At 48.0% G+C, this 103,060-nt stretch carries 94 protein-coding genes, 2 tRNA genes and 2 pseudogenes; 70 read left to right on the top strand and 28 right to left on the bottom strand.

What is annotated here, in order from left to right:
• Positions 1 to 54: 54 nt before the first annotated feature.
• Positions 55 to 1,215 (bottom strand): tyrosine-type recombinase/integrase, encoded by a 1,161-nt coding sequence (locus tag H6B30_RS09560; RefSeq protein WP_205109995.1) that lies wholly within the window; start codon positions 1,213 to 1,215, stop codon positions 55 to 57.
• Between the two features lie 708 nt (positions 1,216 to 1,923).
• On the opposite strand from H6B30_RS09560, the gene H6B30_RS09565 reads away from it, so the two are divergent.
• The 3 genes from H6B30_RS09565 (at position 1,924) to H6B30_RS09575 (ending at position 5,577) form a co-directional block, all read left to right on the top strand.
• The gene (locus tag H6B30_RS09565) at positions 1,924 to 2,334 is read left to right on the top strand and encodes a hypothetical protein (RefSeq protein WP_205109997.1); all 411 of its coding nucleotides are present in this window, start codon (positions 1,924 to 1,926) and stop codon (positions 2,332 to 2,334) included.
• Positions 2,335 to 2,774: 440 nt separating this feature from the next.
• Positions 2,775 to 4,814 (top strand): histidine kinase, encoded by a 2,040-nt coding sequence (locus H6B30_RS09570; RefSeq protein ID WP_205109999.1) that lies wholly within the window; start codon positions 2,775 to 2,777, stop codon positions 4,812 to 4,814.
• A 10-nt stretch (positions 4,815 to 4,824) separates the two neighbouring features.
• On the top strand, positions 4,825 to 5,577 hold the full coding sequence (locus H6B30_RS09575; RefSeq protein WP_205110000.1) for a LytR/AlgR family response regulator transcription factor: 753 nt from the start codon (positions 4,825 to 4,827) through the stop codon (positions 5,575 to 5,577).
• A gap of 86 nt (positions 5,578 to 5,663) precedes the next feature.
• On the opposite strand, the gene H6B30_RS09580 is transcribed toward H6B30_RS09575, so the two are convergent.
• The 5 genes from H6B30_RS09580 to H6B30_RS09600 form a co-directional block, all read right to left on the bottom strand.
• Positions 5,664 to 6,608 carry an SPFH domain-containing protein gene (locus H6B30_RS09580; RefSeq protein ID WP_205110002.1) on the bottom strand — a complete coding sequence of 315 codons (945 nt, stop codon included), beginning with the start codon at positions 6,606 to 6,608 and terminating at the stop codon, positions 5,664 to 5,666.
• Between the two features lie 8 nt (positions 6,609 to 6,616).
• The gene (locus H6B30_RS09585; RefSeq protein ID WP_205110004.1) at positions 6,617 to 7,066 is read right to left on the bottom strand and encodes an NfeD family protein; all 450 of its coding nucleotides are present in this window, start codon (positions 7,064 to 7,066) and stop codon (positions 6,617 to 6,619) included.
• A 177-nt stretch (positions 7,067 to 7,243) separates the two neighbouring features.
• A complete protein-coding gene (locus H6B30_RS09590) occupies positions 7,244 to 8,161 on the bottom strand; it encodes a DMT family transporter (protein ID WP_205110006.1) in 918 nt (305 codons plus the stop codon).
• Between the two features lie 8 nt (positions 8,162 to 8,169).
• Positions 8,170 to 8,898, bottom strand: coding sequence for a tRNA pseudouridine(38-40) synthase TruA (gene truA / locus H6B30_RS09595; RefSeq protein WP_205110008.1), 729 nt, complete (start codon positions 8,896 to 8,898; stop codon positions 8,170 to 8,172).
• A gap of 104 nt (positions 8,899 to 9,002) precedes the next feature.
• The gene (locus tag H6B30_RS09600) at positions 9,003 to 9,488 is read right to left on the bottom strand and encodes a hypothetical protein (RefSeq protein WP_205110010.1); all 486 of its coding nucleotides are present in this window, start codon (positions 9,486 to 9,488) and stop codon (positions 9,003 to 9,005) included.
• Here H6B30_RS09600 and H6B30_RS09605 point away from each other — a divergent pair.
• From H6B30_RS09605 to H6B30_RS09630, 6 genes and pseudogenes are all read left to right on the top strand, one after another.
• Positions 9,462 to 9,534: transfer RNA gene (locus H6B30_RS09605), tRNA-Lys, on the top strand. The genes H6B30_RS09600 and H6B30_RS09605 overlap by 27 nt on opposite strands.
• A 28-nt stretch (positions 9,535 to 9,562) precedes the next feature.
• Positions 9,563 to 9,635: transfer RNA gene (locus H6B30_RS09610), tRNA-Lys, on the top strand.
• Positions 9,636 to 9,770: 135 nt separating this feature from the next.
• Entirely contained in the window at positions 9,771 to 12,218 is a 2,448-nt protein-coding gene (lon, locus tag H6B30_RS09615; protein ID WP_205110012.1) for an endopeptidase La, read from the top strand.
• The gene (gene tgt / locus H6B30_RS09620; RefSeq protein ID WP_205110014.1) at positions 12,218 to 13,345 is read left to right on the top strand and encodes a tRNA guanosine(34) transglycosylase Tgt; all 1,128 of its coding nucleotides are present in this window, start codon (positions 12,218 to 12,220) and stop codon (positions 13,343 to 13,345) included. The genes lon and tgt overlap by 1 nt, the downstream gene beginning before the upstream one ends.
• 36 nt (positions 13,346 to 13,381) lie before the next feature.
• Positions 13,382 to 14,602, top strand: a complete 1,221-nt coding sequence (locus H6B30_RS09625) for an LptF/LptG family permease (RefSeq protein WP_205110016.1) — start codon at positions 13,382 to 13,384, stop codon at positions 14,600 to 14,602.
• Positions 14,602 to 15,751, top strand: a pseudogene (locus H6B30_RS09630) (DEAD/DEAH box helicase); the annotation flags it as partial. The gene H6B30_RS09625 and the pseudogene H6B30_RS09630, both read left to right, overlap by 1 nt.
• 208 nt (positions 15,752 to 15,959) lie before the next feature.
• Here the strand turns inward: H6B30_RS09630 and H6B30_RS09635 are convergent.
• Genes H6B30_RS09635 through H6B30_RS09645 form a run of 3 tightly spaced genes read right to left on the bottom strand, consistent with a single transcriptional unit; the run spans position 15,960 to position 18,861 of the window.
• Entirely contained in the window at positions 15,960 to 16,613 is a 654-nt protein-coding gene (locus H6B30_RS09635; protein WP_205110020.1) for a trimeric intracellular cation channel family protein, read from the bottom strand.
• Complete coding sequence (locus tag H6B30_RS09640) at positions 16,613 to 17,566, bottom strand: D-2-hydroxyacid dehydrogenase (RefSeq protein WP_205110022.1); 954 nt, start codon at positions 17,564 to 17,566, stop codon at positions 16,613 to 16,615. Before H6B30_RS09640 ends, H6B30_RS09635 begins: the two co-directional genes overlap by 1 nt.
• A 20-nt stretch (positions 17,567 to 17,586) precedes the next feature.
• Entirely contained in the window at positions 17,587 to 18,861 is a 1,275-nt protein-coding gene (locus H6B30_RS09645) for a replication-associated recombination protein A (RefSeq protein ID WP_205110024.1), read from the bottom strand.
• 495 nt (positions 18,862 to 19,356) lie between these two features.
• Here H6B30_RS09645 and H6B30_RS09650 point away from each other — a divergent pair, with 495 nt between their 5' ends.
• Both H6B30_RS09650 and H6B30_RS09655 read left to right on the top strand, forming a co-directional pair.
• A complete protein-coding gene (locus H6B30_RS09650; RefSeq protein WP_205110026.1) occupies positions 19,357 to 20,151 on the top strand; it encodes a hypothetical protein in 795 nt (264 codons plus the stop codon).
• A 98-nt stretch (positions 20,152 to 20,249) separates the two neighbouring features.
• The gene (locus H6B30_RS09655; protein ID WP_205110028.1) at positions 20,250 to 22,457 is read left to right on the top strand and encodes a sodium-translocating pyrophosphatase; all 2,208 of its coding nucleotides are present in this window, start codon (positions 20,250 to 20,252) and stop codon (positions 22,455 to 22,457) included.
• A 165-nt stretch (positions 22,458 to 22,622) separates the two neighbouring features.
• Here H6B30_RS09655 and H6B30_RS09660 read toward each other — a convergent pair whose 3' ends face one another.
• Entirely contained in the window at positions 22,623 to 23,381 is a 759-nt protein-coding gene (locus H6B30_RS09660; RefSeq protein ID WP_439116966.1) for a DUF5715 family protein, read from the bottom strand.
• 263 nt (positions 23,382 to 23,644) lie between these two features.
• Here H6B30_RS09660 and H6B30_RS09665 point away from each other — a divergent pair, with 263 nt between their 5' ends.
• The 14 genes from H6B30_RS09665 (at position 23,645) to H6B30_RS09730 (ending at position 40,350) form a co-directional block, all read left to right on the top strand.
• On the top strand, positions 23,645 to 24,640 hold the full coding sequence (locus H6B30_RS09665; protein ID WP_205110030.1) for a PhoH family protein: 996 nt from the start codon (positions 23,645 to 23,647) through the stop codon (positions 24,638 to 24,640).
• Positions 24,618 to 25,565 carry a phosphoribosylaminoimidazolesuccinocarboxamide synthase gene (locus H6B30_RS09670; RefSeq protein WP_205110032.1) on the top strand — a complete coding sequence of 316 codons (948 nt, stop codon included), beginning with the start codon at positions 24,618 to 24,620 and terminating at the stop codon, positions 25,563 to 25,565. Before H6B30_RS09665 ends, H6B30_RS09670 begins: the two co-directional genes overlap by 23 nt.
• A 41-nt stretch (positions 25,566 to 25,606) precedes the next feature.
• Positions 25,607 to 26,341 carry a bifunctional demethylmenaquinone methyltransferase/2-methoxy-6-polyprenyl-1,4-benzoquinol methylase UbiE gene (gene ubiE / locus H6B30_RS09675; RefSeq protein WP_205110034.1) on the top strand — a complete coding sequence of 245 codons (735 nt, stop codon included), beginning with the start codon at positions 25,607 to 25,609 and terminating at the stop codon, positions 26,339 to 26,341.
• 11 nt (positions 26,342 to 26,352) lie between these two features.
• A complete protein-coding gene (locus H6B30_RS09680; protein WP_205110036.1) occupies positions 26,353 to 27,105 on the top strand; it encodes a shikimate dehydrogenase family protein in 753 nt (250 codons plus the stop codon).
• Between the two features lie 47 nt (positions 27,106 to 27,152).
• Positions 27,153 to 28,325, top strand: a complete 1,173-nt coding sequence (locus H6B30_RS09685) for an AIR synthase-related protein (protein WP_205110038.1) — start codon at positions 27,153 to 27,155, stop codon at positions 28,323 to 28,325.
• A 5-nt stretch (positions 28,326 to 28,330) separates the two neighbouring features.
• Entirely contained in the window at positions 28,331 to 29,443 is a 1,113-nt protein-coding gene (gene prfA, locus H6B30_RS09690; protein WP_205110040.1) for a peptide chain release factor 1, read from the top strand.
• A gap of 22 nt (positions 29,444 to 29,465) precedes the next feature.
• Complete coding sequence (pyrF, locus tag H6B30_RS09695) at positions 29,466 to 30,287, top strand: orotidine-5'-phosphate decarboxylase (RefSeq protein WP_205110042.1); 822 nt, start codon at positions 29,466 to 29,468, stop codon at positions 30,285 to 30,287.
• A gap of 387 nt (positions 30,288 to 30,674) precedes the next feature.
• Positions 30,675 to 31,895 (top strand): HD domain-containing protein, encoded by a 1,221-nt coding sequence (locus H6B30_RS09700; protein WP_205110044.1) that lies wholly within the window; start codon positions 30,675 to 30,677, stop codon positions 31,893 to 31,895.
• 50 nt (positions 31,896 to 31,945) lie between these two features.
• The gene (gene lpxD / locus H6B30_RS09705; protein WP_205110046.1) at positions 31,946 to 32,977 is read left to right on the top strand and encodes a UDP-3-O-(3-hydroxymyristoyl)glucosamine N-acyltransferase; all 1,032 of its coding nucleotides are present in this window, start codon (positions 31,946 to 31,948) and stop codon (positions 32,975 to 32,977) included.
• 9 nt (positions 32,978 to 32,986) lie between these two features.
• The gene (locus H6B30_RS09710; protein WP_205110049.1) at positions 32,987 to 34,372 is read left to right on the top strand and encodes a bifunctional UDP-3-O-[3-hydroxymyristoyl] N-acetylglucosamine deacetylase/3-hydroxyacyl-ACP dehydratase; all 1,386 of its coding nucleotides are present in this window, start codon (positions 32,987 to 32,989) and stop codon (positions 34,370 to 34,372) included.
• Positions 34,373 to 34,383: 11 nt separating this feature from the next.
• Positions 34,384 to 35,154 (top strand): acyl-ACP--UDP-N-acetylglucosamine O-acyltransferase, encoded by a 771-nt coding sequence (gene lpxA, locus H6B30_RS09715; RefSeq protein ID WP_205110051.1) that lies wholly within the window; start codon positions 34,384 to 34,386, stop codon positions 35,152 to 35,154.
• Entirely contained in the window at positions 35,154 to 36,074 is a 921-nt protein-coding gene (gene miaA, locus H6B30_RS09720; protein ID WP_205110053.1) for a tRNA (adenosine(37)-N6)-dimethylallyltransferase MiaA, read from the top strand. Before lpxA ends, miaA begins: the two co-directional genes overlap by 1 nt.
• A 59-nt stretch (positions 36,075 to 36,133) precedes the next feature.
• Entirely contained in the window at positions 36,134 to 38,614 is a 2,481-nt protein-coding gene (locus H6B30_RS09725; RefSeq protein ID WP_239483845.1) for a transglycosylase domain-containing protein, read from the top strand.
• Positions 38,615 to 38,631: 17 nt separating this feature from the next.
• Positions 38,632 to 40,350: an AAA family ATPase gene (locus tag H6B30_RS09730; protein WP_205110061.1), complete on the top strand. Its 1,719-nt coding sequence runs from the start codon at positions 38,632 to 38,634 to the stop codon at positions 40,348 to 40,350.
• A gap of 328 nt (positions 40,351 to 40,678) precedes the next feature.
• Here H6B30_RS09730 and H6B30_RS09735 read toward each other — a convergent pair whose 3' ends face one another.
• Together H6B30_RS09735 and H6B30_RS09740 are read right to left on the bottom strand one after the other, a co-directional pair.
• Positions 40,679 to 41,713, bottom strand: coding sequence for a YeiH family protein (locus tag H6B30_RS09735; RefSeq protein ID WP_239483856.1), 1,035 nt, complete (start codon positions 41,711 to 41,713; stop codon positions 40,679 to 40,681).
• Positions 41,714 to 42,062: 349 nt separating this feature from the next.
• Positions 42,063 to 42,641, bottom strand: a complete 579-nt coding sequence (locus H6B30_RS09740) for a manganese efflux pump MntP (RefSeq protein WP_205110063.1) — start codon at positions 42,639 to 42,641, stop codon at positions 42,063 to 42,065.
• Positions 42,642 to 43,240: 599 nt separating this feature from the next.
• Here H6B30_RS09740 and H6B30_RS09745 point away from each other — a divergent pair.
• The 11 genes from H6B30_RS09745 to H6B30_RS09795 all read left to right on the top strand — a co-directional run bounded on the left by H6B30_RS09745 (position 43,241) and on the right by H6B30_RS09795 (position 50,950).
• Positions 43,241 to 44,011, top strand: a complete 771-nt coding sequence (locus H6B30_RS09745) for a DUF3298 domain-containing protein (protein ID WP_205110065.1) — start codon at positions 43,241 to 43,243, stop codon at positions 44,009 to 44,011.
• Between the two features lie 4 nt (positions 44,012 to 44,015).
• Positions 44,016 to 44,636, top strand: a complete 621-nt coding sequence (gene rsmG / locus H6B30_RS09750) for a 16S rRNA (guanine(527)-N(7))-methyltransferase RsmG (protein WP_205110067.1) — start codon at positions 44,016 to 44,018, stop codon at positions 44,634 to 44,636.
• An 11-nt stretch (positions 44,637 to 44,647) separates the two neighbouring features.
• A complete protein-coding gene (locus H6B30_RS09755; RefSeq protein ID WP_205110069.1) occupies positions 44,648 to 45,295 on the top strand; it encodes an MBL fold metallo-hydrolase in 648 nt (215 codons plus the stop codon).
• Positions 45,296 to 45,389: 94 nt separating this feature from the next.
• Complete coding sequence (gene ruvC, locus H6B30_RS09760) at positions 45,390 to 45,950, top strand: crossover junction endodeoxyribonuclease RuvC (RefSeq protein ID WP_205110071.1); 561 nt, start codon at positions 45,390 to 45,392, stop codon at positions 45,948 to 45,950.
• The gene (locus H6B30_RS09765; protein ID WP_205110079.1) at positions 45,935 to 47,413 is read left to right on the top strand and encodes an ATP-binding cassette domain-containing protein; all 1,479 of its coding nucleotides are present in this window, start codon (positions 45,935 to 45,937) and stop codon (positions 47,411 to 47,413) included. Before ruvC ends, H6B30_RS09765 begins: the two co-directional genes overlap by 16 nt.
• Before the next feature lie 17 nt (positions 47,414 to 47,430).
• The gene (locus tag H6B30_RS09770; protein WP_205110081.1) at positions 47,431 to 47,910 is read left to right on the top strand and encodes a hypothetical protein; all 480 of its coding nucleotides are present in this window, start codon (positions 47,431 to 47,433) and stop codon (positions 47,908 to 47,910) included.
• 112 nt (positions 47,911 to 48,022) lie between these two features.
• Positions 48,023 to 48,346, top strand: a complete 324-nt coding sequence (locus H6B30_RS09775; protein ID WP_205110083.1) for a hypothetical protein — start codon at positions 48,023 to 48,025, stop codon at positions 48,344 to 48,346.
• Positions 48,347 to 48,743: 397 nt separating this feature from the next.
• Complete coding sequence (locus H6B30_RS09780) at positions 48,744 to 49,157, top strand: hypothetical protein (RefSeq protein ID WP_205110085.1); 414 nt, start codon at positions 48,744 to 48,746, stop codon at positions 49,155 to 49,157.
• Complete coding sequence (locus H6B30_RS09785) at positions 49,158 to 49,670, top strand: hypothetical protein (RefSeq protein ID WP_205110087.1); 513 nt, start codon at positions 49,158 to 49,160, stop codon at positions 49,668 to 49,670. It abuts the gene before it with no gap.
• 48 nt (positions 49,671 to 49,718) lie between these two features.
• Positions 49,719 to 50,480, top strand: coding sequence for a hypothetical protein (locus tag H6B30_RS09790; protein ID WP_205110089.1), 762 nt, complete (start codon positions 49,719 to 49,721; stop codon positions 50,478 to 50,480).
• Positions 50,481 to 50,560: 80 nt separating this feature from the next.
• The gene (locus H6B30_RS09795; RefSeq protein WP_205110091.1) at positions 50,561 to 50,950 is read left to right on the top strand and encodes a hypothetical protein; all 390 of its coding nucleotides are present in this window, start codon (positions 50,561 to 50,563) and stop codon (positions 50,948 to 50,950) included.
• A gap of 250 nt (positions 50,951 to 51,200) precedes the next feature.
• Here the strand turns inward: H6B30_RS09795 and H6B30_RS16810 are convergent.
• The 4 genes and pseudogenes from H6B30_RS16810 to H6B30_RS09810 form a co-directional block, all read right to left on the bottom strand.
• A pseudogene (locus tag H6B30_RS16810) lies at positions 51,201 to 51,338 on the bottom strand (IS982 family transposase); the annotation flags it as partial.
• 205 nt (positions 51,339 to 51,543) lie between these two features.
• The gene (locus H6B30_RS09800) at positions 51,544 to 51,828 is read right to left on the bottom strand and encodes a winged helix-turn-helix domain-containing protein (protein ID WP_205110093.1); all 285 of its coding nucleotides are present in this window, start codon (positions 51,826 to 51,828) and stop codon (positions 51,544 to 51,546) included.
• Positions 51,822 to 52,436 (bottom strand): hypothetical protein, encoded by a 615-nt coding sequence (locus H6B30_RS09805; RefSeq protein WP_205110095.1) that lies wholly within the window; start codon positions 52,434 to 52,436, stop codon positions 51,822 to 51,824. The genes H6B30_RS09800 and H6B30_RS09805 overlap by 7 nt, the downstream gene beginning before the upstream one ends.
• A gap of 4 nt (positions 52,437 to 52,440) precedes the next feature.
• A complete protein-coding gene (locus H6B30_RS09810) occupies positions 52,441 to 52,845 on the bottom strand; it encodes a DUF2141 domain-containing protein (RefSeq protein WP_205110097.1) in 405 nt (134 codons plus the stop codon).
• 241 nt (positions 52,846 to 53,086) lie between these two features.
• Between H6B30_RS09810 and H6B30_RS09815 the strand changes: the two genes are divergently transcribed.
• The 3 genes from H6B30_RS09815 (at position 53,087) to H6B30_RS09825 (ending at position 55,188) form a co-directional block, all read left to right on the top strand.
• Complete coding sequence (locus H6B30_RS09815) at positions 53,087 to 53,434, top strand: phage portal protein family protein (protein WP_205110099.1); 348 nt, start codon at positions 53,087 to 53,089, stop codon at positions 53,432 to 53,434.
• Positions 53,431 to 54,726 (top strand): LPD3 domain-containing protein, encoded by a 1,296-nt coding sequence (locus tag H6B30_RS09820; RefSeq protein ID WP_205110101.1) that lies wholly within the window; start codon positions 53,431 to 53,433, stop codon positions 54,724 to 54,726. The genes H6B30_RS09815 and H6B30_RS09820 overlap by 4 nt, the downstream gene beginning before the upstream one ends.
• 90 nt (positions 54,727 to 54,816) lie before the next feature.
• Complete coding sequence (locus H6B30_RS09825; RefSeq protein ID WP_205110103.1) at positions 54,817 to 55,188, top strand: hypothetical protein; 372 nt, start codon at positions 54,817 to 54,819, stop codon at positions 55,186 to 55,188.
• A gap of 36 nt (positions 55,189 to 55,224) precedes the next feature.
• On the opposite strand, the gene H6B30_RS09830 is transcribed toward H6B30_RS09825, so the two are convergent.
• Positions 55,225 to 55,845 carry a DUF7281 domain-containing protein gene (locus tag H6B30_RS09830; protein ID WP_239483857.1) on the bottom strand — a complete coding sequence of 207 codons (621 nt, stop codon included), beginning with the start codon at positions 55,843 to 55,845 and terminating at the stop codon, positions 55,225 to 55,227.
• Between the two features lie 27 nt (positions 55,846 to 55,872).
• Here H6B30_RS09830 and H6B30_RS09835 point away from each other — a divergent pair, with 27 nt between their 5' ends.
• The 4 genes from H6B30_RS09835 (at position 55,873) to H6B30_RS09850 (ending at position 58,419) form a co-directional block, all read left to right on the top strand.
• Positions 55,873 to 56,412 carry a DUF4468 domain-containing protein gene (locus tag H6B30_RS09835; protein WP_338088979.1) on the top strand — a complete coding sequence of 180 codons (540 nt, stop codon included), beginning with the start codon at positions 55,873 to 55,875 and terminating at the stop codon, positions 56,410 to 56,412.
• 239 nt (positions 56,413 to 56,651) lie between these two features.
• Positions 56,652 to 56,933 (top strand): DUF1294 domain-containing protein, encoded by a 282-nt coding sequence (locus tag H6B30_RS09840; RefSeq protein ID WP_205110105.1) that lies wholly within the window; start codon positions 56,652 to 56,654, stop codon positions 56,931 to 56,933.
• Positions 56,934 to 56,946: 13 nt separating this feature from the next.
• Entirely contained in the window at positions 56,947 to 58,008 is a 1,062-nt protein-coding gene (locus H6B30_RS09845; RefSeq protein ID WP_205110107.1) for a glycerate kinase family protein, read from the top strand.
• Between the two features lie 9 nt (positions 58,009 to 58,017).
• Positions 58,018 to 58,419: an FKBP-type peptidyl-prolyl cis-trans isomerase gene (locus tag H6B30_RS09850; RefSeq protein WP_205110109.1), complete on the top strand. Its 402-nt coding sequence runs from the start codon at positions 58,018 to 58,020 to the stop codon at positions 58,417 to 58,419.
• Between the two features lie 240 nt (positions 58,420 to 58,659).
• Here H6B30_RS09850 and H6B30_RS09855 read toward each other — a convergent pair whose 3' ends face one another.
• The 5 genes from H6B30_RS09855 to H6B30_RS09875 all read right to left on the bottom strand — a co-directional run bounded on the left by H6B30_RS09855 (position 58,660) and on the right by H6B30_RS09875 (position 64,350).
• Complete coding sequence (locus H6B30_RS09855; protein ID WP_205110111.1) at positions 58,660 to 59,481, bottom strand: amidohydrolase family protein; 822 nt, start codon at positions 59,479 to 59,481, stop codon at positions 58,660 to 58,662.
• Positions 59,482 to 59,491: 10 nt separating this feature from the next.
• The gene (locus tag H6B30_RS09860; protein WP_205110113.1) at positions 59,492 to 60,499 is read right to left on the bottom strand and encodes an aldo/keto reductase; all 1,008 of its coding nucleotides are present in this window, start codon (positions 60,497 to 60,499) and stop codon (positions 59,492 to 59,494) included.
• A gap of 267 nt (positions 60,500 to 60,766) precedes the next feature.
• The gene (locus tag H6B30_RS09865; protein ID WP_205110115.1) at positions 60,767 to 61,222 is read right to left on the bottom strand and encodes a cyclophilin-like fold protein; all 456 of its coding nucleotides are present in this window, start codon (positions 61,220 to 61,222) and stop codon (positions 60,767 to 60,769) included.
• Positions 61,223 to 61,553: 331 nt separating this feature from the next.
• Positions 61,554 to 62,735 carry an iron-containing alcohol dehydrogenase gene (locus tag H6B30_RS09870; RefSeq protein ID WP_205110117.1) on the bottom strand — a complete coding sequence of 394 codons (1,182 nt, stop codon included), beginning with the start codon at positions 62,733 to 62,735 and terminating at the stop codon, positions 61,554 to 61,556.
• 715 nt (positions 62,736 to 63,450) lie between these two features.
• Positions 63,451 to 64,350: a helix-turn-helix domain-containing protein gene (locus H6B30_RS09875; protein WP_205110119.1), complete on the bottom strand. Its 900-nt coding sequence runs from the start codon at positions 64,348 to 64,350 to the stop codon at positions 63,451 to 63,453.
• 282 nt (positions 64,351 to 64,632) lie between these two features.
• On the opposite strand from H6B30_RS09875, the gene H6B30_RS09880 reads away from it, so the two are divergent.
• The 3 genes from H6B30_RS09880 to H6B30_RS09890 all read left to right on the top strand — a co-directional run bounded on the left by H6B30_RS09880 (position 64,633) and on the right by H6B30_RS09890 (position 66,833).
• Entirely contained in the window at positions 64,633 to 65,511 is an 879-nt protein-coding gene (locus H6B30_RS09880; RefSeq protein WP_205110121.1) for a DUF362 domain-containing protein, read from the top strand.
• A gap of 416 nt (positions 65,512 to 65,927) precedes the next feature.
• On the top strand, positions 65,928 to 66,230 hold the full coding sequence (locus tag H6B30_RS09885) for a glutaredoxin-related protein (RefSeq protein ID WP_205110122.1): 303 nt from the start codon (positions 65,928 to 65,930) through the stop codon (positions 66,228 to 66,230).
• A gap of 51 nt (positions 66,231 to 66,281) precedes the next feature.
• On the top strand, positions 66,282 to 66,833 hold the full coding sequence (locus tag H6B30_RS09890) for a DNA-3-methyladenine glycosylase I (protein ID WP_205110124.1): 552 nt from the start codon (positions 66,282 to 66,284) through the stop codon (positions 66,831 to 66,833).
• A gap of 239 nt (positions 66,834 to 67,072) precedes the next feature.
• Here H6B30_RS09890 and H6B30_RS09895 read toward each other — a convergent pair whose 3' ends face one another.
• From H6B30_RS09895 to H6B30_RS09920, 6 genes are all read right to left on the bottom strand, one after another.
• The gene (locus H6B30_RS09895) at positions 67,073 to 67,741 is read right to left on the bottom strand and encodes a hypothetical protein (protein WP_205110126.1); all 669 of its coding nucleotides are present in this window, start codon (positions 67,739 to 67,741) and stop codon (positions 67,073 to 67,075) included.
• A gap of 91 nt (positions 67,742 to 67,832) precedes the next feature.
• Positions 67,833 to 68,966 carry a vWA domain-containing protein gene (locus H6B30_RS09900; protein WP_205110128.1) on the bottom strand — a complete coding sequence of 378 codons (1,134 nt, stop codon included), beginning with the start codon at positions 68,964 to 68,966 and terminating at the stop codon, positions 67,833 to 67,835.
• Between the two features lie 12 nt (positions 68,967 to 68,978).
• A complete protein-coding gene (locus tag H6B30_RS09905; RefSeq protein WP_205110130.1) occupies positions 68,979 to 71,177 on the bottom strand; it encodes a DUF5682 family protein in 2,199 nt (732 codons plus the stop codon).
• Positions 71,178 to 71,213: 36 nt separating this feature from the next.
• On the bottom strand, positions 71,214 to 72,293 hold the full coding sequence (locus tag H6B30_RS09910) for an ATP-binding protein (protein WP_205110132.1): 1,080 nt from the start codon (positions 72,291 to 72,293) through the stop codon (positions 71,214 to 71,216).
• 42 nt (positions 72,294 to 72,335) lie between these two features.
• Entirely contained in the window at positions 72,336 to 73,850 is a 1,515-nt protein-coding gene (locus tag H6B30_RS09915) for a DUF5691 domain-containing protein (protein WP_205110134.1), read from the bottom strand.
• On the bottom strand, positions 73,837 to 75,168 hold the full coding sequence (locus H6B30_RS09920) for an SWIM zinc finger family protein (protein ID WP_205110136.1): 1,332 nt from the start codon (positions 75,166 to 75,168) through the stop codon (positions 73,837 to 73,839). The genes H6B30_RS09915 and H6B30_RS09920 overlap by 14 nt, the downstream gene beginning before the upstream one ends.
• 1,059 nt (positions 75,169 to 76,227) lie before the next feature.
• Here H6B30_RS09920 and H6B30_RS09925 point away from each other — a divergent pair.
• From H6B30_RS09925 to H6B30_RS10040, 24 genes are all read left to right on the top strand, one after another.
• Complete coding sequence (locus tag H6B30_RS09925) at positions 76,228 to 77,445, top strand: tyrosine-type recombinase/integrase (RefSeq protein ID WP_205110138.1); 1,218 nt, start codon at positions 76,228 to 76,230, stop codon at positions 77,443 to 77,445.
• A 459-nt stretch (positions 77,446 to 77,904) separates the two neighbouring features.
• Positions 77,905 to 79,458, top strand: a complete 1,554-nt coding sequence (locus H6B30_RS09930) for a transcription termination/antitermination NusG family protein (RefSeq protein WP_205110140.1) — start codon at positions 77,905 to 77,907, stop codon at positions 79,456 to 79,458.
• Between the two features lie 325 nt (positions 79,459 to 79,783).
• Complete coding sequence (locus H6B30_RS09935; protein WP_205110142.1) at positions 79,784 to 80,137, top strand: hypothetical protein; 354 nt, start codon at positions 79,784 to 79,786, stop codon at positions 80,135 to 80,137.
• On the top strand, positions 80,131 to 80,466 hold the full coding sequence (tnpB, locus tag H6B30_RS09940) for an IS66 family insertion sequence element accessory protein TnpB (protein ID WP_205110144.1): 336 nt from the start codon (positions 80,131 to 80,133) through the stop codon (positions 80,464 to 80,466). Before H6B30_RS09935 ends, tnpB begins: the two co-directional genes overlap by 7 nt.
• 75 nt (positions 80,467 to 80,541) lie before the next feature.
• The gene (tnpC, locus tag H6B30_RS09945) at positions 80,542 to 82,347 is read left to right on the top strand and encodes an IS66 family transposase (RefSeq protein WP_205110146.1); all 1,806 of its coding nucleotides are present in this window, start codon (positions 80,542 to 80,544) and stop codon (positions 82,345 to 82,347) included.
• 483 nt (positions 82,348 to 82,830) lie between these two features.
• A complete protein-coding gene (locus tag H6B30_RS09950; protein WP_205110148.1) occupies positions 82,831 to 84,000 on the top strand; it encodes a putative phage abortive infection protein in 1,170 nt (389 codons plus the stop codon).
• A gap of 80 nt (positions 84,001 to 84,080) precedes the next feature.
• Entirely contained in the window at positions 84,081 to 85,643 is a 1,563-nt protein-coding gene (locus tag H6B30_RS09955; protein ID WP_205110150.1) for an oligosaccharide flippase family protein, read from the top strand.
• Between the two features lie 3 nt (positions 85,644 to 85,646).
• Complete coding sequence (locus H6B30_RS09960; protein ID WP_205110152.1) at positions 85,647 to 86,504, top strand: polysaccharide pyruvyl transferase family protein; 858 nt, start codon at positions 85,647 to 85,649, stop codon at positions 86,502 to 86,504.
• A 5-nt stretch (positions 86,505 to 86,509) separates the two neighbouring features.
• A complete protein-coding gene (locus tag H6B30_RS09965) occupies positions 86,510 to 87,835 on the top strand; it encodes an O-antigen ligase family protein (protein WP_205110154.1) in 1,326 nt (441 codons plus the stop codon).
• 10 nt (positions 87,836 to 87,845) lie between these two features.
• Positions 87,846 to 88,814: an acyltransferase family protein gene (locus tag H6B30_RS16750; RefSeq protein WP_369126796.1), complete on the top strand. Its 969-nt coding sequence runs from the start codon at positions 87,846 to 87,848 to the stop codon at positions 88,812 to 88,814.
• Positions 88,807 to 89,493, top strand: coding sequence for an acyltransferase (locus H6B30_RS09975; RefSeq protein ID WP_205110157.1), 687 nt, complete (start codon positions 88,807 to 88,809; stop codon positions 89,491 to 89,493). The genes H6B30_RS16750 and H6B30_RS09975 overlap by 8 nt, the downstream gene beginning before the upstream one ends.
• A 4-nt stretch (positions 89,494 to 89,497) precedes the next feature.
• Positions 89,498 to 90,448 carry a glycosyltransferase gene (locus H6B30_RS09980; RefSeq protein ID WP_205110159.1) on the top strand — a complete coding sequence of 317 codons (951 nt, stop codon included), beginning with the start codon at positions 89,498 to 89,500 and terminating at the stop codon, positions 90,446 to 90,448.
• A gap of 17 nt (positions 90,449 to 90,465) precedes the next feature.
• Entirely contained in the window at positions 90,466 to 91,581 is a 1,116-nt protein-coding gene (locus H6B30_RS09985) for a glycosyltransferase family 4 protein (RefSeq protein ID WP_205110161.1), read from the top strand.
• Positions 91,582 to 91,686: 105 nt separating this feature from the next.
• Positions 91,687 to 92,757 carry a glycosyltransferase gene (locus H6B30_RS09990; RefSeq protein WP_262896802.1) on the top strand — a complete coding sequence of 357 codons (1,071 nt, stop codon included), beginning with the start codon at positions 91,687 to 91,689 and terminating at the stop codon, positions 92,755 to 92,757.
• Entirely contained in the window at positions 92,741 to 93,931 is a 1,191-nt protein-coding gene (locus H6B30_RS09995) for a Coenzyme F420 hydrogenase/dehydrogenase, beta subunit C-terminal domain (RefSeq protein WP_205110165.1), read from the top strand. Before H6B30_RS09990 ends, H6B30_RS09995 begins: the two co-directional genes overlap by 17 nt.
• 7 nt (positions 93,932 to 93,938) lie before the next feature.
• Entirely contained in the window at positions 93,939 to 95,036 is a 1,098-nt protein-coding gene (locus tag H6B30_RS10000; RefSeq protein WP_205110167.1) for a polysaccharide pyruvyl transferase family protein, read from the top strand.
• 45 nt (positions 95,037 to 95,081) lie between these two features.
• A complete protein-coding gene (locus H6B30_RS10005; protein ID WP_205110169.1) occupies positions 95,082 to 96,071 on the top strand; it encodes a glycosyltransferase in 990 nt (329 codons plus the stop codon).
• 234 nt (positions 96,072 to 96,305) lie between these two features.
• Complete coding sequence (locus H6B30_RS10010) at positions 96,306 to 97,478, top strand: glycosyltransferase (RefSeq protein WP_205110171.1); 1,173 nt, start codon at positions 96,306 to 96,308, stop codon at positions 97,476 to 97,478.
• Between the two features lie 199 nt (positions 97,479 to 97,677).
• Positions 97,678 to 98,745, top strand: a complete 1,068-nt coding sequence (locus H6B30_RS10015; protein WP_205110173.1) for a radical SAM protein — start codon at positions 97,678 to 97,680, stop codon at positions 98,743 to 98,745.
• Positions 98,746 to 98,919: 174 nt separating this feature from the next.
• Complete coding sequence (locus H6B30_RS10020) at positions 98,920 to 100,035, top strand: glycosyltransferase family 4 protein (protein WP_205110175.1); 1,116 nt, start codon at positions 98,920 to 98,922, stop codon at positions 100,033 to 100,035.
• A gap of 21 nt (positions 100,036 to 100,056) precedes the next feature.
• Positions 100,057 to 100,965, top strand: a complete 909-nt coding sequence (gene rfbA, locus H6B30_RS10025; protein WP_205110177.1) for a glucose-1-phosphate thymidylyltransferase RfbA — start codon at positions 100,057 to 100,059, stop codon at positions 100,963 to 100,965.
• Between the two features lie 74 nt (positions 100,966 to 101,039).
• Positions 101,040 to 101,597, top strand: coding sequence for a dTDP-4-dehydrorhamnose 3,5-epimerase (rfbC, locus tag H6B30_RS10030; protein WP_205110179.1), 558 nt, complete (start codon positions 101,040 to 101,042; stop codon positions 101,595 to 101,597).
• A 145-nt stretch (positions 101,598 to 101,742) separates the two neighbouring features.
• Entirely contained in the window at positions 101,743 to 102,657 is a 915-nt protein-coding gene (rfbD, locus tag H6B30_RS10035; RefSeq protein ID WP_205110181.1) for a dTDP-4-dehydrorhamnose reductase, read from the top strand.
• Positions 102,658 to 102,833: 176 nt separating this feature from the next.
• On the top strand, positions 102,834 to 103,060 hold a 227-nt coding region (locus H6B30_RS10040; protein ID WP_205110183.1), incomplete at its 3' end, for a GDP-mannose 4,6-dehydratase.

Below are 103,060 nucleotides of genomic sequence, written 5' to 3' on the forward strand. Positions count from 1 at the left end.
TGACGATAGGATTATATTGAACCCAATCCTAACTTCTTGCTACAGAAGTATTTATCAAGCGACCAATCTGGGCGCACTTGCGTAAATCTGTGTAGTCTTGATGTTTGTGTGTCCCAAAACACGACTCACGCTCTCAATCGGCATGCCTTTGCTGAGGGCTAATGTGCCGAACGTATGGCGGGAGCAATGAAAGCTGATTTGCTTGTTTATGCCACACTCGCTGATAACCTTTTTCAGCTTCTTGCAGACGTTCCAATAGTTGATTTCGCCGAAAACCGAATTGTCCTTTTGGAATGGTCTGTACTTTCCAATTATTTGCAACGGGATATCCAACAGCTTCACTTGGAACGGTACACCTGTCTTGTGCCGTTTGGAGATAATCCACTTCTCGCCGTTCACGTCCATAATCTCGTCCGTGGTCAGTTCCCTGATGTCTGCGAAGCTGAGTGCGGTGAAGCAGGCAAAGACGAACAGGTCACGGGTGAAAGCAAGCGTAGCATCGGAAAACTCATGTTCGATAAGCTGCCGGATTTCTCCCTCCGTAAGATACTCCCTTTCCTTCACGTTGGGCGTGATACGGAACTGCGCAAATGGATTTCTCGGTATCAGTCCGTTGTAATGCGCCCGTGAAACGACCGTCTTGACCCACATGCAAGCCAGCCACACGGAAGCGTTCTTCAACCCTTGCTCCGTTGTGAGGAATACGGAGAACTCCTTGATGAAGTCGGGGGTAAGTTCCAACATGGACATGTCGTTGCGCTTGTAGAACGACTTGATGAACGCCGCCACATAGTTCCTTGAACGTACCATCACACGGTAAGACCCCATGCAGCGGTCTTTGCCGACACGTTTCAGGAACTTGGCGTTCTCCTTGTCGAATGCGCCGAGTATCGTTTCATACTCGCAGCCGATGCCCTGATAGGCGTTGCGCACCATTTCCGCCGTGACATACGCTTCACGGTCGGATATGCGCTGGTAGTGCTTGATGATTTGCGCCTTGATGTTGTCAAGCGCAAGGTTCGTCTCCCTCGCTTCCACGCTCTTGCCTTTGGCACGGTTGCCCTTTGCGTCCCAAAGCTCCTTTGCGATGCTCCGCTTGCAACTGAACTGCGCTACCGTCCCGTTGATTGTAACCCGTCCCATGATGGGGACAATTCCGTTCTTCTCCTTGCTGCCGTTCGCATAGAACAGCACGCGAAATGTGCTCCTTGTCATACTCGTAATTTTTTGAGTGCAAAACTATAAATCAACGAGTTAAACCTTGACAAGCAAACCTACGCAGAACGGCGCAAATAAAACGGAGACTGTTAAATCTGCATTTCTGACGGGTAACGAATAGGAAACCGTTCTCTTTCTCCAATCCGCTTTGAAACAGTTTTCAGTCCTCTACCCAACTTCTGCGATTTTCTCCTAACTACTTAAATCTCAGTTTCTATTGCGTTAATCTGCTGATTTTTTTCGATTATTCCAGCGATATTTCGTATTTTTGCAAACCACACAAAGACATTGTTGTAGCAGAACTTTGCAACTGTTGGCCATCGGTGTCGCCATTTTACCGCATTTAAGCAACTCGTCAAGTGGTGCCCATGTCCTTAAGCATCATAGCCCCCGCTGAATGGCTTAGTGGCCCTCAATGCGAAATTATGCATGTAGCCAACAGCGGCAATGGTATGGCCTCATGGCTGTTTTGCTTGACTTGTTGCAGTTTTGCACTGCACTGTAACCGCGTTATGTCGGTTTTTGGCTCGAAAAATGTGCATGAAGGCTTCATAGCCATTGATCCATTGCAAGTTGCAGACTGCAAGTTTGCTCAAGCAACATGCTGTGATGTCCGCGCCACCCCACCCAATCAGCAGTCATAGATGGGCCTAGGCTTAATTCAAAGACAATCAAAAGAGAATAATCATAAATGCCCGATGAACCATGAACATATTAAAATCAATTGCCGTTTGGGCCTGCTTCATCCCGTTGGCCATACTCAACGGTGGATTGCGCGAACACGTGTTGACCGGAATCATGGGAGACCTTCGTAGCCTGGCGGCCAGCGGTGTCAGCTTGAGCGGGCTCATATTGTTGGCCACTTGGCTGTTGTTGCCAAGGCTCGTCGAACTTACCCCCAAACTGTGCATGGCCATTGGGGGTGCATGGACTGTGCTTACGGTGTTGTTTGAATTTGCTTTCGGGCTGGCGTCGGGCATCCCCGTCTCGCAATTGGTCGCGTCTTATAATCCGTCTACAGGCAACTTATGGCTTTTGGTTCTGGCCACAACAGCGCTGTCGCCCGCCATCGTATGCTTTGCAAAAAGAAAAAACAGCCATAGTGGCCGCGTGTGATTATGGCTACGAAATATTGCAACGCCAAACAGATTTCGCAACGCTTTCCCACCCATGACACCAGAAGCCCGCAACCCACAGTCATTCAGCACATTACAAAACGGCCCATATCACAGTGCAAGATAGCCCGTATGGCACTGCAAAACGACCCGTTCCGCCTGGCAAAACAGGCCGTATTGATTCACCATTATTCATGTTCTGCCCTCAAAACGGCATATTCGTCAAATAATATTCTTGCAATTTCGGCAACGGACGTGCGGGTAACAATATTGCAATAACGATTGCACCCAAAAACTTCAACCATTTAAACACAAAATCATACCGTTTAATCAGCATATTCATTTCTTTATGCTTAAAATGCCATAATAAAGGAAATACGTAGCGTTCAGAATGACAAAATTTTTAGTATATTTGCATCTGGAAAATTCGCTTTATACATTATGTATCATAATAAATGCTCAGTAGTTGCCAAACAGACATTCCACACACTCATAATATGCGTTGCATCGGTGTGCGCAATGTCGTGCGGCGGCCACAAAAGCGGAGATGCAAGAACGGAATATGAGCAGGCTCAATTTATTCGTACAAACGACTCGATACTCAGACTCGACTCTCTGTCATTGCGACTCTGCGACAGCATCATGGCTGCAACAGACGACAGCCTGACATATTATGACTACTACATACTGAAAGGCCGCTATTATCTGCTCTCGGCCACACCCGATTCGGCCCTGCATTACGCCAGGCGCACGAGAGACTTTATGGAAAAGCAGCCTTCCACATCGCGCACGAGAGGAATCAAGGCAATAGCCAACAGCACCGAAGCGTCGTTCTACCACCTACTGAGGCACAACCCTCAGGAAGCCATCAGGCTGAACACACTGGCCTATCGGCAAATAATAGACAGCGACCTGAAATACTATGCCCCCGAGATAGCCGCCAACCTGGCCGACGCATACATATCTGTCGACAATCTGCCAGAAGGGGCAAAATGGTACAGGCGCGCATTGCTGCTGGTCGACTCGCTCGACTTGCCCAAGACAAAGAACATTACTCTGTATATGGGCCTGGGCCAGATATACACAAGCATGAACGACTTTTCATCGGCAAGGTATTATTACGAAATGTCAGAACGACAGTTTGACATGATGAAACCAAACATGCAGTCGTATTTCCTCAACAATTATGGCAACTATTTCTATTTCAAGCACGACTATGCCAATGCGCTGTCCACGTTCAGAAGGCTTCAAAAGCACATCAAAGACTCAGGCGCCGGAGATACGTATGACATGTATCTGTGCAAGGTTAACCTGGCCGACATATTCCTGAACATCGGCCAGGTGGACAGCGCCGAGGCCTATGTGAACCAGGCCGCCGACTATTTTGAGCGCAACGGCGTAAAGATTGGTGTGTATTATGCCAACACCATACGCATAGGCATAGCCCTGAAACGGCAGGATTACGCAAAGGTGGCCGGCATACTTGCATCAGAAGGCAAGGTGGGAGAATACAACCAGAGCATTAAGAACATACGCAGCAGGTACATGAGATGGTATTATGAGAAGACAGGCAACTACAAAATGGCTTATGAAGACCTGCTGAAGAACATTGCGCAAAACGACAGCCTGGAGCACAACCGCACGCACATGAAGGCTGCCGAAATAATGATGAGGTATACGGAAGACACCCTCAAGCTGCACCACCAACTGGAAATAAACGAGAAAAACGCCGAGGTGAACAAAAGCAAGGCCACGCTCTGGCTCTTCGTAAGCATTGCCCTGGCTCTCGCCTCATTCATAGTGTGCGGCATCATAACCCTGCGCAAGCGCAAGTTGCAAACCCGCATGGAGATTCTGACGCTGAGACTGAACAATGCGCGCCAACGCATTTCGCCGCACTTTGTGTTCAATGTGCTCAACACGCGCATCGGCCCCACAGCCAACGAAGAAACGGATGTGCTGTTGCGGCTTACCAAACTGATACGAAGCAGTCTGGACATGACAGGAAAGTCGTGGGTGACGCTGCGCGAGGAATTGCATTTCATTCGCGATTACATTGCCCTTGAGCGCACGCTGGTGGGCGAGGATTTCGGCCTAACCATAGTTGCTCCTGATGAAAAGACGCAGGAAGAAGTAAAGTTGCCGGCAATGTTCATTCAGATTCTCGTCGAAAACGCGATAAAGCATGGACTGAAGTGCGTCGCAGGACACAAGCAGTTGGACATAAGCATCAGTTGTTCCGACGCAATGACGTATATAGAGGTAGATGACAACGGCCCCGGATTTGACATCCGCCGGACAGACAACAAGCGCACAAAAAACGGCCTTGACATAATAAGGCAGACAATATCGATAGTAAACCAGGAAAACCACGGAACGGCCAAGATGCACTTCAGCATCAGCAACAGGGAAGATGACAACGGCAACATCTGTGGTTGCAGGGCAACACTGAGAATACCAAGGAATATAAAATATATATAAACAAACTATAATGAAAACTATTATAATCGATGACAACGGGCCGGCTATCGACGTACTGGCCGAAAAACTGAAGAAATACGACGACATTCAAATTGTCGGTACGGCAACCAACGGCACCATTGGGCTCAATCTGGCCAAAGAGGTGTGCCCAGACCTTGTTTTCCTCGATGTCGAACTGCCAGACATGTCGGGTGTCGAGTTTCTCGAACAGCTCAACATCATTCTGCCCGAACATTGCAACGCAGTCATGTATACGGGCCATCCGCAATACATGTTGCCGGCGTTCCGCAACAATGCATTCGACTACCTGCTGAAGCCAATAGACGACAGCGAACTGGAAAAAATAATCCATCGCATACATTCGGCAAAGAACAAGCAGGCCGAACAGCCCTACTCTGACGGCATAATAAAGCAGAAGAACGACAACAAACTGCTTTTCTACACCAACTCGGTAGACTTCAGGCTGGTTCACATCAGAGACATCGGCCTGTTCCAATACAACCATGAAATAAGGGTGTGGGAGGTTGTGATTGCCGGAAGGAAGACCCCGATAAGGCTGAAGCGCAGCGTCAACAACGAAACTCTGCTCGGCATAGACGAGAGGTTTATCCAGGTGAGCCAACGGTATGTGATAAACATCAATTACCTTTTGGAAGTAAACGACAACAAATGCCAGTTTTATCCACCGTTCGACAAGATAGATTATGTTAAGGTGGGGCGTCTTTTCCGCAAGAAACTGATTGAGCGCTTCTGCTCGCTTTAGCCATGCCGACAGGCTATTGCAAAGAACCGTGGCATCGGCTTGCAGCGCAAGCAGATGCCACGGTTGTCTTTTCTGTCTCTGTCTTGCTACTCAGACTTGAACAGGTCTTTTATTCCTCCGATGCTGCCCATAAGGTTTGTGGCCTCGTAAGGCAGGTAGACAGTCTTTGTCTTGTCGCCTTGTGCCACCTCTTGCAGCATCTGTATGTATTTCTGGGCAAGCAGATAGTTTGCCGGGTTGGTGCTCTTGCCAACAGCCTCGGTTATCTTCTGTATGGCAATTGCTTCGGCCTCGGCTTTCCTTATGCGCGCTTGTGCCTCGCCTTCTGCATTCAATATGGCCTCCTGCTTGGCTGCCTCGGCGCGGTTGATGATGGCCGTCTTCTCGCCTTCCGACTGCAATATGTCGGCAGCTTTCTGGCCTTCGCTGGTCAATATGGTGGCACGCTTGTTTCTCTCGGCCTGCATCTGCTTCTCCATTGCGCTGAGCACGCTCGCCGGCGGCGTAATATCCTGCAGCTCAACGCGGTTGACCTTGATGCCCCATTTGTTGGTTGCATCGTCCAGCACCGACCTTAGCTTGGTGTTTATCGTGTCGCGACTGGTCAGCGTCTGGTCGAGTTCCAACTCTCCTATGATGTTTCGTAGCGTTGTCTGCGTCAGCTTTTCTATGGCATTGGGCAAGTTGTTGATTTCATACACAGCCTTGAACGGGTCGACAATCTGGAAATAAAGCAGCGCGTTTATTTCCGTCTGTACATTGTCTTTGGTTATGACGTTCTGCTTAGGAAAGTCATATACCTGCTCACGGAGGTCAATCGACGTCGTGTAAGAATACCTTCCACGCTGCAGTACGACAATCTCTTTGGCCCTGTCAATAAACGGGATGATGAAGTTTATGCCAGGTTGCAGCGTTGCATAATACTTGCCAAGACGCTCTATTATCTTTGTCTCGGACTGAGGGATGATTACCAACGCCATCTTGGCGAAGAGGAGGATGCACACTACGCACCCGATTAATACATAAATCATAGGCTAAATTATTTTAATTTGGTTACTTTCACAATCACGCTTTCCCTGTCTATTATCTTGACCATGGTGCCAGCGGGCAGCTCTTCCGTGTCGGAAGAACAGGCCTTCCAGTCGTCTCCGTCGAGGGCCACGCGCCCGTAGCCGCCCACCGGGATGACCTGGCTGACCGTCCCCGTACGACCTATTATTGCGTCGGCGTTGCTTACACGCACGTCGTCATGCCTGTGGAGATACTTGAGCGCCAATGGACGCACCATGACTACGCTCAATGCCGATATCAATATGAAAACGCCCAGCTGCACGTATATGCCCGCAAATGGTGCCACTATTGCCGAACATACAGCACCGACAGAAAAACACATGATAAAGAAACCACCTGAGCACAACTCTACAATGAGCAGAACGACGGACAGAGCCAGCCACATTGCCCACAAATTGGCAGCTAAATAATCTATCATAAATCAAAAAGTTAAATGTTATTTCTTTCTGTTTGTAAAATTAAGAAAAAACATTTAAACCACCAAATATATAGATGTGAAATATATAGCCGGCCATAAAAACAGCCCATGCCGCCCCGGCAGATGCCGTGGGATGCATGGGCTGCATGGCCGCCGGAACGCCTCCGGCATGCAATGTCAGCGCGACCCGATGTAGAGGAATACCATGCCGAGCAGCACCAAGGCCAGGTCGACAACCTTGGCCTTGAGGTTTTTCTCGTGGAAAGCCACCGCGCCGAAGAGGAAACTAACCACCACGCTGCCACGGCGTATCATCGACACGATGCTTATCATGGCCCCGGGTATAGTCAGGGCATAGAAGTAGACAAAGTCTGCTGCGCTTAGAAAAATGCTCACGCACACTATGCTCCAGTGCCAATGGAATGGCGTGGTGCGCTTGCGTGTGGGCCACCATATCAGAAGCAGCATGGCCCCCATCATGAAAAATTGGTAGATGTTATACCAGCTCTGCACAATCATCTGGTTGAGCCCTACCCCGCCGGCACCCACGGGGGCCATCAGGTACTTGTCATACAGCCCGCTTACTGCCCCCAAGGCGGCCGCGGCAACTATCATCCATATCCAGCTGTTGGTCTTAAAGTCTATGCCTTCCTTCTTGCCGCTGCGGCTTAGCATGAAAAACGAGGCCACGGCAAGCAACACACCTATCCATTGCCAAACATTGAGCCGCTCGCCAAAGAACAGGAACGCGCCAACAAGCACCATCACCGGGCGCGTGGCATTGATTGGCCCGACAATGGTAAGCGGCAGGTTCTTCATGCCGAAATATCCAAACACCCAACTGCTGAGCACTATGCAGCTCTTCAGCAGTATGTACTTGTGAACCTCCCACCCGGCTGTTGGCACGTAGAACACCGACCCGTCGAGCAAGTCGGTATAGGCACTGGCCAGTATCAGCGGCAAGAAAATAACGGAACAGAACATCGTGTTCAGAAACAATACAGGAAGGACGGCATTGCCCGACAACGCTTCTTTCTTGAAAGCGTCATAAAACCCCAGCAATGCTGCCGACAAAAATGCAAAAACTAACCACATGATAATAATTAATATTTAATGTCTTCCAAGAACAATGCGTGTCCGGGCATCGACTCGCCGGCTTCTGTGCGGGCCTTGCCTTCAACCACCTTACGGAATTCTGGCAGCGTCATACGGTGGCGGCCCACCTCTATAAGCGTGCCCACCACGGCCCTCACCATGTTGCGCAGAAAACGGTTGGCACTTATTTCAAAATACCATGAGCATGGCGACACCTGGTGCCAGGCAGCCGACCTGACGTCGCAAAGTGTGGTCTTGACGTCAGAGTTGCTTTTGCAGAAAGCGCCGAAGTCGCTGTATTCCGTCAGCATGGCGGCAGCACGGTTCATCAACTCAAAGTCCAGGTCGTAATGGATAGCGCAGGAATATGCCCTCACAAACGGGTCTTTACGCAGGTGAATGTAATAATGGTAGGTGCGGAGCGTGGCGCTAAAGCGCGCGTGCATGTCGTCGGGCACATGCTCGACGCTGCATACGGATATGTCGTAAGGCAAAAACCTGTTCAACTTGTATACAAGATTACCGCAGTCTATCTCGGAGTCGAAATCGAAATGTGCCACCATCTTCCGAGCGTGCACGCCTGCGTCGGTACGCCCGGCCCCCACTATGGATACGGGCTTGCGCAAGAGTACCGTCAGAGCCTTTTCCATTTCAGCCTGCACCGAACTGCCGTTGGGTTGCACTTGCCAGCCATGATAGCGGCCGCCGTCATAACTCAATGTGATGAAATAGCGCATAGTGTATTGATTTTTGGGTGCAAAATTAACAAAATGCCTGCAAACAAGAGACGGTTTAAGCGGAAAAATCTGGTGTCGGCTTGAGCCGGATGCCAAAAGCCACGCTAACGCATTGCCGCAAAGCCCCTGCCGAAGCACACCCTGCACAGGGCAGGCCCCACACATGCCGACTGTGATGGCATGACGCAATCATTGTACAACAATTTCGGAAAATCAAGCGCCTTGCACGACCCTCTGTTACAGAGCATGTTACGAAATGCACGGTTTGGCTTTGCAAAACGGCCCGAATCGCACGCCCAAACGGCCTGTACCATACTATAATATAGGCCATACTGCAACATGAAACCGCCGAAGGCCACCGGCATGACAGGCGCTTGTAAACCATATTTACCTATGCACGCCAACCTGTCCGCTTCGGTCTTATCAGGCATAAACACTGCCGCCAGGCTGCAAAAAACAGGGCGAAACAAAGAAAAATGATGGTCAAAGTAAAAAAAATCGGCAAAAAGTTTGGTGGAATAAAATAAACTGCGTACCTTTGCACCCGCAAAACAACAAACGATGCGCTTGTAGCTCAGTTGGTAGAGCACCTGACTCTTAATCAGGGTGTCCAGGGTTCGACCCCCTGCAGGCGTACAAAAGGAAGGAAGGAAACAACAAGGATGCGCTTGTAGCTCAGTTGGTAGAGCACCTGACTCTTAATCAGGGTGTCCAGGGTTCGACCCCCTGCAGGCGTACAGAAGATGAGAGGACGGCCACAAACGGTTGTCCTCTCATTTTTATGTCAGGCATTTGCAAATTCCATTCCGCCAATTTCCACAATTCAATTTTAATGCTTAACTTTGCAACTCGAAAAAATATAACGATTCTAAATGGACAACAAACAAAATAAGTCTTTCTCAATGATTGCAGACATCGAAGGCGATTACAGCGAATTGTCCAAGTCGTCAGACATGCCAACCTCCCTGCCTATACTTGCTGTAAGGAACCTTGTGCTGTTCCCGGGGGTGGTATCGCCTATCCTCATTGGGCGAGAAACAAGCATGAGCCTGGTGAAGAGGGCTGAAAAAGCCAACATCATGATAGGCATTGTGTGCCAGAGAGACCCTGAGGTTGACGAGCCCGGCAAGACCGACCTGTACGAATACGGCGTATATGCCCGCGTGGTGAAGATACTGTCGCTGCCAAACGGCAACATAACCGCCATAGTGCAGGGCTTCGGAAGGCTCAAGCTGAACGAGATAACACGCAAGAAGCCGTATCTCTACGGCAAGGTGGAGCCTGCGGTAGAGATAGTGCCGGAGAAGGAAGACAGCGAGTTTGTGGCTGCAATGGACGACCTGCGCCACATTACCAACGAATACATCAAGCTCAACGACGACATACCCGAAGAGGCATCTTTTGCAATAAAGAATGTCAACAACAACATTATGGCGCTCAACTTCATCTGCTCCAACATGGCTTTCACCATCAAGGAGAAGATGGACCTGTTGCAAAAGGACTCCATCAAGGAACGGCTGTTCAGCACAATGCGCATAATCAACAGGGAGCTCTCGCTGCTGAGCCTCAAGCAGGACATAAGGAACAAGACCCGCGACGACATTGACGAGCAGCAACGCAACTACTTCCTGCAGCAGCAAATAAAGAACCTGCAGGCTGAAATGAGCAACGGCGAAAGCTCGCCTGAAAAGAGCGAGCTGCTCGAAAAGGCCGAGAAGAAGAAGTGGCCGCAGGATGTGGCCAAGACATTCTATAAGGAAGCCGACAAGCTTGACCAGTTGAACCCTCAAAGTCCGGAGTATAACGTGCAGCTTACTTACCTGCAGACACTTGTGTCGCTGCCATGGGGTGACTACACCAAGGACGACCTGAACCTGAACAGGGCACAGAAGATGCTCGACAAAGACCATTATGGCATGGAAAAGGTGAAGGAAAGGATACTGGAATATATCGCCGTGCTGAGCCTCAGGGGCGACTTGAAGTCGCCTATACTCTGCCTCTACGGCCCTCCGGGCGTAGGAAAGACGAGCCTCGGCAAGAGTATCGCAGCAGCCATGAGCCGTAAATATGTCAGGGTGTCGCTCGGCGGACTGCACGACGAGGCTGAGATACGCGGCCATCGACGCACATACATAGGTGCCATGCCGGGCCGGATAATAAAGAGCATACAGAAGGCAGGCGCGTCAAACCCCGTCTTTGTGCTCGACGAAATAGACAAGGTGACGCAAAACACCGTCAACGGCGACCCGGCGTCGGCACTGCTCGAAGTGCTTGACCCCGAGCAGAACTCGGCGTTCCACGACAATTACCTCGACGTTGACTACGACCTATCGAAGGTGTTGTTCATAGCTACTGCAAACGACCTTAACACCATTCCAAGGCCCCTGCTCGACCGTATGGAGATAATAGAGGTAAGCGGATATATCACTGAAGAGAAAATAGAGATTGCCCGCCGCCACCTCATTCCCAAGGAAAAAGAAAACACCGGCCTCGACAAAGAAAAGAAGCTGACATTCAACAAGGCTGCCATCGAGAAGATAATCGAACAGTACACTCGCGAGAGCGGCGTAAGGCAACTGGAGAAGCAAATAAACAAGGCGCTAAGGAAACTGGCCTTCATGAAGGCAAAGAACCAGGAACTGCCTTACACTAAAATCACTCCCGACGAGATAGAGGGCCTGCTTGGAAAGCCACCTTTCTACCGCGACATCTACCAGGGCAACGACTACGCAGGCGTGGTCACCGGTTTGGCATGGACAAGTGTGGGCGGCGAGATTCTGTTCATAGAAACGAGCCTGAGCAAAGGCAAGGGTTCCAAGCTAACACTCACCGGCAACCTGGGCGATGTCATGAAGGAATCGGCCATCCTCGCCCTCGAATATGTAAAGGCACACGCCAACACGCTCAACATAGACTACCGCATATTCGACAATTGGAACATACACATCCATGTGCCGGAAGGTGCAACGCCCAAGGACGGGCCGTCGGCCGGGATAACCATCGCCACCTCCATAGCTTCGGCACTGACCCAACGCAAGGTGCGTAAGAACACTGCCATGACGGGCGAAATAACGCTTCGTGGCAAAGTGTTGCCTGTAGGCGGGATCAAGGAAAAGATTCTCGCTGCCAAGCGTGCCGGCATCACGGACATACTGATGTGCAAGGACAACAGGAAGGATATTGACGAAATACCAGACATTTACCTGCAGGGAGTCAACTTCCATTACGTAGAGAACGTGCAGGATGTGTGGGATTTTGCTTTGACAAACGAACTTGTGGCCAACCCGTTGAAGTTTGAAATTGAAGAAGAAAAGAAGTAATGACATTTGAACTTACACACACCGACCCCATGTCCGACGCAAGGGCTGGCACCATTACCACGGCCCACGGCCAGATACAAACGCCGATATTCATGCCCGTGGGTACTTGCGGCAGTGTCAAGGGGGTGCATTTTTCTGAACTGAAAGAACAGGTGAAGGCCCAGATTATACTGGGAAATACCTATCACCTTTACTTGCGCCCGGGCCTCGACATACTGAAGTCTGCCGGCGGACTGCACCGTTTTGGTGGCTGGGACCGCCCGATACTGACCGACTCAGGTGGCTTTCAGGTGTTCTCCCTAACCGGTATCAGGAAACTGCGCGAAGAAGGGTGCGAGTTCAGGTCGCACATAGACGGCTCTAAGCACATATTTACCCCGGAGAACGTAATGGACACCGAGCGCGTCATCGGGGCCGACATCATGATGGCTTTCGACGAGTGCCCGCCCGGACAAAGCGACTATTCGTATGCCAAGAAGAGCCTCGCCATGACGCAACGATGGCTTGACCGATGCATCAAACGGTTTAATGAGACAGAGCCGTTATACGGATATGAGCAGAGCCTTTTCCCCATTGTGCAGGGATGTACGTACAAAGACCTGAGGTCGGAAGCTGCAAAATTCGTGGCCGACAAGGGAGCCGACGGTAACGCCATAGGCGGATTGGCCGTGGGCGAACCCACAGAGACGATGTACGAAATGATTGAAGTGGTCAATGGCATACTTCCCAAGGATAAGCCTCGCTACCTAATGGGGGTTGGCACACCGCAGAACATACTCGAAGCAATAGAGCGCGGAGTGGACATGTTCGATTGCGTAATGCCCACAAGAAACGGGCGCAATGCCATGCTTTTCACCTATAACGGCACGATGAACATGAGGAACAAGAAGTGGGAAAAAGACTTCTCACCAATTGACCCTGATGGTTGCGAGGTCGATTTGGTATACACCAAGGCCTATCTTCACCACTTGTTCAAGGCTGGTGAGCTTCTCGCCATGCAGATAGCAAGCATACATAACCTTGCATTCTACTTGCGCCTGGTGTCTGATGCTCGCCGGCATATCATGCAGGGTGATTTCACCAAGTGGAAGCAAGGGGTGATAGATAACCTCGGGCGCAGAGTTTAAGCAGTGAAAAAGAATTAGGTCAGCCACCTGTAATATATGAAATACAGCACTTTAAGAAAACGTCACAGGGCCTTGAAACGGTTGCGTTCGGTCAGGAATCGGACGGCAGGCGCATCCCATTTCTTTCAAAAAGTGGGACGGGTGCTCAACTTTGCAAACCCGCTGCGGTACATAAAGAAGATTGATGCCTACATCATAAAGAAGTTTATCGGCACATATATATATTCGATAGCATTGATAATATCAATCTCTATCGTTTTCGACATAAACGAAAACTTGGCAAAGTTCAGCACCAACAACGCCCCGCTGCGAGCCATAGTCTTTGACTATTATGCCAATTTTGTGCCATACTTCGCCAACCTTTTCAGTCCGCTGTTTGTCTTTATCGCTGTAATCTTTTTCACATCGAAGCTGGCCGGCAATTCAGAAATCATAGCCATGATGGCCTGCGGCATGAGTTTCAAACGGCTGTTGCGGCCATACATGATATCAGCGGCCCTCATCTCGGCTCTGAACTTCTACCTCGGCGCCTACGTAATACCCCAAGGCACGGTGGTAAGACACAATTTTGAATCGCTCTACAAGAACAACAAGAAGAACACTTCGGCAAGCAACGTGCAGTTGCAAGTGGGCCCCGGGGTCATTGCATACATAGCCCAATATGACAATGTGCACAAAACGGGATACGGATTTTCGCTCGACAAGTTTGAGAACAAGAAGCTCGTAAGCCACATGACGGCAAACATCATACAATACGACACCATTTCTGACAGCAGGTATCATTGGAAAGCAATCAACTACAAGATACGAACGTTGAAAGGAATGCGCGAACAAATTACCACAGGAATGGAGATAGACACCACCGTTATGATGGAGCCTATGGACTTGGTATTCAGCAAAGGCCAGCAGGAAACGTTCACGAGCCCAGAGCTAAAGCGCTACATATCGAAGCAGAAAGACCGCGGTTCGGGCAACGTCGTACAGTATGAGGTAGAATATCACAAGCGCATTGCAACATGCTTTGCGTCGTTCATCCTTACAATCATCGGCGCAAGCCTGAGTTCCCGCAAGCGCAAGGGCGGCATGGGATTGTACCTCGGCATCGGGCTGGCGCTCAGTTTTTCTTACATACTGCTGCAAACCATAAGTTCAACATTTGCAATCAATGCCAACACTCCGCCGATATTGGCGGCATGGATACCCAATATACTATATTTCTTTATTGCATATTTCTGTTACAAAAAAGCACCAAACTAATGAGATTTGAAGAAACTTATCTGAACGATAACATACTGGATGCGCTTTACGACATGCATTTTGACGAATGTACACCAATACAAGAGAAGTGCATACCGGAGATTCTTGACAAGCACGACATCATAGGAGTGGCGCAGACAGGCACGGGCAAGACAGCCGCCTACCTGCTCCCAATACTCAGCATGCTTGATGACGGGGGCTATCCGCAGAACTCCATCAATTGCATTGTGATGTCGCCAACGCGCGAGCTCGCCCAGCAGATAGACCAGGCCATGCAAGGTTTCGGTTATTACCTTGACGGGGTGAGCAGCGTTGCCGTGTATGGCGGCAATGACGGAAACAGATATGACCAGGAGATGAAGAGCCTGAAGCTGGGTGCCGACGTGGTCATAGCCACTCCCGGCCGATTGCTGAGCCACATCAGGATGGGCAATGTAGACTTGAGCAAGGTCAGCTTTTTTGTTCTTGACGAGGCAGACAGGATGCTCGACATGGGGTTCAGCGACGACATCATGCAGATTGCGAGCAAGCTGCCCGCCACAGTCCAGACAATCATGTTTTCGGCGACGATGCCCGAAAAGATACAGCAACTGGCCCGTACACTGCTGAAGAACCCGGTTGAAGTGAAGATAGCAGTCAGCAAACCTGCAGAAAAGATAAAGCAATCAGCATATGTTTGCTATGAGTCACAGAAGATTGGAATCATCAAATACCTATTCAGCACCGACCAGCTGAAGCGCGTTATAATCTTCTCGGGCAAGAAAGACAAGGTAAAGGAAATAGCCCGTGAGCTCAAGCACCTGAAGATAAACTGCTGCCAAATGCACAGCGACCTGACCCAGCAGGAACGTGACGAGGTGATGTATGAGTTTAAGTCGGGCCAGAAAGACGTGCTTGTGGCCACCGACATTGTTGCTCGAGGCATCGACATTGACGACATCCTAATGGTGATAAACTACGACGTTCCGCACGACGCCGAGGATTATGTGCATCGCATAGGGCGCACGGCCCGTGCCGACCGCGACGGTGTTGCAATCACGTTTGTGAGCGACAAAGACATGTATGCGTTTGGCCTGATAGAGAAATTCCTTGAGAAGGAAGTGGAAAAGACCCCATTGCCCGATGGCTTGGGTAGCGGGCCGCAATACGTAACGACCAAGAAGAGCGGCGGCAACGGCAAGGGCAACAGGCATGGCGACAGGAAAAAGAAAGGCAAAAAGAGCAGGCCCAAACCAACAGAAGACAAGGGCGTACAGGAGAAACAGGAGCCCAAAAAGAAACACAGGAGGAAAAAGAAGCCGCAAACAGCCGAAAGCAAGAAAGCAGAACAAAAATGACAACAGAGTTGGCAATGGCACTAACCATTGTCAACTCTGTTGATTTCGTCGTCGGTCTTGAGCTGTGGCAACGACACATGATACCTTACGGCAAGAAACCTGATGGCACATGTGATGACGAAACTGAGCAGGGCTGTCAGCTGTATGGCCACATCCAGCTCCGACAGCCCCCAATATACAAAGCCGCCGGCGACGCTTGCCATGGCGTAAATCTCTTTTCGAAGTATCACGGGTTCGTTGTTGAGCAAGATATCGCGTATCACCCCACCGGCAGAACCCGTGATGCACCCCATTATTATTGCAACCCAAAACGGCTGCCCATAGTCGAGGCTTTTCTGTATGCCGGCTATGGTGAACAGCGCCAGGCCCAAGGTGTCGAACACAAACCAGGCATTCTGGAGCCGCTCCATGCGCTTGGAGCACAGTATCACCATGCACAATGCCAAAGCCGTACATATAATATATATGGGATTTGTCATCCAGAACGGCGTTGCCCCGAGCATAACGTCGCGTATCGTACCGCCGCCAATGGCCACGGCAATGCCACACACGTAGCCGCCAAACCAATCGAAATGCTTGGCCGCCGCATGCCTGATGCCGGAGATGGCAAAGGCAAAAGTACCCAGAAACTCGATGAGTTGCTGGGCAGTGGCTATGGTAACGTCGTCGTTCATCACCCTACCACATTGATGGGATCACCGTTGGCGAACGCCTTTATGTTTTCAACGGCCGTCTTCATCAATCGCCCACGGGCCTCGAGAGTGGCCCATGCCACGTGAGGAGTTATGAAAGCGTTAGGCGCATCAAACAGCGGGTTGTCGGCTGCCGGCGGTTCCTGGCACATCACATCGGCGCCATAACCGCCCAGTTGGCCGCTTTTCAGGGCGCAGGCCACATCATATTCGTTGACAAGCGGCCCCCTGCCGGTATTGATAAGTATAGCCCCGTGCTTCATCCTCTTTATGGTCTCGGCGTTTATCATCTCCCTTGTGTCGTCGTTGAGCGGGCAGTGCAAGGTAAGTATGTCGCTGACACCGAGAAGCCCTTCCAGCGTAGTCTTCTGTATGCCGTCGGGCAACGAGGCCGAATGCTTGCTTGTGCAAGCAAACACATCCATGCCGAAGTCGCGGGCTATGCGCGCCACTTTCTTGCCGATATGCCCAAGCCCGACTATTCCAATCGTCTTGCCAGCCAGCTCCGTCAGCTGGGTGTCCCAATAGCAAAAGTCGGCATTGCTGCTCCAGCGCCCCTTGCGGTTGGCCTCGGCATAGTGGGCCACACTGTTGGTTATGTTCAGAATGTGGGCAAACACCATCTGGGCCACACTGTCAGTACTGTATGCAGGGATATTGGTGACGCACACACCGTGCTCCTTGGCAGCCTTAATGTCAACCACATTGTATCCTGTGGCCAACACCCCGATATACTTCAGGTTTGGCAACTTGCCCATTGCATCGGCGTCGATTACCACCTTGTTGGTAAGCAGGGCGTCGGCATCCTTGCTCCGTTCCAGCAACTCATCGGCAGAGGTGCGCGGATATACCACCACCTCGCCCATCATTTCAAGCTCACCCCAAGACAAATCGCCGGGGTTGACCGTGTGTCCATCCAAAACAACAATCTTCATCTTCAAAAATAAAATTAGCGTTATTCCATAAATCGTTCTCCCCAGCAATCAATCATCCTCTTGATTAGCTTGTCCTCGTGAGGATTGTGCTGGCCATGCCACAAGCGTTCACGGCCGAGAGCGTCAGGCAGATACTGCTGCCGGGTGAAGTTGCCGGGATAGTCGTGGGGATATTTGTATCCGTCATGATAGCCCAGGTCTTTCATCAGCTTTGTCGGTGCGTTGCGCAAGTGTAGCGGCACGGGCTGGTTGCCTGTGCGCCTTACCACCTCCAAGGCCTTGTCTATGCCAAGGTAGGCAGAGTTGCTCTTTGCGCTCGTAGCCAGGTAGACGGTGGCTTCCGCCAGCGGTATCCTTCCCTCGGGCCACCCTATCTTCATCACCGCGTCGAAGGTGGCGTTAGCCAAAAGCAGCGCGTTGGGATTTGCCAGGCCTATGTCTTCGGCGGCACTTATCACCAGGCGGCGCGCGATGAACTTGGGGTCTTCGCCCCCTTCGATCATCCTCGCCAGCCAATACAGGGCCGCATCGGGGTCGCTTCCGCGTATGCTCTTGATGAACGCAGAGATGATGTCGTAGTGCATCTCTCCGTCCTTGTCGTAAGCCAGCGGGTTTTGCTGCAAGCGATTGACCACAATGTCGTCGGTGATGACCACCTCGTCGGTCGGCGAGGCTTCAACCACAAGCTCAAGTATGTTGAGCAGCTTGCGCGCATCGCCGCCGCTGTATCGAAACATGGCCCCCGTCTCTTTCAGTTCTATCTTCCGTTGCTTCAGCTCCACGTCCTTTGTTATGGCTCGGTTGACGAGCTCCATCAGGTCTGACTCGTCGAGCGGCTTGAGCACATATAGCTGGCAGCGCGACAGCAATGGCCTTATTACTTCAAAAGACGGGTTCTCGGTAGTTGCGCCGATGAGCGTTACCACCCCCTTCTCCACTGCCCCGAGCAGCGAGTCTTGCTGCGACTTGCTGAACCTGTGAATCTCGTCGATGAACAATATTGGCGAGGCCGAGTCGAAGAAACGGCTGCGGCCGGCCTTGTCGATGACCTCACGCACATCCTTAACGCCGCTGGTGACGGCGCTGAGCGTGAAGAAGGGCGTGTCGAGCCGGTTGGCTATTATCTGGGCGAGCGTGGTTTTCCCGACGCCCGGCGGGCCCCATAAAATGAACGACGGCACCCGCCCTGCGTCAATCATCTTGCGCAGCACGGCACCTTCTCCTACAAGATGCTTTTGCCCTATGTATTCATCGAGGGTGCGAGGCCTTAATCTCTCAGCTAATGGTTGTGACATAATCTGTCTACAAAGGTAATAATTTATATCGAATTATAAGCAGCATGAGAATATAAAAAAACGCTAAAAACATGTGACAACTTGCCATCGGCAAGCTTGCTGAAACCATGTGGCAGAACAGCAGCCACTGATGAGTAAAGTAATAAAAAGCGATTGGCGCCCCACTTTCTGGCCACTTGCATAACGCGCTGTGCCACAATGTATTGCCACCGGCACGATTAAGCCGCCCGGCGAGGGTCGTTTCGACGGCCCAAACAGCACGTATGGGGGTGCCGAACAAGCCGTTTTGGCCGGTGGCGACTGCCTTGCGGATGGTGGCCGCGGTCTGTGTAAAGTTATGTTACCGCCCTGCCCCGCCCCGCTCACGTGTAGACGCCACCGGCAAAGCTCTGCGACGGGGTAGCGGGAGAACAAAAAAATTTCAAGCAAAAACTTGTACATGACAAATAAAGTATTTACATTTGCAGCATCAAAAACCATACAGTAACACAGACAATGAAACAATCAGGAGCTAAAAAGGCACTCACTCTAAAGACATTGACCAAAAACAACGTTTGGGATTTGCAGGAAAACGACATTTTCCGAATGCTTGATGGCATCGACAAAGATGTCGACATGAAAGACAATCTGCGGCATTACACAGACTTGATGCGCGGAGCTTTCACCATAGAGGAAATAAAAGACGACTCGGCCCCTATAAAGAATAAATATGAAAAAATGGGCTATAAGGTCGGGCAAATCAGACTCGACGACAACTCAACTACTGTTTGGGCTGTGAAAAAGCGCCCGATCATGCGCGTGACCGACCTGACCTACGAGAACATACACCATATCTCCGCCGCCAAACTGATGGAGGTGCTCGACAGAAACTTCGGCGGCGGATGGGAATCATTGTCGCAGAGCATCAAAGACATCATCGAGAGCGGGTTCGACATCTCTACGACCACGCTCCCCAAAGACAGGCTCCATAAGCCCGGCGGCATGTTCGACAAGAAGGTGGCCGACGGCTACGAGGTGCTTGAGATAGCCAAAGGCACATGGGTAGAGGCCATTTTCGCGAAGGCCAAGCCCGAGATGGAGAAACCGCGCCTGCAATTCCAAAGCAAGGACGAAGACGAGATACCGGAAGACGACTACGACGACATGGACGAAGATGACGATGAGCCCGATGACCCGGACATGTTTGACGAAGACGACATCAACGAAGACAACTATCGGACGACGTTCGACATTGAGGCCGACCCCGACGAAGAAGCCGGCGACCTGTCAGATTTTGACCCCGAAGACTAAGCCTAACCATACGCCAACACGGGCCGGCAACAGTCCGGCCCGTGTGAAATACTACCTTTAGAAAGAACATACCCAATAACTTAAAACATTCACTTATTATGAACATTCCATCGGTATTTTGGATTATCCCGCTGGCATCAATATGTGCACTCGGGATGGCGTGGGTCTTCTTCCGCCAGATGATGAAAGAAGAAGAAGGAACGGCAAGGATGAAAGAGATTGCCGGTCATGTGAGACGCGGTGCCATGGCTTACCTGAAGCAGCAGTACAAAGTTGTGACGCTCGTATTCATCGTGCTCGCTCTCATCTTCGCATTTATGGCTTACGTGCTCCACGTTCAAAATCCATGGGTGCCTTTTGCATTCCTCACTGGCGGATTCTTCTCCGGCCTTGCCGGTTTCTTCGGCATGAAAACAGCCACTTACGCATCGGCACGCACTGCCAACGCCGCACGCTCTGGGCTCGACCGCGGCCTTAAGATTGCCTTCAGGAGCGGAGCTGTCATGGGACTTGTCGTGGTGGGACTGGGCCTGCTCGACATTGCCTTGTGGTTCATAGTGCTCAGCTATTTCTATAGCGGCGACCACATGGCCCTTGTCACTATAACGACCACGATGCTTACATTCGGCATGGGAGCGTCGACCCAGGCGCTGTTCGCCCGTGTGGGTGGCGGAATATATACCAAGGCAGCCGATGTGGGCGCCGACCTTGTGGGTAAGGTTGAGGCCAACATACCCGAGGACGACCCGCGAAACCCGGCCACCATTGCCGACAACGTGGGCGACAACGTGGGCGATGTGGCCGGCATGGGAGCCGACCTGTACGAAAGCTACTGCGGAAGCATACTGAGCACGGCTGCCATCGGCGCCACGGCCTTTGCCATCAATGCCGACATGCAGCTCAAGGCCGTCATTGCACCGATGATCATTGCCGCCGTGGGCATATTCCTGTCGCTGCTCGGAATATATCTTGTGCGCACAAAAGAAGGCGCGACGATGAAGGAACTGCTCCACTCGCTGAGCCTCGGAACCAACGTGGCGGCAGTGCTCATAGCCATAGCTACGTTCTGCATCCTTTACCTCATGCAGATTGAAAACTGGGTTGGCGTTTCGTTCTCGGTGCTGAGCGGACTTGCCGCCGGCGTGGTGATAGGCCAGGCTACAGAGTATTATACAAGCCATAGCTATAAGCCTACGCAGAAGATAGCCGAGGCTTCGCAGACCGGCCCTGCAACGGTAATCATCAAGGGAATAGGCACGGGCATGATATCAACCATGATTCCGGTGGTAACAATATCTGTGGCAATAATGCTGAGCTATCTTTTCGCCAACAACTTCGACCTCTCCATGAGTGCAGAAAGCATTTCGAAAGGCCTCTACGGCATTGGCATCGCCGCCGTGGGCATGCTCTCAACGCTTGGCATAACGCTGGCTACCGATGCTTATGGGCCCATTGCCGACAACGCCGGCGGCAACGCCGAGATGAGCGAACTGGGCGAAGAGGTAAGGCAACGCACCGACGCGCTCGACGCTCTGGGCAATACCACCGCCGCAACCGGCAAGGGCTTTGCCATTGGCAGTGCTGCGCTCACCGCTCTCGCCCTGCTCGCCTCTTATGTCGAGGAGATAAAAATAGCCATGCAGCGCGCTGTAAACGAAGGCCAGACCTTCATCGACAATGCCGGCAACATGTTCAACCCGTCTACTGCCAACATGATAGACTTCATGGATTTCTTCCAGGTCAACCTCATGAACCCCAAGGTGCTGGTGGGAGCCTTCATCGGTGGCATGGCGGCATTCCTGTTCTGTGGCCTGACAATGGGCGCCGTTGGCAGGGCCGCCCAGACTATGGTCAACGAAGTGCGCAGACAATTCAGCGAAATAAAAGGCATACTTGAAGGCAAGGCCACGCCCGACTACGGCCGCTGTGTGGAGATAAGCACACGCTCGGCGCAGCGCGAAATGGTTTTCCCGAGCCTCCTGGCCATCATCATCCCAATTGTCGTAGGCGTGCTGCTCGGCGTTGGCGGTGTAATGGGCCTGCTTGTTGGCGGTCTGACCACAGGCTTCACACTGGCTGTATTCATGGCCAACTCGGGCGGAGCTTGGGACAATGCCAAGAAGATGGTGGAGGAAGGGCATTTCGGCGGTAAGGGAACCGAATGCCATAAGGCCACGATTGTGGGCGACACCGTGGGCGATCCGTTCAAAGACACATCCGGTCCGTCGCTGAACATCCTCATCAAACTGATGTCGATGGTGAGCATCGTAATGGCCGGCCTTACGGTTGCATGCATCAAGCAATAACAAAAGACAATCCCCCTCGCACCATACATGTTGTTTCTGGCGACGAGGGGGATTGCCATTTCTTTATGTAACAAGCCTATTGACAGCCAATGCGGATATGACGTGGCATCCTGAATGGCGCAATCCACGCAGCCTACCAAGGCATGGCAGACAGAAGCGGCTGTGTCATTTGTTTACCGTCAAGTGGAAGCAGCCCTGCTTCACTTCATACTTGATGTAGCAACGGCCCCTCTCCCTGAAGTCGCGCAACACCTCGCTGAGCACCCATTTCAGCGTGTCGTTACGCACCTGCCGGCGCTCAGGGCCATCAGGGTCTTCTATTGTCTTGTATCGATTGTAGCAGATGTCGAAAGTGGTTCCATACAAATGGCAACTGTTTTCGGTTGCATTGCCGTTCCTTGTCCTCAGTTTCCTTACGTCTTCCTTGGTTCGGAGAACGCTCGTCACTATTATCTGGTGCAACGGTATCCCCTTGATGTAAAGGCTGTCGAAATAAGCCCTGCCTATATCCTGCAACAGAATAGCCGCCTTTGGCACAAGGTAAGGTATGCTGCTGTTCAACTTGTCTACATAAAAATAGGGATTGCTGCCCACATACACAAGCTCTTCCATCCTGTGCTCCGCTTCAGCGCGGTTGGTAACCGGCGGCACACCATTGTGCCTTGCCGCCACAAGCTGCACGTCGTTGTTGTCCGGAAATGTCTCGCGGAACGAAGGAACGCTGTAAATCCTGTTTTTCACCGGGGTGCCGTCCGGCCTCAAATACCGCCTGGCTATGGCTACATTTGTCATTGTGTCGGCCCGTACCACTGCGTCCACGCTGTCGGCCGGCTCGTCCACCTGCCCATGGGCATCGCCCGCATTTGGCTTGGCGACATCCGGAAAAACACAACGGACAACAGCCAGCACGGCCACAACACTCATAAACCCAAGTAGATATCTGTTTTTAGAAACCTTCATCAGTTGCTCAAACCATTGTTTACCGTGCAAAGATAACATTTTTATTCCAATTGAAATTATGGTTGGGGCAAAAATAGCATACACCATATTAATGCACCGGACAAAACTTGCCGGATGGATTCATTTTAACGGCAATGACACCGTTGCGCATTAAAAAGAGAATAAAAAATAGCAAGATATTAAAAAGTTTCTGTAATTTTGCAGATGGAAATAAAGGAAGCATAAAATTGATAGAGAAACATATCGTACTTGAGGACATTGACCCGGTGATATTCTACGGCGTGAACAACGTTCACCTGCAGATGATCAAGGCGCTTTTCCCTAAGCTTAGGATAGTAGGACGCGACAATGTCATACGCGTACTGGGCGACGAAGAACAGATGTGCGCCTTTGAAGATAACATCGAGGCAATGCGCAAGCACATCATAAAATTCAACTCTCTGCGGTCGGAAGACATCCTTGACATAGTCAATGGCCACAAGACCCAAGACGAGATACCCGAAGGGGTGTTAGTATATAGCGTAAGTGGCAGACCGGTGAAAGCGCGCAGCGAAAACCAGCAGAGGCTGATAGATGCCTACAACAAAAACGATATGGTGTTTGCCGTAGGGCCGGCCGGTACGGGAAAGACCTATCTCAGCATAGCCTTGGCAGTAAAGGCGCTGAAGGAGAAGGCCATCAAGAAGATTGTGCTCAGCCGGCCTGCCGTCGAAGCCGGCGAGAAACTGGGGTTCTTGCCCGGCGACATGAAAGACAAGATTGACCCTTACCTGCAACCACTATACGATGCACTGGAAGACATGATACCGGCGGCGCGCCTGCAGGACATGATGGAGAAGCACATAATCCAAATCGCCCCGCTTGCGTTCATGCGCGGAAGGACACTCAGCGACGCCGTGGTCATATTGGATGAAGCGCAGAACACCACACCGGCACAGATACGAATGTTCCTGACGCGAATGGGATGGAACACCAAGATGATAATCACCGGCGACTTGACACAGATAGATTTGCCACGCGAACAGTCTTGCGGACTGAAAGAGGCGCTCAACATACTGTCGAACATCGAAGGCATCGGGGTCGTGACACTCAACAAGAAAGACATCGTTCGCCACAAGCTCGTAACGCGGATAGTGAACGCTTACGAGGCGTTTGACAAGGCTAAAGAGAACAAAGAAACGAAACTTAAAAATAGCAACAATGAAAGCATTAACAAAAACTGATTTCCATTTTGAAGGCCAAAAGAGTGTTTATCACGGCAAAGTACGCGACGTGTACAATATAAACGATGACTTGATGGTCATGGTGGCTACGGACAGAATTTCAGCTTTCGATGTAGTACTCCCCAAAGGCATACCATTCAAGGGGCAAGTTCTTAACCAAATAGCAGCCAAGTTCCTTGACGCTACAAGCGACATCTGCCCAAACTGGAAACTTGCAACGCCCGACCCTATGGTGACTGTTGGGTTAAAGTGCGAAGGGTTTCGTGTCGAAATGATTATCCGTTCCATACTGACAGGGTCGGCATGGCGCGAATACAAGAAAGGCTGCAGGGAGATTTGTGGCGTCAAGCTGCCTGAGGGCATGAAAGAGAACCAGAGGTTCCCTGAACCCATAATAACCCCGACAACAAAGGCCGACGAAGGCCATGACCTCAACATATCAAAGGAAGAGATCATTGCACAGGGCATTATGAGCGCCGAAGACTATGCCGTTGTGGAAGACTATACAAGGAAACTCTTTAACAGAGGCCAGGAAATAGCTGTCAGGCAAGGGCTTATATTGGTTGACACTAAGTATGAGTTCGGCAAGAGAGACGGCAAAATATACCTCATCGACGAGATACACACACCCGACTCAAGCCGCTATTTCTACGCCGACGGGTACGAGGAGAAATTTGAGAAAGGCGAACCACAGCGCCAACTGTCAAAGGAGTTTGTACGCCAATGGCTCATAGAGCACAACTTCATGAACGAACCCGGACAGCAAATGCCTGAGATTACCGACGAATACGCTGCAAGCGTGAGCGACAGGTACATTGAGCTTTACGAGCATATCACCGGCGAGAAGTTTGACAAAGCTGCCGAAGAAGGTGATATTGCCGCACGCATAGAAAAGAACGTGAGCGCTTATCTCAAGACAAGATAAGCAGGCTCAGCACCCCTTTCCAAACATTCCCGTATATAATAATGTACAGACAAGAGGAGATAAAGCCGTATAGCGGACGTGAGAGCAAGGGCAAACAGGTCGAACAGATGTTCGACCAGATTGCCCACTCTTACGACGCCCTCAACCACCGCCTGTCATGGGACATTGACAAGTGTTGGCGACGCAAGGCCATATCGCAACTTAAGCCTTACGCCCCCGGCACAATACTCGACGTTGCAACAGGCACGGGAGACTTCGCTATACTCTCCGCAAAGATGCTTAACCCGTCGAAACTTGTCGGGATAGACCTGAGCGAAGGCATGATGGAGATAGGCCGCAACAAGGTGAAGCAACAAGGCTTGGACGGCACAATATCTTTCACAAAGGGCGACTGCATGCATTTGCCGTTTGGCGATGAAAGTTTCGATGCCGTCACGGCAGCCTTTGGCATCAGGAATTTCGAGGACTTGGAACAGGGACTGAGAGAGATGCAACGTGTGCTGAAGAAAGGCGGCGTGTTGTGCATCATCGAACTCACCACCCCGGTGAGCTTCCCAATGAAGCAACTATTCCGCGTCTATTCGCACACAATCCTCCCGATGTACGGAAGGATGATTTCTAAGGACGACAAAGCATACAGCTACCTGACGGCCACGATAGAGGCTTTCCCACAGGGGGAGACTATGATTGGCATACTCAAGGGCGCCGGCTTTACGTCTGCGTCGTTCAAGCGACTGACTTTTGGTATATGCACCATGTACATGGCTAAGAAATAAACAACAACGTTATGGATAAATATGGCCTCATAGGGTATCCGCTCGTACATTCGTTCTCAATAAGTTATTTCAACCAGAAATTCATCGACGAGAAGATAGATGCTGTTTATGAGAACTTCGAGATACCCACAATCGACTTGCTCCCGGAAGTCATTGATTCTAACCCTGACTTGCGCGGGCTCAACGTGACAATCCCATACAAGCAGAAAGTCATGCCTTTCCTCGACGCCATAAGCCAGGAGGCTATGGCCATCGGGGCTGTCAATGTAATCAAGGTGACAAGGGAAGGCGGCAAAAGCAGATTGAAAGGCTATAACTCCGATGTGATTGGATTTACCAAGAGCATAGAGTCAATGCTTGAGAAATTCCATAAGAAGGCATTGATACTCGGAACGGGGGGCGCCTCAAAAGCCGTGGACTACGGGTTGAAATCCCTCGGCCTGGAAACAGTGTTTGTCAGCAGATACCAACGTCCGGGCACCATTCAGTATGAGGACATAACACCCGACATAATAAAGGAGTACAACGTAATAGTCAACTGTACTCCGTGCGGCATGTATCCCCACACGGAAGAGTGCCCCAAACTGCCCTACGAAGCCATGGACAACCGTACAATCCTATATGACTTGATATACAATCCCGACACCACTTTGTTCATGAAGAAAGGTGCCGAGCATGGCGCAAACACAAAGAACGGGCTCGAGATGCTGCTGCTGCAGGCCTTTGCCAGCTGGGACTTCTGGCACGGCAAGGAACAGGACTGACCATAAGCCGGCCCGGCCGACAAATAACAATACACAAATTAAGGTATATGGAGAATAGCAACCGATACATGATGCGCGGTGTCAGCGCCGCAAAGGAAGATGTTCACAACGCGATAAAGAATATAGACAAGGGCATCTTCCCGCAAGCATTTTGCAAGATAATACCCGACATACTGGGTGGCGACCCTGAATATTGCAACATAATGCATGCCGACGGGGCCGGAACAAAATCGTCGTTGGCCTACGCATATTGGAAAGAGACTGGCGACCTCGGAGTTTGGAAAGGCATTGCGCAAGACTCACTCATAATGAACACCGACGACCTGTTGTGTGTCGGTGCCGTCGACAACATATTAGTGTCAAGCACAATCGGCCGCAACAAGATTCTCGTGCCGGGCGAAGTAATCTCGGCAATCATCAACGGCACCGACGAACTGCTCAAGCAGATGAGGGAGATGGGAATCGGAATATACGCAACCGGAGGCGAAACGGCCGACGTGGGCGACCTTGTGCGCACCATCGTCGTAGACACCACGGTGACATGCAGAATGAAGCGGAGCGACGTGATAAACAATGCCAACATCCGTCCGGGCGACGTCATTGTCGGACTGGCTTCTTTCGGCAAGGCCACATACGAAGACAGGTATAACGGCGGCATGGGAAGCAACGGACTGACAAGCGCCCGCCACGACGTGTTTGCTAAATACCTGGCAGAGAAATACCCCGAGACCTACGACCATGCGGTGCCGTCCTACCTAGTGTACAGCGGCCACTACCACCTGGACCAAAGGATAGACGGCCTGGATGTCGACGCCGGGCAGCTTGTGCTGTCGCCAACGCGCACCTACGCCCCCGTCATTAAGAGGATACTCGACAAGCACCGCCACGACATCCACGGCATGGTGCATTGCACTGGAGGGGCCCAAACCAAGGTCCTGCACTTTGTCGGCGACAACTGCCATGTGGTGAAAGACAACATGTTTGCCGTACCGCCATTGTTCAGCATCATTAGAGAAGAAAGCGGAACCGACTGGAAGGAGATGTACAAGGTGTTCAACATGGGGCACAGGATGGAAATATATGTAAGCGAAGAGCTTGCAGACGACATCATCTCAATAAGCCGGCAGTTCGGCATAGAGGCACAGGTGGTGGGCCATATCGAAGAGGGAAGGAAGAGCCTTACGATAAAGAGCGAGTTTGGAACATTTGAATACGACTGACATATATGCCAGAAAACAATAGCATACTTGAGAAACTTGACGGATTGGTGAGCAGGTACGAGGAGGTGGCAACGCTCATCACCGACCCTGCCGTCATTGCCGACCAGGAACGATACGTCAAGCTCACACGCGAATACAAGGAACTGGGCGACATCATGGATGCCCGAAAGCGTTACGTGGCGTGCCTTAACTCCATAGCCGAAGCAAAAGACATACTGGCCAACGAGAGCGACCCAGAAATGAAGGAGATGGCCAGGGAGGAGCTCTCGGCAAACGAAGCGCTGCAGCCGAAAATTGAAGATGAGATAAAGATGGCCCTTGTTCCCAAAGACCCGGAGGACGCAAAGAACGTGCAAATGGAAATAAGGGCCGGTACGGGAGGCGACGAGGCCGCCTTGTTTGCAGGCGACTTGTTCCAGATGTACAAGAAGTTTTGCGACTCAAAAGGTTGGTCGTTGGCCATAACGAGTGTCAGTGAAGGGGCTGTCGGCGGATTCAAGGAAATAGACTTTGCCGTCAGCGGCGACAACGTTTACGGCACATTGAAATATGAGTCTGGTGTGCACCGCGTGCAGCGCGTGCCGGCCACCGAGACCCAGGGACGCATGCACACCAGCGCAGCCACTGTGGCCGTGCTCCCTGAAGCCGACCGGTTTGAAGTGAACATAAACGAAGGTGACATCAAGTGGGACACATTCAGGAGCTCGGGCGCAGGAGGACAGAATGTCAACAAGGTGGAATCGGGTGTCAGGCTGCGGTATCCGTGGAAGAACCCGAATACCGGCGAGACGGAGGAAATACTGATAGAGTGCACCGAGACGCGCGACCAACCCAAGAACAAGGAGCGCGCCCTGTCGAGATTGCGCACATTCATATATGACCGCGAGCACCAGAAATACATAGACGACATAGCAAACCGCCGCAAGACGCTTGTGTCGACAGGCGACAGAAGCGCAAAGATACGTACTTACAACTTTCCGCAAGGCCGTGTCACCGACCACAGGATTGGATATACCACCCACGACTTGCAGGGATTTTTGGGCGGCGACATACAGGCACTCATCGATGCACTGACTGTTGCCGAAAACGCTGAGCGAATGAAAGACAACGAACTATAAACATCAATATCCGACAAACGCCATGAACAGAAAAGAACTGACAGAGCAGATTTTCAAGAAAAAGACATTCTTGTGTGTCGGCCTTGACACTGACATAAGCAAGATTCCAAGCCATCTGCTGGCAGACGACGACCCTATATTTGCATTCAACAAAGCCATTGTCGACGCAACCGCACCTTACTGTGTGGCATACAAGCCCAACCTTGCATTCTACGAATCGGCAGGACTGAAAGGCATGGCTTCATTCGAGAAGACGGTGGGCTACATCAAGGAATCATACCCCCACCACTTCATCATTGCCGACGCCAAGCGCGGAGACATAGGAAACACTTCGGCCATGTATGCCAGGACATTCTTTGGCGAGTATGATGTCGACGCCCTGACCGTGGCGCCATACATGGGTGAAGACAGTGTCACGCCGTTCCTCACCTACGAAGGCAAGTGGGTGATACTGCTTGCACTGACAAGCAACAAGGGCTCGCACGACTTCCAGATGACACCCTTTGCCAACGGAGAGCGTCTGTTTGAGAGCGTGCTGAAGACCTCGCAAAAATGGGGCGACGACCAGAACATGATGTATGTGGTAGGCGCAACCCAGGGCAGGATGTTTGAAGACATACGCAAGGTGGCCCCCACCCACTTCCTGCTCGTTCCCGGCGTTGGCGCCCAGGGAGGCAGTCTGCAGGAGGTGTGCAAATACGGCATGACCAAAGACTGCGGCCTGCTGGTGAATTCATCGAGGGGAATAATATATGCGGGCAGCGGCGAGGACTTTGCGGCCACGGCTGCCGAAAAGGCCCGCGAGCTGCAGGCAGAGATGGAAACGGAGCTGGCCCGGCTGTGAGCGGCAGCATTAGCCTGCACCAACATTGATCAGACATGCGACAAAAGAAGGAGCCTGCCGACTCCTTCTTTTGTAATGCAAAAGGAAAGAATGGCACAAGCGCGATAACGATATCATTTACAACTACTTACAAACGGGCCCTCGTTAAGTGCCGAAATGGCCCTTGCGGCCACCTCATACAGCCCGTTTCACGATTCAATATGGCCTGTTTCGGCTTGCCTTACAACAGCCGGGGGCCCATGCCCCACCCTTTTGTAACGAAAAATGCGCCCCACATGCCTGCATGGAGCGGTAGCGGCAGCCGCTGGCAAGCATGGCCCAAGTGGCGGCATACGGCAATCCTGCCGACGGTGCAGGCACAAGGAATGATTTGAACATATAACCCACATGAACGACTACAAGATAATCAACGACCCTGTTTTCGGGTTCATAAAGATTCCGCGCGGACTGCTTCTCAACATAGTGCAGCATCCGCTCATGCAGAGGCTGACGCGGATAAACCAACTCGGCTTGGCTTCTGTGGTCTATCCGGGGGCAAGGCATTCACGTTTCCAACACTCGATAGGGGCGTTACACTTGATGAGCGAGGCCATTGCCACACTGAGGCAAAAGGGCAACTTCATTTTCGACAGCGAGGCAGAGGCCGTCGAGGCGGCAATACTGATGCACGACATAGGGCACGGCCCGTTCAGCCATGTGCTTGAACACACACTGTTCAAGGGCATATCCCACGAAGAGATATCGCTGATGATGATGGGAAAGATAAACCATGAGCTGGGCGACCAGCTTAACCTGGCCATAAAGATATTCAAGAACGAATACCCCAAGAACTACCTGCACCAACTCATCAGCAGCCAGCTCGACATGGACAGGCTCGACTACCTGCGGCGCGACAGTTTCTTTACAGGTGTCAACGAGGGCAACATCGGCAGTGCGCGCATAATAAAGATGCTGAACGTGCATGACGACAACCTCGTGGTGGAGCACAAAGGCATATTTTCAATAGAAAACTACCTCACCTCGCGCAGGCTGATGTACTGGCAAGTCTATCTCCACAAGACAGCCGTCGGCTACGAGAGCGTGCTCATCAGCGCCCTCAACAGGGCCAAGGCCCTGGCACGCAGCGGTTGCACTGTGTTTGCGCCGCCGTCATTGAAGTTCTTTCTCGACAATGACGTTGATGCCAAATGGTTCGACGAACACCCGGAAACGATTGATGTCTATCGCGAACTCGACGACAATGACATATGGTGCGCCCTGAAGGTGTGGATGCACCATGACGACAAGATTCTGTCGACCCTTGCCGACAACATGGTCAACCGGCACATCTTCAAGGTCGAGGTAAGCGACACCCCGTTCAGTGAAGAATATGTTGAAGAAATATCACAACATGTAAGCGGCCACCTTGGCATCGACAAGAATGACTCCAAATACTTTGTCGTGGTCAACACAATACAGAAAGACATGTACGACATGGACGACGACAACATAACCATAATGTATGACGACGGAACAACCAAAGACATTTCAAAGGCTTCCGAACTGCTCAATGTCGAGCTGCTTTCTAAAAAAATAAGAAAATATTACCTCTGTTATCAACGTATCTAAATAAATATTGCTATATTTGCAGAATTAATTAGGCCAATATAACTATTAAGATGGAATTTACAGCGAAACAAATTGCAAGTTACATCGGCGGAAAAGTGGAGGGCGACGACAATGCCACCGTCAATACTTTTGCCAAGATTGAAGAGGGCAAGGCGGGAGCGATATCGTTTCTTTCCAACCCCAAATACATTCACTATATTTATGACACAGAATCAAGCATAGTGCTGATAGACAACAGCATGGAGCTTGACAAGCCCGTAAAGGCCACACTCATCAGGGTAGACAATGCCTACGAGTGCGTTGCCAAGCTGTTGCAACTGTACGAGTCGGCCAAGCCAAAGAAGAAAGGCATCGACCCGCTGGCATCAATCTCGCCGTCGGCAACAGTCGGCAACGACGTTTACATTGGTGCCTTTGCTTGCATAGGCGACGGCGCCACCATAGGCGACGGCACCCAAATCTACCCCCATGCCGTGGTTGGCGACGGGGTCACGGTGGGCAGCGGATGCATAATATATCCCAATGTCACGATATACCAGGGATGCCAGCTTGGCAACAATGTAGTGGTGCATGCCGGCGCAGTGATAGGCGCCGACGGATTCGGCTTCGCCCCCAACACCGAGTGCTATGACAAGATACCCCAAATAGGCATTGTCACGATTGAAGACAATGTAGAGATAGGCGCCAACACCTGCATAGACCGCTCAACCATGGGCAGCACGGTGATACGCAAGGGCGTTAAGCTCGACAACTTGATACAAGTGGCTCACAATGTCGAGATTGGCGAGAATACGGTGATGTCTGCACAAGTGGGCATAGCCGGCAGCACAAAAGTTGGAGCTTGGTGCATGTTCGGCGGCCAGGTGGGCTTAGCCGGGCACATTCATATTGGCGACAAAACATTCCTTGGCGCCCAGTCGGGAGTTCCCGGCAACATCAAAGGCAACCAGACGCTCATCGGTACGCCGCCGATGGAACCCAAGGCTTACTTCAAGTCGCAGGCCATCTTCCGCAAATTGCCTGAACTTTACAAAGAGATAAATGAACTGAAGAAACAAGTAGATGAACTAAAAAACAAATAAAATCAACGTATGATGAAACAGATGACGCTGAAGGGCAGTTTCTCGCTCTGTGGCAAAGGGCTGCATACAGGACTCAGTCTGACGGTTACATTCAACCCGGCTCCCGAAAATACAGGTTATAAAATACAACGCATCGACCTTGAGGGCATGCCAACCATCGACGCTGTGGCTGAAAACGTGGTCGATACGCAACGTGGCACCGTGCTTGGCAAAGGCGATGTGAGGGTGTCTACAGTTGAACACGGACTTGCAGCGCTCTATGCACTGGGCATAGACAACTGCCTCATACAGGTTAACGGGCCGGAATTCCCCATCCTCGACGGCAGCGCCGCAATGTACATTGACAAAATCAACGAGGTCGGCATAGAGGAGCTGAACGCCCCGAAAGACTGGTACGTGATCAGAAAAAAGATTGAAGTAAAAGACGAAGAGAGCGGTTCGTGCATAACAATCTTGCCCGACGACGAATTCAGCCTTACGGCCATGTGCTCCTTCAACTCAAAGTTCATTAACAGCCAGTTTGCAACTCTCGACAAGGTCGAGGATTTCTCGAAGGAGATTGCCCCTGCGCGCACATTTGTGTTCGTACGCGACATTGAGCCGCTGCTTAAGGCAAGTCTCATCAAGGGTGGCGACCTTGACAACGCCATCGTCATATACGAAAAGCAGATTTCACAAGAGCAACTTGACAAATTGGCCGACATGCTCCATGTAGAGCACCGCGACGCCACCGAGCTTGGCTACATACAGCACAAGCCCCTGGTGTGGGAAAACGAATGCACACGCCACAAGCTGCTTGACATTATAGGCGACATGGCCCTGATAGGAAAGCCCATCAAAGGACGCATAATAGCCACGAGGCCCGGCCACACCATCAACAACAAGTTTGCACGCCAGATGCGTCGCGACATACGCAAGCACGAGATACAGGCACCTATTTACAATCCGAACGAGGAGCCTATAATGGACATCAACAGGATAAGGGAGCTACTGCCCCACCGCTATCCCATGCAGCTTGTCGACAAAGTCATCTATCTCGGCGCAACAAGCATCGTTGGCGTCAAGAACATCACCAGCAACGAGCCGTTCTTCCAGGGCCACTTCCCGCAGGAACCTGTCATGCCGGGTGTCCTTCAGATTGAAGCGATGGCGCAATGTGGCGGACTGTTGGTACTCAACACGGTTGATGAGCCGGAGCGTTGGTCGACATATTTCATGAAGATTGACGACGTCAAGTTCCGCCAGAAAGTCGTTCCGGGCGACACACTGCTGTTTAAAGTCGACTTGCTCGCCCCTGTGCGCCATGGCGTATCGTCAATGAAGGGCTACGGCTTCGTGGGAGAGCGCGTTGTCGTTGAAGCCACTTTCACGGCCCAAATCGTTAAGAACAAATAAGCACCAAGCACATGAACATAATAAGCCCAATGGCTTTCGTTGACCCGGAAGCTAAATTAGGAGACAACAATGTCATCGGACCGTTCTGCTTTATCGACAAGAATGTGGTTATAGGCAACAACAACAAGCTCTATAACAGCGTTACCATACACACAGGGGCACGCATTGGCGACAACAATGAGTTCTTCCCGGGGGCAAGCATAAGCACAAAGCCGCAAGACCTGAAATACAAAGGTGAAGATACTCTCTGTGAGATTGGCAACAACAACAGCATCAGGGAGACCGTCACCATAAGCCGCGGCACTGCCAGCAAGGGCAAGACAACCATTGGCTCAGGCTGCCTGCTCATGGAAAACGTGCACATCGCCCACGACTGTGTCATAGGCAACGGCTTGATAATGGGCAACTCCACCAAGATGGCCGGCGAGGTGGTCATTGACGACAATGCCATTATCAGCGCAACAGTGCTGTGCCATCAGTTCTGCCGGATAGGAGGTTATGTCATGATTCAGGGCGGTTGCCGCTTCAGCCAAGACATCCCTCCATTCATAATTGCAGGAAAAGAGCCCACAAGATACTGCGGAATAAACATCATAGGGCTACGTCGTAGAGGGTTTAGCAATGAGGCTATAGAAACAATCCACGACACCTACCGCATCATTTATGCCAACGGCATAATCAAAGATGGCATTCAGGAGGCACGCGCAAAGTATCCAGGAGTAAAAGAAGTAGAATATATCTGCACGTTCATAGAGAATTCCAAACGCGGAATAATCAGGTAATGGACACGCTAATAGTAGTCACAGGCCCAACAGCTGTTGGTAAGACAGAGTTATGCTTGGAGATTGCCAGCAAGTACAACATACCGATCATAAGCGCCGACTCACGGCAAATGTATGATGGTATGCGCATCGGCACAGCTGCCCCGACCGCTGAGCAACTGCAGGCGGTGAGGCATTACTTCATCGGTAACCTGAAACTCGCCGACTACTATAATGCCGCCATGTACGAGCAAGATGTAATCAGTTTGTTAGGCAGGCTCTTCAGGCAAGGACATGAAGCCCTTGGTGCCAAACACGGAGCCAAAGCCCTGATGACAGGAGGGAGCATGATGTACATCGATGCCGTTTGCAACGGCATCGATGACATCCCCACCATCGAAGCCGGTATACGCTCAATGATGAAAGAACGTCTGGAAAAAGAAGGCTTGGATGCCTTGTGCAAAGAGTTAGAAAAGCTTGACCCACAATACTATGAAATAGTAGACAAAAGAAATGTCCGCCGTGTTTTGCATGGCTTGGAGATATGCATACAAACCGGAAAACCTTATTCTTCATTCAGAACAAGCGTGACAAAGAAGCGCAATTTCAATGTGGTAAAGATTGTGTTGAACCGCCCGCGTGAAGAATTATATACGAGAATAAATGACCGAGTAGACAAAATGATGGATGCGGGATTGCTCGATGAAGCCAAGGCCCTCTATCCTTTCAAGGATTCAAACGCATTAAACACTGTCGGATACAAGGAACTCTTCGCTTACATCGAAGGCAAATACACGCTCGACGAGGCTGTCGAGCGCATAAAGGGCAACACAAGGCGGTATGCACGGAAACAACTGACGTGGTTTAAAAAGTACGACGATGCCCATTGGTATAACCCTGACGACAAAGACGCTATAATGCAATACATTTCTCAAATATGAACAGGACAAAGAATAAAAGTAATGCAGTAAGACGCTGTTTTGACTTTTGCAAAGATGCAATGGGCAAGGCTTGGCGTTGGTACAAGAGCCTATACAAAGGAAGACCGTGGTATATCAAGACCATATCGGCATTGATGTCTTTCATTGTGGCATTCATCTTGTATTTAGTTGCGGTTGACATAAACTTCCTGTGGCTCTTCGGCAAGTCGCCAGACATGGCCACAATAAAGAATCCTATCACCAACCAAGCAACAGAAATATACAGTGCCGACAGCGTGATGATAGGCAAATTCTTCAGCGAGAACAGGACTCCTGTAGAATACGAAGACGTTAACCCGGTGTTCTGGAAGGCGTTGGTAGACACAGAAGACGAACGCTTTTACAAACATTTCGGAATAGACTTCCAGGGTGTCTTCGCCGCAATCAAGGACTTTGCCCTGCACAACGACGCCAGGGGAGCATCGACCATTACGCAGCAATTGGCCAAGAACATGTTCAGGGTGCGCACGCAATACTCCACGGGATTGCTCGGAAAGATACCCGGCCTGAAGATTCTCATCATGAAAAGCAAGGAGTGGATTACGGCCGTAAAGATAGAACAGCTATTCACCAAAAAAGAAATTCTAACCATGTATGCCAATACCGTCGACTTCGGTTCGAACGCTTTTGGCATCAAGACGGCTTGCAAGACATATTTCGGCAACACTCCCGCCGAGCTTACCACAGAGCAAGCGGCCGTCCTTGTGGGCATGCTGAAGGCAACAACTTATTACAATCCACGCCTAAACCCGGACAACAGCCTCAGAAGGCGCAACACCGTGATGAACAACATGGTGGTCCACGGCGATTTGACAAGTGCCCAGTACGACTCCCTGAAGAATTTGCCCATCACGCTGAACTACAGCGTTGAGAGCACATACGACGGCCAGGCGACCTACTTCCGCGAGGCTATTGCAAACTACTTGCGTGACTGGTGCAAGGAGAACGGGTATGACCTATACAACAGCGGACTGAAAATCTATACGACAATAGATACAAAAATGCAGAAATATGCGGAGGAAGCAGCCCGCAAGCAAATGAAAGTCGTACAGCGGAACTTCGACAACCACTGGGGCAACACAAACCCCTGGCAGGATGAAAACCACAATGAGATTCCCAATTTCATAGAAGACATTGCAAAGAAACTGCCTGTATACAAGTATCTGTCAGAGAAATATGCCGACGAGCCGGACTCCATATCATACTGGCTCAACAAGCCGCACACAGTGAAACTGTTTGATTACGACAAAGGCACGATAGAGAAAGAGATGAGCACTCTCGACTCCATTCGCTACATGGAGCGGTTCATGCATTGCGGCTTTGTGGCAATGGAGCCCAACACCGGCTACGTTAAGGCATGGGTGGGCGACATTGATTTCGACACATGGAAGTATGACAAGGTAACAGCCATGCGCCAGCCAGGCTCGACGTTCAAGCTTTTTGTATATGCGGAAGCCATGAACCAGGGCCTCACGCCATGCGACAAGCGTCGTGACGAATACTTCAGCATGCGCGTGTATGACAAGTTCAAGAAGAAAGAAGTTACGTGGGCGCCTACCAACGCCAATGGTTATTTCACCGGCGACTCTATGCCGCTGAAGGCAGCCTTTGCCCAAAGCATCAACTCTGTGGCAGTGAAGCTCGGGCAAGAAGTCGGCATTGACAACATTGTAAACACAGCGCACGCCATGGGAATAAAAAGCCCGCTGGACAACACGCCATCGCTGGCATTGGGCTCAAGCGACGTCAACCTGCTGGAACTGGTAAATGCATACAGCACCGTCGTTAACGACGGCAAGGCCCACGACCCTGTGCTGGTGACAAGGATACTCGACCGCGACGGCAATGAAATATACGTTGCGCCGTCAGAACAGCGCCAAGCCATACCCTACAAGAGCGCATTCCTCATGCAGCAATTGCTTCTCGGAGGCCTGCGTGAACCCGGTGGCACGAGCATGAGCCTGTGGCGATATGTCAGGGCATACAACGATACGGAATTCGGAGGCAAGACCGGCACATCAAACAACCACTCCGACGCATGGTTTGTCGGTGTCAGTCCAAAGATTGTAGTTGGAGCATGGGTCGGTGGCGAGTACCGTAGCATACACTTCCGCACCGGCGCCTTGGGCCAGGGCAGCCGCACGGCACTGCCAATATGCGGCAATTTCCTCGAGTCGCTATTGGGCGACCCGGCCTTCAAACGGTATCACGGCAAGTTTGCCAAGCCCACCGACGAGATTGAATACGAGATGTATAACTGTAGCAGCTACTACAGGAAGAAAGAAAATCCCGACTCCAGTCTCATCGACAGCATAGGCGCTGCCATCAGCGGAGTGTCCATATCACTCGACCCAGAAATCAACTCGGTGAGCCGTGACACAAGCCGCAACCACGGTGGCACGCACCCAACGGCGCCCCACAACGACAAGCAGCGCAACAAAACCGGCCACAACAATGAAGCTGGCAAGAGAAAGCCATCATACGAGGACGTCTACTTTTGATTGGTAACGGCAAACCAATGGAATTAGACTTGAACAATCGCGAATGGCAGTCGGCACTGCGCATCATCAACACAACCCGTCGCTCGCTTTTCCTGACAGGCAAAGCGGGCACGGGTAAATCTACATTTTTACGCTATGTTGCCCAGAACACCCAGAAGAAACATGTGGTACTTGCCCCAACGGGCATTGCGGCCATCAATGCAGGTGGCAGCACTCTCCACAGTTTCTTCCGCCTGCCGTTCCATCCACTCATCCCGACGGACAACAGATACAACACCCGCAACATAAGGAAGACACTAAAATACAGCAGCGACCATTGCAAACTGTTGCGCGAAATCGACCTCATTATCATTGACGAGATAAGCATGGTGCGCGCAGACATCATTGATTTCATAGACAAGGTGCTACGGATATATTGCCGCAACATGCGCGAACCGTTCGGGGGCAAGCAGCTATTGCTTGTCGGCGACATCTACCAGCTGGAACCCGTAGTAACCGAAGACGACCGCAGGCTGCTGCAACCGTTTTACGAATCGTTCTATTTCTTCTCGGCCAAGGTCTTCAGGGAGATGCAGCTGATTAGCATTGAACTGAAAAAGGTGTACAGGCAGACCGACAGGACATTCATTGACATACTCGACCACATACGCAACAACACTGCCGGAGAAAGGGAACTGAGGATACTCAACGGGCAGGTGGGCCGCAAGTTGCAATCCGACGGCAATGCGCTGACCATCACCCTGGCCTCGCGTCGCGACACCGTAGACTATATAAACGAGCAACAGCTCAGCAAGCTCGAAGGCGCGGCTACAGTATTCCATGGCGAGGTGAGCGGCGAGTTTCCAATAACATCGCTCCCCACCCCAATCGAATTGCACTTGAAGCCAGGTGCCCAGATAATATTCATCAAGAACGACAAAGACAAGAGATGGGTCAACGGCACGCTCGGTGTGATAGACGCCATAGACGAGACACAGGGAATAATAAGCGTGATAACTGAAGATGGCAACGAGCACGACGTTGAACGTGACGTATGGGAAAACATACGCTACACATTCAACGAGAAGGAGCAGAAGATAGAAGAGCAGCAACTTGGCGTCTACCGACAGTTCCCCATGCGACTGGCATGGGCCATTACCGTACACAAAAGCCAGGGACTGACATTCAGGCAGGTCAGCATCGACTTCACCGGAGGGGTGTTTGCCGGAGGCCAAGCCTATGTAGCCCTGAGCCGTTGCACGTCGCTTGAAGGCATCAGCCTTACCGAACCGCTCAAGCCAAAAGACGTTTTCGTAAGGCCGGAAGTGGTGCGCTTTGCCCGACAGTACAACAACAACAGCATATTTGCTAAAGCACTGAGCGAGAGCAAGGCCGACATTGAGTACCGAGAGGCAGTGAGAGCCTTCGACGACCACGACTTCGATGGTTTCATAACAAACTTTTTCAAGGCCATCCACAGCCGTTACGACATAGAGAAACCGGCAGCCAAACGACTCATACGGCGCAAGTTAAGCATAATAACATCGCTCATGGCCGAAAACGGCAGTCTCAGGGATGAGTTGCTCCGCAAGGAAGAACAAATGAAGAAGCTGGCCGTGGAATACACCATGCTCGGCAAGGAGTGCGAGAACGAGCACATGACCGACGCCGCCATAGCCAACTACCGAAAAGCGCTTGAGCTCTATCCCGATGCTTACGAAGCACGGCGCAGGATAAAAGCATTGAGCAAGCAATAGAATACGTGCCTCGGCGACCGGCTGACGGCACACAACCACCGAGCCCCCTACTGGCAACCAAGATGCCAGAAGGGGCTCAATGCGTATTGACCTGTAAGCCATGCCCACTTGGGGGCGAGCAGACGGCGACTCGCAGTGCTACAGTAGCTCCTGCACCATGCGCGGCCAAAGCCACCGGCTGGCTGTCGCGACACTGTCACGCCGCCCTTCCACCACCCTCTCACCACGGGTGCAGGCCACGGCGCCGCCCGACGTAATGCCCCAAACTGCACCGGCCGGGCTCATTGCAGACGCCTGAACATGCCCGTCTGCGGGAAAGGGGCAAGGGTCAGACAATTGCCGGCACAAGATATTTCACCATGCCATATCCGGCAAAAATAAGCCAGACATACAATACGAGGGCAAGAACAAAAGGCTTGGCACCGGCTTTGCGGAATTTGTCGATGCTCGTCTCGGCTCCCAAAGCCGTCATTGCCATTGTAAGCAGGAATGTGTCGAGAGTGTTGATGAAGCCGACAACGGCTTCGGGAAGCAAGTCGAACGAGTTGAAACCGATGACCACAAGGAAGAGCACCGCAAACCATGGTATAGCTATCTTTGCCCTGCTCGAGTCGCCAGTGCCATTCACGGCAGCACGCGCAACGAAATAACCTATGATAAACAAAACCGGCACCAGCATCATCACCCTTATCATCTTTACGATGATGGCCGGGTCTGCCACAGCCTTGCCCATGGCGTTTCCGGCCCCGACCACATGGGCAACCTCGTGGACAGTGGCCCCGGTGAATATGCCCATTGCCTCCGGCGACAGGTCGATGAGCCCGCTACGGTAAGCTATCGGGTAAAGAAACATCGACAATGTGCCGAATATCACGACTGTTGCCACGGCCACGGCCGTCTTATACGGCTTTATCCTTATAGTAGATTCTGTGCCCAATACGGCCGCAGCGCCACAGATGGAGCTGCCAACGGATGTGAGCAGGGTTATGCCCCTGTCCATCTTGAGGAGCCGCCCCACAGCCATGCCCACGCCAATGGTCGTGGCCACGATGAGGGCGTCGACCAATATTGCCGGCAGGCCTACCGCCGTTACATCCTGGAACGTAAGCCTGAAGCCGTAGAATATGATGCCTATGCGCAGCACGCGCTTTGAACAGAACTGTATGCCGGGCACCCATGTATCCGGAAGGTTGTTTCTCAGGCTGTTGGCATAGAGCATTCCGAGGATGATTCCGACAATCATCGGACTAAGCGACAGGGCCTTGACAAAGTCCATGTCACCGATATAAAAAGCTGCACAAGAAAAAAGCGCAATCAACAAAACGCCATGCAGCATACTGCTTCTCTGTTCTGATAACTTCATAATGATAAGAATTTAGTTAAGAAAATTAATGATTAACAGATGACCAATGCCACTGTTTGTAATAATCAATTACCATCGGCATTCGCATCATGCCGTTATCCCAATTACATTGACAGACAACACATTAGCAGGCCTGAGCCAATTGGCATTCAAAACGGCCGCCATCACGCCGCCAAACAGGCCATATAGCTTTTAGAAACGGGCCGTTTTGCCATGCAAAATGGCAGAGGCAGCCCCACATTACATACTTTTGTCAAAATTTAATCCCACTCCCATGGCGTACCGCAGTCTACATCGAGCAATGTGCCCGCGGCAAGAGTGCTCTGCCCCACTCGCTCTGGCCACACGCTCATTCGGCCAGATGGCTTACCAATATCTTTATTCCTATGAGCATCAATATCACTCCTCCCACCAACTCGGGCTTCAGCTTCTTTGCTATTGCCTTGCCAAACTTCACCCCGAGCGCATTGCCTGTGATGGCCATGACAAACGAGAAAAGGCCTATAACGAGCAACGGAACTCCCAACTGTCCGGCGCTTTTGTATCCAAGGCAGGCAAACGAGATGCCCACAGCCAGCGCATCAATGCTGGTGGCGACCGAGAGCACAATCTGAGTGCGTAGCTTGCGCGGGTTGAAATGGTGGCATTCTTCTTCCTCCACAAATGCGTCTCTAATCATTTTTCCGCCAAGAAAGGCAAGCAGGCCGAATGCTATCCAATGGTCGACAGACTGCAGATAGTCGCTGAAATAATTCGTGCCGAGCCATCCCAGGAAAGGCATGAATGCCTGAAACGCCCCGAAGAAAACAGCCATGCGTATCGTAACACAAAAAATGAAACGCCGCATGATAACCCCGCTGACCATAGACACAGCAAAGCAATCCATAGCCAAGGCCAGTGACAGAAGGCAAATGTCAAACAGACTCATAATCATTGATTCATAAAGCGAATGCAAAGTTACTCAAAAATTCTTTATAATTGCCGTTTCGGCATATACATTTTAGCTATCCACATGAGTTGGACACCTTTGCCGCAACGAAGCTGCAGCCACAAAAGCATGTCCTAACCCGTGCCATCAAACCGCACATCTGCCTGACACAATGGAAGGTAGCAGCCTGGCGTTAAACCTTAATACGGATTTTTTGCCGCCGACTGTTGCTTTCATTTGCTGAGCTGATGGGCCGGATTCTACGGCGAAAGAGTGGCTTGCAGCCTATGCACAAAGCGGTAAACAGCATGCCGGCATGTGGCGGTGGAAGTTTTGAAAGTACATATCAGGTGCAAAATACGACACTAAGCGACTTGCCAACCTATTTGTGCCAAAGTGCCACAGCAGTAACACACCGACCGAACAGAACCATAGTCTACTATCCATTTGGGGTGAACCGCGACCTCTTCGACCAACGCAATGCAAGATTCCCGGCGCTAAATTGCATTTTCTCGCCCATTTTTAGTAAGTTTGCATTCCATTAGACATAATTACACCACATGCTAACATACACTATAAAAAAACAAGCCGCGAAAGCCGTGGCACTGAGCCTGCTTGCCGCGTCGTGTCTCTGGGCGTCTTGCGGCAATGAAGAAAAGGCCGATGTCGACTTCAGTGAATTTGAAGTCAGCATGTCGGCCCCTCTCGACAAAGCGCCAGATGCACCGGCGTGCAAGATTGACATGACTGTGGCTTATGCTTCAGCCGACGACTCTGTAGGGATAAAGATAAACAAACAGATAGCAGCCATGCTGTTCGACATGCAAGGTTTGAGCCTCAGGCAGGCAGCCGACTCGTTTGCATCGTCATACACGCACGACTATGTTGACTACCTGACACCCTTCTACAAGGTAGACCGCTCTGACCCTTCAAAACGCCCTTGGTATGAGTATTGGTATAAGCTGGGCACCGAAGTGCGCCACGAAAAAGCGGGGACAGTGGCTTACATAGCCACAAGGGAATATTTTGAGGGGGGAGCCCACAGCATCAAGACCCAGACTGTGACCAATTTCGACTGTTCTACAGGCAACGCAATAAGGCTGGCCGACGTCTTCGTACCGGGATATGAAAGGCAGCTGACCGACCTTCTGCTGCAGGCATTAAAGGAAAAGGCCGGGGCTGCCGACATCGACGCGCTGCGCGACAAAGGCTATCTTTGCTCGTCGGACATGCATGTCTCTACCAACTTCATACTCGGCAACGACGCCATTACCTTTGTTTACAACATCTACGAGATAGCCCCCTATGAAACGGGAACAACAGAACTTACAATCGGCTACGACGACATCGACAATTTACTAAAAAAATAAGTTTATGGAAGAAATACTTAAATACTTTCCTGGGCTCACGGAAACCCAACGCAAACAGCTGGAGGCCCTCGGAGCATTATATTCAGAATGGAACGCAAAGATTAACGTGATTTCGCGCAAAGACATTGAAAACTTATACGAACACCACATACTCCACTCTCTTTCAATAGCCAAGGTGGCAAACTTCCGCCCCGGAACGACCATACTAGACATAGGCACGGGTGGCGGATTTCCGGGAGTGCCGCTTGCCATAATGTTTCCTGAGTGCAACTTCAAGCTGATTGACGGCACCGGCAAAAAAATCCTGGTGGTACAGGAGGTGGCCAAGGCCATTGGACTGAAAAACTGCACCGCAATGCAACTGCGCGGCGAGATGGAAAACGGCAAATACGATTTCGTTGTCAGCCGGGCCGTGATGCAGTTGCCCGACTTGATGAAAATAATCACAAAAAACATTTCCAAGAAACAGCGCAACGCCCTGCCTAACGGACTAATATGCCTGAAAGGCGGCGACATACAGCAGGAGGTATACCCCTACCGCCACATAGCTGAGGTGACACCCATCAGCAACTGGTTTGACGAAGAATGGTTTAAGGGGAAAAATGTCATATACGTACCAATTTAAACTGATGGCTTATGCTTAACATACAGCGTTTTGTAGTAAACCCGTTTCAAGAGAATTGCTACATTGTTAGCGACTCTACCGGCGAGGCCGTGATAGTAGACTGTGGCGCGTTCTACCCCGAAGAGCGCCAAGCCGTGGTCAACTACATTCGTGACAACGGCCTCACCCCCGTACACCTCATTGCCACCCATGGCCACATAGACCATAATTTCGGCAACGACACCATATTTTCTGCCTTTGGCTTGCAACCAGAAATACACTCAAAAGACTCGGGCCTTATGGACAGGATGGCCGAACAGGCCATGGCTTTATGCAACTATAAGATGGACAACGAAAGCATCCCGGCCGTCGGCCGCCTGCTTGCCGACGACGACACAGTGGAGTTTGGCAACCATAAGTTCACCATGCTGCATACGCCAGGCCATACGCCCGGCTCGGTATTCTTCTACTGCGAGGAAGAAAAGGTGGCGTTTTCGGGCGACACGCTTTTCCAGATGAGCATTGGCCGAACCGACCTCTGGCAAGGCAGCTATGCCGACATAATGTCGAGCCTGATGCATGTCAGCCAGCAACTCCCTGCCGAAACGACCATATTGCCGGGCCACGGGCCGCAAACAACGATGGCCGACGAGTTGAGGTCGAACCCATACCTGAAATAAGGAAACCAGATGGAGCATGGCAGCCACGGCAATTTGGATTCTTTAACCACAACAACTTGCTCCGCCCTGCCATTTATTGTACATTTGCATTGTCATGGAGAAAATCATACTTGGGATTGACCCCGGAACTAATCTCATGGGATATGGCGTGCTAAAAGTCTTGGACAACAAGGCACAAATGATCACCATGGGCGTCATAGACTTACGCAAGTTTAGTGACGCATATATGAAATTAGGCCATATTTACGAACGCGTGACGGGGATAATTGATTCGTACCTGCCCGACGAAATGGCCATCGAAGCCCCTTTCTTCGGCAAAAACGTGCAGTCGATGCTCAAGCTCGGCAGGGCACAGGGAACGGCAATAGCTGCCGCCATACGCCACGGCGTACCCATACACGAGTATGCACCGATGAAGATAAAGATGGCCATCACGGGCCAGGGGCAGGCCTCGAAGGAGCAAGTGGCGGCAATGCTGCAGCGCATACTCAAGATTAACGAACGCGACATGTGCGATTTCATGGATGCCACCGATGCCCTTGGGGCAGCATACTGCCATTTCCTGCAACTTAACAGGCCTGTATCGCAGGCCCACTACAGGGGATGGAAAGACTTTGTCAACAAGAACCAGGAAAGAATATGCAAAAACTCATAGCCATAAACAATGGTGTTGCGCGCCTGCCGGAATGGCGGCTGGCCTCGCCTGTAAGCTTTGAGCTTCTCGAGGGAGAAAACATTGCCATCGTCGGGCCCAACGGCGGAGGCAAGACTATGTTTGTCGACATGCTTACCGGAAGCCATCCTTTGTTGGGCGACAACCCCACCTACGATTTCGGCCCAGGCAGCAAGCCGCTCGTTTCGGACAACATCAAGTACATACAGTTTACCGACTCCTATGGCGAAAATGACTCAACATATTACCTGCAGCAGCGTTGGAACCAACAGGAGATTGACGAGAGCACGCCCACAGCAAGGCAAATACTCGACAGCGCTATGCAACAGGCCGGGGCCGACGCCCAAAGAGCACGGTCGTGGCAAGCCCATCTGTATGACATGTTCGACATTGAGCACACGCTCGACAAGCACATAATACTACTGTCGAGCGGCGAGTTGCGCAAGATTCAGATAATAAAGGCGCTGTTGGCTATGCCGCGCGTGCTTATAATCGACAATCCATTCATAGGGCTCGACGCCACTGCCCGTGGGCAGCTTGACGGTTTGTTGGGCGAGCTGTGCCACGACGGTGAGCTGCAACTGATACTGGTACTGGCAAAATACAATGAAATACCACCGTACATCACCCATGTTGTCAACGTGGCAGGCATGGAGGTGAAGGCAAAAGTAGAAAGAAGCGTCTTCGCAAGCAGCTGCAACCTTTCGGTCGTCCGTTTGCCACGGACGGTCGAGCAAGCTCTGCTACAGCACCCTTACAGGGCATCGGAGCATTCGGCAGACGAGGTTGTGAGAATGAAAGATGTGAGCATACGATACGGCTCGCGCACAATCCTTGACGGCCTCGACTGGCTGGTGCGCAACGGCGAGCACTGGGCTGTAACCGGAAAGAACGGGTCTGGCAAGAGCACTCTGCTTTCGCTGGTATGCGCCGACAACCCTCAGAGCTACGCCTGCGACATCTCACTTTTCGGCAACAGGCGTGGCTCGGGCGAAAGCATCTGGGACATAAAGCGCCATATCGGCTACGTGTCTCCCGAGATGCACCGGGCTTACAAGAAAAACTTGCCCACAATAAATATTGTTGCGAGCGGCATGAAAGAGTCTGTGGGCCTATACAGCAAGCCCACCGAAGCCGAGTTGGACAATTGCAGGTGGTGGATGTGGGTGTTCGGTTTGCAGGGATGCGAAGACAGGCCGTTCCTCAAGCTGTCCAGCGGACAGCAACGCCTGGCCTTGCTTGCCAGAGCATTCGTGAAAGACCCGGAACTATTGGTGCTCGACGAGCCATTGCACGGGCTCGACGACGGCAACAGGCAGAGAGTGAAAGACATAATAGAAACTTTCTGCCGGCGTAAAAACAAAACCCTGATAATGGTTACGCACTATATGGAGGAGCTTCCACCATGCATTGACCACACACTGACATTAGAGAGAAAAGTATAACATAAAAACAACGTTTCATGAAGAAGCTGATATTATCAATAGTTGCTTTGCTATGCATGAATGTTGGCAGCAACGCTCAAAGCGTTTACAACGAAATAAGGGATAAGGCCAAGGCCGAGGTAGAAAATTCTGATTCAAACGGACTAATCAGGCAAATCAATCAGTTTAAGCTCGACGCCCTGGATTACCTGATGATGAAGATGAGGGAGCAAATGCCCGACTCCACCACTGCTTTCTTGGACAGGCAGGCTTATGCCATGAACAGCTTTGTAAACCATTTCATAAAAAACATACTCGAAAGCAATGACAAACCCGAAAAACAACAGATTGAGATGATAAAGCAATTTATGGATGCGTCATACTCAAATCCGCTTTTCAACGATACTGACACCGAACTGACACTGAGTTATTACTCTAATGCAGCAAGCCCCACCCGATTCTCATTAGACACCGACTGGCGCAAGGCACTTGTAGCAATAGAAAGCCGGCAACAGTAATAAACTTGGGCCATGCCTCACTCTCTGGCATTTTCCAATGAGTGAAGCATGGCCGTCGAGGAACCAACAGTCTGATAAACAGCACAGCGAAGAACACAAAATAATTTTCAACGTGGCGTATGGAAAGGCAAAGGCTGACGCCGCCAGCCGCAGCGTGAGGCACGCCCATCCTACCATTGAGCAGCCAACCTCCATCGGTAACATGGGCCTGTATCGGTATGCCGATAACAAAAAATCGACGCGGGCCTACATACCGATGACCATTTTTGCCTCGTCGGTCATTGTTAAAAAACTAACAGGCATTCGCATTTTGTTTTCAATACCAACTTTCAAACCACAAGCCAATTGCCTTCTGCTGTCATCTCCTGCGGCATTTATGTTTTTAATGTTAGTCAGTCAGCAACCGCGCCTCATAGCATATGACAACATGCCTTAATCCAAAAAGTGCAGATAGGTTAATGATGCTTCCAACATAGTTGATAGCAACAAAGCCCATAGCCAATTGTTCACTATCAAACATTACCTTGTTGCTTGTTAGCAATTATTGCTTCACGCTATAAATGCGACGAAACCGATAGGCACCGTATGAAATAAAATACGTATATTTGCAATAAGTAGGTGTTCAAAATTAATTGCAATCAAATTGTGCACTATTTTGGAGATGCATGCCAAAGTTCCAAAATAGACCGTAGCGGGCTACGCGACCGATGAGACTTTGGTATGCGGCCCGAAAGAGCACACAAGATGGTGGCAAAGATATATAGGACATCTGCAAGACCCAATTGTATCGATTAATTTCGAACAGATACTTATATCATTTAATTCCGATTAATATGAACAAATTGCACTCCATCATGGCCATGTTAGTTACTATATTGTTTAGCATGCCTTCTTTTGCCCAAGAACAAAAGCTCAACCCCGAAAGAGTCAGAAACCAAGAAGCCGTTTACAACGCATCTGAGAAGACTGTAACAATTACAGCCGAAGCCCCAACTCAAACAGAGTATGATTGGGACACGTATGTGCAGTATGACCTGACACATATTTCATACATCACAATCAAGAGGCATTTTCCTGGTGAAGAATGGCCGGATGAAGAACTGGGCCGAATAAACTCACCAAAGCCGGGGGCAGTAATTGCATTCGTTGACAACAACATTGAAGTCGACAGGCAATATGAATACTCTATCACTGTGTTCGTGGACGATTTACACAGTCAGCAGTCATATCTCCAACTATATACATGATTGACACCTAAAAGCCTAACGTCGTTTACAGCAAGCGTACCCAACCACAAATCAAATTTTGTTGACTTCACATTCACAGCCCCAGAGAGTGCAGAGACAGGAGAGTCTCTTGATGGCAATCAACTGAGCATACACCTATATAAATATGAAGGCATGTTTGAATACTCTGATGTACACACCATAGAAAATGTCACTCCGGGCCAAACATATTCTTGGCGACTGGAGGGATTGGACTTCGACAAGGCTTATTCTTTCCGAGCCGTGCCATTTGTTGGAAAAGAAGGAAAAGGAGATTTCTCAGAAGCCAATGTGTACATAGGTCTTGACTATCCGGGAAGTCCACAAAATTTGCAATGCCGCAGACAAGGCGATGGTGCAATAGTAACATGGGAGGCTCCTGCTTTGGGAGGCCGCGGAGGAAACTATGACCTCAATAACACAACATACACACTGTCGCGCATATATTCAGACGATACAGAAGAAATTGTTGGTCAAGGCATAAAAGAATTGTAGTATATTGACACTCCTGAATTTGACGAGGAACATTCCATCAGATACAAATTGATTGCTGAAAACAGTGCAGGACAATCGCTCAATGCAGCCAAATCAGAAACAATAAGTATTGGTAAACCATCAGGCATGCCGTTTTACGAAACATTTGCTAAAGGAAATCTGCAACATAAAGGATGGAGAACAGGGACTACACAGAGCGATGAAGCATACACTTATGAAGCCTGGGATTTCCTGAGCCAAACGTCAATTTACTATTTCCCTAATGACGATTACATTTCAGTATTTCCTAAAACGGAAGGCGAAGGCATGGCCTGCTGCAAGTTTTACGGATACTCAACAGACGGACAGACAGAGAGTTTGGTGTCGCCGCACATTAATGTCAATAGCCTCAATAACATAACAATAAAATTATGGCTATATTTCATACCTGATGACGGCTCGAAAAACGAATTGCAAGCTTACGTAAATCGCGATGACGGAGAATGGGAACAGGTATTCACCTCTATGAGTCTCGAAGGAGAAGAACCAGGATGGCGCGAAATTTCTTTGGACATAGATGCAAATGGAGCACAAAGGGCACAAATGAAACTTAGTGCCATCGCTCACGAAGGCTCACCAATTAGCATAATTTTAGACGACATCTCTATTGAGAAATCAAACATCAGTGCAATTAGCCGACATGGTATGCAAAATGGAAACGATGGCACGACAGAGTATTATTCAATAAACGGACAGCGCATAGATAAACCGTCAAACGGATTGTACATAATACGTAAAGGTGGACTATTCACAAAGGAAATCCTGAAATAGCCATTGTCTACAATACAATAAACGCTCTGTCACTTAAAGGGCGAATGATAAAACGTGGCAAAAAAAACAACTGTTGGTTTATGAGATATATTATATTCTTGCTATTTCCTATGATGGTTTTCGTCAGTTGTGCGAATAAATATAACTATACCAACGAAGTTTTCTCAACTCAACTACTATGCAATGATAGTATCATAACTATTTCTATGCAGTGGATTGAGAATAGACGAACTCCAATGACTGGTGAAATAGTGGTAGAGGTTAGTAATACCGTTGGTCTTATAAGTATAGGAAAGTATGTATTTTTACAGGAAGGCGACCAAATTATATTGAGTAGCGAAACAGAATATAATATTTGTATGCTTAACTTAACGCCGTATTCAAAGGACTCCATAAAAATTAGTAATAATATTGCACCAATATTCTATGTAAAGTCTGATAGCATCGTGCTTTATAAAATGGAACTATAATATTTGATGTTGCGAAATAATCAATGAGCATAGGGGGGCATCCAAAATATGATGCGCTCCCTTTTGTTTGTATCAATTCCACGCCAAACTTGCGCTTCATCAGCTCCACCAACTCGGCATTATAGTCCACGTAGCTTTGGAACTTTGCAATAATAATAGCCCGAAGCCTACGGAAGTCCTGCGATGCTCCTTTTCTATCTTCCTAAAGCGAGTGGTTATCTCTTCCTATGATAACGTGAGTTCGATGAATTTAGAAGAGTGATAATAGGGTGCCTTTTCTTCTTTTCACTTGTATGCATGGTTTCTTGATAAATAAGCTGTAAGCATCCAACCCTGCTAGTAAGTTGACGACGAAATTGTCAAATGAACGATGTCTTGAATGCAATATTAGCAATTGACTATTTCCAACTCTATTATTTATATGGACTTCAAATCAAGTTACTTCGTTTACCTTGATTGTTACATATAAAATGAAATGTATAGATGCGTTCAATAAGTGCGTACGCACACAAATAAAGAAGATTGCCACATTTAAAATAAAAGGAGTACCGTTCGCCTTCGACGGCATAACGATACTCCTTCTTGGTTAAGCGCTACAGATTCAAATAGGACTTGAGCGTCGCAATATACTCTTCCATTGCCAACTTCCCTTGCTCAGTGAGGCGACAGGTTGTACGCGTCTTTTTTCCCACAAATCCTTTTGTTATCTGAATATATCCGGCATTGCTTAATTTATCCAACTGCACACTGATATTGCCAGATGTGGCATTGGTCTGCTCTTTCAAGTAGCTGAAATCCGCTTCCTCTACCGAGACCAGCAATGTCATTATAGCCAACCTTAGTTGGGAATGAATAATCGGATTCAGTTCCTTCAGCATGACGTTAACATTTTACGATTAAGCGAATGACCAGGTATTATCATCATCACTAAAAATGATACACCAAACAACAAGTTCCACCAATCAGACACCTCCTTGCCGGTAACCATAGATGCCAGCATATATATAGAAATGGCAAAGGCTACCAATGGAGAATATACCATCAGCTTAAAATCTGAAATGATTCCGGTAATGGCTACACCAATGCCTGCATACAACAATGACAAAGGCAACATGAGTCCAAAATTGCATTTCCCTGCCAGATATCCAAACAAGGCCAGGCCAATCACTGTTAGGAAAAAGAGTTGTCCCAAAATGCGCCAAGTGCTGTTAATAGCTTTGTCCATGTGGGTGATGACACTAACATCTTTTTTCTTCCGAAATGCAATCCATAATGAAGGAGTAAACATGAGAAACCAAAGAGCAGCCCATACGGAATTACCGGTTGTATGTACAAGAAAATACACAACAACTGACAATATGACTGCAGGATAACCATAGCAGAGCAAGATATTACCGTTACCAACTTTCATGTTTCGCTTGCTCTGCTGAATCATTTGAGTAATCAGTTCTAAACTGTCTTGCTCGGTAAATTCTTTTTCCTTCATTTCATTAATGATTTATAGGTTGATTATTATTGGCATGTTTTTTACGCACATCAACTAACTTAATCTCGAAAGTTTGGCCATCTTCGGTTATCTGCACATTCTGTACAGCACAAAACTCGATTGGCAACTTGTCATCGGACATGTCCATTTTGAAGTTGCCGTTTGCATCATGGAAAACATAGATGGCCTGCTTTCCAAGAGGAAACTCATTCAGACAAATTGTAACAACACTATCGGAAGCCTCCGCCATACCGTAATGCTTGCCATTGGCTGTTGCAAGTAGCACTTTTCCTTGCTTATTCGGAATATTCGAAATTCTAAAGGAAACAGACTTGGCTGTTTGAGCAAATAGTGGTCGCACTCCCACTATTGAGAACATCATGACCACGATGGATAATAACTTTTTCATACACTTTAATTTTAACTGATTTATACTACAACCTGTCGACAGACGAAAGAAATGGAAACATTATCCATATCAATTCTTGCACAAATATAAATAGATTTATTTTATAAACCAAATTATATGATGAGTTTTTTGACGTAATATTGAATTAGGCGTGATTTCGATGAATTAATCTCCCAAAAGAGCGCGACAATCATTATCTCAATATAGAAAAAGCCCTTTTCATATCTATAGCTTGGAATATATGCGCCCGGTTTTCGCGTCGCTCGGCTTCAACGTCGAGGGAGGGGAGTTCGTCTATGCCAAGAAGGACAAGGTCAACCCGTCGCAGCAAATAGACATCGTGCAGAAGCTCTCTTCCATGGGGCTGCCCATCGATGACGACGATCTCTATGATACGTTCTGTGTCAAGAAGCCCGACAACTACGAACAGCTCAAGGCTGAGAAACAGGCCGAAAAGGAAGCCGCACGCAAGGCCTTGGCTTCTCTGCCATCCCAAGACTCCCGGCCTTCCCGGAATGCCAGTCAAAAATCATTCAAGCAGCGTTTGAACGGTTTTTTCGGCATCGCCCCGGAGCATCCCGGGGCTTGACAGTCCAAGACATTGACGGCCTGTATTATGGCGAGGGGCACTGCTCCTGCTGCCATCCCCACTTCCCCTCCCCACATGGGAGGTCGGCAGGGGCTTCCTTTTCTTTCTCCGCCGATGTGCTGGCCGCGTTCATGCGCAAGGTATATCGGGGATTCGATACGGCCGCCGGGGTCGAGCCGGCCATGTGGCGCGAGGTCTTGCGCATCGTCAACTCCGCCACGGTGGAGGGGCTTGCCGAAGCCGGGGCGCCGCCTACCCACGAAACAGGCTTCTATGCCGCGCTGAGGCATTCCAACGAGGTTTTCGCCGCGTTCAAGGTGCACAACATGGGGCGGCTAATGGCATCCAGGCTCATCGGCGCGGACGGCAAGCTCAAGCCGTTCGGCAAATGGGCGGAGGAAGTGGCCCCCATCACGTCGCACCATGTCGGGGCATGGCTGCGCACGGAGTACGACACGGCACTCATACGCGCCCATAACGCCGCCGACTGGCGAAGGTTCGAACGCGACAAGGACGTGATGCCAAACCTGCGCTGGATGCCTACCACGTCGCCAACACCCGAAAGCTCGCACCGCGCCTTTTGGGAACTACGCCTCACGCTGCCTGTCGGCGACCCGTTTTGGAACGAACATCATCCGGGCGACCGCTGGAACTGCAAATGCTCCCTCGAGCAGACCGACGAACCGGCAACGCCGGAACTCAAGGCGGAATTCGACGGGCTCAGGCCGCAGCGCGGACTGGAAAACAACACCGGGCGCGACGGACGCACCTTCAGCGACAATCACCCGTATTTCCCTGAATCGTGCGCCAAGTGCGGCTTCTACCGTAAGGCCAACATCAAGAACCGCATCCTCGGAGGCTTCACCAACCGCCAAAAGGACTGCTACAACTGCCCCTTCATTGACGGATGCCTGTATGGTACTGAAAAAGGGGAGATAAAGGATATAAAGAAAGCGGCAAGGCAAACGCTCCAGGGTGCATCTCTCTCTCACCCTGACTTTAATGGCAAGATTACTGTCTCAAGGCGAAGTATAGACGAATGGACCAACCAGCCGCATATACATTATGCTGAGAAAAACAGGATGCTTCTATATATCGACGACGTTCTAAAACAATCAAAGTACTTGGGACCAGGAAACGACAAAACAGATGGGAATGTTACTATCCATCTCTTTGAGACATCAATACGTGGCGATAAAACTTGGATTATTGTGAAAGAATACACAGACGGGAATACTATCCTCTACAGCATTTCAGACAGTGCCAATATATTGAAATCGCTGAGAAAATGAAAAAGTCCCAAGTCACGGCTGGAACTACAATCCAGCATAGACAAGGAACTTTTCCGCTACAAAGATAGCAATTTATTCTCAACAACAAGCATGAACGGACAAAATATTACTGCCATGGAGGCAAAAGACATAGAAAAATTGGTCAGAAAGGCAAAAGACGACATTGAAAAGGAGGTGCGCGACCGGCTGCCGCGTAAGGTCGGCATAACGGCCGTAAACCATTTCCGGCAGAACTTCCGCGATGCCGGATGGCGAGACAACGGACTGCATCCCTGGAAAAAGACGCGAAGGCAGCAGGGCGGCGAACCTGACGCAAAATACACGCCGCTGACTTCACGGCGCGACCACCTCATGCGCTACCTCCAGTACGAGCAGACCGCACCGGGAGAGGTCACCGTCACATACCCGTGCCATACGCGGCCAGTAGAAAAGAGATTTTTAGGAATAAATAGTCATAAATAACTATTGCTGGTTTTACACCTAAATACTTATCTGTTTCTACTTATGATTACAACAGATGTAACCTTCCTGGTCATATGCTTTTCTTTCTTTATGAATTAATTCTATTAACCTTTGCAATTCAAGTATATCTGATTTGATATCCTTAAAATGTTCACACTGTTCATCATATCTTTTACGAGAACCAGACTTCAAACGGGATTCAATATCATCCGGTATTAAATAGGAAGAACGCTCTTTGCCTAAATATTGCCGAAACTCAAAGAGAAATATGCTGATTCCAGCCAGATCAAAGTCGCCGAAGTGAAGATAATGGTTGGAAATAGTGCACAGCCATCTTCTAAGGTCGGTCGACTGAGGATACCGGGATACAAACAGCACTTTGTCTGAAAGTCCATGAGCATGAAGATACTCCTCAAAGAATCTGCGCTGCCTACGGATCATACTGAAATTTTCCATATTCTCGACACCAATTACTACGACATCTTCGGGAATTGTAAATTTCTTCCAATCTGAGACAAAGAGGAAGCTTCCTTCTTGCGGATTTACCGGGAATGGTTCTCCACCAAGGAAACACTCGACACGTTCATAACTGTTTACAGGAAACCCAGGGCAGGAACGAATCATAACAAGTTTGGAGTTTCCTGTTTCCGTTGCCATTAAAGCACGGGAATCGTAAGTGCACAAGTGACGCTCGACAAGAACAACGCCATCACTTATGTACACGTGATTGAGGCTCCGGGGAAGACCAAAGACAATCTTTATGTACTGCTTAACTATTGGTTTACTGCGACCTTCAACGACGCAAATGCGGTCATAAAGTTGAACGACAAGGCATTGGGCACCATCATCGCACAGGGCCATGTTGCCGACATTGCACAGCATGCAGGAGGCACCAGCGCCTACAACGTCAGCATCAGTCCTGTAATCAAGTGTGACATAAAGGACGAAAGAGTCCGTGTCACCTACACCGTACCTTACTACAAGGTTGTACGCACCATCGGCGGCGGATGGATGAGTGCCCTGGGCGGCGGCAATAGCCGCCAGACTCAAACTGATGAGAACTGGGCTATAGACAAATGTTTCCCCTTTGCAAAGAAAGACTCTCACAAGAAAACCTCATGCAAGGCCCTTGTCATGGCTCACGCTTACTCAAATGTGGTGATGGACAAGATTGAAGAGTGCATAACGAACGGACTCTCCGGCAACGAAGGGAGCGACTGGTAGAACCGTAAACGCTAACGCTTTACATAATCAGGGAGATGCATGCCATGAGTATGCACCTCCCTTTCTTTTTGTTTTTGCCGCCTGCCATGACACCGCCCACAATGCAGCATGGAGCTTGCCTGGGTTACATCGCGCCTGAATAGAATGATATGATAAAACAAGATCATATATCTTAATATATAATGAATGTTATAAGATTTCGTGAAGTCAAGCCAATTCCGTAACTTTGCATTATCATCATGAACGAAATTCATATCATACTTACAATATATCTCATTGCCATCAACATCGCAACCTTCTTTGTATATGGCATTGACAAGTGGAAGGCAAGGCGTTCCAAGTGGCGCATCCCCGAGTCCACGCTGCTCACGCTTGCGGTTTTGGGTGGCAGCATTGGCGCTTTTATCGGCATGAGAACATGGTACCACAAGACGATGCACAATAAATTCAAGTACGGTGTGCCATTGATTATCAATCTGCAAGTGGTCTTAGCCGTATATATTTACATAAGATTTCACTGAAATTGCGGAAAGCATGAAATACATATTGGCAATAGACTCATTCAAAGGCAGCCTGTCGTCTGCTGAGGTTGAGGAAGCCTTGGCACGCTCGCTGTATAAATATGGTGCAGAAGTGGTTTCCATTACAATGTCGGATGGTGGCGAAGGAATGCTCGAAGCATTCACGGAGGCAATGCATGGCAATATAGTGGAGGCACAGGTGCACGACCCGCTCATGCGCCCCATCACGGCACAATATGGCATAGCTAATGACGGAACTGCAATAATTGAGACTTCAAGGGCTTGCGGACTGACCCTGATGACGGAAGAAGAGCGTAACCCGATGGTGGCAACCACCTACGGTGTGGGCGAACTCGTGGCGCATGCCGTGAAGCAGGGCGCTCAAAACTTCATCATCGGTCTTGGAGGAAGCGGAACAAGCGATGTAGGCATTGGCATGTTGAAGGCAATGACCGATATCTTTGCAAAAGGAGAAACGATAGACCGGGTGATTAAACACACATTGAAGGATTGCAAATTCACGCTTGCCTCCGATGTCCGCAATCCGCTTTACGGTGAGAATGGGGCCGCGCAGGTCTTTGCGAAACAAAAAGGGGCAAACGAAGAAATGATTGCCAAGCTTGATGAGAGAGCGCAGCGCTTTGCCGGTTTTTCATACCGCCACTTCGGCTTCGACCGTTCAAACGCGCCAGGGGCAGGGGCTGCTGGCGGGTTGGGCTATGCTTTCATGCAATATTTTGGCGGGAAGGCCGTGTCGGGAGCCGACCTCCTACTCGACATCATTGACTTTGACCGACTCATTGCCGACGCCGACGTCATCATCACGGGCGAGGGCCGTGCCGATGGGCAGACGTTGATGGGCAAACTACCTGAACGCATACTGCAAAGGGCAAAGAAACATAAAATACCCGTATGGCTTGTTGCCGGGCAAGCAAAAGACAAAGAACGCCTGCTTGCTGCCGGCTTTACAAAAGCGGTAGGCATAACGCCAGAAGGAATGGACATGGACGAGGCAATGAACCCCGACGTGGCAAAAGACAATATACGACGATGGGCAGAAACAGTGAAACAATAAACAAAGACTATGGCAAACAAAAGAGAATACGCGGCAGCCAACAAGCGTTGGCTGGAAGAGAAATCACAAGAGGAAGGAGTGAAAGCGCTCCCAAAGGGAATCTACTATAAAGTATTGGCAGAAGGAAAGAACGATGGCGTTCACCCCTCTCCAAGAAGCATTGTGACAGCTCACTATACGGGGCGCACAATCGATGGCAAGCAGTTTGACTCCAGCCGTGGCGGTGCTCCACTCGCTGTACGCCTTTGTGACCTCATCGAAGGGTGGATCATAGCCATGCAGTATATGTGTGTGGCCGACAAATGGGAGGTGTATATCCCGTCGGAGATGGGCTACGGCAAGTTTTCACAGCCTGGCATCCCCGGTGGCAGCACGCTCATCTTTGAGATAGAGTTGTTGGGGATAGCATAGACAATCGCCACCAGGGAGCCAATGATAATATGTTTGCCCAATAAACAAATACTGGTTTTTGTCGTCTGGAATGACTGCCGACTTTGTATAAGGCGCTTCGAACTACTGCAAAGCAAAGTCGGCAGCCAATCTGACGACAACAAGAGCGGGCGTTCGGAATGCATTTTAGGAATGTCATAACGAACGTCCGACGGCCTATCAATTGTTGGTAAAGCCGCAAAGCCAATGCGAGCAACAAACTCAATCCAGCCGAGAGGGATTGCCAGCAAGGTCATAATAGAGTCGCGACAGGTTTCCTTCCCAATCTACAGGCTGCATATACCCGTTACCAACCACTGCCGGAAGAATTGATTTCATGCGTGGGATGGCAAGCGGCAGGAACGAACCGCAATGCGGCACGACAACCCTCAGGTTCGGATAGCGCACCAGAACGTTCCGCGACAGCATATTCACTATGGCACGAGTGGTTTCCGCGGGATACTCGTACATGGCAAGTGGTGTGATGCGGATGATGTTTTCCGGGTAGGGAGTGGGCCGGTGAGGATGGACAATGACTACGGCATGGCGTTCATTCAACACCTCCATCAACGGGTCAAGCTCCGGGTCTCCCAGATACTGCCCGCGGCTGTTGGTTGCCAGCTTGATGCCGTCGGCACGCAAGGTGCCAAGCGCATAGATGGCCTCACGTATGGCAGCATCCACATCAGGCAAAGGAAGGGCGGCACAGAACAAGAAACGTCCCGGGTGCTTTTCCTTTGTTTCCGCCGCCACCTCGTTAACATGACGTATGCAGGCAGCACTCTCCACACCATCGCCGTAATACGGTTGCGGGGCAGGCATGGTCAATACGGCGCAACCAATACCAGCGCTGTCCATGAAGGAAATATGGTTTTCTGCCTCCCATTCGGGCAGCGGGAACGTTTCCTCAAGCTCTGCGCCATGCCTACGCAAAAGTTCCTTGTATTCCGACAGTATGATGTGCGTATGTACATCTACCGCCATCTGCGCATGAACCATGATGTTTGACATTAAGGCTGTCAGCCCAATTATGATTCGCTTCATTCGCATAAGCCTATTTGTTGGTCAGCGCTTCCTGGTCGGCGGGATATCGTGCGCCAATGATTTCAATGCTGTCAAGATGCCGACGTATATCGGCCAGTTCCTCAGCAGTAAAACAAACGTCTACCCCTCCTATATTCTCTTTGATGCGTTCTATCCGTTTCGTGCCTGGGATAGGAACTATCCACGGCTTTTGTGCCAGCAGCCAGCCGATGGCAATACGTGCGGGAGTCGTTTCCTTCTTGCGAGCCAGCTCCTCCACATATTCCACCAAAGCCACATTGTGTTGCATGTTCTCGGGCTGGAAACGCGGGATGGTGGAACGGAAATCCGTCGTTTCAAACGTAGTGTTGCGGTCGAAGCGCCCTGTCAGCATGGCTTTCCCCAGCGGACTGAACGGCACGAAGCCTATGCCCAGTTCCTCAAGCGTGGGCAGCAGCTCATTTTCCACCTGGCGATACCAAAGGGAGTATTCGCTCTGCACGGCCGTAAGCGGACAGACGGCATGGGCGCGTCGCACTGTGGCGGGTGCCGCTTCCGACAATCCCCAATGCAACACCTTGCCCTCTTTGATGAGCGAGGCAACCGTATCAGCCACCTCCTCTATAGGAGTGTCGGGGTCCACCCGATGCTGATAATACAGGTCGATGTGGTCGGTACGGAGGCGTCGGAGCGAGCCCTCTACCGCCTTGCGGATGGTGGCAGGCTTGCTCGACAGGCTTACGGGACGTGCCGATGTATTGAGGTCGGGCATGTTCACCAGGTCGTAGCCGAATTTTGTGGCGATGACCACCTTGTCGCGTACCGGTTCCAGTGCTTCGCCCACCAACTCTTCATTCTTGAACGCGCTGTAGACCTCTGCCGTATCAAAGAACGCAACACCCAACTCCACTGCTTCACGCAAGGTAGCTATGGCTTCCTTCCTGTCGGGATATGGCGGATAGCTCTGCGTAAACCCCATGCATCCAAGCCCTACTGCCGAAACCTCCAATCCCTGCTTGCCCAATATTCTCTTTTTCATAACAATAATAACTTTAAGTTGTTTCCTTATTGCAAAAGTAAAGGGATATCATGGAAAATCACACATCCCATTTACGGATAAAACAAACGTGTTTACTGTATATGGCAGATGATACACCACACGGCAATCAACATCATTTCCGTATATCGCGCATACCAAAGTGACGCCATAGGTCAACTGCCACATTGTTTACATTGCCAAACACATTCAGCCTATTGACGAATTTTCAAAGCGTCGGCTCCGGATTGTTCAAACCTGTGGGCACAGCTAATCATTCGATGAGAGTGTAACCGTCACATTGCCATTTCCCAACGCTGATTTCAACCGTGTGCCGTCCGCATTGTCTATCCGCCCAACCCGGGTAAAGTTCCACGAATTGGTAGAATAATAAATCACCAGATACTTTCCCTGGTAAAGAATGATGTCACCGGGCCCTGTTGTTGTCTGCCTGTCATTGCGGGGGAGGTTTGTGCCAAGCGGCCCAACTTTTTCCATGTTACCGTAATCCTCCATTTCCACGGTTACGTCTCCTTTAGACAGCAACGCCATCAAAGCGTCAGCTGACGAATTATCCACCAAAGTGGCTGTGAATGTCTCGCCGCCTTTGATGGTCAGTCTGATTGAATTTGTTTTCATACTATTGTCATTTTCATTTGATTGCCCGAATATCGGTAATGATACCAACATACAAGTCAACAGTTGTACGACTTTCCTGACTTTCATATTATATATTTGATTCTGTTTTCCGGCTCCACCATTTTTACATGGCAAGGAAGCCAATGAACCCACTTAAACTTTCTCCGAAAAGTTTTTTTTGCCTCATTCCGAGGTTCTTTTCGGTCAGTTTCTTCCCCGTCATTCGTCACGTAGCCCGCTACGCTCTTCTTTCCGGCAAAGAAACAGCCACGAAAACATTACTCGGGCTGAAGTCGCAAAAAGTTTAAATGAGTCCAATAATCCGTTTTGTAAATGCCTTCATTGCGACGCATTATCATACAGAGAAGAATAGACAGAAGGGATGAGGACTGTGCTGTTCCTCATCCGTCTGTTTTTACTACTTATAAGATTCCTCATACACATTCACGATGTCTGCGTCAGACATCTGGACACGGTCACTGGTGAACATGACGCCCATCACTTCGCGGGTGTTGCGCATCAACGTTTCAAACTCTTCGGGAACTATACCATAATCCGACATCTTCAAGTCGGCTACTCCACAGGCCTCCTGCAGTCGGGTCAGTGCAGTAAGGAAGTCTTCCGGCTTAGAGGCTTCCGTCATGCCCATTGCCTGTGCCATGCGGATGAATCGGTCATCGCATGCATGGTGTTCGATGAAGTATTTGTAATAGGCACGGCTCACCATTATCAGTCCTGCGCCGTGAGGCAGGTTGGGATGATAGGCCGAAAGCGCATGTTCCAATGCATGCTCACTGGTTATAAGCGTCAGGCACATCACACCGCCAGACAATGTGTTGCCAAAAGCAACGCGTGTACGGGCCTCAATATCATTTCCGTCCTTAATGGCACGGGGCAAATATTCGGCAATGTTACGGATGGCCTCGAGGGCATACATGTCACTCATCAGGTTGGCACCTTTGGCTATATATCCCTCTGTGCTGTGGAACAAAGCATCGAAACCTTGGTATGCAGTGAATGTTGCCGGTACGCTTTTCATCAGTTCCGCATCGACAATGGATAGAACGGGGAACAGCGACGCGTCTCCCACAAAAGCTTTTTCAAACGTATCTTCCTTTGTGATAACGCCCGAGCTGTCGGTCTCCGACCCCGTACCCGCAGTGGTAGTAATGGCTATGATTGGCAACGGCCTTACGGCAATGGGCAGTCCTTTTCCTGAACCGATGGGCACGTAATCCCACAGTTCGCCTTCGTTCGTTGCCATCACGGCAATGGCCTTGGCACAGTCCATGACACTTCCGCCACCAAGCGCTACGAGAAAGTCACAATCATTGTCGCGTGCCACCTTTGCCCCTGCATTGACATTACCGACAGAGGGATTGGGAGCGACACCGTCGAAAACGAATGTTTCCACGCCCGCCCTGTGCAATTGCTCTTCCGTGCGGGCAAGGTAACCGTTGGCACGGGTCGATTTCCCGTTTGAGATAATTATCAGCGCACGTCTGCCCGGCATTGGTTGATCACCTAATTTGTTCAACATCCCTTCACCAAACATCACACGTGTTGGGATGTACATGTCGTAATTGTTGTTTGTTTCCATATATTACTCGTTGATTAAATTGTTGCAATGTCACTCAAATTTCCTTCCGCACAGATTCCGACCTTGCGTGCATAGATGTTTAGACAATGGTTTATGGCCCACCCATCCGCATCCCGGCAGTTAGAACAACTGCGCAAAGTATCTATGCTGCCACTCATAATCGCTTGTGAAGTAATTTTGGTGCAAAGATAACAGACTGCCTCCGTAAATGGGATAACGCATTTACGGAGGATTGTAACCGAATTACGGATTGTTTCCCACACCCCGTTCTCACCATAAAGAAGGTGGATTATGAATTGCCTCACCTACAGGACTTTGTTAGGAATGCACCACATTGCACAGCAAGGCATCCAACAACGAGAAAAACAACAATAATCGTGCAAACCAGAGGCCGACCATCGCGACAGGACATCGGCGCCATATATGCCACACGCTGCCACGGCACAGCATACAAAGAAACATAAAAGGAACAAAATGCAAACGTAAGTTGTTCGCGGCAGTAAGTGCCTTACGATAAGCAGTACGCACGATTTCTTTAGGCGAGGGAAACCGTGCGTATGCAGAGCATTTGCCACCTTGACCGGTTTGACGCAGAAGAGCGTTGAGTAAAGCCTCTTGTCAAGCCGAATATTCGCAACGTGCATGTGGCTTTTACAGATTCATGCAAAACCACAAATGCTTACGCTTGTCTACTTAACCACCCCAAGCCAGCCAATCACCTCAACTGCATTCGATACTCATTAGGGGTGCATCCGGCAACCTTCTTGAACAGACGGCTCAAGTGATGGGGATATTGAAAACCAACTTCATAAGCTATCTCGCTGACAGTTTTGTTTGTTACCAACAGCCGGTCTTTCACTTTGCTGATTATTGCCTGGTGAATGTATTCGATGGCCGACTTTCCCGTCTGCTTCTTAACAAGGTCGCCAAAGTAGTTGGCTGAGAAATGAAGCTGGTCGGCGCACCAGGCCACAGAGGGCAATCCGAGCTCTATTGGCTTCCTGGAGTCGAAATAACCATTCAGCAAAGCTTCAAACCTTGTAAGGACATCAGAATTGATAACCTCGCGGGTTGCAAATTGCCTGTCGTAGAAACGAAGGCAATGGTTAAGCAAAACTTCTATGTTGGAAATAATGATGCTGCGGCTGTGCTTATCGATAGGGTGGCGAAGCTCCTCCTCTATCTCTTCGAAACAATTGAAGATTGTCTGCCGCTCACGCTCCGACATGTGCAACGCCTCATTCACTTCATACGAAAAGAAGGTGTATTCCTTCATCTTGCGGGCAAACAACGTACCACGTATCAAGTCCGGATGGAATAGCAACGCATAGCCTTGCGGGTGCAGGGTCTCTCCGTCATCATCGATACCTCCCACTTGTCCCGGGGCAATAAACACCAGAGTTCCTTCCTGGTAATCATACTTATTGCGCCCGTAAGAAATGGGGCCGTGTATTTTCTCTTTCAAGAAGATGGCATAGAAACCGAAACATTTGCAACGGTGCTTCAAAACCTCCACCTTGGAAAAATCGACTATGCCCACCAAGGGATTCAGTGTTTCCAGTCCCAAAAACTCATTATAGTCGTTGATTGTCTGCAAGTCTAATATTTCACCCATGCTTTTTCACCTTTTTCGTTTTACTGCTCAAAAGTACGGAATTATTCCCAAAGCCAATTCAGTTTTGCAACTCATTCTGTAAAATAGGTAGGAGATTCTGTGAAATTGGTTCGCAACGTTTCGTTTGCAGTGCTGTTCGCCCAAATTGGTGCATCAATCTGTAATTTATGTATAAGCAAAAACAGCCAAACAGTATAATTTTGCACACGAAAAATAACACATAAACAATATGAATCCATTCATAAGATTTATTAAAAACTGGACCTTGCCTATCGGCATGACATGCGGCGTGATGGGATTTATGGCATTCCACAATATACCTCAACTGTCGCCAGCAACCGCTCAAACACAGAAAGCCACCGCAGAGCCATTGCGGAAAGAGGCTTCAACGACATTGCCACTGTCGACATCATGGACGAGGACGGAAGCCTGGACATACCCGTCGGCGACAACACCCACATACAGTTTGACCGTGTGGGCAGCCATATTGCCAACTATGATTTCCTTATCAACATCGCTCACTTTAAGGGGCACGCGATGGGCGGCTTCGGCGGTGTGCTGAAAAACCAAAGCATCGGGATGGCTTCGCGCGAAGGCAAGACACTGATACACACTGCCGGCGACTACGAGAACCCCAACCAGGTATTCAACAACCGGCAAGGTCAAGACGCCTTTCTCGAATCGATGGCTGCGGCAGCACAGGCCGTTCACAACTATTTCGGCGGCAGGGTGATATACATCAATGTGATGAACAACCTTTCGGTTGACTGCGACTGCGACGGTAGCCCTTCGGCACCACAGATGCGCGACATCGGTATATTGGCCTCGCTCGACCCCGTAGCCCTCGACAAGGCGTGCCTCGACCTTGTGTTCAACCACCAGTCTACGGCCAACGATGACAGCAGGCCGCTGATACAACGCATTAACCGGCAGCACGGCACGCACATTGTTGAATATGCAGAACAGATTGGCCTTGGTACGACGGCCTACAACCTGATAGACATTGACGAAGAAAGCGGCATACACAATGTGGCCGATGACAACTTAAGGTATAATGTGTACACCACAGAAGGGCTGAAAGTGCTCACCAATGCCAAAAGCCTCGGTTCATTGAAACCCGGTATATATATAGTAAACGGGAGGAAACAGACCGTAAGGTGAATTGCAACCGATATGAGAGGGCCGGCAGAATGCCGCCCAGAATGTTTATAATCCATCCCCATCCGCTTTCGTTGCCAATGGTTGGACAAACTGAAAAGACTGTCCTGCCAAGCCACAACGAAAGCGTTTTTTGGTTTGTGCCAATCACAAATGCAAAGAAACGGACACACAACAAGTGTGTGCATTGGCTGCCGATGAGGGGATGGGCACTGCTGACGGCCGACGGATGATAAAAAAGACAACACGTTTTCACCCCAACAGGGCAACATTACGCATAGCTATGGCATCAGAGCGCACCGGCCATAACGTCACAATGGATGTACAAAGGCGTGCGCAAGCAGATAAAACAAGTGAAACGTTAGGCTGTTTCATTAATTATTTGTAACTTTGCCTTCACAACAAACACAACGACACACATGATTAAGATATATGGAATGGCAACCTGCCCAGACTGCACATACGTTGACGAGCAGGTGAAAGGCAATGGTAAGTATGATGTGATAGACATTGGCGCACACGTTAAATACATGAAAGAGTTTTTGCGCTTGCGCGATGCCAATCCGGCGTTTGACGCAGCCAAGCGCTCGGGAGCGGTGGGAATACCCTGCTTCGTGCTCGAAGACGGAACGGTGACGTTGAGGCCAGAAGATGCAGGCTTGCGTTCGCGCTCAAACGAATATGAAGGTGCTGCATGCAGCCTCGACGGCAGCGGTTGTTAAACAAGACCGGTTGGTTTGCATATTCACTATTTATAAATAATATTTTGGGGCATGAACAATGCTGACAAACCAAGGTGCAGCTGGTGTAACATGGATAACCCGGCTTACGTTGCATACCACGACGAGGAATGGGGAGTGGCTGTGCACAACGACAACAAGCTCTTCGAGATGCTGCTGCTTGAAACATTCCAAGCCGGACTGTCATGGGAGTGTGTCTTGAACAAACGCGAGGCTTTCCGCAAGGCGTTCGACGGTTTCGACTACAACATCATTGCCAACTATGACGAAAACAAACTGGCAGAACTGCACAACGACAAAGGCATAATACGCAACCGACTGAAAATTAAGGCTGCCGTGACCAACGCCAAGGTCTTCATAGGCATTCAGCATGAGCATGGGTCGTTCGACAGATATATCTGGGAGTTCACCGACGGGAAGACAATTCATGAGACAGGCTGTGCCACATCGCCCCTGTCTGACCGAATCTCCAAAGAACTTCGACGATTGGGCATGAAGTTTGTTGGTAGCACGATAATATATTCCTACCTGCAGGCCATAGGGATAATAAACTCACACGAGCCTACGTGCTGGTGTGCCACATGATTTCCGCCAAACAACATGGCTTGCCCAAATGGCAGTGATGGCGTGATGGACATGCAGAAGTTATGACACGGGGGCATAACTTCTGGATGTCCATCATGCTCTCACTCTCCACATGAAATATGGGACGGCAGAGATAAACACCGCGCGGGCTTCCAGGCATTGGGCCGTGGAACCAGCACCGTAAACTCAGCCCGGAACGCTCGCGTTGCAACGTGCATATATATAGTTTTTGTTATATATCACAGAGAATACATAAAGCAGAGAAACAAGCTATGGGTCATTCGTTTTTCAGGATAAAAATCTGATAGCGAAACATTCTCTACGTTTATAAAACGTCTGGAAGAATAGATATCCAGGTTGGATATGCCATACCCCACCCCAATTGCAATGTCAGTGAAACTAAGATTGACACCTCCCTTAACGCTCCAAAATATCCATTCACCCTTATTTGTAGATTTATATTTTGACTTGCTGCCAAAAGTGTTATAATTGAAATAATCAATATACACACCTGTATGAGGAATCAGAATTTGCGCTCCACATTCGCCCTGAAAGGATATTGCATATTTGCCTAATTTAAACAAAGACGGTGTAGACAATAGAATTGAAGGGCGCAAATAGACTTTCCCTATCTCTTTGTCCGACTCACTTAACTTCCAAGAAGTCCACTGCCCGGAAGCTTTACCGTGAGGAAGATAGTCATTGTACCATTGATTGAAATAACCGATTCCGCTACCAATACCTAAATATGGAAGCAGCATATAATGATATGAAAACTCCCCATCATACGCATCATTAGTATTGAGTCCTGCCGTAAATGCAATGCGCGACCTTTTCATCGAGGGTTGAGCATAAGAGCAAATATGCAAAAGAAGCAATGTTACAATATAAGTAAACTTTTTATGCATGTCTGTGTTTTTATGTATAAACCGCTTAATTAACACTTACCTGGAAAAGAAACAATTAAATAGCCGGACCATCGTTTGGTATTACCTGTGTCTATTCAGACTCTTTTATGTTTTGCGACACCCACATTCCGATGTCCTGCTTGCCCAAAGCCGCAGCCATCAAGTCGGGAAACTTGTCAGGCGTACAGGCAAAAGTCGGCACCCCCAACGATGCCAGGAACTCTGCATGGTGCTTGTCGTAGCTCGGAGCGCCATCGTCATTCAAGGCTGGCAACACTATCAGCTGAACCCCACTGGCTACAATGGAAGCGAACCGTTTGCGCATCTCGATGTCATTGCCACCTTCGTATAGGTCGGTCACCAATACAAGCACAGTATCCTGAGGCCGTGTAATGACTCCCTGACAATATGCCAACGCACGCGCTATGTCCGTGCCCCCACCCAACTGCACACCAAAAAGCAGATCGACGGGGTCTTGCAAGTCGTCGGTCAGGTCGACAACAGAAGTATCAAACACCACCATGCGGGTGCTCACCGACGGTATCGATGCAAGCACCGAGCCAAATATGCCGGAGTAGACAACAGATGTTCCCATGGATCCACTCTGGTCAAGACACAGTATGATATCTTTCAAAGCCCTGCGTTTACGGCCATAGCCGATTCTCACTTCGGGTATTATTGTCTTGTAATCCGGTTGATAGTTCTTGAGGTTCTTCACTATGGTTGTCTTCCAATCAATCTCGTTGTAGCGCGGATTGCGGCGCCGCGACGAGCGGTTGAGCGCTCCCGTGACAGCTTGCTGCATAGGCGACGACAACTTGCGCAGCAGCTCGTCAACAACCTTGCGCACTACCTGGCGTGCCACATCTTTGTTTTTTTCGGGGATGGCACGCCCCAGCGACATCAGCGTTGCAACGAGATGGACGTCGGGAACTACCGTTGCCAACATCTCCTTCTCTGTCAGTAATGAATCGATGTGCAAACGCTTGATTGCATCACGCTGTATAATCTGGACGACAGTCTGGGGGAAGAACTCCCTGATATCGCCGAGCCAGCGGCTTACCTTCGGGGCCGAAGCCCCAAGGCCGCCACGCAAACCGCCATCGTAGACGGCTTCAAGCGAACGGTCGAGACGTTGCTCCTCGACGGTCAATGCCACCCCTGTACCGTCGGCCTCATTGCCTCCGAGTATCAAACGCCAACGCTTTAAGTATTCAGATTTCATATTACAATAAGATTACTTTATCTCCAATCCCAACAAACTACATACCAACGGCAATACCTTTTGCGCTTCGGCATCGTTGCACGAAGTGCCGACAGAAACAGACGAGGCCTTACTGTTTTCTTCATACCCCCTTGCCTTCTCGCCCAGTTTGCGGCGTTCAACTGAAGTAAACAGACTGAAGGTGCGCCTGATGATGGGCAGAAGTTCTTTAAAATCGGCATCAGACAGATCACAAACCCAGCCATTGACCAGTTCCCACAAGTGGTCATCAAGCAACAGCAGCGACCCGGACGACCGAAGGAATCCCTCGAACCAGTATGCAATATCGGCCGTGGCATTTCCAACAGAAGAGTAAAAACGAAGTGCATCGTGCATCCGTTCATGCGAAACGAGACCTTTGTCATGAAGCAGCCGTGTAGCGTAACCGGAAAGCAACGGATGGACATTTGACGCACTTCCGACCTTGCCAAGAAACTCACACCACATGGAATTAAGCTCACTGTCGTTCAGTGTGGCAACGGCATAATCTGTTGCAGCCAGATGTTCAAGCAAATCTGAAGCAGCATCTTCGTCGATGTTGATGCAGACAAGTAGCCCACCTGCCAATATTCTGGCTATCATGGCCTGCAACATATTGGCAACCTGAGAGAAGTCAAGGTTGCGCACATTGCCATAGCGCACAATGCCCACAAGGTCGGGCACGGCTTCCAGCATCTCGACAATGTCTGTAGAACCGGCCGACAAACCGTCAAGTCGTGTTGTCATAGCCCCAACGACATCAGGCAAGTCGGCAGGGATTACCAAGTTCAACAGATGGGTCAATTCAGGCATATAACGTATGTCTTCCATACGGTGCAACAGATATTTCTGCACGGCCTCATGCAGAGTGTTGCCCCATATTGCCCTTTCAATTATGCAGACAATATGCTCCGGCTTATGGTATAGCGTCCATCGCTCCTTGAATGTTCCCTTTCCTTCTGCCACACCCAGTGTTGCCCAATCTATTCCGAGCAATGAAAGCCGATGGAAAAACAGGCTGCGCTCCAAGTCGTTTGGCTTGCGAAGGTCGAGCGTAAGTTCCTTTATCTCGGCAGTGAACGGCACGCGCAGACGCTTTTGCAGGCGCTCGACATCAATAAGCAACGGCACCTTTGGCACAGCGTCGGGCACATGGCCCAAACGGTCGCCTACAACCATCGACTCGCCGATGAGCCTCAGCAGAATGTCATCGCCAAAGCCCATTACAGCCACAACAGCCTCATTGTATTCGGCGAGGCTCGGTGAGGACAGCCCCCGCAACGCCGCCGAAGCCTGAGCCAGACGCACGGCCTCAATGACATGGGCAACGGAAATGTCCATGTTCTTCTCGCGAAGCAGGCCGGCCACACGGCTTACCCATAACGTGCCGTCGTCATCAGGATGCTTCCATATGTAATCATACCATCCCGGCGACGAGATGCCGGCACCGTATCCGCTACGCAACATGAGCCTGTCGTATGTCCATGGAATCCAAGTACATTCAACCTTAACCTTTGAAAGACCTTTAAGCAACTGATTGTCGTCCTTAACCTTAGCCTGACATGCCAATGCCGGCAAATGCCACGCTCCGCACACAACGGCAATACAGCCAAAGCCATCTTTCTGTGCGGCGCGAAGCATACGCCTCATCCATGCCTCACGGATAAGGTCACGATGTGAAGCGTTGTCGCTGTCGGCCGCACCACGCAGGGCTGTAACGGCCTCTCTGACAGCATCGAACACACCGGTGTTATCGCGCCGCTGCTCGATTGTCATGTCCCACCATGACTCTCCATCGGAAAAACCGGCTGCCACAGCAAGCAGGTCGAAGGGGTCGGACGGCTCTTCCGCCTGCTGTGCGCCATCGTCAGACATTGCCAACGAATAAGACAACGGCAAGTCGAAAAAGCGCAACTCAACATTCTCACGCAGCGCATAACGCATCGTTTGCCATTCCGGCGAAAATTCTGCAAACGGATAGAATACCGCACGCTGTGGTGCATCAGGCTGATAGCCCAACAGCGCCACCGGCGGTTGCATTCCGACATCGCCTACAAATGGCATCATGGCGTCAGCCTCGGCCGGTCCTTCGAGCAGAATCAAGTCGGGGCGCAATTGCTCCAGTGCCCCAACTACGTTACGGCACGACCCCGGCCCGTGGTGCCTTATTCCCAATAGATGAACGTCTGCCATATCATTATCAACTATTTTTTAAACAAGCAAGGCCACTTACATCATCTCTCTTGACGCGCGGTAGATATCTTTCCAGCCGTCACGGTTTTTGACAACGGTCTCCATATACTCCTGCCAAACCACCTTGTCTTGTACAGGATCTTTCACCACGGCTCCAAGTATGCCCGAAACGAGGTCGGAGGCATGTATCTGTCCGTCGCCGAAATAGCCTGCCATGGCCAAGCCATTGTTCACCACGGAAATGGCTTCGGCCGTGCTCAGCGTACCACTCGGTGACTTCAGCTTTGTCTTGCCGTCTGCAGTGGCTCCCTGGCGCAACTCCCTGAAAATGGTGACCACACGCCTAATCTCGTCCAACGCAGGCTTCTCTGCCGGCAGTTCCATCACCTTTTCAAAGCTTTCCACCCTGCGCCTCACTATGTCAACCTCTTCGTCGATAGTGTCGGGCAGCGGTAATATAACAGTGTTGAAGCGTCGCTTGAGGGCACTCGACAAGTCATTGACACCTTTGTCGCGGTTGTTGGCCGTGGCAATGATGTTGAACCCCTTCACTGCCTGAACCTCGCGGTTAAGCTCAGGTATGGGCAATGTTTTCTCTGAAAGTATGGTAATGAGCGTGTCCTGTACGTCGGAGCCGATTCGCGTCAACTCTTCGATGCGCCCAATCTTGCCCTCCTGCATGGCTTTCATCACTGGAGTCTGGACGAGAGCCCCCTCTGTGGGCCCCTCTGCCAACAGGCGGGCATAGTTCCAGCCATAGCGTATGGCCTCCTCGCCCGTACCGGCTGTGCCCTGAACAATCAGGGTAGAGTTGCCGGATATGGCCGCAGCAATATGCTCACTCACCCAACTCTTTGCCGTGCCAGGCAAGCCATAGAGAAGTAAAGCCCGGTCTGTCACAAGCGTTGCGACAGCTATTTCCATCAAACGTCGATTGCCAATGTATTTCGGAGTGACTATAAAGCCATCCTTCAATGTGCCGCCCATCAAATAAGTGACCACAGACTGGGGTGACATTTCCCAGTTTTCGGGCACCGGGTAGGCCTCGTTCTTTTTCAATTCATGCAGTTCCTCAGCAAACTGCTGCTCGGCATGTTGCCTTAATAATGTGCTCATATCATTCAGTTTAATTATTGCTTTGCATAAGATAAGCTGCACTCAGGGATGTGCAAGCCAGCTTGCATTCCTCTCGTTTGCATTATCTTTGAATATTTTGTCTATCTCTTCTTTCAAGTCCATGCATTCCTCCAGCTTCATGCAGAATTCGCTGACAGACGGCAATACGCCCTGAGGCGTTTTGGGAGCCAGGCTGAATATATCTGGGCGAAGCTGCGGGTCAAGATACAGAGCCAGGCGCTCGGCTGTGTCTGAAGCGAAGCTCAGCCATCCGTTGTGGAGCAGCCACGACAACACAGCGCGCGAAAACCGTGGCCCCCACGCCTCGTAATTGGCGTCAAACCACGACCGTGGCACCGTGTCAAAGCCAGTCTGCTTGTCAATCCATTTTATTTCTTCGCGCTGGGCGGCTGTGAGCAACCCCACCATATCGGTCACCGACTGATATGATGCCGACTCCTTTATGGTGTAATAAGCCCATTGCCTGTCTGAATAGTTACAGATTGGCACACTAAGCTCGAAGAACTTGCCAAACGGACGTTTGCGAGCCAGCAAGATTGCGGCACGCTCCTCGTTGCAATCAAGCAGTTCGCACCAAAACGCCAATGGCATGCGTTGTGCCAATTGTCGCAACACATACTCGTTGTCGTTCTCCCGCTTGTCGGGACTAAGTTCCTCAAAGCCCATCTGTTTCATCTCGGGAGTAAACTCAACTTTGCCGTACGACCACCCCAAGAGCCTGCCATATTTGATTTTCCCGCTGAGTATGGCCCGGCAGCGCATGGCAAGCTGGGAATCGGGCATTCGGAACATGAGATTGCGCGCCGTTTCCTTTACCGCCGAACTGCGGTCTGTCTGTGAGACGTCAATCAGAAACTGTTCGTCGGCCTTGCCGAGGTTGACCTGCAAACAGGCAAGCAACTCGTTGCGGTGTGCGGCCGACTCATTCTTCCAGTCGCCCTTGAGCATCTCCAATGCAGCGACGGGATTGTCGCGTCTGCACGACCTCAAGATTGACTTTCTTTCACCGTGTGATGCCGTCGACCAAGCCTCAGCCCCGTCGGCACTCGTATCGGAACATCCCATTAGCCCAAGCAGCCAACGGGCGCGGTTGCCACCGAGCACAGCAAGCAGCTCCCGCTCTTCACTGCCGGTGGAATTGTTGCGGTCGTAGGCGCGCCGCAACAATGGCGGCAATACTTCCGGGGATATTATTCGATGCATAGCGGCAGCCTTACGGTAAGCATAAGGCAACAGGAAACGCATTTGCAAGAGCCGAGAGAGCATGGCGTTCTGCCCATCGCCAAGATACGGCAAATCCTCACCGGGGGCTTCGCCTGCCGTCGCCACCACGGCGGACGGTTGAGGCTCCCACCCTGCCCGCCTGTAGGCAAAGGCCACGGCAGCAGCCTGATAGAAAGCTTCCTCACGGTCGTGTGCCGCACGTTGTATTGCCTGCATCACTCCGTCCAGCGCCTCAGGCAGACCGTCGAAGTCAATGTCTCTGTTTGCTGTACCAAGCAACGCCGCCTGTATTATATTGTCAGTTATGTTCATCTCTCCAAGTATGATATTCGTTATTATACCACATAGCCACCAGTCGCCACCTGCCATCATTTGCAAGCACAAAGGCACAAAATGGTTTTCCACCGCTAATGGCAAGCACATCTATGCGCATTTCGTCGGAAACAACCAATGGCACAGCATTGCCGGCCATGTCGACCAGGCAACACGCCCCGCCACTGCCGGCCAGCAAAACATCGGAAACCAGCAAAGGTATGTCTTCGGCCAAAGGATTCTCTGTGGCATGCTGTCTGTAACGCAGTGCAGCCTGCGACAAGTCGGCACAGAAAGCGGGCACGACCCTGCCATCGACCAAGATCAGTTCTTTTGGCAACGCACGACGGTTGGTACCCGCCCCTGGATAGTAACACATGCTGCCGTCATAGACACAACCCGGAACCCAGCCTGCATCGGCTATGCTGCCCGGTACAGAGAAACTGAGATAGATGGCACAACGGCCGCTGTGCTCCCCATAAAACCAGTATGAGTCGGTGGTAAGTCCGTTTGCTGTCTGCGAACGCTTGCCAAGCACAAGCCAACGGTCAACCAAGGGCTCACCGCCCAACACCATGTCACGCGATTGCGAAAAGCCGACTTGTGTGCGAATCTCATCCTGCCAGTCGACCGGCAGCCGGTCTACATTACGATAGGCGCTTATCACCATGAACAGCTTGCTTAGCTTGTCGGTAAGCTCATGTTTCCAACTCTCGGCACCATAATCAATGTCGGCCATCGCCCTGAGCCGTGCGGCAAGGCCAGGTGCCTGGGCGTCGACCATGCGCTTGGCCATGGCCTCAAAAACAGAATATGCACGTTCGGGAACATTGACAAGACCGTTGCGCAACAGGTCTTTCATCCACACTTCCAAGTCGGCCATGCCTTCCATCACATTCTGGTGGCGCTTGGCCAAACGCTTGGCCTTGGCTTCCTCGTCCACCGGGGCAGCCTGAGTGCCTGGCTTTTCTTTTTTCTCGGCCCTGACAGCACGCTTGTCCAGCCATGCCTTCACCCAATCGGGCTCGTCGGCCTGCTCAAATCCATCGGCATGGCTTTCGTAAAGGAAAAGCAGCCCGAGGGCATGTTTGCAGGGAAACTTTCGGCTCGGACACGAACATTTGAAAGCTATATCGGTAATGTCAACCGCTGTCTGGTATGGATTTTTGCCGCTGCCTTGGCAATGCCCCCAGATGCATCGGTCGCTGAATTGCCTGACACTCCACTTGGAAGTGGTTGCCAAACCCTTGGCAGCCTTAACGGAAGCCTCGTCTGGTGCGAGCTGAACTATCTGTTCTTTAGTTAATTTCAAAGGCATATCGTTGTTTAATTTATAGCATATATGTTTTTACAAACACTGTCTAAAACCCACAATCGGGCCATATCATCCGGCCTTGCCATGTGCCCCAAGACCACAAATGACGGCCAGCCAGTGCTTTGTGCCGCCTTGCCTCAATGATGTGGCTGTGCACCACCACTTACAATTATGCATTCATTATCATCATAAACCATTAACTCTAAAATGACGCATTTACGTCAATAGATTTTGGCTGTTTTAGGTTGGCAATACCAAACGACATATAATCATTCATGCTGTCATTGACTGAAAGCCATATACACCGTCTGGATGGCACTTACAGACGTTACCTTGATTGACGTCTACACTGCCGATGCCGGTTACTCCGTATGCGGAAAGCCAGAAAAACATGTGGCAACAATACAATAGCCTATGCCTGGATATGCACTTACCGGCCACTATTTCCAACATTCGCCGCCACACATTCTGGAACATACCCATGCCGACTGTAGCTACATGTCATTGATTTGACGACAAATATCCATGATACGTCCATTTTGCAAAATACAAAGTTAATGCATTTAATGCATTGTTTGGTATTTTTTTTTGCAAATAAATGTTATATTAATATCCGTAATATTCACCTACCTGCAAATATGCGGCTGAAGACATCCTTAGTTTTCTTTATTTCCCGTATGCGCCATATCGCTACACCAAACGGCATGTTTTGCTTCGCGATATGGCCTGTTTCAGCCAGACAAACGGCACATCTTGCAACTCTCTGAATGGCAATGGGTTAAGGGGGAAGCCCCTTGCAGGTGTACTAAACACCAAAAAATCCGACGGCGATGCGCGCATGCCGACTGCAAAATATGGCATGGGCTGTTTGCAGATATGCATCAACGCTACCGACAAACGTATGTACGGCAACCGGCAGGCATCGCTAAAAAAGTTTAACGGTCTTTTCGAAGATTGCCAAAAATTGAAAAAACATCCCGCCAATCCACATTGCTCAATCCTATCGCCTATATTCATTATGTATAAGGACAACAAGTTTAATTATTCAAAATCAAAACCATCATGACGTCATTAAGATTAAAATTCCGGCCTTCCACAGCCAACGGAAAGGAAGGAACGCTGTTCTTCATCCTAACCCACCGGAGGGCAACGAGAACAATATATACCGAGTTTCATATCAAGCCAAATGAATGGAACGATTATTCGTCTGCCGTTAAAATATCAGGCACGCCAGAGCGGCAAGCGCAATTGCAGTTGATTGCATCAAAAGTAAACTGGAGTTACAAACTGCTGAAATCCATTATTGCAGAAAAAGAAACGTCGTGTGTTGAGTACAGCGCAGACGACATCATTGAGGCATACAGACGATTGCCGCCATACCAAACGTGGTTCTGCTTCATAAGGGATATGGTGGAAATGAAAATAAGCACCGGACGTATGGGAACGGCCAAAACATATCGTGACGCCCTGAGCAGCTTTGCCAAATTTCGCAATGGGGAAGACATTACCGCCGACGCCCTCGAACCAAGGCACATTGCTCAATATGAAGCTTGGCTGAAAAGCCGAGGGCTAAACCGCAACTCGTCGTCATGCTACTTGCGAACCCTACGCACACTCTACAGAAAAGCCGTTGAAACAGGACTAACCATGGACAAAGACATATTCAGGCATGTGTTCACCGGGTTTGCCAAAACGGCAAAACGAGCCATTACTATCGAGTCGGTAAGAAAAATAAGACAAATAAAACTGGATGACGGCTCGCCGATAGCATTCGCCAGAGACATGTTCATACTGAGCATTTACCTGCAGGGCATGGCCTTTGTAGACTTGGCATACCTTAAAAAGACTGATGTAAGGAACGGGCTGCTGATGTACAAACGCAAGAAAACCAGACAAAACCTGGCCATAGGCTGGGAACCGCAAATGCAGGAAATAGTAAATCTATACACGCATCTAACTAAAGAAAGCCCCTACTTACTACCTATCATCACTAAACCGGACGGGACAGAACGGCAACAGTATGAGAAGATGGAACACAACGTGAACAGAAACTTAAAGAAACTTGGCTGCATGGCCGGCTTGAACATTCCACTGACAACTTATGTAGCCCGCCATACGTGGGCAAGCACCATGCGCGATTTGGGAGTAGACCTGTCTATAATAAGCACAGGCTTGGGGCACGACAGCCTTCGGACTACCCAAATATATCTTTCTACGATAGATAATGCGTCGGTAACAAAAGCAAATCAGATGATGATAAACAAACTATTGGCAGACTAAGGCGCTGAGATAAATGGAAAGCATCTTCTGAGGCAGTTGTACAATATGAAGCGGCAAGCCACGGTAAAGTGCTATATATCAGTATGTAATACGAGCGCCAAGTTCGTTTTTGTAAAACAAACTGGTCGTGTATTAAAATATTCATCAAACTTTTTCATGGAAAAGAGCCGCGGTTAGATTGTTTTTATTAATTTTGCAAGCAAATTGCCGCTTCATATTGTAAAACGCTTTAAAGGTGGCACTCATATTTATACATAAACAAATGATTATCAAACATATCGTGGTATGGAGAGTAAAAGATTAAAGTGTTCGCCACTTTATCCATCTGACCACATAACAACGGTAGAACATTGCTGCTGAGTATCGTCCGGAATGCTATCGTTAAACCTGAAAAAAGGTACTTCATAACCCTCATGCGACTGTCGTGAGGGTAACATAGAGAACATCTTTTCGCGAACAATGCCGCTTACAGACAAGCTGAATCACATAGACTACAATTGGTATCTTGTCAGAACCAAACCTGGACACGAAAAGGAACTGTGTTCTATTATTGAATGCTGTAAGTCTGAAACCAAAAACATTTTGGAAGCGTATTGCCCCACCCACACAACGGTAAATGTTTACCACGGAGGCAACGAACGCAGGATGCCTCTGTTTGACGGTTATGTATTCGTGCTCGCAACACAAAAAGCACTTGCTGACTTTATCAGAGATAAATATCCTAACGCATCCATACGTTACAACCGTAAACAAGCGAAAGAAGACAAGGCCACCCCTTGCACAATACCCGAAGTACAGATGAAAGCGTTTATGGACTTCAATGAAAACTATGCAGACAAGGTGGTTGTGCTGGAACGACCTTATGCAGACTACGCAAAAAATCCCAACGAGCATAACATACCGAACGAAATAGTGCGCGTGCTCGACGGTCCACTGGCTGGATGCGAGGGTTATGTTTGTCGCTTCCGCCGCAAACGCGGACTTGTCTTCGAGGTGCAAGGCGTTATGCCGGGCAGTCACCTGACCGTTTACTACCCCAACATATACGAACTGCACGTTGTTCGCCTGCACAATGCAGAGGGCGACCGCTTGTCAATAGGCACAGAGAAAGACCGTGCGGCCGACCTGCTGGTTGGCGTTCTTCAAGCCTGTGGATGTGGAAAACGTACACTCTCTATGTTACATTACATCATAGAACACCTTGCGGCCAACTTGTCGTTAACCTCATTATGCCTTGATTTACTGAAACAAAACCACAAGGCCTTGAGCCACAGGCTGGCAGAAATGACAAACGAAGAAGCCGGACAGCTGTTGAACTTAGCCAGATATGAACATGACAACAATGGCTATGTGCGCAAAGCTTATAGTAAACTTATAATTAGGCCATTCCTTACACCGACGTCAGGCATTGACATGGAAGGCAAAGGTGAAATTACATTTAAGCATGATGAGTTTACGGAAATAATACGGAGAGTGGATATTTCCGAAGAAATATATTACCCAAGCAAGAAAAAGTCTGCCAAAGTTGCGGAAACATATTATGCCCACATCGGCCTCGTTGAGAATCATGACAGTAAGGAATACACCCTATTTGCCAACTGGGATTATTTCTTGGGAGAATACTTTCTGACATCGGGCAAAGCCAACGAACAGTTAGTAAAAGGAACTGTCAAGCATGTTGTATGTGCTACTCAAGGCGCATGTGAGAGCTCCACCATCAATGGTAAATTAAAACAAGATGAGAAAGAAAAACTCATTGAGTCTTTTCGAAATTACTCACCTACTCTATATAAAACCCTCACCGACGAGAGTTCTCCGGTTAAGGCCATCTCCGGGTTTAAGATTGGCGACAACTGCCTGAACGTCTTTGCCATCAAGTCAAAGCCAAAAGAAAGGGCAACCGCAACGGACACGTTGATACACACCTGCATAAGCATATGCACGGAAATCAATACCACAAACCACCTTGCATTGTGGCGCCGGTATTTGCAGACAGTTTGGTTGCACAAGTAGATTTGGACAAGAAAAGAGGAATCGTTACGATAATTGTTTCCGAAAGCCCCAATGTCCGGCAGATCCATGTCGCAGCCACCATGGCATTGAATTCGGGCGAACCTGACATATTTGATTTTCCAAGTTGACTGCCCCTGGACAAAGCTGTTCATGGGTCATGATGATAGTACGGATTGGATATGAATCTTAAATTAAATAATAAATAAAACAAAGATGGCGGATTTTGCGCTTCTACCATTTTGCAAGTAAGCGTCCAAAACTGACGTATTGCCCGTTCAGATAGATGTAGTTACCTTCGCGCTGTCAACCTAAAAAGTTTATTGATATGTACAGCAGTGAAGATTTTGAAAGGCTATTCATCCGTTACAAGAGTGTGTCCTATCCGAAGGGCGAAAGCATACAGACGTTCTGCCACAGGAACAACGTCCCTTACAACCTGTTTGAGAAATGGTACAAGGATACCCGGCACAAGGTTGTGGAAGTAAACATTTCGGGCCGCCCTTCCCTGTCGGAAACGGACAATGCGAAAGACTCGGTTCCGCAAGAGGCAAAAGAACCGTCCCCCAAAATGCGCATATTGGTGGACCTGCGCGTGAGCAACGGCCTGCGTCTGCGCCAAGGGAATTTAAACTACGGGCAGCTGAAACGGCTCGTGGAGAAGCTGGAGGGCCTATGTTGAGCATCAGCGAACTCGGCAGGTTCTATTACCTGCGCAATTTCCATGACATGAGGTGCAAGTACGCCCGCGTCCTCTCCGTGATACACCAGCAGATGGACAGGGAGGCGCAGGCCGGGGAGGTGTACATCATGATGTCGAAGGACATGCAGACGGTGCGCCTTTACAGCTACGAAAAACACTCGTGCAGCCTTTACGAGAAACGTTTCGACAAGGGATACAAGTTCATGAGGGTGTTCCATGAAGGTGACCGCAAGGTGTTTTCGATAAGCTGGGACGACGTGGTGGTATTGCTTGGCTCTCCAGTTGTTAAAACATTGAAAATCAAATAATTACATTCTTTCTCCCTTGGCTGTGTCAGATATTTTTATTATCTTTGTATAGTAATGAACGTATCGGCATGTCCAATGGAAGACAAGGATTTAATATTAGAATCAGCCCACAGACTGAAGCGTTGGGAGGAGACTCCCCGGCGCGTGGCTGACGACTATGTCGACATGAACAGGGACGAATTAATCAAGCTGGCCAATTACCAGAGGGAACGCCTGGAAGAGGCGGATCTCGCCCGCAGGAAAAGCGTCAGGAAGAACGCCGAACTGTCGGACAAGCTCACGGAACTGACGGAACTGCTCCGCAAGAGCAACGAGGCCGTGTCTGCAATGGCCGTACAGGTGTCCGAGCTGACGAGGCAGCTCAAGGCGGAAAGGGAGGAGTCTGCGAAACTGCGGAGTGAGGTCAAGGCCGGGCGGAAGCACCTTTTCGGAAAGAAGTCGCAGAAAGGCACGAAGTCCAAGGACGACGACATGCCCACTCCGCATACGGACGTGAAAGGCGGCTTTGACGGCACGCCGGAATCACTGCCGGACAACCTTGACGTGGATGTGGTGAAAAATACAAAGGACGCATCCGGTGAACCGGCAGCACGCCAAAAGGAATGCAGGCTCTACCGCCTGGACAAGACCTATCGCACGATGGATGCCGACAATCACGTGTACCACAGGAGCGACCTGGGCAAGCTGCCAAAGGGGGCTGTCATGATAAAGACGTATCCACGCTACACATACAACCAGGAAACCGTCGTGACGGAGCACGAGTACGAGATAGTGGAATACAAGGACAAGGAAGGCAGGCTCATGCGCGGCTACTTCCCGATGGACGGCGAGAAGGACGAGCCTGTAATTGAAAGCGTCCCGGGCACGCACGCCGCACCCGGCATGATGGCATACCTCGTGTTCAACCGCTTCTTCCTCGACACTCCGGTCTACAGGGAGACGGCACGCCTGTTGCAAGAAAGGATGCGCCTGTCGAGGCAGACCGTAACGAACTGGCTGGAGAAAGGCTCGCGGTTCTTCAAGGGAGTGATAGAATACCTGAAAGGCCATTGCATGGAAAAAGACTCCATCGTGAACTGCGACGAGACGTGGTGCCGCGTGAAGGTCGACGGGAAGTACCGTAAACGCTATGTCTGGTGCTTGGTCAACAGGTTGGCAAGGGTGGCAATCTACTGTTACGAGGACGGCTCGCGTGGGCGCAAGGTGCTGAAGGACATCCTTGAAGGCCGTGAACTGCGCGCCCTGCAGACCGACGGTTACAACGTGTACCTGTACCTCGACGACGAGATGCTCGACATCGACCATGTCTGCTGCATGGCGCACGTGAGGGCGAAGTTCAAGTACGCAGCCGAGATAGAGCACGACGTCAACGCCCGCAAGTTCCTTGAATACATCGGAAGGCTTTACGCACTGGAGAAGAGGTATGAAGAGGAAAAGCTCAGTGCGGAACAAGTGAGGTACTTCAGGAACTCCGCCGAAACGACGGGGATAATAATAGAAATGAGGAGCCTGCTCGACCTGGTGAAATCCGAAAACGCGCCGAGGCACGGAAACCTGATGGAGAAGGCGGTCAGTTACCTCGACCATTTCTGGAACCAGGTTTTCCTGCACAGGAAAGACGGGGACTACACGATAGACAACAGCCTTGCCGAGCGGTGCATCAGGCCGCTGGCGAACGAGAGGAAGAACTCGCTTTTCTTCGGAAGCGACAAGATGGCGCGTGTCAGCGCGGCCTACCACTCCGTCGTGTCCACCTGCAGGCTGCAGGGGTATTCGATATTGGAATACCTCAAGAAATTCTTTGCCGAGATAGTCGCAGGCAACCGTGACTACGGAAAACTTATGCCATCAACCATCGGCATAAGTGCTAACAAATTATAAATATAATCTGAATTTTAATCTTATTTTGGACATACCGCCTGAAAAGCAGGGGGTACGTCAGAATTGGACGCTTACGAAAGATGAGCATTACGATTACTTCGATGACATGTACAGTCCCGACTATGTTTGCCAAGACATGATGGAGTCAATCATCAGTTCAATTAAGAGTGGAAATTCTCCCACGGAAGAATTACAGCGTTTGAAAGACGGATTGGAGAAGTTGAAGCATACAGAGGCGTACGAGGATTACGGTGTGCCGTATGCTTTGAATGTATGGGAAAGGTTTCTTGCTTAAATATTATCCATTATTCATTTATTATGATGAACGCAACTATGGAAAATGATGTTCTAACCATCGGCATAAGTGGAAACAAATTCTAAAAATCAACCGATTTTAATTACATGTTAGGCATTTCGTCTGAAAATCGGAGACGATGCAAAAAATGTTTCATCAATCGTGTAATTCGAGAAGAAAGGAAACTTATGAAAAGTATTAAAATAGCCATAATCTTTTGTGCCGGGCTATCACTTGCTTTCTTGGTTCTTTTTTTAATTAACAGACAATACGATTATAGTTGGCCTTTGGCAACGGATATTGTGGGGCATTATGGTGACTTTATCGGTGGATTTGTAGGTTCTTTGTTGAGTGTAGTCCTCCTTTATTATACTTTCAGATCCCAAATTGCCGAGTCGAAAGAAAATGCTAAAGTGTACATTAAGCAACAATTCAATGAAACATTTTTCCACTTGTTACACCAATATAATTCTATTGTAGAAACCTTCTCCGCGAGAGTGGAAAGCGAAGAAACAGCATTACACGGAAAAGAAGCATTGCACTATTATGTGCAACAGATGCAAACGGAATTTGACAATGGTGAATTTTATGAAAACCGCAAGGAAGCTGTCGGTTGTTTCATGAATTTTTATGCGGCACACGAAGATTTCACACCTATCTATTATAGAACCCTGTACCGGATTTTCGACATGATAGAAACTACCAATATAGACGATGATGAGAAGGTAAAATATGCAAAAATAGTCAGGTCTCAGTTGACAGACTCTGAGCTTGTACTGTTACGATACAATGCCATGACCGCTTATGGACGAAAAATGCGCAAATATGTTGTGAACTATAATTTATTGAAACACATGCCAGCCATGGGACTTCTTGAGTATAGGAAATGGAGAAAAATGCTTACACAATCAATGCAAAATAAACTCAATGTAGTTTTGTATTTGCTGAGAAAAAACATACACGACTTGGAACCCAACCAACCGACACTGGCACATACGAGTTCAAGGGCAAAATATCATGTTAATGTCACCATGAAAGATGAAGGTCGTGAAGTGAAAATTGATTTTCATCGGAATCTCAATTCGACAGTTTTGGGCAATGACGAGTTTTCATGTTTTGAGACAATGCCTCTCTCTGTTATTGGAGAGTTGCTAGAAGAATGGTTAAAAGAAATATTTATTTTTTCTCTTTTGGGAATTAAAGAAAAGAAGAATAAAGTCTTAATAACCAAAAAGATTGATACAACTTCTTCAAAAGAGCATTTGACCATCTCGGTGAATTCAAAGACAAAGAAACCGCTTAATGTTTGTGGTAAAACGTTAGGTACGGAAAACTTATGCCATCAACCATCGGCATAAGTGCTAACAAGCTATAAATATAATTTGAATTTTAATCTTATTTTAGACACACCGCCTGAAAAACAGGGGGTACGTCAGAATTGGACGCTTACGAAATAATGGCGAGCACATCGAATAATAAAATAATATTAAAAAACACAGGCATGCTGTATATTAGGATGCTGGTCGTGATGGCCGTATCTTTTTATACTGTTCGAATTGTGCTTGAGGAACTAGGCATTTCTGATTACGGTCTCTATAATATTGTAGGTGGTATCGTTGTTCTATTTTCCTTTTTAAAAACGACACTAACATCTGCATCGCAAAGGTTTTTCTCTTTTACAATCGGAAAAGGCAACGTTAAAGAGATGGAAGAAATATTCAAAACTAATATTTTCTTCTATTTGATTGTGTGTGCAGTTATTATCATTTTATCGGAAACTATAGGACTTTGGTTTTTGAATTCCCAATTAAACATAGAATTAGACAGAATAGAAGCAGCCAATTGGACATATCAAATGTCCATTATTGCTTTTATACTTTCTACGATGACAGTACCTTATGAATCTGTTATTACCTCTCATGAAAACATGAGTTTTTATGCTTATGTCAGCATATTAGAAGCTTTTCTAAAACTGATAGTGGCTTATTTGCTCGCTTTGTTCCAGTATGACAAATTAATTATATATAGTATTTTAATAACCTTTTCTTCACTTGTAGTATTCCTTGTTTATGCAATTTATTGTCAAAAGAAATTTCAAGAGTGTAGTTTCGGCTTCTCATGGAACAGAAAAATGTTCAAGGAAATAGCCGCATATTCTGCATGGAACATTGTAGGAACAACAGCTAGCATTGTTAATAACCAAGGTAGCAATATCGTTCTCAATTTATATTTTGGAACTGTTGTTAATGGGGCGAAAGCCATTGCATCGCAAATAATAGGGGTTGCAACAAGATTTTCGTCAAATTTCTTCACTGCAGTAAGGCCGAGACTAATCAAATTATATGCAAGTGGAAGACTTGATGAAATGTATAAACTGATTAACCAAAGTGCTAAAGTATCTTATTTCCTAATCTTCATTATAGCTCTGCCTCTTATTTTGCAAATAGACTATGTCCTTTCATTGTGGTTGGGTCATGTACCGCCCTATGCAAAAATATTCGCCATATTGTCTATTGTTAGTATATTGATTGATTCACTTAGTAACCCATTAGTCTCAGCAGCGCAAGCTACAGGAAACATAAAAAAATATCAGATAACGCTGTGTATTATACTATTGTCTGGAGTTCCTGTCTCATATTGCCTTTTGTCCTTTTACAAGAATCCCAATTTAGTGTTTTACATAACGATATTTATATCTCTCATATCATTGATTGCGCGACTAATTATAGTAAGATCTCTAATTAAGTTACCTGTTAAGTCCTTTTTGAAGGATGTAGTATTTCATGTTTGTTTATCTTCCACATTATCTGTAATAGTCGCCTATATATACATTCATTATTCACATTCTAGTGGAAATTCATTCCTTGGCTTCGTCGTTAATACTTTGATTATTTTAATCGTAACAGTCGCTGCAATTATTGTCTTTGGCTTGAATAAAACAGAAAGGACACAGGTAAAAACAATATTGAATAAACTGATAAATAAGTTGATATTAAGATAAACAATGAGCAATCGCATTAGATTATATTTCAATATATTCAAAAACCTCATCACCGACATTATATACCCAGATAGCTACGTACTACTCTATGCAAAATCACTTGAGTCAAACAATAATTTTGGTGATGATATCGGTGAAGTTATTGTATCTTTTCTCACGAAGAAAAAATTGCTGCAATATAGGGGAGCATACATAAGTAGATTTTTGCGAAAAAAGCCTAATTATTTGATTGTTGGCAGTATTATTCCTCAGTTCACTAAACCAAATACTATTATTTGGGGAAGCGGTGTTGGAGAGTCTACGCATATTCTTTCTAACAAGCCTTTGAAAGTATTGGCCGTAAGAGGTCCATTAACAAGGCAATACTTAATAGAAAGAGGGGTTGATTGCCCAGATGTTTATGGTGATCCGGCCCTATTGTTGTCAAAATACTATGCGCCAAACAAGGAGAAAAAATACAAATTCGGGCTCATTCCACATTTCTTAGATCAAAATGAAGAATTCTTCCAATATATGCAAAAATTAGGGGATGATGTAATCTTTATTAACGTGAGAAAATATGGAACATGGAAAAACTTCATTGACCAAGTCTGTTCATGCGAATTCGTTTTTTCAAGCTCGTTACATGGTTTAATTATCGCAGATGCTTTTGGTATTCCTAATATATGGTGCCAATTTTCACACAAGATGGAAGATGATGGATTCAAATTCAGGGATTATCTGATGTCAGTAAATAAACACAACTTAAGACCCGTAGAAATTATGGACAAAGATAGGGATGACCTGGATGTATTAAAGACGATGGCAGAAAAGCCTACTATAAATTTAGATAACATGTTAAGTGTATGTCCATTTAAATAAGCAAAATGACATTATTATACATTGCTTTTTTAGCCTTTTCTATAATACAGTGGTTTAGAAACAAAAAGGCTATATCAATAATTTTTTTGATATTTTCTCTTTGTAATTGTTTCCGTCTATTAGACTTAGGCAGTATCAGTGGGAAAGTTGCAGATTATGCCTTGATTTACGTTTTTGTCATTTTAGTATATAGTTACAAAAATATAAATCTAAAAGGAGACTTTGTCGGTAAATTAGTTATTACAATTGTTGGTTACTGCACAATTAGTTTAATATGTACAATAGTTTTCACAGAGGAAAAACCCATATTGGCCTTTCAAGCATACAGACGCTGCTTAACCTTACTTATGTATTTTGTAATTAAGCAGTTAAATTCAAAAGAGTTATTTGATACAATAAAATACACTCTGTGGATTGTCATTATATCTGCACTTCTATATATTTTGCAGCCTTTAGGAATACACCTATATCAAGGAGGGCAAGATGAAACTTTTTATGCTGGAGAAATGACCCGATACAGGAATGCGCCTAATTACATCCATTTCTTTATCCTTTTCCTCCTTTTTTCAAATTTTAAAATCTCTACTGCAAGAAAATATATATGTTTATTAATACTTCTATGTGGACTTATACTTCCAATGAGTAGGACCAATATATTCACATTGGGTGTTGTTATTATTGTATACTTGTTATCCCAAAGGGAAATGAAGGCCGTGTTCGGGCTAACAATAGTTTGCCTTATTGCATTTGCCATTTTTGGCTCATATTGGGAATATCGCATGGGTAGTACAGACACTTCCAACGATATAATGTCTGCCTTGAGTATGCGAAACTATAAAGACTATGATGGCAGTGGAGGAACATTTCAGTTTAGAATAGCTATGCTGATGGAACGCATAGATTATTTATGGAAGAGTCAAAATATATGGTTTGGCATCGGTTTTCCGCATGAATTGTCTGCATATACAAGAAGTCATTTCAATTTTATGGTCGGAACGTCTCTCAATACAGAATATGGCATGTTAAGATGTTATATAGAAACCCCAGATATCAGTTGGGTAACACTTCTAATGAGATTAGGTCTTATTGGGATAATATTGTATATGAGTATGTTCTTTTATATGTGCAAACGATTCTTTAAATTTCATATGCCGCTGGGCGTATGTGCATTGTTGTGGCAAACATATCTATTATTGACATCTTTTTCTGGAGATGTCATTGGTATGTCTGCTTTTAATAACTATTGTCTAATGTTTGTATTGTACAATTATATCATACACTATCATGGCATCAACAAAGACAGAACGGAACAGCTCAATAGAATTGCTTAGAATAACATCTATGTTTTTCATTGTGCTAGGGCACTATATTGGTAATGGGTTGAATATCTACGAGTTGCACCCAATAATGAAGTTATGTAACATTTCTATACTCTCGTTCTGCATAATCGGTGTAAACTGTTTTGTTATAATATCTGGACGCTTTTTAATCAAAGACCCCCTAAAATCATCGGTTAGAATTTTTCTAGAAGCATTATTTTATTCTTTATTGTTTTTCTTTCTGTTATCAGAACATGTAGGGAAATTAGACGTCAAACACTTTTTAAAGGCATTCTTTTGTGTATCACATGGTGGATTATGGTTCGTCAGTTGTTATGTTCAATTATGCCTGCTTAGCCCAGTCCTAAACCGAGCATTGAAAAACGCTCCACCAAAATTGTTAATTTGGTATGTGATTTTTCTCACATTTTTAAATGAGTATTTTGGATTTTTCCTTCATGGCTCCATAAATCCTAATGGTTTTAATATAATGCATTTCATATATTTGTATGTTATAGGTTATACAATTGGGAAAATCAACATCCCCATCAAAATACAAACGGCAATCATAGGATATATCATACTATCTATTATAATTGCATGTTTTGCAATAATCCTATTCAAATATGAAACAAACTTATACCAAAAATACGCCTTTAATTATAACAATCCATTAATTCTCATAAGTTCTATTTTGTGCTTTATAGCGTTTTCAAAACACACATTCGTCAATAGAAAACTAAATTTCATAAGCAAAGGGTGCTTTGCAGTTTATTTAATACAAGGCAATCCATATTTAAAAGAATATATATATGGTTGTATTGGCACTTTACCAAGTTATTTTAATGGCTTTTGTTTATATGGAATTATTGTCTTATTTGCAGCAATGACAGTATTTCTCTTTTGCATGATTGACATTGGCAGGCGTGCAATCTTCGCACGGTTAAAATTAGATAAAATACTGAACAAAGTAAACTTTAAATATGAATAAGCTAAGTATATTGCGAGCTATTTTCAGCTCTGTGTATTTTAATTTCAAATACTTGCCTTTCAGACAAGCTATAAAACTGCCCATTTTATTATATAAGCCACGCTTTAAAGAGCTTAATGGGCATATCGTTATTGAAGCCGCTAATGTTTATTTCGGAATGGTGAGAATGGGATTTTGGAATACTTTGCAGTATCCTGATTCTGGTATTGTATATGAAAACAAAGGCGGTACTATCATTTTCAAAGGAAAATGCACTATAGGTAACGCGTCATCAATTTCTGTTGGGAAAAAAGCAAGAGTAGAAATTGGTGATAGTTTCGAATGCAATGCAGCATTAAAGCTTATTTCTGTTCGGAATGTTACATTTGGAATTAAGACAAGTCTTGGTTGGGACATGATAGTTATGGACACAGGTTTTCATCCGTTGAAGATTAAAGCAACAGGGCAAAAAATGGAAGCTAGTGCGCCAATAAAAATAGGTGATTATAACTGGTTTGGTACTAGAAGCGTAATCTTAAAGGGTGTAGATACCCCCCACCACTGCATTTTTTGCTTTGGCTCAATGCTGACTAAAAAAGTTGAATGTGAGCCCTACAGCCTTTTAGCCGGTACGCCACCAGTAGTAAAGAAAACTGGGATTTACAGAGATTTTGATGATGACATGGAATTTATAGAGTGAAATAATGGAAAAGCTTGCTATTATAATCCCTGCATATAAGGACATCTATCTTTTTAAAACTTTGCTCTCTATAGCCAGGCAAAGTAACACTGATTTCAATCTGTATATTTGCAATGATAATAGTCCATATGATATAGAGAAAGTTTTATTTATGTTCCGTAATGAAACGAACATGGGGTATAAGTACATAAAGTTTGAAGAAAATCTTGGTTCCCAAAATCTTGTTAAGCATTGGAAAAGATGCGTTGACCAAACACACGGCGAAGAATGGATATGGCTATTTTCTGATGATGACATGATGGAGCCAAATTGCGTGCAGGATTTTTATAATACAATTAACACTAAAATAAAGAATGATATACTGCATTTTGACTTAACTATAATCAATAGCGATGATAACGTTAGGAGCGTGTGCAGAAACTATAGCCAAAATATGCGTGCAGAAACTTTTTTTAGTCAATTGTGTAGTGGACAGATTGATGCCAGAATGCCTGAGTTCATATTGCGCCGAAAAAAGTTTGAAGAGATTGGAGGCTATGTTGAGTTTGATTTAGCATGGCGGAGCGATAATGCCACTGTGATAGCGATGTCTAACCCATTCGGAGTAAGGACAATACAAGGTTCTAGAGTCTTGTGGCGATATAGTAGTGATAATATATCCGGGAAAAAAGCAAATATAGTTATATCTCACAGGAAAGACGAATCGACAATTAAATTTTTCAATTGGGTCGATGAGTATTTTAAGGAAAACAAACTTAACTATCAGTTGTCAAAGTTAAGACTAATTCGAAGTTATACTATAAGTCTGAGCCTGTTGTCGCACACTTTTAATATTGGTAGGCTATGGAAATTGTCAGATCGATTTAAGGGATTGAAATCAGTTAGCGACAGACTTATGTTTATTGCCATTTCGTGCTATATGAATATAAAGAACCTTTTGAAGAGTAAATTTTGAAACTAATAAAACACTTTATGAAGACATTGCTCATAAAAGCGGCAGGCATCACGAATCCCAATTGGCGCGGATATAATTCTGGTGTGGGGCGCTCAACGCAATTACTCTTGGAAGCCCTTTCAAAAGAGGTACCCTTGCCATTTGAACTTCACTATTATACAAATGGCATGAGTTCTTTGAATCACAAAAACGCTTTTCCATTTAAGTACCACCGCTTCCTGCTCCCAGAAGAATGGGGATGTCATAAAACAAAAATAGAACCATTCTATAGAGCTCATTGTTTGAAATATGATTTATTGCACATACCCCACAACTTGGATGCAATATTCTCTGGTGAGAAATACGTTGTCACGCTTCACGATGTCATCGGCTATGACAATGCAAAAAAAGATGGCAACCAGGTCGCGGCTCAAAAATGGATTGACATGGCAAGAAACTCTGTCGGCATAATCACCTGCTCAAACTTTTCAAAAGGCGAAATAGTTGACAAGCTCGGTGTATGCGCGGACAAAGTTGATGTTGCATATTGGGGTATTAATTATGATAAGTTCCACATCGAGAATGAAACCATGGTAAAAAATAGATTAAATAAACTTGGGATAGACTTTCCCTTTTTTGTTGCTATATCATGCGCTCATCCTCGTAAAAACATTAGAACACTACTAAAAGCGTACCAATTGTTCAGTAAGCAAAAACCACAACATCGTCTTGTATTGGTATGGGGAAATCCTCCATCTGATCTCCTTGAAACCTACGCAAAGGAAATAAGAGAGAAGAATATTATTTTTCTGGATTATGTATCCGATGAGGACTTAACTGCGCTATATAATGGCGCATCTTGCACAATGTTCCCAACTCGTTCAGAAGGGTTTGGTTTTCCTGTTTTGGAGTCTTTTGCGTGTGGAACACCTGTCATGACTTGTAAAAATACAAGTCTGCCAGAGGTCGGTAGAGATGTAGCGTTATTTGTCGGCGAAGATGACATTGATGGAATGGTGGATATCATGAAACTATTTGAATCAAATTCATATGATACGAATAGATTCTTGATAAAGTCGAAAAATCTCTTACAGAATTTTTCTTGGTCAAAAACGGCAAAGTCCTACATTGATTTCTATCAAAAACATCTGTAACAAAAAGGCTTTGTAGTCATATTAATAAGCATTTTGTTTCACTAAACAAGCTTGGATTCCAACTAGAAAATACTCAAAAAATAAAGGAAGAATTTTATTCCAGCTATGCGAATAGTCCACATCACATTTGGTTTCGGCTTAGGCGGCATAGAGACTATGCTGACGAATATTGCCAATGAGCAGATAAAACTGGATCATGACATAAGTATTATTATTATTAATGATATAATAAATGAGAACCTCAGAAGGTCTTTGAACCCAAGAGTACGTTTTGTATGTTTGGAACGCAAAGTTGGCTCAAAGAGTGTCGCACCAGTTATTAAGTTAAACTTATTGCTCTATAGGCTAAAACCTGACATAATACATTTACATTATGCTTCTATAGCTAAGTATTTGTTCTTTCCGTCTGTGCAAAGAAGAATATGTGTTACTATGCATGATGTTTGTAGCAAAAACAACTCTAGGTATTTGTATAAGTCGCGTAGGATATACGCCATTTCAAATGTAGTGAAAAAAGACATATTGGAGTTTAAAGGTCTGTATTCGGAAGTTGTACTCAATGGTATCAAGCCTGAATTAATAAATCATGTATCAAAAGAAAGAGACGGACATTTCCGAATTGTCCAGGTTGGCCGTTTGGCTCATTTGAAGAAGGGACAACATATCTTAATTCAAGCAGTTGCACAGTTAGTCAAGCAAGGATATGATAATCTGGAACTATCCCTAATTGGAGATGGCGATTCGAGAGAATACCTTGAAAATCTAGTGAAAGATCTTGGAATTAAAAACCATGTACTCTTCTTAGGTGCAAGAGAGCAATTGTATATTTTCGCTCATCTTCACGATTATGATTTGTTTGTACAGCCTTCTATTTTTGAGGGCTTTGGGCTTACAGTAACCGAAGCAATGGCTGCTAAAGTGCCGGTATTGGTATCGGAAAATCAAGGTCCGCTCGAAATAATAGACAATGGTAATTATGGATATTATTTCAAAAATCAAGATGTGGACGATTGTGCAGACAAAATAGAACTCTTTATTAATCACAAAAACGATGTGGAACAGATTGAAAAAGCATATCAAAGGGTAACAGAGTTGTATAATGTGAAAACGACAGCAATAAATTATTTGAATAAATATAGAGAGTTCATTGATTCAGGCTATGTTAAATTACGATAAGGGGAAAATATTTATAGAAAGATCTTCCTGCCAACAATGTGGCGTGTGTGAGGCTGTTTGTTCCAAACAGGCCATAACGATAGATTTGAGAAAGGATGGTACTCATGACATTGTGGTGGATGAAGAAAAATGCATCAAGTGCCAACGGTGTGTAAAATGCTGTCCTGCCAACAAAAAGGAAAACTATGAGGGCTATTTTGACAGCTTTTCAAAGAAAGAATATTTCCTTGGCTACAATACGAACAGCAAGATACGGCGTGAGTGTTCATCTGGTGGTGTATGTAAAACCGTTATAATTGAAAGTTTACGCGGTGGGCACGTAGATGGGGTATATACACTGTGTACCAACGACACTTTCCCTTTTGCCGAGGGCGAGTTTTATACTCAGGAAAACATCCCTAAGTATGATGATATGCCAAACTCGGTATATCATTCGGTAATGGCATGCCGAAACATAAATAAGATAAAGCATTGTCATCGGTTAATAGTAGTGGGTACAAGTTGTCAGCTTCGCGCTTTTAACGAAGCACTTAAGGGCAAGGCCGATGAAATCATAAGAATTTGCATATTCTGCAAACAGCAGAAGACGTTGGACTCAACGCGCTTTCTCGCCAAAGCAATGGGAACGGAAATTCCAGAAAATTTAAAATTTTCAATCAACTATCGTGGGATTGGATGGCCGGGAATCGTTAGGGTAAATGAAGCGCAGATGTCATGGAATAGGGCAGCAGCACTTCCATTCGGTAAACGATTGTGGACCGTTGCGGGATGCAACGTGTGTGGCGATTCTTTTGGTATCAACGCAGGTGCCGACATCACCCTTATGGACCCATGGAAAATATGTGAGGCCAATGACCTTGGTGAGACACTTATCACGATAAATACGGATGTTGGCTATGAGTTATTACGGCAAATACCATCTATCACTTTAGAGGCAAAGACTTTTAAAGAGATAGAACTAGCATTGGATTTGAAAGATGTTTGGCGTAAGCAGCAATTAGTGCCTTTCTTCCGTGGGGAGAATTGTGACTCTAATATTAAAAGAGCAGGTCGTGCAGAACAGAGGCAGAGAACGTTCTTCCAGACGGTGGTGGAATTTCTGCCCAGGATGCCCATGCTATTCTATAGAGCATTATGCAAGCTGCCAGATAGACGCAACAATATTTTGAAATAAATCGAATATGGATGTAAAAGTTATTACTCGCCATGCTCCGTCTAACTACGGTTCACTTCTACAGTCTCTTGCCACAATGAAGATTTTTGAGAGGCTTGGGCACAAATGTGAAATTATAGACTATAGACGCGATGATGAGCGCGGATTGAAGGCTGTTCTCACTACTCTTAATGGAAAGGAAGGATGGAATGGGGGGTTAGTGAAAAGATTGGCTTATATTTTATCCAGATATCCAGAGGAAAGGTTGGCGGAGATTAAGTTTAATAATATGCGCCGGCATTATTTGAAGATGACAGGCCTGTGCCGCAATATGGATGATTTGAGTAGATTGAGTGCAGACGTTTTTGTGACGGGCAGTGACCAAGTATGGGGGCCCACACTCAACGGGCATTATGATGAGGCTTATTTCTTGTCTTTTGTAAAAAACACCCGTAGGGTTGCATACGCCGCAAGTTTCGGAAGAACATTATTTACCGATGAAATTGCTTGCGAATACAAGCGTTTCCTATCTCAATACGACGCTATAGCCGTGCGAGAGGATGCAGCTGTAAAGACATTGCAAGATTGGGGGCTGAACTGTGTGGGGCAAGTGTTAGATCCAACACTTCTGTTGACTGGTGAAGAATGGGAGGCTTTCATTAAACGCAGACGGATAAAAGGCGACTATGCCCTAGTTTACCAGTTGCATAATAATCCAGAAATGAATGTATTAGCTGAAAGATTGGCCCGTCATCATGGATTGCCATTATATCGAGTATCGCCTACTCTCCATCAAATAAAAAGAGGTGGAAAATTTGTCTATCTTCCACAAGTTGAAGATTTTCTTTCTTGTATCCGATATTGCAAACTAATGGTTACAGACTCATTTCATGGAACAGCGTTTGCCATCAACTTCAATCGCCAGTTTGTAGAAGTACTGCCAAATAATTCTACGGGCAGCAGAAACCAAAGTATACTCAGATTAACAGATTTACAGAGCAGAATTGCGTCAAACCTCGGCGATTACTTTTTATCCGACGACAAAATTGATTATAAGCATGTAAATGAAATCCTACATTCCGAAAGAGGAAAGTCTATGGAAATCATTAAAAGAATTCTGAGTTGACAGTGCTACAACATTTTATATATAAATGAATTTTATTAGATTATTATGATACGCATTATCTTTGACTGGCCTTGCTCTCATGGTAGCGTGTGCTCCGATATGTTCATTGTTGAAATGAAAAAACATGGCAAGGACTTGATTGTTGATGGCGCGCGAAGAGCTAAACCAAGAGTACTATTTTGGTTGCTTCTGGCTATCAGAACCATCTTCAAATCAAAAAAAGAAGACATAATAGTGACATGGCTGGATACGCTGGGGGTCTTTTGTTACTGGGTAGGCAAATTGACTAATAGAAAGAGGAAAATATTGGCTCTCAATATTTTGTTAAAGGAGAAAACCACTTTTAAGAACCGATTATGGAAAACATTGTACAACATTGCCATCGATGATTACAACTTCTATTTTACATACACATCTAAATGGCAGAAATGGAATACATATCCTCGGGCGTTTTATTTGCAAGACACTTATGTGGACCGAGATGCCCTGTTTGTGACATATAAAGACTGTGGCAAGACGGTTTTTGTAGGGGGGTGGAATGGTCGCGACTGGCCTTTAGCTATTCAAGTTGCCAAAAGGCTACCTTCCGCAGATTTTTATTTCGTATGTCCTCCTATGGTGGAGAAATTGTTGGAAGACAAAACCAATAATATACACGTCGGATATGCATTGCCTCGCAAAGAATATCTTAAGACTTTGGCGGAATGCTCGATAGTTTTTCTTCCTTTAGACACGAACGCTCCTGCTGGGCTAATCGTGCTTTATGAAGCGGCGATGAAATGCAAGGCGTTGGTTATGACCGAAAACGATGTGTCAAAAGATTATCTTGTCAACCAAAGCCTTGGTTTGTTGGTAACAAAAAATGATGTCGATGACGCCGTGGAAAAATTAGAAACCCTTTTGGACAATGAACAAAAGCGAGAAAGCATGTCAAAAGAATTGCAATCATACATTATGGAGATAGGTTCTTTCCCTAATTATTGCAAAACGCTCAATGGTATATTAGACATAGTGATTCAGAAAGAGTTGGTATGAATGTTGGCATTGTAGAAAAGAAGAGGGTATTAAAGTCTGAAGATGAAAGAGAAATTTAAGAATTTGTTAAGTTATATCAACTGCCAAAAACATGGTTTAAGTGTTTAAGCTATTGTTATATTTTGTGGGTGGGAAAATTATCAACCGAGGTAAGTTCGTGATTGGCAATGGCGTTAAAATACGTCCATAGAGCGACATTTACATATTTTAATATGGATTTATAAGTTACTATTTATGCGAATCTTACTTTCTAATAAATTTTATTACCGCCGGGGCGGCGACTGCATCTATATGCTCAACCTTGAACAGCTGTTGAAGACTCATGGGCATGAAGTGGCGGTGTTTGCTATGGATTATCCTGACAACGAGGAAACTCCGTGGAAGAAATATTTCCCTTCAAACATGAGCAAGCAGATGGCTTTCACAAGACCTTTCGGGTCACGCGAGGTGAAAAACAAGTTCGGCAAGCTGCTTGATGACTTCCGTCCTGATGTAGTTCACCTTAACAATATCCATACGCAGCTGTCGCCTGTCATTGCGGAATTGGCGCATAGGCGTGGCATAAGGACGGTGTGGACGCTGCATGATTACAAGCTGCTTTGTCCACGTTACGACTGTCTGCGTAATGGCAAGGAAATTTGTGAACTGTGTTTCAATGGCGACAAGTCGCATTGCAAGACTTATCGCTGTATGAAAGGTTCAAGACTTGCATCCGAAATCGGGTATCGTGAAGCAATAAAGTGGAACAGGAAGCGGCTTGAGGAATGCACCGACTTGTTTGTCTGCCCGAGCCGTTTCATGGCGGAAAAGATGGCGCAGGGAGGTTTTCGGAAAGACAAGCTGAAAGTGTTGTGCAACTTCATCGACATTGAAAAATGCCGCAAGGACGGTTACGCTAAGGACGACTATTACTGCTATGTCGGCCGTCTGAGCCATGAGAAAGGCGTCGGCACACTTGTTAAGGCCGCTGCACGGTTGCCGTATAAGCTGAAAATCATCGGCGAAGGACCATTGCTGGAGCAATTAAAAATTAGAAATGAAGAATTAAAGGGGAATGTCGAGTTTCTTGGTTTCCGCCAATGGGATGACATAAAGGACATTGTAGGGAAAGCGAGGTTTACCGTGATACCCTCTGAATGGTACGAGAACAACCCCTTGTCGGTAATCGAGGCCGAATGTTTGGGCACGCCCGTACTTGGCGCCCGTATCGGCGGCATACCTGAACTGATAGACGAAGGCGTGAACGGAATGACTTTTGAGAGCGGCAACGCAGATGACCTTTACGGGAAAATTAAGGCGATGTACAATGCTGATTTTGACTATAAGGTCATTGCCGATGCTGCGATGAAACGGTACAACGCCGAAAGCTATTACGGAGAAATAATGAAGTGTTACCTTGGCCGTTAAAGGGCACTTTGCAAAAAGCTGTATATTGCCGTTCAAAAGGGCACGTTTTGCACCGCGAAATGGCACGTTTCATATTGCGATATGCGGCAAATCGGAAAGCAGACAAAATTCTTTTTACCGCAATGTGTTTTTAAGCATATTGCCCAAACCTATAAACATCTTATTCTCAACGATTTAAATATTAAAGAAACAAGATAAAATGGCTAACACAAACATTCCGCGTCCAACCGACGCAAGTATCATCCTGACGTATCGCTGCCCGATGCGCTGCCAAATGTGCAACATCTGGAAGAACCCGACAAACAGGCAGGAGGAGATAAAGGCGGAAGACCTCAAGACGCTGCCGCAACTGAAGTTCATCAACCTTACGGGCGGAGAGCCGTTCATCCGCGAAGACCTGGCCGAGATAGTTGAGGAGTGCTACAAGCATACCCCGCGAATTGTAATCTCCACCTCAGGCTGGTTTGAGGATAGGGTTGTCGCATTGGCAAAGAAATTTCCGAATATTGGTATCCGTATTTCCATTGAGGGATTGAGCCAGAAAAACGATGAGCTGCGTGGCCATGCAGGAGGATTCGACAAGGGCCTGAGGACATTGCTTACATTAAAGCACATGGGACTGAAGGACATCGGCTTCGGCTGTACAGTGTCAAACCACAACTCGAAGGACATGCTTTCGCTCTACCAACTGTCACTTTCGCTCGGCATGGAGTTCGCCACGGCAGCGTTCCACAACTCGTACTACTTCCACAAGAGCGACAACGTAATCACGAACAAGGACGAGGTGACGGGCAACTTCAGGCAGCTGATAGAGTGGCAGCTGAAGGAGAAGCACCCGAAGAGCTGGTTCCGTGCGTGGTTCAACATGGGACTTATCAACTATATCGAGGGCGGACGCCGTATGCTGCCTTGCGAAGCCGGCATGGTAAACTTCTTCATCGACCCGTGGGGCGAGGTTATGCCCTGCAACGGACTGGAGGAAAGGTACTGGAAAGAGAGCATGGGCAACATCCACGACAAGCCTTTCATGGAAATCTGGGAGAGCGAACAGGCGCAGAAAGTACGGCAGATGGTACGCAAATGCCCGAAGAACTGCTGGATGGTGGGCACGGCAAGCCCGGTGATGCACAAGTACATCAAGTATCCTGCAAAATGGGCGTTGCAGAACAAGCTGCGCTCTATGCAGGGCAAGCCGGCTTGCATAGACCCGAAGTGGTGCGACGTAGGCCAAGACCCGTGCCAGGGGGATTTGAGGGAGAAGTTTTGAGTTACTTGACTCTTTTACCTGTAATGAGAAGCCATAAGGCGGAAAGGCAAGAACATACGACAATTCTTGCAAACAATATTGTTTCTTTAAAACTGCCTTGTGGCTTTTCCATTAGTTGAGTTGCTTTTGTTTCTGCAAAAGTAATTATTTGTTTCCAAAATCAAGAAATCTTTTATGAAGATAGTAGTTACGGGCACCCGTGGCATCCCGAACATCATGGGCGGCGTTGAAACCCATTGCGAGGAGCTGTTTCCGGGGATAGCCAAACGGGGCTTTGACGTTACCGTGATACGCAGGACGAATTATGTCAATGATGACTTGAAGGAATGGAAAGGCGTGAAATTGGTGGACATCGACAGCCCGAAGAAGAAATCATTTGAGGCCATCATCCATACTTTCCGTGCCATTAACGAGGCAAAGCGGTTAAAAGCCGACATCCTGCATATCCATGCCATCGGCCCTGCATTGCTTGTACCATATGCAAAGATGAAGGGTATGAAGGTTGTTTTCACCCATCACGGCCCAGACTACGACCGCGACAAGTGGGGATTTGCAGCAAAGACGATGCTGAAACTTGGTGAACGCATGGGCTGTATGTTTGCCGACGAGGTGATTGTAATTTCCGATGTGATACGCAACCTAATAAAACGGAAATACAACCGGACGAGTCACGTACACTTGATTTACAACGGCGTGTCGCAACCCGAAATATGCGACTATCCCGAATACTTCAAGGAACTCGGCATAGAGAAAGGCAAGTATATACTTGGCATGTGCCGCTTTGTGCCGGAAAAGAACCTGCACCACCTTATTTCCGCTTACGCCAAAGTTAAGAATGAAGAATTAAGAGTTAAGAAAGATAGCGGGATAAAGCTGGTCTTGGCTGGCGATACAGACTTTGAGGATGATTATTCACGTGGATTGAAGGAGATGGCGAGGAAGAACGGCGTCATCCTTACTGGCTTCATCAAGGGCAAGAAGCTGCATTCATTGTTGACTAATTGCCGGGCGTACTGCCTTCCGTCGAGCCATGAGGGTCTACCAATAGCGTTGCTTGAAGCCATGAGCTACGGCGTAAAAGTTATAGTAAGTGACATTCCTGCAAACAAGGAAGTAGGTCTGTCTGAAAGCGATTATTTTCCCGTCGGTAATGTAGATGTGTTGGCGGAAAAGCTGAAAGCTGTCATCGAACAACCGCTGCAGCATATTGATTACGACATGAAGAAGTACGACTGGGAGAAAATCGCCGACCAAGTTAGGGACGTATATTCTGAATTAACAAATAAGTAAAACCAACATAAATCTATAATTATGAAAGGAATCGTATTGGCCGGTGGCAGCGGTACGCGGTTGTACCCTATCACCAAGGGAATCAGCAAGCAGCTCATCCCGATTTTCGACAAGCCGATGATTTATTACCCGATTTCGGTGCTGATGTTGGCAGGTATTAGGGAAATATTGATTATCTCGACACCTTACGACCTGCCGGGGTTCAAGCGGCTGTTGGGTGACGGCAGCAATTTCGGGGTGAGGTTCGAGTATGCGGAACAACCGTCGCCGGATGGACTGGCACAGGCTTTTATTATCGGGGAGAAGTTCATCGGGAATGATTGCACTTGTCTTGTGCTGGGTGACAACATCTTCTATGGAGCAGGACTTAATGACCTATTGGAACAGGCGGTTGTTGATGCTGAGCAGAACGGCAAGGCGACGGTGTTCGGTTACAGGGTTGGCGACCCCGAGCGTTACGGAGTGGCTGAGTTCGACAAGGACGGGAATTGCCTTAGCATCGAAGAGAAACCTGAACATCCGAAGAGCAACTACGCCGTTGTTGGATTGTATTTCTATCCGAACAAGGTTGTCAGCATCGCAAAGAGCATCAAACCGTCGGCACGCGGTGAGCTGGAAATCACCACGGTAAACCAGGAGTTCCTGAAAGATAAGGAATTGAAGGTGCAGACGATGGCTCGTGGCTTCGCATGGCTTGACACGGGTACTCATGATTCTTTGTCGGAGGCAAGTACCTTTATTGAGGTATTGGAAAAGCGGCAAGGCTTGAAGGTTGCCTGTCTTGAGGGAATAGCTTACCGAAAGGGATGGATAACGGCTGATAAACTAAAGGAAGTGGCGCAGCCGATGTTGAAGAACGGCTACGGGAAGTACCTCATGTCGATTCTTGGTGAAAGAAAGGATGACATAACAAAGAACTTGGAGTATTGAGCAATTAAGAATTAAGAAAGATGGCATTGTAGCTTAAACAAGTTATTTTGCTATTCCCCTTAAATTATAAAACAATGGAATTAATAAAGACAGACATAGAAGGCGTGGTAATCATAGAGCCGCGCATATTCAAGGACGCCCGCGGATATTTCTTCGAGAGTTTCTCGCAGAGGGAGTTTGATGAGAAAGTCGGGCACGTTGAGTTTGTGCAGGACAACGAAAGCATGTCATCGTATGGTGTCATGCGTGGGCTGCATTTCCAGCGTCCGCCATATACGCAGGCGAAGTTAGTAAGGTGCGTAAGGGGAAAAGTGCTCGACGTTGCGGTTGACATCAGGAAAGGCTCGCCAACATACGGCAGGCATGTGGCGGTTGAATTGACCGAGGACAACCACAGGCAGTTCTTCATCCCGAAAGGCTTTGCCCACGGTTTTGCAGTATTGAGCGAGACGGCCGTGTTCCAGTATAAGTGCGATGAGTTCTACCATCCCGAGGCGGACGGAGGAATAAGCATACTTGACAATAGCCTCGGCATTGACTGGCGCATACCTACCGAACACGCAATACTGAGTGAGAAGGACACGAAACATCCGCTGTTTAAAGACTTTGACAGTCCTTTCAGCCCCTTCTGACCTTCCAGGTAGGGATGGAAAGCCATTTACAGCATTCTTTACACTGTGAAGGAAACGGTTTACAAACTAAATATTACAAATAACTTTTAATACGGCTCTCTTCAAAGCCTCCATACATAGGAGGTTTGGAGGGACATCTAACAACATGAACATACTTGTAACAGGCGCAAACGGCCAGCTCGGTAATGAAATGCGCATAATAAGCAAAGATACGAACGACAATTATACCTTTACAGATGTCGTAGAGGTTGAAGGCGTTGAAACGACAATCTTGGATATAACCAATGCCGAAGCCATAAAGAAGATAGTCAAGGAAAAGGATATACAGTGCATAGTCAACTGCGCCGCATACACAAACGTTGACAAGGCGGAAAGTGACGAGGCGTTATGCAGGAAACTCAACGCCGATGCACCAAAGCTATTGGCAAAGGCGATGAAGGAAGTGAACGGGCTTCTCGTGCAGATTTCAACGGATTATGTTTTCGGCGGCGACCCTTACAATACGCCTTGCAGTGAAGACCAAAAAGGAACACCTACTGGAGTCTACGGCAAGACAAAGCTCGAGGGAGAGAATAACATAGAGGCAGTCGGGGCTGATTACGTCATAATAAGGACGGCATGGTTATATTCAGAATTCGGCAAGAACTTCGTAAAGACAATGCTCAACCTTACGGCGACAAAGCCGAAACTCACCGTTGTCTTCGACCAGGCTGGGACACCGACATACGCATACGACCTTGCAGTGGCAATAAAGGCCGTGCTGGCAGACTATGAAAAGGAAAGCCCGAAAGACGGATATTCAAAACGTGGAATATATCATTTCAGTAACGAGGGAGTCTGCTCATGGTATGACTTCACGAAGAGAATCGCCGAGCTTGCGGGAAACACAGCTTGCGACATCGAGCCTTGCCACAGCGATGAGTTCCCCAGCCCGGTAAAACGTCCGGCGTATTCGGTTCTCGACAAGACGAAAATCAAGGAAACATTTGGCATCAATATTCCCTATTGGACGGACTCATTAAGAAAATGCATGAATAACATTGGCGTACTAAAGGCATAGACCTTCACGCCAACGTTAACACACTGAAAGCCAAAATGATACGACACACATTCCAAAAGGCACAAAATTATGTTGCCAAATGGCACATATCATGAAACAAAACGGCCCAAATTGAAATGTAAAACGCATCGTTTCATAAAACAATACTTCAATAATGAACTAACTACAAAATAATCATGGAATTCAAGAAGACTATCATCATAACCGGCGGAGCCGGGTTCATAGGCTCACATGTGGTGCGCCTGTTCGTCAACAAATACAGTGAGTGTCACATCATAAATGTCGACAAACTGACCTACGCCGGCAACCTGGCCAACCTGAAGGACATCGAAGGCCGGCCCAACTACACATTCGTCAGGGCCGACATCTGCGACTTCGACGCCATGCTCGGGCTCATGCGGCG

It is taken from the genome of Marseilla massiliensis (assembly GCF_016899955.1).
Lineage (GTDB): Bacteria > Bacteroidota > Bacteroidia > Bacteroidales > Bacteroidaceae > Prevotella > Prevotella intestinigallinarum.

What these genes read in the sequence shown, in the direction of transcription:
- H6B30_RS09560 (WP_205109995.1), bottom strand. Translation starts at nt 1,215, where the DNA reads ATGACAAGGAGCACATTTCGCGTGCTGTTCTATGCGAACGGCAGCAAG.
- H6B30_RS09565 (WP_205109997.1), top strand. Translation starts at nt 1,924, where the DNA reads ATGAACATATTAAAATCAATTGCCGTTTGGGCCTGCTTCATCCCGTTG.
- H6B30_RS09570 (WP_205109999.1), top strand. Translation starts at nt 2,775, where the DNA reads ATGTATCATAATAAATGCTCAGTAGTTGCCAAACAGACATTCCACACA.
- H6B30_RS09575 (WP_205110000.1), top strand. Translation starts at nt 4,825, where the DNA reads ATGAAAACTATTATAATCGATGACAACGGGCCGGCTATCGACGTACTG.
- H6B30_RS09580 (WP_205110002.1), bottom strand. Translation starts at nt 6,608, where the DNA reads ATGATTTATGTATTAATCGGGTGCGTAGTGTGCATCCTCCTCTTCGCC.
- H6B30_RS09585 (WP_205110004.1), bottom strand. Translation starts at nt 7,066, where the DNA reads ATGATAGATTATTTAGCTGCCAATTTGTGGGCAATGTGGCTGGCTCTG.
- H6B30_RS09590 (WP_205110006.1), bottom strand. Translation starts at nt 8,161, where the DNA reads ATGTGGTTAGTTTTTGCATTTTTGTCGGCAGCATTGCTGGGGTTTTAT.
- truA (WP_205110008.1), bottom strand. Translation starts at nt 8,898, where the DNA reads ATGCGCTATTTCATCACATTGAGTTATGACGGCGGCCGCTATCATGGC.
- lon (WP_205110012.1), top strand. Translation starts at nt 9,771, where the DNA reads ATGGACAACAAACAAAATAAGTCTTTCTCAATGATTGCAGACATCGAA.
- tgt (WP_205110014.1), top strand. Translation starts at nt 12,218, where the DNA reads ATGACATTTGAACTTACACACACCGACCCCATGTCCGACGCAAGGGCT.
- H6B30_RS09625 (WP_205110016.1), top strand. Translation starts at nt 13,382, where the DNA reads ATGAAATACAGCACTTTAAGAAAACGTCACAGGGCCTTGAAACGGTTG.
- H6B30_RS09635 (WP_205110020.1), bottom strand. Translation starts at nt 16,613, where the DNA reads ATGAACGACGACGTTACCATAGCCACTGCCCAGCAACTCATCGAGTTT.
- H6B30_RS09640 (WP_205110022.1), bottom strand. Translation starts at nt 17,566, where the DNA reads ATGAAGATTGTTGTTTTGGATGGACACACGGTCAACCCCGGCGATTTG.
- H6B30_RS09645 (WP_205110024.1), bottom strand. Translation starts at nt 18,861, where the DNA reads ATGTCACAACCATTAGCTGAGAGATTAAGGCCTCGCACCCTCGATGAA.
- H6B30_RS09650 (WP_205110026.1), top strand. Translation starts at nt 19,357, where the DNA reads ATGAAACAATCAGGAGCTAAAAAGGCACTCACTCTAAAGACATTGACC.
- H6B30_RS09655 (WP_205110028.1), top strand. Translation starts at nt 20,250, where the DNA reads ATGAACATTCCATCGGTATTTTGGATTATCCCGCTGGCATCAATATGT.
- H6B30_RS09660 (WP_439116966.1), bottom strand. Translation starts at nt 23,381, where the DNA reads ATGAGTGTTGTGGCCGTGCTGGCTGTTGTCCGTTGTGTTTTTCCGGAT.
- H6B30_RS09670 (WP_205110032.1), top strand. Translation starts at nt 24,618, where the DNA reads ATGAAAGCATTAACAAAAACTGATTTCCATTTTGAAGGCCAAAAGAGT.
- ubiE (WP_205110034.1), top strand. Translation starts at nt 25,607, where the DNA reads ATGTACAGACAAGAGGAGATAAAGCCGTATAGCGGACGTGAGAGCAAG.
- H6B30_RS09680 (WP_205110036.1), top strand. Translation starts at nt 26,353, where the DNA reads ATGGATAAATATGGCCTCATAGGGTATCCGCTCGTACATTCGTTCTCA.
- H6B30_RS09685 (WP_205110038.1), top strand. Translation starts at nt 27,153, where the DNA reads ATGGAGAATAGCAACCGATACATGATGCGCGGTGTCAGCGCCGCAAAG.
- prfA (WP_205110040.1), top strand. Translation starts at nt 28,331, where the DNA reads ATGCCAGAAAACAATAGCATACTTGAGAAACTTGACGGATTGGTGAGC.
- pyrF (WP_205110042.1), top strand. Translation starts at nt 29,466, where the DNA reads ATGAACAGAAAAGAACTGACAGAGCAGATTTTCAAGAAAAAGACATTC.
- H6B30_RS09700 (WP_205110044.1), top strand. Translation starts at nt 30,675, where the DNA reads ATGAACGACTACAAGATAATCAACGACCCTGTTTTCGGGTTCATAAAG.
- lpxD (WP_205110046.1), top strand. Translation starts at nt 31,946, where the DNA reads ATGGAATTTACAGCGAAACAAATTGCAAGTTACATCGGCGGAAAAGTG.
- H6B30_RS09710 (WP_205110049.1), top strand. Translation starts at nt 32,987, where the DNA reads ATGATGAAACAGATGACGCTGAAGGGCAGTTTCTCGCTCTGTGGCAAA.
- lpxA (WP_205110051.1), top strand. Translation starts at nt 34,384, where the DNA reads ATGAACATAATAAGCCCAATGGCTTTCGTTGACCCGGAAGCTAAATTA.
- miaA (WP_205110053.1), top strand. Translation starts at nt 35,154, where the DNA reads ATGGACACGCTAATAGTAGTCACAGGCCCAACAGCTGTTGGTAAGACA.
- H6B30_RS09725 (WP_239483845.1), top strand. Translation starts at nt 36,134, where the DNA reads ATGGGCAAGGCTTGGCGTTGGTACAAGAGCCTATACAAAGGAAGACCG.
- H6B30_RS09730 (WP_205110061.1), top strand. Translation starts at nt 38,632, where the DNA reads ATGGAATTAGACTTGAACAATCGCGAATGGCAGTCGGCACTGCGCATC.
- H6B30_RS09735 (WP_239483856.1), bottom strand. Translation starts at nt 41,713, where the DNA reads ATGAAGTTATCAGAACAGAGAAGCAGTATGCTGCATGGCGTTTTGTTG.
- H6B30_RS09740 (WP_205110063.1), bottom strand. Translation starts at nt 42,641, where the DNA reads ATGAGTCTGTTTGACATTTGCCTTCTGTCACTGGCCTTGGCTATGGAT.
- rsmG (WP_205110067.1), top strand. Translation starts at nt 44,016, where the DNA reads ATGGAAGAAATACTTAAATACTTTCCTGGGCTCACGGAAACCCAACGC.
- H6B30_RS09755 (WP_205110069.1), top strand. Translation starts at nt 44,648, where the DNA reads ATGCTTAACATACAGCGTTTTGTAGTAAACCCGTTTCAAGAGAATTGC.
- ruvC (WP_205110071.1), top strand. Translation starts at nt 45,390, where the DNA reads ATGGAGAAAATCATACTTGGGATTGACCCCGGAACTAATCTCATGGGA.
- H6B30_RS09765 (WP_205110079.1), top strand. Translation starts at nt 45,935, where the DNA reads ATGCAAAAACTCATAGCCATAAACAATGGTGTTGCGCGCCTGCCGGAA.
- H6B30_RS09770 (WP_205110081.1), top strand. Translation starts at nt 47,431, where the DNA reads ATGAAGAAGCTGATATTATCAATAGTTGCTTTGCTATGCATGAATGTT.
- H6B30_RS09780 (WP_205110085.1), top strand. Translation starts at nt 48,744, where the DNA reads ATGAACAAATTGCACTCCATCATGGCCATGTTAGTTACTATATTGTTT.
- H6B30_RS09795 (WP_205110091.1), top strand. Translation starts at nt 50,561, where the DNA reads ATGAGATATATTATATTCTTGCTATTTCCTATGATGGTTTTCGTCAGT.
- H6B30_RS09800 (WP_205110093.1), bottom strand. Translation starts at nt 51,828, where the DNA reads ATGCTGAAGGAACTGAATCCGATTATTCATTCCCAACTAAGGTTGGCT.
- H6B30_RS09805 (WP_205110095.1), bottom strand. Translation starts at nt 52,436, where the DNA reads ATGAAGGAAAAAGAATTTACCGAGCAAGACAGTTTAGAACTGATTACT.
- H6B30_RS09810 (WP_205110097.1), bottom strand. Translation starts at nt 52,845, where the DNA reads ATGAAAAAGTTATTATCCATCGTGGTCATGATGTTCTCAATAGTGGGA.
- H6B30_RS09815 (WP_205110099.1), top strand. Translation starts at nt 53,087, where the DNA reads ATGCGCCCGGTTTTCGCGTCGCTCGGCTTCAACGTCGAGGGAGGGGAG.
- H6B30_RS09825 (WP_205110103.1), top strand. Translation starts at nt 54,817, where the DNA reads ATGAACGGACAAAATATTACTGCCATGGAGGCAAAAGACATAGAAAAA.
- H6B30_RS09830 (WP_239483857.1), bottom strand. Translation starts at nt 55,845, where the DNA reads ATGGCAACGGAAACAGGAAACTCCAAACTTGTTATGATTCGTTCCTGC.
- H6B30_RS09840 (WP_205110105.1), top strand. Translation starts at nt 56,652, where the DNA reads ATGAACGAAATTCATATCATACTTACAATATATCTCATTGCCATCAAC.
- H6B30_RS09845 (WP_205110107.1), top strand. Translation starts at nt 56,947, where the DNA reads ATGAAATACATATTGGCAATAGACTCATTCAAAGGCAGCCTGTCGTCT.
- H6B30_RS09850 (WP_205110109.1), top strand. Translation starts at nt 58,018, where the DNA reads ATGGCAAACAAAAGAGAATACGCGGCAGCCAACAAGCGTTGGCTGGAA.
- H6B30_RS09855 (WP_205110111.1), bottom strand. Translation starts at nt 59,481, where the DNA reads ATGAAGCGAATCATAATTGGGCTGACAGCCTTAATGTCAAACATCATG.
- H6B30_RS09860 (WP_205110113.1), bottom strand. Translation starts at nt 60,499, where the DNA reads ATGAAAAAGAGAATATTGGGCAAGCAGGGATTGGAGGTTTCGGCAGTA.
- H6B30_RS09865 (WP_205110115.1), bottom strand. Translation starts at nt 61,222, where the DNA reads ATGAAAGTCAGGAAAGTCGTACAACTGTTGACTTGTATGTTGGTATCA.
- H6B30_RS09870 (WP_205110117.1), bottom strand. Translation starts at nt 62,735, where the DNA reads ATGGAAACAAACAACAATTACGACATGTACATCCCAACACGTGTGATG.
- H6B30_RS09875 (WP_205110119.1), bottom strand. Translation starts at nt 64,350, where the DNA reads ATGGGTGAAATATTAGACTTGCAGACAATCAACGACTATAATGAGTTT.
- H6B30_RS09880 (WP_205110121.1), top strand. Translation starts at nt 64,633, where the DNA reads ATGCGGCGTGATGGGATTTATGGCATTCCACAATATACCTCAACTGTC.
- H6B30_RS09885 (WP_205110122.1), top strand. Translation starts at nt 65,928, where the DNA reads ATGATTAAGATATATGGAATGGCAACCTGCCCAGACTGCACATACGTT.
- H6B30_RS09890 (WP_205110124.1), top strand. Translation starts at nt 66,282, where the DNA reads ATGAACAATGCTGACAAACCAAGGTGCAGCTGGTGTAACATGGATAAC.
- H6B30_RS09895 (WP_205110126.1), bottom strand. Translation starts at nt 67,741, where the DNA reads ATGCATAAAAAGTTTACTTATATTGTAACATTGCTTCTTTTGCATATT.
- H6B30_RS09900 (WP_205110128.1), bottom strand. Translation starts at nt 68,966, where the DNA reads ATGAAATCTGAATACTTAAAGCGTTGGCGTTTGATACTCGGAGGCAAT.
- H6B30_RS09905 (WP_205110130.1), bottom strand. Translation starts at nt 71,177, where the DNA reads ATGGCAGACGTTCATCTATTGGGAATAAGGCACCACGGGCCGGGGTCG.
- H6B30_RS09910 (WP_205110132.1), bottom strand. Translation starts at nt 72,293, where the DNA reads ATGAGCACATTATTAAGGCAACATGCCGAGCAGCAGTTTGCTGAGGAA.
- H6B30_RS09915 (WP_205110134.1), bottom strand. Translation starts at nt 73,850, where the DNA reads ATGAACATAACTGACAATATAATACAGGCGGCGTTGCTTGGTACAGCA.
- H6B30_RS09920 (WP_205110136.1), bottom strand. Translation starts at nt 75,168, where the DNA reads ATGCCTTTGAAATTAACTAAAGAACAGATAGTTCAGCTCGCACCAGAC.
- H6B30_RS09925 (WP_205110138.1), top strand. Translation starts at nt 76,228, where the DNA reads ATGACGTCATTAAGATTAAAATTCCGGCCTTCCACAGCCAACGGAAAG.
- H6B30_RS09930 (WP_205110140.1), top strand. Translation starts at nt 77,905, where the DNA reads ATGCCGCTTACAGACAAGCTGAATCACATAGACTACAATTGGTATCTT.
- H6B30_RS09935 (WP_205110142.1), top strand. Translation starts at nt 79,784, where the DNA reads ATGTACAGCAGTGAAGATTTTGAAAGGCTATTCATCCGTTACAAGAGT.
- tnpB (WP_205110144.1), top strand. Translation starts at nt 80,131, where the DNA reads ATGTTGAGCATCAGCGAACTCGGCAGGTTCTATTACCTGCGCAATTTC.
- tnpC (WP_205110146.1), top strand. Translation starts at nt 80,542, where the DNA reads ATGGAAGACAAGGATTTAATATTAGAATCAGCCCACAGACTGAAGCGT.
- H6B30_RS09950 (WP_205110148.1), top strand. Translation starts at nt 82,831, where the DNA reads ATGAAAAGTATTAAAATAGCCATAATCTTTTGTGCCGGGCTATCACTT.
- H6B30_RS09960 (WP_205110152.1), top strand. Translation starts at nt 85,647, where the DNA reads ATGAGCAATCGCATTAGATTATATTTCAATATATTCAAAAACCTCATC.
- H6B30_RS09965 (WP_205110154.1), top strand. Translation starts at nt 86,510, where the DNA reads ATGACATTATTATACATTGCTTTTTTAGCCTTTTCTATAATACAGTGG.
- H6B30_RS16750 (WP_369126796.1), top strand. Translation starts at nt 87,846, where the DNA reads ATGTTTTTCATTGTGCTAGGGCACTATATTGGTAATGGGTTGAATATC.
- H6B30_RS09975 (WP_205110157.1), top strand. Translation starts at nt 88,807, where the DNA reads ATGAATAAGCTAAGTATATTGCGAGCTATTTTCAGCTCTGTGTATTTT.
- H6B30_RS09980 (WP_205110159.1), top strand. Translation starts at nt 89,498, where the DNA reads ATGGAAAAGCTTGCTATTATAATCCCTGCATATAAGGACATCTATCTT.
- H6B30_RS09985 (WP_205110161.1), top strand. Translation starts at nt 90,466, where the DNA reads ATGAAGACATTGCTCATAAAAGCGGCAGGCATCACGAATCCCAATTGG.
- H6B30_RS09990 (WP_262896802.1), top strand. Translation starts at nt 91,687, where the DNA reads ATGCGAATAGTCCACATCACATTTGGTTTCGGCTTAGGCGGCATAGAG.
- H6B30_RS09995 (WP_205110165.1), top strand. Translation starts at nt 92,741, where the DNA reads ATGTTAAATTACGATAAGGGGAAAATATTTATAGAAAGATCTTCCTGC.
- H6B30_RS10000 (WP_205110167.1), top strand. Translation starts at nt 93,939, where the DNA reads ATGGATGTAAAAGTTATTACTCGCCATGCTCCGTCTAACTACGGTTCA.
- H6B30_RS10005 (WP_205110169.1), top strand. Translation starts at nt 95,082, where the DNA reads ATGATACGCATTATCTTTGACTGGCCTTGCTCTCATGGTAGCGTGTGC.
- H6B30_RS10010 (WP_205110171.1), top strand. Translation starts at nt 96,306, where the DNA reads ATGCGAATCTTACTTTCTAATAAATTTTATTACCGCCGGGGCGGCGAC.
- H6B30_RS10015 (WP_205110173.1), top strand. Translation starts at nt 97,678, where the DNA reads ATGGCTAACACAAACATTCCGCGTCCAACCGACGCAAGTATCATCCTG.
- H6B30_RS10020 (WP_205110175.1), top strand. Translation starts at nt 98,920, where the DNA reads ATGAAGATAGTAGTTACGGGCACCCGTGGCATCCCGAACATCATGGGC.
- rfbA (WP_205110177.1), top strand. Translation starts at nt 100,057, where the DNA reads ATGAAAGGAATCGTATTGGCCGGTGGCAGCGGTACGCGGTTGTACCCT.
- rfbC (WP_205110179.1), top strand. Translation starts at nt 101,040, where the DNA reads ATGGAATTAATAAAGACAGACATAGAAGGCGTGGTAATCATAGAGCCG.
- rfbD (WP_205110181.1), top strand. Translation starts at nt 101,743, where the DNA reads ATGAACATACTTGTAACAGGCGCAAACGGCCAGCTCGGTAATGAAATG.